Origin of the sequence: Ellagibacter isourolithinifaciens (assembly GCF_008831035.1) — a bacterium.
GTDB lineage: Bacteria > Actinomycetota > Coriobacteriia > Coriobacteriales > Eggerthellaceae > Ellagibacter > Ellagibacter isourolithinifaciens.
In genome coordinates this window covers 1-114,632 of the sequence record NZ_WAJR01000005.1, presented here as the reverse complement: position 1 = coordinate 114,632, position 114,632 = coordinate 1, and the positions used below count along the sequence as shown (strand labels likewise).

Genomic DNA, 114,632 nt, shown 5'->3' with positions numbered 1-114,632 from the left:
ATCGGTACTTCCTGCGTCTGCGGGTCTGGCACACCAGCCCCTCCTCGCGCATGACCTTGAGCACCGTCTTGTCGGCGATGCGGATGCCGGCCGCTTTGCGCAACGCGGTGGCAACGCGTCGGTATCCGTATCTGAACTGGGATTTCTCGCACATCTCCACTATGGCCGGCCGCTCGGCCGCCTGCCTGTCGGAGGGAGGGTTCGCCTCGTGGTAGTAGTAGGTGGAGCGCGGCATCCCCATGAGCTTCAGGAGCGTGGAGAGTGGGTATTCCCGCCTCAGCGACTTCACTATCTCGCGCTTCCGCCTGTTGCCGAGAGGTCCGTCGCCGAGGCGGCCATTCGTTTTAAGATCTCCACCTCCATCTCGAGGCGGGCGCACCGCTGCTCGAGGGTCTCCTCGCTCGCGGGCTCCTTCCTCCTTCGCCCCGATGGATGGACGACGAGGGCGTCCTCGCCTCCCTCTCGGTACCGCTTCACCCAGTCTCGTATCTGCGCGCTGTTGCGCACGCCATGCTCGAGGGCGAGGGCTTTGTAGTCGCCCTCGCCACGGAGATAGGCTCCTACGACACGAAGCTTGAACTCCTGGGGGTAGCGGTTGTTCTTCCTCGGCCTGTCTATAGCCTCGACGCCGCCTTGGTCGATCCTCTCCCTCCAAAGCTTCACGGTTGACTTCGTAAGACCAAACTCGTGTTGCAGCATGGTGATGGTCGCGCCATCGGCGTACCTGTCCGCAAAGCGCTGCTTAAACTCAGCGGAGTAATCCTTGCTCAGCAAATCAACCCCCTAACGCAGAAGATCCCTATAGGAGAAGCAGAACATTGTCTGTCCAACTATAGGGGTTCACTGCAGTTTTGGGGCGCAGTTCAATACCGAAGGCCCCTTTTCCTTCGCTAGCAGATTTCTTGACCGACTCTCCTCGAGAACTTAACTCGCACTTTCGGGCAAGGTCACGGCTGGTATGGGGAACTCTGGGATTATTTGCCGGAAAGTGATGGAATCTTCCGGTGCATCGGCTATCTTTGGGATGGATTAACTTTTGAAGTAGCTCTCTATGCCGCTCGATACGAGGAGATATTGTATGGCCCCAGCGCCCGTTCTGTGCATCGTCATCCCCTGTTACAACGAGGAATCGGTGCTGCCTCTCACGTGCTCGCTCTTTAGGAATCAACTGGAGTCGATGGCGGAGGGCGGGCTGGTCTCCCGGCGCAGCCGCATCCTATTCGTGAACGACGGGTCGAAGGACGGCACGTGGCGGCTGATCCGCGATCTCGCCGCATCCGACCCCGTGTTCGAGGGAATCTGCCTCTCGCGGAACCGCGGCCATCAGAACGCCCTTCTGGCGGGGCTGATGGCCGCGAAGGACATATGCGACATCTCCATCAGCATCGACTGCGACGGGCAGGATGACATCGCAGCCATGGCGGACATGGTGAAGGCGTATCTTGCCGGGAACGACGTCGTCTACGGCGTAAGGTCGGATCGCGAGACGGACAGCCCCTTCAAGCGCCTCTCCGCCCAGGCGTTCTATCGTCTTCTCGGGGCAATGGGCGTCGAATGCGTTTACAACCACGCGGACTACCGCCTGTTGAGCTCCAGGGTTCTCGAATCCCTGTCCGAGTTCAAGGAGGTCAACCTCTTCCTGCGCGGGATGATACCCCTGGTGGGCTACTCGTCGACCAGCGTCTACTACAAGAGACACGAGCGCCTCGCGGGGGAGAGCCACTATCCGCTGCCGAAGATGATCGCCCTGGCAATCGACGGCATCACTAGCCTCTCCATCCAGCCTATCCGCATCATCACGGTTCTCGGCTTGGCCATCGCCGCGTTGAGCTTTGTCGGCGTGCTCTGGGCAATCTGTGTCACCTTGGCTGGGCAATCAGTGCCCGGTTGGGCGTCGACGATTTCGATCGCGTGCCTGCTTTCGGGAACTCAGCTTCTGAGCATCGGCATCATCGGAGAGTACATCGGGAAGATTTACCTCGAGGCGAAGCGTCGTCCGCGCTACATCGTGAGCGAGACAACGCTTGAGGGCTCCCGACAGGGCGGCAGCGAGATCGTTTCGGCTGATGCAGAAGGGACGAAGGGCAAGTAGCAGGCAATCTCGCATTGCGCAGCCTCGCCGCGCTTCCAGCCGCCGTGCGTGCCCTACTTCGCTACGGTGTACGCACGGAAGTATTCTCCGGCCACGCCCTCATCCTCTACCGTAAAGCCCCTCCCGCTTAAAGCCTCTGCAAAATTGGAATCGTAGAAGGGGTACTGGACGAACAGTGTGAACTTATCGAGCGATGCGAAGTCGTACGAGGAGAACGCTCCAAAATCGTTGAAGTACAGGTTGTCTTCATACTCGAGGACGTAGGGGAGTATCGTCTGGTCGTCGGGGTTTGCAGACCAAAGACAGACCGAGGTCGTAGTATTGTCGGAAAGACTTGCTGCGGGTTGATCCTCCCAGTTGAGGTAACGGGGCCCGACCGTGACGAAACCGATCAGACAGAATGCCAGCGCGCATGCTGAAACCGCTGCGACGGGCACCCACGGAGCTCGCCCAACGAACGCCGCGTCGGCGAGCTTCGCCAGGCCGAGGAGAGCGGAGGAAAAGACGATGGGGTATCCCGACATGAGGTATCGGTTCGATGCGAACGGTGCAACCCGGGCAACCATAACGACGAAAAGCACCCCGGCAACCGCTATCAGGAGATACTCAGTGACTGCAAGTCCCTTTTCGCCGAATGCGTGAGACGAGGAAGGTTTGCCGTGAGCGCCCATCTCGCGCTGGTGCCTTCTCATCAGGCGGGCGATGACGGCGAGGATGGCGAGGGCCGCCACAAAGGCGGGGAGCAGGTTTGCGAAAAGCTCCGAGTTGATCCACCCCCAATCACGGATAAGATGGTTCCCGAAGCCGTTGCCCGATACGGCGGCATTGAGCGCATTCGACCCGCGCCCGCTGTGGAGGATGTGGTCGATCGATGTCGGAAAGACCGCGTAGCCGATGGCAATTCCGGCAATCGCGCTCGCCCCGAACGCGATTGCGCGGTGAACCTTCTTCCTCGCGAGTAACAGGATTCCCATTCCCAGGCAGAGGGTGAAGGCGTACATAAGGAAGAAGTACTGTGTGAGGAAGCCGAGCGCGCATGTGACGCCGAGGGCTACGAACCAGCGGGCATTGCTCTCATCGACCACGATGCGGACGACGACGTACGTGAGCGCGACGAAGAAGAAAGTGAGCAGGGCGTACATGCGCAGGAACAGCACGCAGTCAATCGTGCCGACGGAGAAGGCCCATCCGACGGCGACCACCAAGGCCAGGGGGTCGCCCGCGCCGAGCCTGCGGGCGATTCCGAATAGCAGTGGCGTCGCGCACGTGAGGTAAAGCGCGTTCAACATCACGCCGATGGGCAGGGCGACGGAGCCGGGGAACAGGGAATAGGCAAAGGAGAAGAGCAGGTACGAGAGGGGTGGGTGGTTGTCGTTCGTCTGATTCTCAAATATCTGGGGTACGTCAATTTCGAGAAATGAGCCGACGGAAGCGTAGTCCCTGTAGGGGTCTCCATCGTGGTACAGGACGCCGTTTTCGGGGCCCACTCCAAGCCAGGTGCCGTTGGCGAGGACGAACGTCCAGCTCTCGTCCTGGAACAGGCCCGTCTTGTTGAGAGAGAAGCAGAAGCTCGCGATCAACTGCGCGACCATCACGATTGCGATGGCGACATACGCCCAGCTGGCTCTATTATTCAGTAGACCCTGGGTGGGATTCATCTCGGGTTGCTCTCCTTTGCGTTCGTCTCAAAGGACCTTTTGCTATCGATGGCCTCCAGAAGCGCGTTTCGTCTTCCGGAAGAGGGCCTCGGCCGCGCGCCGCAAGCCCGTTTTGGCAAGCTGCTGCTCGAGGGCGAGGGCTTGGGATTCAGCTGCGAGCCGGGCTTCCCGCTCGTCGAGTATGCGCTCGAAAAGTCTATGGTACACCGAAAGGGACACGGGGTCGCTCGCGGTGGGCTTCTCCATCCGCGAGTCAGCGCTGATTAGCGCGTCGACAGCGACCTCCAGGTACCAGTCAATCAATGTCCAGATAGCCCAAGCTAGATCGTCCTTCCCCTGGTCAATTGCTGCTAGGTAGTCGCGGTAGAACTCGCGGGCGAGATAGAAGTGCGCGTCGAATTGACGCAAAGTGCCGCGCGTCTCCGTCGTGACAGAGCGGGGGCGAACGACGTAGCGGTAGTAGGGGTGCGGGTCGACGTTCGCGCGCTGCGAATGAATGGTCGTGTGGAAGACGTAGAGGTTGTCCTCGTTCACGATTCCCTCGGCAAAGCGTATGTTGTTATCGACGAGGAGCTGCCGCCTCGCTATATGCATGCACGGCTGGGCGCAGAAATTGCGGGTCTGCTGCTGCTCGACGAGCAGCTCCTCGCCCGTGCGGACGCGCGGGCTTTGGCGCCTTTCGAAGTAGCGGTCGTCCTGGGGGTCGCTAGTCTTGACCTCTTCGCTCGCGTACTCGACGAGCGCGCCGAAGAACACCGCGTCGAGATTTTGGTCAAAGCATTGGCCGAGCAGGATCGACAGCGAACCGTCCTCGAGACTGTCGTCAACATCGAGGCAGTAGACATATTTGCCGCGAGCTTCCGCGATGCCGGCGTTCCGAGCGCGTCCTGCGCCGCCGTTCTCCCGGTGTAGGATCTTCACGTTCCGCTCGTCGGAAAGCTCGCGGCAAAGGTCGAGCGAATCGTCCGTCGAGCCGTCGTCGACCATAATGACCTCGTAGTCGTCGGGGGAGAGGCCCTGTCGCGATATCGTCTCAAGACAATGCCCAATGTATGGGGAGGCGTTGTGCACGGGAACGATTATGGAGAGTCTTGGCTTCATGTCGTGATATCTTAGCATAGGCTTATGAGCATCTTTTCACGGAGGTTTACTTTCCATGACTTTCTATCGTATCGCCCTGCTGGGGCATCCGGTTTTCAGCGAGGGCGATCCCGTATGGGACTGCTTCGAGCAGCTGTCCGTCGAGGGTCATGCGGTCGAGATAATCGACCTGGAGCGGTTCCCCGGGGTGTTCGACAGCGATGGGAACCCTGATGAGCGTGCGCTCGAGGCGTTCAGACGGCGTTTCAAACCTGACTACATCGCGGCGTCGGGGGAGAGCGCCGAAGAGATACTGTCGCGGCTCGAGCGGTCGTCCTGCGAAGGGTCTGCGGTTCCGTTCAGGCGCTTTGTAGTTTTCGGCTACGTCGGGAAGGACAACTTCGGGGACGAACTGATTTTCTCAACCATCTGCGATGAGATCGCGAGAAGGTATCCGGACTCTTTCGTGACGCTCATCGGACACGACCCGGAGGCGACCCTCCGTCGACACGGGGTCGTTTCGGTGACGATGGATATGAAGCTCGAGGCGGACATTATACTCGACGGTGCGAGCGCCCTGGTCTTCATGGCCGGAATCATATTCGACGACCCCTTCGTCGATTGGACGGCGGGCCCGATTGACCTGTTCCTCAACCCACGCTCCGAAATCGCGGGGCAGACCGCGTTCGTCCTCATGGCCGCGATGCACGGCACGCCCTCGGTGTTCCTTGGAATCGGTGCAGGTCCGCTCTCCAACCCCGACGCGAAGCGTCTCGTCGCGCTTTCTGCCCGAAACGGCGCCTTCTTCGTCCCCCGCGACGTCAAGACTGAGGAGCTCCTTCTGGCGGCGGGCGTCCCTGAAACGTCGATAAGCACGAAGTGCGACCTTGCGTTCCTCGCGAAATCCGATAATGCCTTTGCTCCCGCTGATTATGCTCAACCCTATTGCGTCGTGTCGCTCAGGGATCATCGCACCAAGGACGAGGGGTTCGAGGGCAGGGTCGCCGATGTGCTCGACAGGGTGTGGGAAGGGAATGGCATTAGGCCCCTGTTCATCGATCTGGCCCCCGAGGATGGTGCGGTCCACCGTCGAGTGGCCTCGCTTATGGCGCATGGGGAAGAGGCGCGATTTTTTGGGACGGCTCTGGATACCGATGCGGTGATTGATACCATTGCCCATGCGGAGTTCTCGATGGCGATGCGTCTTCACTGCTCAATTGTTTCGAACGCGCACGGCGTCCCGAGCCTCGGGTTCGACTACAACGAGAAGGTCCACGCCTTCTACGAGCAAATGGGCCAACTGGCTTTTCTGTCGAGCATGGACGAGTCCGCTGCGGAAACCTTGCAGCGCATTGAGCTACTTATCGAGCAGAGAGATCATCTGTCTGAAGAGCTGTCCGTCATCGTTGAGGATCGGAAGAGGAGGGCCGTCGAGGCGTTCGACATCCTCGGTGGCTTGGCGAACCGGAACCCGAAAAGACAGGAGAAGCGCCATTTGTACACCCGGTCGACTTCCATCGAGGAGGTGGAGCTCGTCGAGGCGCGGGCATGCGCGAATCGCAGGGCACAGGAGTTGCAGGAGCTGAGGGCAAAGCTCGATGAAATCGAAAAGTCGACCTCGTGGAAGGTCGGGTGCGCGGTAACGGTAATCCCGCGCATCATTAAGGATAAGTTGAGCTGAGCTGCTTTCCGGGGCGTAACGATAGAGGGCAATTCGATTAGCGGGCTCCCCGTGTCTTCGGAGATGCATGAGGAGATGAAAAATACCGTAGAATAGACGGCGATGGTAAGCGTAGGTTCCGATTTCCGGTAGCGATGATAGAGAAAGAAGGCCGCCATGCTCAAAGTCGAGGCGACGCCCCATTTCGGGGGACATCTTCGTGTCGGGCGATTTCGACGACATCGACAAGCTCTACGATACGGTGCGGGAGGTTGCCGCCCCGATTGCGGGCGACGACGGGTATAGCGACCCGCTGCACTTCGCCGCCGTGAACGTGCTGGAGCTTTGCTATGACCTGCGCCATTGTTACATGGGAGACAGGGAGGTCATGCTGCACGAGAACGGGATCGTGCCTGGCATGCGGCTTGAAGGCAACGCGATTTCGACGAAGAACGTCCGGTACGGCGTGAACATCTTATGGACGGAGGCGCTTTTCGACTGCGCGATGCCGAGGATCCTGTGCGAGCGGCGCCAGCGCGAGTTGACCAAGGGCAGGCGCAAAAGCGACGGCGTCAGCGCCCAGGCGAGGTACGACGTGTCGGCCAATCACGTGGTGCTGTACCAGTCGCTGGTCTACGACACTCTCGCGCAGGCGGTGTCCCCGAACCTCCACTCGCGCATCATGAGGCTCGTGATCGAGGTGGACTCGATCTTCCGGAGCTACTTCACGCAGCACTTCAAGCAGTTCGACACGGAGTTCGCCCGCTCCGACGAGGGAAAGCGCCGCAAGCTGCTGGGCCCGACGATGAAGCGCATCCTTGAGGGCAGGGAGGATTACGACGAGTTCTGCTACGACATCCGCGCGTTTGCGGCTGAACACGACTGCCCCATCGAGCACGTCTCAATCCACAACGGAGACTGGCCCGACGAAATCGACTGGTAGGGCAAGTGAATACAGGTAAGACTTATTTTCACTTGATTAATTGTTGCTGAATTCGCGGCTGGAAAAGGAGGGGTTGTTTTCAGGGCGAGCCGTTGACTGGCAGGCTAGTATATTGTTTATGGATTCAACCAGTCTCTGTCGGGACGCGCTAAAAGACGCGCATTGTAAATTGCTTGATCGAGCGTCAAGCAAGTTGATGCGCGATATAGCTCCCGTAGTTCTCAACGACAAGCGCTAAATCAGCGACATTTGGTTTTGCGAGGCATAACGGAATAAGCAGCTGAATTGTTCCTGCTGTAATAAAGTATTGAGGAACTGCAATCGGTAGTTTCGGCGAAATCGTTCTTTCGCTGCTTCAATACTGCCATTGATTGCGATTTGTAGTTGATAGTCGGTTTGCCCGGAATACGGCTCTGGAAACCTGTTGCGATTATCTTGGATTATGTGCTCAACGTTTGCAATCAATTCTTTTCTGGAATCGAATATTAACTTTGAGGGTTCTTCCCAGTAGAAGGCCATATCTGATAAGCTCGCATAGCGCCCGACATCGCCCCCTCCCCCTTTCGAAAGAATTTTGAAAAATACCAGTAGCAGTCATCTTGGGAATTTTGATTTACGCAAAACTGCATGTAAACTTGTTCCAATTGTGCCCTAGAAAGTAGTCCTGTTTCGAAGCAGGACTACTGTCTATCACCTGAATAGGCAATCTTCTGTGCATCATGATTCCCTTGGCCTCCAGGACCGCGTTGACCCTCGCCAGAATCTCGTCGGCCAGGCCGTTCGCCTCGACGATGCGGCGGAACTTCAAGAGCGCGGTGGCGTAGGGGGACCCAGTCTCCAAGCCCGAACCTGACGCCCATGAACCTGGAGAACGCCCTCGAGTTGCAGATTGCCTCTTCGACGCCCTCGTCGGAGAGGCTGGACCACAGCTGCAGGAAGTACATGTGCAGCATCCTCTCGACCCCGATGGGCCTGCGGCCGCGCTTGCCGGGATAGTGGAAGGGCTCGACCGCGGCGATCAGCTCCGCCCAGGGCACGGCCGCATCCATGGCCTCCAGGAACGCCTCACGCTTGGTCGCGCGTCTCCTCGATGCGTTCTCGATGTCGGCGAAGGCGGTCTGTCGGTCCATGGCATACCTCCCGTTTCATCGCTTTGACCTGGGAATATTATATCAAATCGATAACATTTCCGCAGGTCGGGGGATGGATTGTACGGCGTGCGGCGTGCTGTCGGCCACGAATTAATCAGCGTTTCCCTAGGCTGCGGCCTTCGCGCCCTTCGCGGCATCCTCGGCTGTAATCAGTTCACGCGCGTGCGTGATGGTGTCGTCGATGTTCGGGCGGAAGTGCTCCTCGCCCACCAAATCGACGAACCCTGCGCGGCGCATGGTCTTTACGGGCTGTTCATTGGCGTGGCTGAAGATGAGCTTCACGCCGTTTTCCTTGCAGTAGTCGTAGAGGTTCTCGAGCGCGTTCATTCCCGACGAGTCGAGCGATGGCACGCCGCGCATACGGATGATCAGGTATTTCGTGAACTCCTTCACCGAGATGTCGGTAATGCGGTCGGTCATGCCGAAAAACATCGGGCCGTTGATCTCGTACACGCGCACGCTTTTGGGCAGCTCGCGCAAGTGCGTGACCTCGGAATCGGCGTCGCAGTAGTATTTCCAGCCTTTGACCTCGGTTTCCTCGGAGACCATCTTCATGAACAGCACCACGGTGATGAGCATGCCGACAGCGATTGCCGTCACCAGGTCGAACACGATGGTGAGCGTGAACGTGAGCAAAAGCGTGGCAACCGCGCCCTTCGATGCCGTGTGGCACAGGTGCGCGAAGTTGCGCCAACCGCTCATGTTGTAGGCGACCTGCAGCAGGATTGCCGCGATGGTGGGCATGGGGATAAGCGCTGCGTACGGCATGAGGAACACGAGCACTGCGGGCAGGACCAGCGCGTGCATCATGCCTGTGATCGGCGTGCGCCCGCCGCTCTTCATGTTGGCTGCCGTGCGTGCGATGGCGCCTGTCGCGGGGATGCCGCCGAAAAGCACCGAGCCCAGGTTGCCGACGCCTTGGGCCACAAGCTCCATGTTGCAGCGATGGTGAGAGCTGATCATCGAGTCTGCGACGACGCATGAGAGCAGCGACTCGATAGCGGCCAGGATGGCGATGGTGATGCCGTTAGGAAGCTGGTCGCGCAGCAAATCGATTGAGAGCTGAGGCACGTGCAACTCGGGCAAGCCGGCGTTGATGGTGTGCAAATTGCCGATGGTGCTCACGTTCATGCCGAATAGGGGCACCATGGTCATGCCCACGATGACAGCGGCAAGCGAGCTGGGCACCTTTGCTCCCATCGTGCCCAATCGCGGCCATAAAAACAGCACCGCCAGGCACACCGCGCCCACCACGAGCGCCTGCCTTCCCGAGACGAGCTTTCCTATGCGTTTTCTCCCTATGCGCTCGTTCTTCGGGGCGCCACCTGCCCCCTTCCTCGCCATGTCATGTCCACGAGTTCTGCGGGCTGCTGTCTGCCGTCTGTCGCGTTTCCCCCGCAATTTGTTGGCTGCGCGGCGTTTTGGTGACCAAATGGCAACGATGGGAAGCTCCCGGTTGTCCTTCGAATGATGTGGTCGCACAATGACATAGAAGAAATGTCCACCCGACGCGGGCGGGCGCGAACGGACAAGCTTCACGGAAGGATGCGATATGTGCACGGGAATCAGATTCAGCGACGGCGAGGGCAACATGTATCTGGCGCGCAATCTCGATTGGAGCACGCGCTACGGTGAGCGTGTGGTGGTGACGCCCGCGGGCTTTCCGCTCCCCTACTCCTTCCTCGATGATGCGCCGGCGGCGCACGCCGTGATCGGCATGGCGGTGGTGCTCGACAACTACCCGCTCTATTTCGATTGCGGAAACGATGCGGGCCTGGGCGTTGCCGGCTTGAACTTCCCCGGGTTCGCCGAATATTCCAAGGGACCTATCGATGGGAAGACGAACATTGCCGCTTACGAGTTCCCCGTGTGGGTCGCAGCCAACTTCTCTACGGTCGATGAAGTGGAGGCGGCCCTCGCGAACGCGAACATCGTTGCGAAGCCGGTGAGCGACCAGCTCGGCGTGTCGATGCTGCACTGGATTGTCGGTGATGGCACGCGCTCGATCGTGATCGAGCAGATGGCCGACGGCCCGCATGTGATGGACAACCCGGTCGATACGCTGGCGAACCAGCCCGAGTTCACCTGGCATATGACGAACCTGCGCACGTATATCACGGCAACGGGCGACTTCCCCGCTGCTGCGACCTGGGGTCGCGCCGAGCTTACCCCCTTCGGCGCAGGCGCCGGTGCGCGCGGCATCCCGGGCGATTCCTATTCCCCTTCGCGTTTCGTGAAGGCGGCGTTCTTGAACGCGAACTATCCGCAAAAGGCCAGCGAATGGGAAAACGTGCTGCGCGCGTTCCATACGCTTGGGAGCGTGGCGATGGTGGAAGGCTCGGCGGCGATGGCCGACGGCGCCTTCGAGCGCACGCTCTACACGGGGTGCTACTCGGCGCGTACGAAGACGTACTACTACTCGACCGACGACGACCCCTCCATCAAAAGCGTTGCGCTTGCCGACTGCAATGCGGGCGACGTGAGCAAACTTTTCGTTGCCTAAGTAGTGCGCGAGGCGGTGCGCCGCCTCGCGCTTTCTATCTACTCGAACGGCGAGCGATCGTGGTTGATCTCGCAGTTGAACAGGTGCTCCACCTCTGCCACGTCGCGGGTTTGCCCGAGCGCCCACATGGTCTTTGCAACGATCGCCTCGGGGGTCATGTCGGCGCCGCGCAAGATGCCCGGATGGTTCGCATACGCGCGGCCAACCTCGTAAACTCCCAGGTCCAGCCCCTCTTCAGGAACCTGCGTCGTCATGACGGCGATGCGCCCCGAATCGACCCATGAATAGATAGCGTCCTGAAAACATGGGCCGGTCTCGCCTTGTTCGGGAATGCCCCCGATGCCGAACGTTTCTAAGATGACCGCGTCATAAGACGGCGCCAAAGCCGAGAAGATCCGCGAATCGAGTCCGGGCGTGAGTTTCAGCGCGAACACGCGCGGGTCGAGCTTGTCGTACACGACGGGGCGATCTGCTGTATGACCGCGTGACCCGTCCGCCTTCCTTGCATGCGCGAAAGGGGCGGAGCGCACGATGCGGTCGGTGCGGATATAGGCGAGCGGCGGGAAGTTCACGCTGGTGAAGGCGTTGAAGCTCATGGTGCGCTGCTTGCGCGCGCGGGTTCCCGCGATGACGATGCCGCCGAACGCGATCGACACGTCGCGCGCGTCGTCGTCGGTTGCGTACAGCACGCTTTGGTACAGGTTGAGCTTCGCGTCGGTGAAGGCGCTCGCCATGGGGCGCTGCGACCCGGTGAGCACGATGGGCTTGGGGCTGTGCTGGATGAGATACGACAGGGCTGCCGCGGTGTATGCCATGGTGTCGGTGCCGTGCAGCACCACGAACCCGTCGTAATCGTCGTAGCTTTCCATTATGGTGCGGGCGACGCGCAGCCAGTCGCTCGGGCGCATGTTGGTCGAGTCGATGTTCATGGCCTGTTTCACGTCGAGCGTGGCGAGGTCTGCCACCTCGGGAACGTACCTCGTCAGTTCCTCGCCTGAAAGCGCAGGCGACAAGCCATTCCCCTCTTCTTTCGATGCGATAGTGCCGCCTGTGGCGACAAGCAAGATGCGTTTCTTCGTCATGGTTGCTCCCCAATCTTTCGGTGCCGGGCGCGTTTCTGGTTGTTGCTTGACGGCCGGCGCGAGCAAGGGGACCCCTCGCGATGCATTTGCTCCCAGGCCGTCCTTCAAGCTCGCATTTGCGCCGTTTTCGAACATGGTTTTCTAGGATTGTACCTTATGGCTTCCTCGCACGCCTGTTGCTCCCCCATCAATGCCACTCTCTGTGCTCGATTTGCGGATTCTCCTGCTCAATCGAATTCGAGCATCTACTCATCCATAGGCGCCTGTCCTATAATCCTTCACGGTTTTTTGGGGCCGCACCCGCGGCGACGCTTCGGGTGCAAGATGGTGGCCGCGTCGAGGTCGGCACCTTGGGCGCGAAGTGGAGAAAGAGTTTTACGCATGCAAACCAAACAAGAGCTGTTCCTCGACCTTTTGGGAACGGAAGACACCCAGTTCGTCATCCCGGTGTACCAGCGCGTGTACTCCTGGGGCTTGCAGCAGTGCAAGGGGCTGTGGCAGGACATCAATCGCTCGGGCCGTACGGGCAACGCACACTTCATCGGCACGGTGCTCTATGCGCCCGACCGTTTCGCGAAGACGGCGCAGCATCAACTCGATGTGATCGACGGCCAGCAGCGCATGACCACGCTCACCATCGTGATCGCCGCGCTCGTGAAGTATCTACGCACGCACGGCGCGACCGCCGATGGCCTTACTGCCGACGATATCTCCGGCACGTTCCTCCACGTGAAGACGGGCGACGGTGCGGCGGCGAAGCTCATCCTGTCGCTAAACGATTGCCCGACACTTGAGGCGGTGGTGAACGCTACGCCGATGCCCGAGCGTCCCTCTGAGCGCATCACCGAGAACCTCGATTACTTCTACGGCGAGATGGAGAAGAGCGATTTCGAAGCCGACGTGCTGTGGGCGGGCATGAAGGTGCTCACGGTGATCGACGCGGAGCTCGACCGCGGCGACAACCCGCAGCTCATCTTCGAGAGCCTGAACGCGCGCGGTGTGCCGCTGACGACGGCCGACCTGGTGCGCAACTACCTGCTCATCGCTATGGATCACGATGAGCAGACGCGCCTGTACAAGGAATACTGGGAGCCGATTGAGGTCATGTTCGGCGACGACCCTGGCGCCGAGAAGCTCAACGCTGCCATCCGCACGTGGCTTTCCATCCGCTTCCCCAAGGTGCGCATCCACGATAAGAGCGAGACGTATTCCGTGTTCAAGACCTACATCGAGGACGAGCACGCGGGCACGCCCGAGGAGCTGCTTGACGAGCTGCGCGGCTTCTGCTTCATGTGGGCTGAGAACTACAACTTCCACGAGGTGAAAGAATTCCGCTGCATGAACTGGGCGAAGGGAAAGCGCCGCACGCTCGTTCCCGAGCGCGCAAGCCAAGGCGGGTTCTAGGGTAAGCGCTGCAGCCTGCGCGATCTGCCGCATAAGATGGAAGGAGCCTCGGGCACAATGCTCGAGGCTCCTTTTAGTTTTACCCCTAAGCTTTCGCGGGAAAAGCGCCTCCTGCGGCGGGTAGTGTTCTTTCCACCGCAGGAGGCTCGCTACGCCGCTCGACGTTCGCTATGCCATGAGCTTCTTGATGCGCTCCATGGCCTCGATGGTGGCGTCGGCGTCGCCGAAGGCGGTCAGGCGCACGTAGCCCTCGCCCGAGGGGCCGAAGCCCGCGCCCGGCGTGGTGATGATGTTCGCCTCGGTGAGCAGCTTGTCGAAAAACTCCCAGCTCCCCACGCCTTCAGGCGTCTTGCACCAGATGTAGGGGCTGTTCACGGCACCGTACACGGTGAATCCGGCGGCTTCGAGGCCTTCCTTGATCACGCGCGCGTTGTTGCGGTAGTACGCAAGCGTCTCCTCGATTTGGCGCTCGCCTTCCTCGGTGTAGATTGCCGCAGCGCCGCGCTGGATGATGTAGCTCGCGCCGTTGAACTTCGTGCACTGGCGGCGGTTCCACATGGCGTTCAGGCTCTGACCGTCGCGCTCGAGTTCCTTAGGCACCACAGTATAGCCGCAGCGCGCGCCGGTGAATCCTGCGGTCTTCGAGAACGAGCGGAACTCGATGGCGCAGGTCTTGGCGCCTTCCACCTCGTAGATGGAGTGAGGCACGCCCCCTTCGACGATGAAGCGCTCGTATGCCGCGTCGAACATGATGATCGAGCCGTTGGCGTTCGCGTAGTCGACCCACACCTTCAGCTGGTCGGCAGTGAGCACCGTGCCCGTGGGGTTGTTCGGGCTGCACAGGTAGATGACGTCCGCACGGCCCTCGGGAAGCGCAGGACAGAAGCCGTTTTCGGCGGTGGTGGGCATGTAGGTGATGTTCGTCCAGCGCTCGGCTTCGGCATCGTAGTCGCCCGCGCGGCCCGCCATCGCGTTGGAGTCGACGTAGACGGGGTATACCGGGTCGCAAACGGCGATGACGTTGTCGACATCGAGGATATCGCCGATGTTGCCGCAGTCCGACTTGGCGCCATCGGAGATGAAGATCTCGTCGTCGGCGATGTCGACCCCGCGTGCGTGGAAGTCCTTCTCCGCGATGACCGATCTCAGGAAGTCGTAGCCCTGCTCAGGGCCGTAGCCGTGGAAGGTCTCGGAGCGAGCCATGTCGTCGACTGCCGCGTGCATGGCCTCGATGACGGCAGGCGCGAGCGGGCGCGTCACGTCGCCGATGCCCATCTTGATGAGCTTTGCCTCGGAATGCGCCTCGGAATACGCTGCCGTGCGACGGGCGATCTCGGAGAAGAGATAGCTGCCTGGAAGTTTCTGGTAGTTCGGATTGACCTTAGCCACGAAAGTGCTCCTTGTCGTTTCGGTTCCTGCAAGCGGCGGATGCCGCGTCGCGCGGGCCGCCTTCGTGCCCACGCTTCTGTGTCGCCCTCCATTGTGCCGCAGATTGACCGACCGCGCGCGCGATTTAACGTTAACGCCAGTGATTTAACATCAGAAGAGCGTGGAGGCGGCGCTCCATCGTTCTCTCGTGGCAGTAAAAAGTCACCAGAACACGCGCAAATACAGCCACGTATGCTGAAAGGGCTGTATTTGCGCGTGTTCTTTTTGCTATTGCGTGCGGCGGTATTCCCTTACTCGCGCGGAGAACGCGGCCAGCTCCTCGGGGGTCATCTCGTCGAGTCGCTCGAGGTTGGCAGCGAAGTTGGCGAGCGTGCCCTCTTGGCGCGCCTTGATCGCGGTCGTGCAGTAGCTCACGACAACGCCGGTTAAGAGCGCGATGTAGAAAATGCTGAGGACACTGAGCACTACGGCTGCCACGCGCGCCACCGGCCCCGTCGCGTTCACGTCGCCGAATCCGATGGTCGACACTACTTCGAAAGAAAACCACGCCCCGTCGCCGAAGGTGAGGGTTTCGGGGTCGGCGAGCCATACCGCCGCTGAGCATATGAGGAAGGCTATCGCGAACACACAGGTGATCGGCCCGAACCCTGAGTGCCTCAGCACGTCCACGAGCATCCGGAAGTTTATCATTCGCCTGCCTCCTTGGTTTCTCGATTCGCGCGCCCCTCCCGTGCCGGGGTGCTCTCCCCCGTTGGAGCACTCTCCCCCGCCGAGCCCTCTCCCCGCGGCTTGGCGGGGGAGAGTGTCTTCGGCAAGGGGATCGCAGCTCCGATGGCCGCAGCCGCGATCGTGATGACGACGCCCTTCACGGGGAAGCACATGATCAGCAGCAACGCTGTCATCACGGGCTGGCGCATGACGGCTCCCATGCACCCCGCGGTGCACGCTGCCACGCACGACACAGGATCTGCGCCGGTGAGCAGGGAAAAGCCGTAGCCCATGCTCACGCCTGAGAAGATGAGCGGGAAGAAATGGCCCCCGCGCCAGCCCATCTGGATGCAGAACGGGGTGAGCGCGGCCTTTATGAGTCCGGTTACTATGAGCGCGCCCGCGCCGATTGCAAGGTAGCTATCCATCAGCAGGTGCGTTTGCGCCTCGCCCGCGAACATGGTGTAGGGCAGCGCCATGCCGCATACCGCGAGGACAATCCCGCCGAGCACGGCCTTCGCGACGGACCGCTCTCCCATGCGGCTTGCAAGTTTTCCCGATGCCCAGGTCGATGCGTGGAAGGACCATCCCGCGGCGCATCCGAGAAGGGCGGCGGGTATGACCAGCGCGGCTTCGAGCGCGCCCACTTTCATTCCTGTGAAGCGCGGCAGGCCCATTCCTCCCCCGAACACATCTCCGAGCAGCAGAAACGCCGCGAGCGCGCCCGCGATGGCGCACAGGTAGACGAAGGTTTTCTGCGCGCGCGGCAGCTTGATGTCGACGTCGTCTTTGCCGTCTTTCGGTGCGTCCGCCGTCCCTGCGAGCGGGGCCACGAAGCCGTACAAGGGGGCGGTGAACAGGGCGGTCAAGGCGGCTTGCGTGCCGATGGTGGTGAGTGCGCGGAAGTCGGCTCCGAAACGCCGCATCCTATCGCCGACCCAGGTGCAGAGCCCCGCGATCACGCCGGTGAGCCCGGCCTCGGGGCCGATCGACCCGCCGAACAGCAGCGGCAGAAGCGCCGCAAGCGAAAGTTTGCCGATGCCCTCGTAGCTATAGCGGCCGTCTTTCTTCACCTTACCCATGACGGCGGTGAGCTCTTCGGGGCGCGCGCCCGTTTTCTTGTCAAAGTACCCGATGAGTAGCCCGCCGACGATGCAGACGACGAGCGGATACGGTAGAAAGCCGAATGGCCCCTCCGCAAGCCCCGGCAGATGCGCATTAGCCGCCTGGCCGATGAGCGCGGGAAGCGTGGACCAGAAGAACTCGATCCCCTTGTCCATCAAGAAGAAGAACGCCCACACGAACGCGCCGGCAAGCGCGCCCGTCACGATGACGCACGCAAGGAAAAGCGCGCGGTTGATGGGTTTGGAAAAGTTGGTCATGCGGCTCCGATTTGTCGAGGGCGTCAAGGGCGAACGCGTGCCATTGTAGCATCCTCGTGGTATTAAGGAGAGGGGACCGCCTGGGAAGAGCATGCCTGCCTAGGGATTGCTCCCAGGCGCCCGATCATAGGGAAGGGCTCGGGTTTTCCGCATGCTTCGGGAACTCTTTACCGGCTCGCTTGTCCCCAAGGAGCGGGAAGACCGCTCGAGGCGGCCTTCCCGGTTGGTGTTATTTGCTGCGCGCGGTGCGCTAAACGATCTTCTTCCCGAAGACGGCAGCGAGTTCGCGCAGATCGGTAATAAGGTCGGTGAACTGGGCGGGCGTCAGCTGCTGCGGACCGTCGGAGAGGGCCGCGGGCGGGTTCGGGTGCACCTCGATCATGATCGAGTCGGCGCCGACCGCCACTGCTGCCCTTGCAAGTGCGGGCACGAGGTCGCGCACTCCGGCCGGGTGAGACACATCCACGCAGATAGGATAGAGGCTCTGCTTGTGGATGACGGGCACAGCCGAGATATCGAGCGTGAAGCGCGTCGCGGTCTCGAAGGTGCGCAGACCGCGCTCGCAGAGCACGACATTGTCGTTACCCGCCATGGTGATGTAGTCGGTCGCGGCGAGCCACTCGGCAATCGTCCCGGCGAAACCGCGCTTGAACAGCACCATCTTATGCGAATCCTTCGTCACCTTACCGATGTTCTTCAGCAGGCTGAAGTTCTGGAAGTTGCGCGCGCCCACCTGCAGGCCGTCGACGTAGGAATGGACCATCTCGCAGTGCTCGGAGTCCATGACTTCCGTGAGCGTTTTCAGGCCGTATTTCTCTCCCCCGGCCTTCATGATCTGCAGCGCTTCCTCACCAAGGCCCTGGAAGCTGTGCGGATTCGTGCGCGGTTTGAACGCGCCGCCGCGAATCCAGTGCAGGCCGAGACCCGCGATGCATTCGGCGACTTCGTTGAACTGCTCTTCGCTCTCGACGGAGCACGGGCCGGCGAAGATCGCGATCTCGTCGGTGCGCGTGCCGTAATCGGGAAGCTTTTGGGACACGGGTTTCACTTCGCTCATACGGACGGGGTCTCCTTCATAACCTTGAGAATCGCCTCGTAAATTTCGCGCAGGTTCTCGTTATACAAAGGTCCCTCGTTATAAGAATTGACGCGAGCGAAGATCTCCTCCTCGCGCTTGGGGTCATAAAGCCCCATGCGGGCTCCTGGTTTGAGTCCGCGGATTACGAGCGAATGACCTGCGCGCTTGTTCAGAAGCGCAACGATTTGCTGGTCGATTTCGTCGATCTTGGCGCGGTGCGCTTCGATTTCAGCAAGCGACTTGCTTTCTTCTGGCATTGACGTTCCTCTCATGCCTCATTGCTTTAACGAGAATCTGCCCTGATGGGGCCACTCGTGTGCTTGACATGATAGCAAAAGAGATGCCGCGGCTAACCCGAAAGCGGGTGAAATGGGGCGGCGAGCGGAAAAACCTAGCATTTGGATAGGCCTCGCGTGCCGCCCGCGCCCCTCGGTCACGCGCGAGCGCGCCACCTTCCCACGTGCCTCCGCTATAGCGCGCGGAAGCGGCTTCGGAGGAGCCTCATGTGCTCTTCGTTCATGATCTCAGCGCGTTGCTCCAGGTAGAGGACCATCTTTTCCTGGTCGCGCGGCAGCACACCATCGAAATGCACCATGTTGGTGTCGTGGCCGGCCTCGATGAAGGACGTGCACCCCGAAAGGCCTGCGATGAAGTCGCGAATCTCGAGCACGATCTCGCGTTCGGCTGCCGGGGTGAAGGCGCCCGATGCAACGTCTTGCGCGAGGTCGGCATTGTCGAACACGGTGAGCGTCATGATGTTGATGCGCAGCGGGTTGATGCGCGAGAAGACCTCGGCAGACGCGCGTGCCGCCTCGGAGCACTTTCCGGCGCCCGCTATGCCGGCCAGGTAGAAGAGCGTGTAGTCGATGCCGACCTTGCTGAGCCGCGCGCATTGCTGCTCCAGGTCAGCCGCAGTATGTGGCTTGCGCATGAACTTGAGCGCGGGATCGTAGGCGCTCTCGGCTCCGATGGAGAGCCCCTGCACCCCGAGGCGCGCCCAGGTTGCAAGGTCCTCGTCGGTCGCGGCCTTCACGTCCGCCACGCGACAAAAGCCCCCGATCGTCTTCACCTCAGGCAGTTTCTCGCGAATGCGCTCGAGCAGCGGTATGAGGATATCGCGCGGCATGCCGAAGGGGTTTCCGCCGTAGAGGTAGATGCGCGTGGGTCTGCGCACGTAGGAAGCGAGCTCGTCGAGGTCGGCCTCCACCTCTTCGCACGGTGCGGGTCGGTAGTCCTTCCCCGGCTTGCGGCACAGCGAGCAGAAACGGCAGCGGTTGTACGAGCAGCCGATTTCCGCCTGAAGGATTCCCGATGCCATCTCGTAAGGCAAACGATGCGGTGATTCGACGTAATGCATAAGGTCCTCCCAGCTCTTGAGGTAGTCCTGTGGCTTCCTGCGGCGGTGCGCTACCCGTCAGGTTCTCGCGGCCGACCCATGGGCCTTTCGACCTTTCGGCCATTCGGTCCCCTATGGCCGTCCCCTTTCATTCTGCTCCATGTTCGCGGTCGCGCGCAAGGAGGAATAAGCCCTCCACCTCTTCCCGATTCACATATCGGCGATTTCTGCCCACGACAGGGTGCTTTCTGGAGCAAACCCCCTAGTTCGTGGTCAACTGAGCGAGTTGTGCATCGATCTTTCTGAGAACAATTCAATTCGGGCTTTGCTGACCTGGGGTTTTATTTCAAGAAGGTGTTCCAGTCGGTCGTGAAGGGCTCTATCGAGCGAAAAAACGTCGCACAACTCGCCCAGTTGACCATCGACTTGGGGTTTGGCTCCATCCCCACTGCCAACTAGGGGTTTGCTACAAGCTCCACGACCTGATGCCGCGCACGGTGATGTCCTTCGCGCCGAAGAAGCTGCGAAGTCCCAGTTCAACTGTGTCGTCGTATTCCATCCCGCGCGCCACGAGGATGCTCCCCAGCTCGCCGTGAAGTTCGACGCAGCCCTTCGTGCGCAGTTTATCCGCCGCCGCGTCATCGAGAAACCGTGTGGCCACCTCCGACAGGTCGACGCAACAGCCGCACGCGCTTGCGTGCTCGATGGCGATATGTCGGAAGCCCTTTTTGCGCATGTACGTCGCGAGTTTGGGCGTATAGGCGATGCGAGGGATGTTCGGCTGGGATTGCATTGCGGCTTTACGGCAGCATGCCCATGGTCTCGAAGGCGAAGTAGGCAAGGACGAGCACGCCCACGATGATGCGGTAGATGCCGAAGGCGGTGAAGTCGTTCTTCTTGATGTAGCCCATGAGGAACTTGATCGAGATGATCGACATGACGAACGCGGACACGACGCCTACGACGAGCACGGCGACTTCGGTCGTGGTCATGGCGACGCCTGCGAGCACGAACTTCGCGGCCTTCACTGCGCCCCAGCCAAGCATTACGGGGATGGCCAGGAAAAACGTGAACTCCGCCGCCGCGGTGCGCGAGCAGCCGGCGAGCATGCCGCCGATGATTGTGGCCCCCGAGCGGCTTGTTCCCGGAATGATCGCGAGCACCTGGAAGAGGCCGATCTTGAGCGCGGTCTTCCAGTCAATGTCGTCGACGTCGGTGATCTTGAACAGCTGCTCTTCTGCGCGGGCATCGAGCTGCTCGCTTGTTGCGTGCGCCTGAGCGTCGACGCGGGCATGTTTGCCGCGCGGGCGCGGCCCGGAAAGCGCGAGTCCTGCGCGGGCCTCCTGAAAGCGACGATGGTTGCGGCGTTCGAGCACGATGAAGATGATGCCGTACAAAATGAGCATCGCGGCAACGCAGACCTTGTTGTAAAAATGCTCGTTTACCCAATCGTCAAGCGCGAATCCGAACACCGCAGCCGGAATGCACCCGATGACGACCATGCCCCACAGCCGCCAGGTGCTTTTGCGCTGCGCCGGCGTCTTCTTGAAGCTGAAAGGATTGAGCTTGTGGAAGTACATGATGATGACGGCGAGGATTGCGCCGATCTGGATGACTACGAGGAACAGGGCGAGGAACTGGTCTGATACCTGCAGTTTCACGAACTCGTCGATGAGGATCATGTGACCGGTTGACGAGATGGGCAGCCATTCGGTGATGCCCTCGACAATGCCCTCGAGCAGGGCTTTCAGGATTTCTATAATCATGTATGAGCTTTCGTGCGTGCGCGATGCGCTATTTGTCGCGCTCGGATAGGACTTATCGATTCTACCGAAGGTTGCCCTGTGTGCGGCGAAACAGCAAGAAGCGCACACACTGGCGAGCCCCGGGTCCTACCCCATCACGCGGTAGAAGCAGGTGGTGTTGCCCGTATGGCAGGCGGGGCCTGCGGGCTCCACCAGTGCGAGCAGGCAGTCGGCGTCGCAGTCGTAGCGCAGCTCGATGAGCGCTTGCGTGTTGCCGGACGTGCCGCCCTTGTGCCAAAGCTCCTGGCGGCTTCGCGAGAAGAACCAAGTCGTGCGCTCCTCCAGCGTGAGGCGCACGGATTCCGCGTTCATCCACGCCATCATGAGGACTTCGCGGGTCTTTACGTCCTGCACGATGCAGGGAATGAGGCCGGCTTCGTTGTAGGTTAGCTCGGGAATGCTGTCAATCACTGCCATGTATGTTAGTGTCCTTCCGGTTCGTGCGACACGCTTGTGACAAACACGTTACAGGCGCACGGGAATGCCCTGCGAGCGCATGTATTCCTTCACTTGGCGTACGGTCATCTCGCCGAAATGGAATACGCTTGCGGCAAGTACGGCGTCGGCTTCGCCCTCCAAAATACCCTCGGCGAAGTGCTCGATCTTGCCGACGCCGCCGCTCGCGATAACGGGAATGTTCACTGCGCGCGCCACGGTCCGCGTAAGGGCGCAGTCGAATCCGTCGCGGCTGCCGTCGCGGTCCATGCTCGTGAGCAGGATCTCGCCCGCGCCGCGCCGCGCCGCCTCTTGCGCCCACTCGACGGCGTCGATTCCCGTTGCCTTGCGGCCGCCGTGGACATAGACCTCCCACTTGTTGGGGTTGTCTGCCCGCTGCTTCGCGTCGATCGCGCAGAGGATCGCCTGCGTGCCGAACGCAGTTGCTGCCTGCGTGATGAGCTCGGGGTTCGCAACAGCGGCAGAGTTCACCGACACCTTGTCGGCGCCCGCCGCGATCATCTTGCGGATGTCGGCGACGCTTCTGAACCCGCCGCCGACGCAATAGGGCAGGTGCAGCTGCTCGGACGCGCGGCTGGCAAGTTCGACAGTGGTGGCGCGGTCGTCGCTCGTCGCCGTGATGTCGAGGAATATGACCTCGTCTGCGCGCTGCTCGTCATAGCGCTGTGCGAGCTCGATCGGGTCGCCCGCGTCGCGCAGATTCACGAAGTTCACGCCCTTGACGACGCGCCCGTCCTTTACGTCCATGCAGGGAATCACTCGCTTGGCAAGCATGGCCTACTCCTTCGTGGCCGCAGCGCAGGCCGCGACGCCTTCTTCAACCGTTAAGGTTCCTTCATATACCGCGCGCCCGGTGATGACGCCCTCGATGGAGGCTGCAACCGGTGCGAGGCGCTCGATGTCGGATACGCTCGCCACACCCCCGCTCGCGATGACGGGGTGCCCGAACGCCTCCGCCATCTGGACATATTCTCGCACGTCGAGTCCGGTCTGCATGCCGTCGCGTGCGATGTCGGTGTAGACGATGTGTTTGAAGCCCGCCTTGCCCATCTCGCGGGCCAGATCGCATGCCGCAACGTCCGAGCCCTCGATCCAACCTGAGACGGCGACTTCCCCGCCCTTCGCGTCGATGCCGGCGGTGAGCCTGTCTCCCCCTACGCGCTCCACAGCGGCGCGCGCGAGATCGGGGTCGTTCACGAGCGCGGTGCCGAGCACCATGCGAGCGGCACCGATGTCCGCGAGGCGCTCGAGGGTCTCGAGCGTGCGGATGCCGCCGCCGACCTCCACGGAAAGCGAGGTCTCCCGCACGATGCGCTCGACGATGGCGATGTTTTCGGGCACGCCTGTGCGCGCGCCGTCGAGGTCGACAACGTGAATCCAGGTGGCACCTTGGGCCTCGAACTTCCGTGCTTGGTCGACGGGGTCGTCGTTATAGACCGTCACCTGGGAATAGTCCCCTTTGGCGAGGCGCACGGCGCGGCCTTCCAGGATATCGATTGCAGGGAGAAGATACATGTCTCTGCGTTCCTTTCTGAAATCGGTGCAGCGACTGCTTAGCCGCGGGCAGCTATTGCCACGAAGTTCGCGAGCACGCGTGCGCCGGCATCGGAGCTTTTCTCGGGGTGGAACTGCACGCCGAAGGCGCATTCGCCAAATTGGACGGCGCTTGTGAACCGCACGCTGTGGGTGGTCTCGGCGATGGTGTGAGAACCTGTCGGCGCGATGTAGGAATGCGTGAAGTAGAAGTACTCGCCAGGCGCTATGCCGTCGAAGAGCGGGCAGGCGAAGGCGAGGTCGCATCCTGGCTGTGGGGTGGAGTCGGGGAAGGCGCCGCCCGCATTTTCCGAGCGAAGCGAGGAAAGTTCGGGTTCAGCCTGTCCCCCATCGAGCAGTGCGGCGGAGTCGGGGGAGGTGCCGCGCGCAGTTCCGCAGCGAAGCGAGGACTGTTTGAGCACGGCATTTCCCCCGACTCCGCCGCACGGAGGGACTGCGACCGCTTTCCCTCCCTCGTTACACGCAGGCATCTCGATCGTGTTCCACCCAACATGGGGCACTTTGAACGCTTTTCCTTGCGCATCGCATCGCGGCATGGCGACGACGGTACCCGGCAGAAGCCCCAGTCCGCACGCGGGGTTGCCTTCAGGCGCGCCTTCCACGCCGTGCTCGAACATCAGGTGTTCGCCGAGGCAGATTCCCAAAAAGGGGACGCCTGCGCGCACGCGGTCGCGAATGGCCTCCATCTGCCCGAGTTCGCACATCGTCGCCGCCGCGTCCGCGAAGGCCCCGACTCCCGGCAAGACGATGGCGTCCGCCTTGGCTATCTCGGACGCATCCGCCGTGATGAAGGCCTCGCCACCTGCGGCAATGAGGCCGCGCTCGACCGACTTCAGGTTGCCCTTCTGGTAATCGACTACCGCTATCATTCGCATCTCCTACAGAGCGCCTTTGGTCGTCGGCAGCGCATCGCCCATTCGCGGGTCGGCCTCGACGGCCTGGCGCATCGCGCGCGCCACCGCCTTGAACATGCCCTCGATCACGTGATGGGTGTTCTCCCCGGCAAGCTCGCGGATATGAAGCGTCACGCCCGCGTTTGCGGCGAAGGCGATGAAGAATTCCTTGGCGAGCGTCGCGTCGAAGGAGCCCACCATGACTGCCGGGACGTCGGCTTCCCAGAAGAGCTGGCCGCGGCCCGAGATATCGACCGCCGCCAGGATGAGGGCCTCGTCCATGGGCAGGGCGATTGAACCGAAACGCCTGATGCCGCGCTTGTCACCAAGCGCGCGTGCGAAGGCCTGGCCTGCAACGATGCCGACGTCTTCCACCGTGTGATGGCCGTCAACTTCCAGGTCGCCTTCGGCGCGCACCGACAGGTCGAACAGCCCATGGCGCCCGAAGGCAGTGAGCATGTGGTCGAAAAAGCCGATGCCGGTCTCGATGTCAGTCACGCCGGTGCCGTCGAGGTCGATTGACAGCTCGATGTCGGTTTCCTTCGTGGTACGTGCAATCCGTGCGGTCCGCTCGCTCATGTGCACCTCTTCCTACTTGTTCGCCACGATTTCCCGCAATGCGGCGAGAAACTCGTCGTTTTCTTTTTCGGTCCCTACCGATACGCGCAGGCAGTTCTCGAGCATCGGCGCATGGGAGAAGTCGCGCACGAGGATGCCGCGCGCATAGAGGGCCTCCCACACCTTGTCGGCGCCTTCGAGCTTGAACAGGATATAGTTCGAGTCCGAAGGATACACGGTTATCCCGGGCACCTTCCCCAGCTCTTCGAGCAGACGGTCGCGCTCGGAGATGATCGCCATGATGCCGTGCTCGAACTTCTGGCGCTCGGAGAACACCTCGCGTGCAATCGCCTGCGAGACGGCGTCGACCGAATACGGCTGGCGTACCTTCAAAAATTCGCGGATGACCTCGGCGTTTCCCAGAATGTAACCCATGCGGACACCCGCGAGCGAAAACGCCTTCGAGAACGTGCGCAGGATGAGCAGGTTCTTGTGCATTGCGAGGTAGGGGCGCATCGTCGTGCGGGAGAACTCGAAGTACGCCTCGTCGACCAGGACGAGCGCGTCGGTGGCGTCGAGGAGCTTTGCGAGGAACTCCTCGTTCGCGAGCTTGCCGGTGGGGTTGTTCGGGCTGGCCACGATGACGTAGTCGATGTCGCCTTGGCCGACGCGCTCAAGCACTGTCTCCTCGTCGATCGAGTAATCGACGAGGCGCGGAACGTCGATGACCTCGGTGCCCGTGAGGCGCGCGTTGGCCGCGTACACCGAGAACGTCGGCGGCAGGTTTAGGAACTTGCGTCCCGGCCCGCCCCAGGCGAGCGCGATGTTGAACAAAAGCTCGTCGCCGCCGTTGCCCAGAAGCACCTGGTCGCGGTCGAGCCCGTTCGCTTCGGCGATCATGTCGCGCAGATCGTTGGCCAATGGATCGGGGTAACGGTTCAAAGGAACCTTGCGAATGGCGCTGATGATCTTCTGGCGGATTTCGGTCTCCACGTCGCGCGGGTTCTCATTCGCGGAAAGATATGCCCTCGCGGGAAGGTACTTCGGGTCGTAGGGCACAAGCCCCTGCAGCTGAGGGGCGGACTGCCTCACGCTATTCAACGCTCTCACCTGCATCGACTTCGGTCGGCTTGCCAGCGAGCTCGTTGCAGCGCAGCTCGACGGACATCGCGTGCGCCCACAGGCCCTCGTGGCGAGCGATCGTCATGACGGAGTCGGCGTCGGTCGCGAGCGCTTCGGGGGTGTACTGGATGATGGACGACTTCTTCACGAACTCCTCGACTGAAAGCGGGCTTGCGTAGCGCGCGGTGCCGCCGGTGGGAAGCGTGTGGTTGGGGCCGGCCACATAGTCGCCGACCGCCTCCGGGGTCCACTCCCCCAAAAAGATTGCGCCCGCGTTCTTGATCGATCCGAGCAGGTCCATGGCGTTTTCCACATGCAGCTCGAGGTGCTCGGGGGCGATCACGTTCACCGCCTGGATTGCGGCCTTGCGATCGGGGCAGATGGTGATCAGGCCGTGGTCGTTGAGCGACGCCATGGTGATCTCCGCGCGCGTGGAGTGCTTCACGTGGCGCTCGATGGCAGCTTCGATCTGGTCGGCGTATTCCTCGGAGAAGGTGACGAGGTAGCAGGCGGCCAGGGGGTCGTGCTCGGCCTGGGCCATAAGGTCGATGGCGACGAGCGCGGGATCTGCCGTTTCATCAGCGACGACGCACACCTCAGAGGGGCCTGCGATCATGTCGATTCCCACATCGCCCGACACAATCTTCTTCGCGGCAGCGACGTAGGCGTTGCCGGGGCCGGTGATCTTGGCAACCGGCTCGATGGTCTCGGTGCCGTAGGCAAGAGCGCCGACAGCCTGGGCGCCACCGACCGAGTAGATCTCGGTCACGCCGGCGATCTTGCAGGCGGCGAGGATAGCGGAATCGAGCGAGCCGTCCTTGGACGGGGGCGTCACGCAGGCGATGCGCTCGACGCCCGCGACTGATGCGGGGATGGCGTTCATGAGCACGGTGGAGGGATAAAGCGCGCGTCCGCCAGGAACATAGATGCCTACGGATTCGAGCGGCGTCACCTTCGCGCCGACGATCGCCCCGTTCTCGCGCGTGGCGATCCAGCTCTGCTGCTTCTGACGCTCGTGGAACTCGCGAATCTGTTTGGCCGCATGCTCGAGCGCGGCGACCGTCTTTGCGTCGCATTGGGCTGCGGCGGCATCGATCGTCTCCTGCGGCACGCGGAAGTCTTCTACCTCGACGCCGTCGAACTTGGCGGTAAAGTCGCGCAGCGCCGCATCACCGCGCTCGCGCACCTCCTCGATGATCGAGGTCGCTGCGGCGATGGCGCCAGCGTTGAACGCTCCCGTGCGATTGATCTGCGAGCTTTTGAACTGCTCGCCTTCCTTCAGAATGACTCGACGCATGATGTGTTCCCTTCTTATATTGAAACGTCTCAGTGATTGGATGGTCGTTTACTCGTTTGCGCCCGCGTCCGCGTGCGGCTGATCGCTTCCGGCAATCACCGTCGCGTCCCACAGGCCTGCTTCGGCGCCCGCTCGCAGCTTGTCCGCGAGCTCGACCACGCGCGGGTCGGTGCGAAACGCACACGGGTTTGCGAAGAAGCGCGCCGTCGACGAGAGCACCTCGTCGACGATGACCAGGTTGTTCTCGCGAAGCGTGCGGCCCGTCGCCGTGATGTCGACGATCCGTTCGGAGAGACCCGTGAGCGGCCCGAGCTCGATGTTGCCGTGAAGCTTAACGATTTCGACCTGCTCGCCTTTCCTCGCGTAGTAGGACTCGGTGATGCGCGGGTACTTCGTGGCAACGCGGATTGAGCCGCAGGTCCGATAGTGCTCGGCGACGCGCTCGTTCGCCCTCTCGGGCTCGGCCACGATAAAGCGGCATGCACCGAATTTGAGGTCCACGAGCTCGACGGTGCCCGTTGCGGCTTCGAGCAGGGAATCTTCCCCGCAGATGCCGCAGTCAGCTGCTCCAAGCTCCACGAACACCGGGGCATCCGAGGGGCGCACGATGATGTACTCGACGCCGGGGTTGCGGATGATGAGCTGGCGCCCTGGGTCGGCGAGGCCCGTCGTGTCGAGGCCGCACGCCGAAAGGCACGCGATGGAGTCGGGGTTGAGCGAGCCTTTGGGCACGGCGATGCGCAGCGGACGCGCTTCTGCCTGCTGTTCGGCCGCGGCGGCGGCAAGCGCCTGATCGAGGTAGAACGCGAAGCCGGCGGCGGGACGGCTCTCGCCGTAGGCCCCGATCGTGTTGTCGTAGCGCCCGCCCGAACCGAGCGGTGCGCCGAGCGCGGGGGCGAAGGCGACGAACACGATGCCTGTGTAGTAGTCGAACGAGCTCATGACCGAGAAGTCGACGAAGATGCGATCGGCCAGACCCTTCTCGTCGAGCTGCTCGAGGGTCTGCTCGAGGTCGGCGAGGCCGTCCTGGCAGCCGAGCGGCGCAACCAGATCGCGCACGCGCGCGACCGCCTCGCGTCCGCCGCGAACGTTCGCGAGCTCGCGGATGGCCTGCGCGAAGACGGGAGCCACCCCCGCCTTCTGCGCGCCCGGTCCCGTGAGCTCGTCAAGCTTGACGAAGTTGCTGGCGTGATAGGCGGAAAGCACGCCCGACTTCCACGCCTCGTCGGCGCCGCATCCTGCGAGCAGGGCGCGCAGCACGCCCACTGTGGCGACCGAGATGCGGAAGTCCCCCACCCCGATCTGCTCGAGCGACTCGGCGAGCAAGGCGACTACCTCGGCGTCTGCGGCAGGGCCAGCCTCGCCGATGAGCTCGACGCCCACCTGCGTCATCTCGCGCGCTTCCGCTTGCGGACGGCCTTCTGCCTCGCGGAAGACGCGCTCTTGGTAGCGGAAGCGGAAAGGCCCTGGCTGCCCTGCGAGGCGCGTTGCGCACATGCGCGCGATCTGCAGCGTCACGTCGGGGCGCAGCGCGAGCAGGTCGCCGCGCGAGTCGAAAAGCTTGAACGGGGTCCCCGGCACGCGCCCGCCGGCGTTCATGACGTCCATGATCTCGAGCGTGGGCGTCTCCACGGGAACGTAGCCGTTTTTCGAGAGCAATTGCTGCACGTCGAACGCGGCTGCCTCGCGGCGCGCGGCCTCATCTGCTAAGATGTCGCGAAACCCCGAGGGCGTTGTGTAATTCACGGTCGTACCTTCTCCTTCGTCATCGTGCGGCAAGCTTGGCGACGCCTTTCCTCCGGTGAGGACCGGCGACGTGGCACCTTTCGCCCGTGTGCTGCGGCAACTCATTGTAAACGCTTGCAGCCTCTCGAATGTTGCGTTCACGTTACTTGCATCGTTTCGAGGCCTTGTGGTTTCTTCTTGCGCCTCTTTCGAACGGCTCACACTTTACCACAGTAGAGTGATAAAGCAAGCAGATTTTTTACGAGTAGTTCTTCAATCGCGTCCCGACCTTCGGTGCATCGAGGGCCATCGCCGGAGACCACTCCCCTTCTTCGCCGAAATTTTTGTCTGATGTGTGCAGGTTTTGCCGCGACCCGTCCGCTCATCGCCGTGTCGCTCTCTCGCCTCGCGTCTGCAGTCTCCATGGCACACAACGCTCAATCTACTTTGCCCATCCAGCTTGTCGCCTCAACCCAAAACGCTGAAGCGCCCGCCGTGGGATGCGGCGGGCGCTTCAGGCGCAAGCTTTCAGGGGAATCTTGCTTGCTTGTTGTTTGGTTACGCTGATGGCGGGTTCAACCTCCATGTGGGGGGAAACCGAGGCACCGCGCTCCCGACCAGCTCGCATGACGGTTGACCTGTGCGCGTGGGGGTACTCGCCTGGCGAACGGGGATTGTCGGGCCCGTCGCGGCAGGTTCGGCCTGCGCGTGGGGATACTCCTCAGGTCGAGTAAAGCCTTACTTGAACTTGCACAGGGCGAGGGCGCCCGTGCCGATGAGGCCGATGATGCACATCACGATGCCGGCGAACATCCACGAGGACATCTCGGGACCGAGGAGCATGGGGACGAGCCACGTGCCCAAAAACTGGCCCAAGCTCTGGACGAGCATGAGCACGCCCATGCCGATCGACATCAGCTCGGGGCGACCGAGGACGTTGATGTAGGAGGTCAGGCACATAACAGGTCCGCCGAGGCCGACAAGACCCATGACGATGGCGCCGACCCACATCAAAGGACCGGTCTGGGTGAGAAGAATCAGCGTGCACGGCCCCATGACGACCATGGCGAGCAGGTAGAGCGGCTTGCAGCGGCCCATCTTGTCGGAAAGCGAGCCGAACAGCGGTGAGGAGATGACCGCGAGCAGCATCGGCAGGGTGCTCACGAAGCCGGAGAGCGTGGGGTCGACGCCTTGCTGCTGCATGAACGTCGGCGCGAAGCCCAAAACGGCGAGCAGCGTCAGGTTGAACACGAGGAACGCGAAGAAGAACAGAAGGATGTTCGGCTTGACGAGCTCGGAGTAGCTCACCTTCTCCTCGGAAGCTTCGCCCTTGGGCGCATCAAGCGCCTCGCCGCCGGGGAACTTGACGATGACGGCAACGACAATCGCGAAGACGACGGCAACGGCTGCGTAGATAATCCACACGCCCACGAATCCGGTGGCGGCGTAGAGCGTCGGGGTCAGAACTCCGCCCAAGACGGATCCGAGGCAGACCCACAGGGCCCAGATGCCCGTCGCGGAGCCGATCTTGTCGGGAGCGACGTACTTCTGCACGGCCAGAGGACCGCAGATGGTGACGAAGATGAACGCCACGCCCTCGATCGCGCGGGATACGATGAGGATGGTGCCGTTGCCCGCGAAGGCGCCGATGAGCGAGCCGATTGCCACGACGACGGCTGCTGCGAGCAGCATCGTCTTCGGCCCGAACTTCTTGGCGAGTGCGCCCGTGGGAAGCGCCAAGATGATGCCCACGAAGGTGAAGATCGACATGAGCCACGAGGCGGACCCTGCGTCCATGCTCATCTTGGTCATGATGTCGCCCATGACGACGGGGACCTTGTACTGAACCGTCGCGATGGCCGTGCCGAACAGCAGCATGGCGATGGCTATGAGCGCCCAATTTGCGTATTTCTTGTTAGTGTCCATAGGAATTCCCTTCTCTTTGAGAAGTGCTGGGTCAAGATAGCTCCATCCCTTGCCCTTTGCGTTTGCAGGTATCCTGGCCCAACGTCTAATAGGGTTCTAATTAGGAGGGAATCGGGGAAGAGGACGAGGCAGCATTCGGCGCTCGCCCTCCGCCTAAGGTTAGAGTGGTTTGATATTGTCCTGGAGGACCTCGAAGCGCTCGCCGCCGGGCCCGCGGAAGAACATGATGCGCAGCTGCGTGCCAGCATCGCCGTACACGGTGAACAGGTCGTCGTTATCGGAACCAAGCGGGCGGTCGAATTCCAGCGGCGGGTCGAAGGGACCGGCCTCGATGGCTATGCCCTTCTCGCCCAGGAAAGCGACGAACTCGTCCATATTCGCGACGCGAAGCGCCAGGTGGTTCAAGCATTCGCAAGCTTTATTGCACGTCGTTTTGTCCTCGCACTCGAGCAGCTCTAACGCGGTGCCCATCCCCTTCATCCACGCCATCTTGAGCGGCTTGTCGCCCTCCATGGCGTCTGATCTGAAAAGGAGCTTGCAGCCGAGGACATCCTCGTAGAAAGCGATCGACTCGTCGATATCGCGACAGTAGATGCCAGCGTGTTGGAGTGTCAGTTCCATCTTAAACTCCATTCCGCCGCCCGAGGTCGAAGCGGGCGGCAATCGCTCGGCGGCTTGGGGAGTGCGGGCCGCGCACGTGCGATCCCGCACTCCCTCACCGCTGCTTAAAGGGGGATTAACCCTGGTCGCTCGAGGTGGCTGCCATGACCTCGGCAACCGTGGCGTTCTTCATGCGAAGCTCGGAGATGCACGCGACATCGGCATCGAACTCGGTGACGCTCGCGAGGTCACCCTCGAACACGTCGTCGGTGCCGGTGCGCGGCTTCGTCAGCTCGATGGCCTTCACGGCATCGTAAGGAATGAGCTGCTCCTTGGGGGGATTGGCCTTCGCGACCCAGTTCGGGTTGGTCAAAGTCGGGCTCGGCATGGTCTCGATCTGGCTCACGTTGCCGTACTTCTCGCGAAGCTCGTCGATCGGGCCGAAGTCGAGGGCGCGCATGGGGCACGATGCCACGCACAGCGGCAGCTGGTCGTTTTCCAGGCGGTCGATGCACATGGTGCACTTGCTCATCTTCGTACCCGGCTCGTCGCTGGCGAACTTGGGCGCGCCGTAGGGGCAGGCCTCGAAACAGTGGCGATCGCCTTTGCACTTGTCCTGGTCGATCAGGACGGCGCCGTACTTGTCTTCCTTAAAGATTGCGCCGTTTTCGCAGGCTGCAGCGCAGACGGGGTTGTCGCAGTGGCCGCAGTTGAAGGCGAGGATGCCGATCGAGGGGTTGGGGAAGCGCCCCTTCTCCCACATGTACACGCTCATCCACTTCTCGGGGCCGGGCGCGATGTCGTACCAGTCCTTGCATGCGACGGAGCATGCCTTGCAGCCATAGCAGCGGCTCTGGTCAAAGAAGAATCCGTACTGGGTCATGGTTATTCCCCTACCTTTCTGATCTCAACCAAGCCTGCCGTCAGCAGCGCGCCGACGATGTGCGGCAGATGGGTGTCGCCGATGAGCAAGTTGCAGTTGCCTGCGGTGTCGATGCCGTAGGGCATGAGCTTCGTCTTGCGGACGTGGTCGAACTTGGACCACTCGCCATGGGCGATGGAAACCGTACCGGGGAGCAGCTTGGAGGAAACGTATGCGGTGATCTCGACCTCGCCGAACTGGTTGTAGACCAGCACGCGGTCGCCCGTCTTGATGCCGCGGTCGGCGGCGTCTGCCGGGGACATACGAACCATGTGCTCGTAGCAGTCGCCCTTAAGCCAGGGGTTCTGGTCGTTGGCGGAGTGCTGGCGGTACGTGGAAACCGGCGTGACCATGGACAGCGGGTAGTTCTGTGTCCAGGGGTGGTAGTAGCTGTCGTTGGCGGGAAGGTCCTGATAGGTCGGCTGCCAACGCGGGTAGGCGTCGTAGAGTCCGCCGTAGCGCGTCTTGGTGAGGTCGTTGTTCTTGACATACGAGCTCTCGAACTCAATCTTGCCGGACGGGGTCTTGAACGGCGAGCGATCCCACTCAACGGTGTTCTTGAAGGGATAGAACCATTCGCCGGGTTCGCCGGGAACGCGCACGATCGGCAGCTTCACGAACTCCTCCCATGGGCGCGGCTCGATGCCGTTGTAGGCCAAGATGCCCGTCTCGTCTTTCGCCCATTCCTCGTAGGCGGGCTTGTAGATGCGCTCGATGACCTGCTCGTCCCACTCGCGCCAATCCGTGACGTCGAGCATCTTGGGGTTGTACTTGTCCGCGAAGCCGAGGCGGCGCGCCAGCTCCATCCAGACCCAGTCCTTCGAGCGAATCTCTCCCGGAGGGTTCACGCCCTTGCCGGCGAACAGGAAGTAGTTCATCATGCCTGACGGCGAGCCCCAGAAGCGATTGATGCCGAAGAAGTGCATGTCGGTCGACTCGAACTGGATGATCGGCGAGGGCAGCACGATGTCGAGGAACTCCATGGACGGCTGGTCGTTGAAGTACTGCCAACCCCAGGAGAATTCCATGTTGGCGAAGCCCTTCATGCGCTTGGAGACGTTGTGCTGGTTGTTGATGTAGTTGTTGGGGATGATGGCCATCTTCAGGCACGGCAGCGGGCTGTCGGGCGGGCAACCGATGCGACGGCGGAACTCGTCTTCGGTGATCTCGCCGGCCGCGTAGAGCTTCTGGCAGTGCATGAGCTCGGTCACCTTGTTGTTGTTGTTCGTGATCGGGTTGACGACATCGCCCGGAATCTGGCCCGTATTGGGGACAGGCGCGAAAATGCGAGGCTGGGTAACCAGGTTGGCGCCGCCGCCCTCGCAGCCGCCGGGGATGGAGAGGTTGCCGGTCATCGCCTGGAGCAGCATTGCGACTGCTGCAGCGTAGTCGCCCAGGTTGCGCTTGGAAACGCCGTACATCTGGTGGAGATGGACGGGCTTCATTTTCGCGTAGTAGCGCGCGAACTCGCGAATGGTCTCGGCGGGGATGCCGGTGATGGGCTCGGCCCACTCGGGATCGTGCACGACGCCGTCGACGTCGCCAACGATGTACTTGCGCCACTCCTCGAAACCCTCAGGCTCGACCCACTTGGCGACGTAGTCATGGTCGTAGAGGTCTTCGGTGTAGAGAACGTGTGCCACGGCCAGGCCGAACGCGGTGTCGGTGCCCGGGCGGATGGGAATCCACTGGGCGCCTAGGACCTCGGCGCTCACGTTGTATACGGGGTCGATGAGGATGAATTTGCAGCCGCGCTCCTGTGCTAGCTTCATGTAATACGGCACCATGCCGAACCAGGAGACCATCGGGTCGAAGCCCCACAGGACTACGAGCTTGGAGTTCAAAAGGTCAGGTGCCTCGAATCCTGGATAGGCATCGGAGGTGCCCTTGATCAGGCAGTCTGTCAGGCGAACGCCCAGATGGAAGTCTTCTGCGGCGGCGCTACCGGAAGTGGAGTGGTCGCCCCAGCCGGTGATGGTGCCCGGCATGTACGACGCGAACGGGAAGTCGGAGCTCTCGAACGCAACGTAGTAGCAGTAGTACAGCCAGGGATGGTCGGGGTTCTCCTTCGCCATGACGCGCATCTTCTCGGCGATGGTGTCGAGCGCCTCGTCCCAGGAAATGCGCTCGAAGTGGCCGCGGCCGCTGCCTTTCTCCCCCACGCGCTTCATCGGGTAGAGCAGGCGGTTCTCGGAGTAGAGTTCTTGGCGCCACGCATGACCCATCGGGCACGCGCGGGCCTGCAACATGCCGGTCTGGACGGCGTTCTCGTCGTCATCTTCGCGTGCGATGCCCGCGTTCACGGAATCATCGGGCTCGATCGAGACAACTTTGCCGTCTTTGATGCCGCACTTGATCAAACACGTGGCATCCCAGCAGCCGTTGTTGTGGCACGTGGTGTAGAAGTAATCGACACCCTCGTGACGCTCGTTGTACTTCTCGACTAACGAATCTCTTGACATGGCCCCTCCTTCTCCATAGGAAACTAGCTCGCTTAGAGCTGCCGCGTCCTCCATGCGCGGCTCCCGAGATGATTCTGCAGGGCGCGATAGGTGTCTGCATAGGGCGTTTCCGTTTCCCGTGAAAGCGGACACGTTTCAGTCGTGTAATGTTTCTGAATAGTGGGAATTCAGGACAATCGTGTCCCCAATTTGAGACAGCAAGAACTAATTTCCCACCTCACGCCTGCTGGCTGCTATATTATCCTTGCAGGGGACATACATGATTTCGAGGGGGAATCATGGACTACTTCAAGCCGTTCTCGGCTGACACGCAAGCGGCGTTCTTCAGTGCCGAGGCGGAGATGATCCGCTTCGGAGAGCGGGCGGCGCAGCTTCCGCATGCCGAATATCTGAAGAACACGCTGCTCGCGATCGACGCCGTGTTCGCCATCCGCATGGTCCACGACATCGCGCTTCCGCCCGTGCCGCTGATCGTTCTTTTTGACGTCGCGGGTTGGAAGTTCGACAACGATGTCGAGCGATGCCTCGCATCGATGCGGTCGATGCTGCGGTTGCCTGAGGAGACGAGTGGCACTGTCATCGAGGCCCTGCACTACATGCAGGCGCTCGAGTGGGTCTCGAGCATCGCGAAGCCCGGCTTCGAGGCGACGCTGGAAACGGTCGTGCGGCTCAACGAGATCCTGCTCTTCGGCGTCAACTCCGACGAGCGCGCCCACGGTTTCAGGAGGACCTATCTGCCGTACAAGAAAGGCTCGGTGCCGCTTGAGATCCCTCGCGAGATGAGGAAGCTGTGCGAGTTTTGCAACGGCGAGTACTTCTCCCCCTTGGGCCAGGCGTCGGTGATCCACCATGCCTTCGAGCGCATCGTGCCGTTCGACTCCATGATCGACCGGACCGGCCTGCTGTTCGCGTTCATGCCCATGTTCAGGCGCGGCCTTTTCGCGAACGATCTCATGGTTCCCATCTGCTGGGGCGCGTCTTTGGAGTGGGAATACCGAAGGACCCTAAAGGATGCGAGCCGCAAGGAGCTCACAAGCGAGAGCCACAAAGTCTACAAGGAGCAGTGGGCCTTCTATAATGCGCGCAACACCTCGATGGGCGTCGTCATCGCCAACATGTTCATCTCGAAGGTGAGCAAGCTTCGCAATAGTTGGAGGTCGCGCGGGCTGAAGATCCCCGCGAACTCGGCGACCGACAGGCTGCTCGATTTGTTCTTGGCCGTTCCCCAGCTGGCAACGCGGCACGCCGCCAGCTGTATTGGGAAAAGCTACGGTGCCACGAACGAGGCGATGCACCAGCTGGTCAGGGCGGGCATCGTGAAGGAAGTCGCCATCGACAACCGCGAGCGCGTTTTCGTGTGCGATCAGTCCGCCGCGCTGATTGCGGACTTCGTGGATAACCTGGAGAAGATGGGCGAAGCCGCCGCGGAGCCAGGCGAATAGTGCCTGGGGCGCACGTCCACGTCGGCGACTGCGCTGCTCTCGTCGAGCACGGCAATCTTCGTTGCCGTGGAGCCTATGCCGACGCCTATGCCGAGCATGTCTTTCCCCTTCGCATTCTGGAAAGACTTACCGTCGATGCCGTCACGCAAAGCGGGGGCCGCCGCATGCCTGCGGCAGCCCCCGCTTTCGGTCTGCTGGTGATTGAAGCGCGTGATGGGCTACTTTGCGGCCTCGCCCGTCGAGTCGCTGTGGAAATTCGAGTAACCGCCCACGGCGTTCGCGTTGAAGCGACCCTCGGTCTTCGAGAAGAACACCTGCGTTACCATGAGGTCTTTGATGGTGACGCCGACGGCGCCCATGGCCTCTTTCTGGTTTTTCCCCTCATCGAGGAGCGCGTTGAGCACTTCGGCCTTTTTCGAGGACTCCAGAGCCATGAATTCTGCACGATCCATTGTCAGCCTCCCTTGATACGGCGCGAGCAATATGCGCCTTAAATTATAAGAACTGGAGCCCTTTCGTTTAAGGATGTTTCCGTTTCCCGATAGTTCGGGAATAACCTATTTCAGGCCGACGTAATCGGTCTCGATCGCCTCGTCGAGGTATTCCTTCACGGGCGGCTCGCCGAAGTCGCGCACCTCCTCAAGATGCCAGCAGTCGGTTTTCGGCATGCCGGGAATGCTGTCAGCGACGAAGACGGGGTCCTTGCCTGCCTTGCGCTGCGCCGAATAATCGTCGAGCGCGGCAAGCGCCCATTTGCCGAGCAGCAGGATCGCGATGAGGTTCATGATCGCCATGAGGCCCATGAAAATGTCGGCAAGGTTCCATGCCAGATCGAAGCTGTTCGTGGCGCCGTAGAAGATGACGAGCAGGCACACGATGCGGAAGACCGTGAGCAGCGCCTTGCTATCGCCTTTGATAAAGCGCAGATTGCTCTCGGCGTAGAAGTAGTTGCCGATGAGGCTCGAGTACGCGAACGCGAAGATAGCGAACGTGATGAAGTGGATGCCCGCCTCGCCGACGGAGTTGTTCACGGCCATCTGCACGAGCGGCATGCCGTTGAGGTTCGCGGCGGCTGCGGGGTCCTGCACGTAGAACACGAGCACCATCATCGCCGAGCAGGTGCAGATAAGCAGCGTATCGATGTAGACCGACAGGCTCTGCACAAGGCCCTGCTTCACTGGATGGGACACGCTTGCGGTGGCGGCGGCGTTCGGTGCGGAGCCCATGCCGGCCTCGTTGGAGTACAGGCCGCGCTTGATGCCGAGCATGACGACCGATCCCGCGAAGCCGCCGAAGATCGACTGGAAGTCGAATGCGGAGGAGAAGACGAGCGCGAAGACTTGGGGCAGCCAGGTGATGTTGGTGATGGTCGTCCAGAGCGCGATCGCGATGTAGGCGATGGCCATGATGGGAACCACGATCGACGTGATGACGCTGATGCGCTTCGTTCCGCCGAAGATGACGGCGGCGGTCATCACGGCGAGCACGATGCCCGACGCGATGGCGGCCTTCGGCATGGCCTCGCCGGGCAGGTAGTACTCGAGCGCGCTCGTGGCGTTGAACGCCTGCAGGCCGTTAAAGCCGAAAGCGAAGCACAAGATCAACAGCACGGAGAACAGCACGCCGAGACCGCGGCTGCCGAGCGCCTGGTGGATGTAGTATGCGGGGCCGCCGCGGAACTCGCCGTCCTTGCCGCGCACCTTCCAGATCTGCGCGAGCGTGGACTCGATGAACGCGGAGGCTGCACCCACGATGGCCATAAGCCCCATCCAGAACACAGCGCCCGGGCCGCCGGTAGCAAGAGCAGTGGCGACACCTGCGATGTTACCCGTGCCCACGCGGCTCGCGGTCGATACCATGAGCGCCTGGAACGACGAGATGGAGCGCTTCCCTTCGACATGTTTCTTTTCGGTGATCTGGGTGAACATGTCTTTGATGTAGCGAATTTGCACCGCCTTGGTGCGGATGGTGTAGTAGATGCCCACGATGACGAGCAGGGCGAGCAAGATGTAGGTGTACAGAAAGCCGTCGATCTGCCCGCTGACGTCGACGAGCCACGCGTTGAAGTCCATGTGTGCCTTTCCCCTGATAATCCCAACCAAGTTATTGCGCGGGCAGTGTCGCCGTTGCGCGATAAGAATTTACATAATACTGCAATTTCGCGAGAAAGTATGCGACGACGTCAGGCGTTTTGCGGTAGTGAATAGGCGCCCTGCGTAAACCGTGTGCGAGATGCGTGCGGTTGCCTGCGGGCTTTGCTCCAGCGATTCAACCTAAAAGAGAGGCACTTTCCCTCGTAGAAAGTCTTCGAGGGGAGTATTCCGATCGCCAACAATTATCGGGCGTGCCTTCGGATAGGCTTTGCAGAATGCCCCCATGCCGCTTTTGCTTACGCGCCCGCTTTTCACTTCGATTGCGGTGATATTGCGCGCCCGCCTTAGGACAAAGTCAACCTCCAAGTCGCCTTCGCGCCACCAGTAAAGGTCGAAGCCGTCTAACGCCGAGCGTGCGATAAGGTATGCACCGACCGCCGTCTCAACGAGATGTCCGTAGAGGTCTGGGTCTTCGAGGAGGCTTCCCTTTCCGTGCCACATCGAGGTCATGAGTGCGGGGTCGTGAACCATCAACCGTGGTGAAGAGGCTTTTGCCCTTATAGGCTTGTCGTCAAATTTCTGTAGGCCACTTATCATCCCTGCTCCTGACAGGAGGTCGAGGTAGTGTTTGATGGTGTCGGTGTTGCCCTTGTCGTCGAGCTGGCCGAGTATCTTTCGATACGACAGCTCTTGCGCAGAGTATTGCGCTCCGAGCTCGAAAAGTGCGCGCATCAACGCAGGCTTTCTTACGTTTTCCATCTGTAAAACGTCTCGCGAAATCGTCGACTCGACGATGGAGTCTCGCATGTATTCGCGCCAGCGGTCTTCGTCGCTCTTGAGAATCGCGGCACCAGGGTATCCACCGAATTCGAGATAGTCGGAAAGGTTGTAGCCGAACGCTTCGGACATTTCGGACAGACTCCAATGCGTTGAACGCAGAAGTTCATATCTTCCTGCCAGCGACTCGGAAAGACCACTGCCGATAAGCAAGCTTGATGAGCCTGATAGAATTACCAAAAGCGGAGTATCGTTCCAGCTATCCTCATCCCACAGCCGCTTAACGGTTTGCGACCACTGGGCAACTTTCTGTATTTCGTCAAGGACGAGTACCGCTTTTGCGCCTGGCTCTGTCATGTTTCTTGCTTGGCGCCATTCCAGCTCGATCCAATCGGCTCCTAGCTCGATTGCGCTGTCCGCGCTCGCAACTCGAACAGGCAATCCCGCCGCTTTGACAGCCTGCTTGATTGCTGTGGTTTTGCCAGTTTGCCGAGGCCCCATAACGACCTGGATGAACGAGCGAGGCTCGCGGAGTCGTTCTTCGAGTGTTCGCGACAGCTCTCTTCTAAACATATTCATCCCATCTATCATTATTGCTAGATAAAGCTATCAAAAATGATAGCTTTATCTAGCAATAATGAAAAGAGGAGATTCAACTTAGCTTATTGTGAAATATAACAAAAGCCGAGCGTGCGGAGGTGCAGCGCAATCGGTATTATTCTCCTCGCAGCACGGCGTAGGCCTCTGAAGGTGAGCGATCGCACGCCGGTTTAAAAGTTTTTGAGACGCGGTGCCAGGGAGCGATTCGCTATGCGAGCCTCGCTGAAAACGTCTTGTCGGGGGACAAAAATCGGCGATATGTGAGTCGAAATCTGACGGCGGGGAGGACTCTTCTCTCTTCGCTCTACGTTTGCCCAGCTCGGAATTGATGGAGAAAAGTTAGTAAAAGGAAACTCCTCACATATCGATGATTTTTGTCCCACGCGGCCTCGTTTTCGGCGAGATGGGGTGAAGGGAAAAAGCCCAATGGCGTCCCCTAAGCGAAGCGATTGCAGGGGCAGCAGCCCTTGCGGTAAACGTGCTCCGGACTGGGAAGCCCCCGCATCTTCTTTACTGCGGCCTCGTATGAGCAGCTTGTTCCTTGTCGCTGCATAGGGCCGCGGCGACGCAATTTGCGGCTCCGCGCCTTCCCCGCTGCGGCCTTATGCAAGCAGCTTGCGGCCTGAAGCCTCGATACTATCGAGCAGTGCCTCGGCGCCTTCTCGCGTGTTGTCTTTCGCGAACACGTAGAGCTTGATTTTGGGCTCGGTGCCGCTCGGGCGCACGATGGCCTTGTTGCCGCCCGCCAGGCGGAACTCGACGACGTTCGCGGGTGGAAGCCCCGTTCCCGCGTCTTCGTAGTCGACGACGCTCTCGACGGCGAGGTCGGCAACCTCGCTCGGCGCCTCCGCTCGCAAGCGCTCCATGATTGCCGCCATCGCGGCAGCCCCCTCGGCGCCGGGGTACGACACTGACACGGTGCGGTTGAGCCAGTACCCGTGCTCGGCGTACAGGTCGCGCATCGCGTCCGCGAGGTTTTTCCCTTGCAGCTTGTAACTCTGCGCCATCTGGCAGATGAGCAGGCTTGCGTTCACGGCGTCCTTGTCGCGCACATGATCACCCGAGAGGTATCCGTAGCTCTCCTCGAAGCCGAAGATGAAGCGGTCGGCCTGCCCCTCGTCGGCGAGTTCGGTGATGATGTCGCCGATGTACTTGAAGCCAGTCAGGCAACGTCGCAGCTCAAAGCCGTATTTTGCAGCGAGCGCATCGACCATCGCGCTCGACACGATCGTGGTGACGGCCACTTTTTCGGCAAGGTTCTCGTCGCGTTCGGCTCTCATGCGGCAGATGTAATCGAGCAGCAGCACGCCCATCTCGTTGCCCGTGAGCAGAAGGTAGTCCTCACCATCCTTCACGGCAACGCCCACGCGGTCGGCGTCGGGGTCGGTCGCGAGCAGCAAATCGGGGTGCACGCGCTCGCAAAGCTCGATGCCCTTTTGCATCGCCTCGCGAATCTCAGGGTTGGGATACGGGCAGGTGGGGAAATCGCCGTCGGGGTCGCGCTGCTCGGGGACGACAGTAATGTCGGTGACGCCTGCGCGCTCGAGCACGGTTGTCACGGGGACGAGTCCTGTACCATTGAGCGGGGAATACACGAGCTTCAAGGGTGCCTTCGCGACCTCGTCAGCGCTTAGGTTGCTTACCGATTTTGACAGGACCGCGTCATAGTAGCGCTCGAGCACCGCGTCGTCGATCCAGGTGATGTCGCCTTTTGCAAGCGCGGCGTCGAAGTCGACGGACTTCACCCCGGAGAAGATGTCGGTGCCCTCGATCGCTGCCGAGATAGCGGCTGCGGCCTCGCTCGTTATCTGGCAGCCGTCGGGTCCATAGGCCTTGTAGCCGTTGTAGGCGGCGGGGTTGTGACTCGCCGTCACGCATACGCCGCCCGAGCAGCCCAGGTCGCGCACGGCCCACGAAAGCGTGGGAACAGGGGAAATGCGCGGGTACACGTACGCGTGCACGCCGTTCGCCGCGAAGATGGCCGCTGCCGTGCGCACGAAGAGCTCGCCGTTGTTGCGGCTGTCGCGCGCGATGGCGACGCTCGGGTTCTCGAAATGTGCGTTCAGGTAGTCGGCGAACCCCTGTGTGGCGCGTCCCACGGTGTAGACGTTCATGCGGTTCGTGCCCGCGCCGAGCGTGCCTCGAAGGCCCGCCGTCCCAAAGGAGAGGTCCTGGAAGAAAGCGTCGGTGAACGCAGACTCGTCCCCTGTTTCGACAGCTTCCTTCATGCGGGAAAGCTCGGCGGCAAGGTCGGGCTCCGTCACGTTTTCGATCCATCGCGCCATTTCGGCATGCATATCGCGCGCGTTCACTTCTGCTCCTTCTTGTACGCGCCGCGCCCGAGGAAAGCCCCCGGGCGCGGTGTTCGGTGTGTTACGTTGGGGGCCCTGTGCGCCGGACCCTACTCCGCGAGCTTCTTCGCGAGAAGCTGGTTGATGACCTTGGGATTGCCCTGGCCGCGCATCTGCTTCATGCACTGGCCGACGAAAAACCCGATGACCTTGGTGTTTCCGTCCTTGTAGCGCGCCACTTCGTCGGGGTTCGCGGCGATGACGGCATCGACGACGGCCTCGATCGCGCCCGTGTCGGACACCTGCTTCATGCCGCGCTCCTCCACGATGGCCGCAGGGTCTTTGTCCTCGTCCATGACGGCGGCGAAGACCTCTTTGGCCTGCTTGGAGGAGATGGCATCCTCGGCGAGCAGTCCGACGAGCTCGACAGCGCGCGCGGGGGAAAGCGGGCTGTCGGCGAGGTTGGCGTCCTCGTTCGCGTTCTGCCAGCCAGCAATGTCGTTGATGACCAGGTTGGCGACGGGTTTGGCGAGCTTTTTCGCGCCTGCTCCCGCGGCTTCCATGCACTTCTCGAAGAAGCTGGCGGTTTGCTCGCCTTCAACTAGCTGGCGAGCATCGTATACCGACAGTCCGAACTGCTCGGCGAAGCGCGCTGCCTTCTGGTCGGGAAGCTCGGGCAGCTTGGCGCGGACGCCCTCGATGAACTCGTCGGTGAGGTCGTAAGGCGCCAAATCGGGCTCGGGGAACAGGCGGTAGTCGTCAGCGGTCTCTTTCACGCGCATGACGATGGTGTGTTTCATCGTGGGGTCCCAGTGGCGCGTTTCCTGGTAGATCTGTCCGCCCTCTTCGAGCACCTCCGCCTGACGGCAGATTTCGTAGGCCAAGCCGTCGTGGAGGTTTTTGAAGGAGTTCATGTTCTTGAGCTCGGTCTTCACGCCGAGCTTGGTCGACCCGCGGCGGCGCAGACTGACGTTGCCGTCGCAGCGCATGGAACCTTCCTCCATCGAGCAGTCGGAGATGCCGATGGCGAGGAAGATCTGGCGCAGCTTCTGCATGAACAGGCGCGCCTCCTCGGGCGTGCGCAGGTCGGGCTCGGTGACGAGCTCGATGAGCGGCGTGCCCGCACGGTTGTAGTCGACAAGGGAATGCGTGGCGCCCGCGATACGGCCCTCGTCGCCGCCGATGTGGATCATCTTGCCCGCGTCTTCCTCCATATGGATGCGCGTGATGCCCACGTGCGCCGTGTAGCCGGTGTCGGTCACGGTGACGTTCTCGTAAGTGTCGCCTGCGCCAAGGCCCGCGATGTCGGTGCGCTCCTTCGCCGCCGGGCCGTCGACGTCGAGGTCGAGGTGGCCGCGCATGCAAAACGCCACGGGCCCCTGCGTGGTTTGAAAGTTCTTCGCCATGTCGGGGTACATGTAGTTCTTGCGGTAGAACATGGAGTGCTTCTCAATGTCGCAGTTCGTGGCGAGGCCCGCGAGCACGATCGACTCGATGGCGGCCTTGTTCGGCACGGGAAGGGCGCCGGGCAGACCCAGGCACACGGGGCAGGTGTGCGTGTTGGGCGCGGCGCCGAACTCCAGCTTGCAGCCGCAGAACATCTTCGTGGTAAGGGTGGTGAGCTCGGTGTGGATTTCCAGGCCGATGACCGCTTCCCAATCTTGCAATACTTGCTCGAGCTTCTTCACGCTACTCGCCTGCCTTTCCGTCCGAGAATTCGGGCGCCACGGGTGCGGTGCCGTATTCCTTCTCGAGCGCCATCGCGACGCGGAACATGTTCTCGTCCTTGAACTGGGGCGACATTAGCTGAACGCCGATAGGCAGGCCGGTTTCGCGCCCTAGGCCGCAGGGCATGCTCATGCCGCCGTTGCCGGCGATGTTGAGCGAGATGGTGAACACGTCGGAGAGGTACATCGTCGCGGGATCGGAGATCTCGCCGAACTTGAACGCCGTGCGCGGGCTTGCGGGTGCCAGGATGACGTCGCATTTCTCGTAGGCGCTCGTGTAGTCCTGCGTGATCAGCGTGCGGACCTGCTGCGCGGGATAGTAGTACTTCTCGTACACTCCCGAGGAGAGCAGGTAGCTTCCCAGCATGATGCGGCGCTTGGCCTCGGGGCCGAAGCCCTTCGCGCGGCTCGATTCGTATTGGCCGCCCAAATCCTTGTGGCCCTCGTCGCACAGGCCGTAGCGCACCGAGTCGAAGCGAGCGAGGTTCGAGAACGCCTCGCAAGGGCCGAGCACGTAATAGGCGCTGATCGCCGCGTCGACGTGCGGAAGCTCGACCTCGACGAGCTCGGCGCCGGCGGCTTCAAGCTTGGCGGCCGCTTCTAGGGTGCGCTCGCGGACCTCCGCCGTAAGGCCGTCCGCTTCCATGAACTCCTTCACGATGCCTATGCGCATGCCGGCGACATCTTGCTTGCAGGCGGCGCGGAAATCGGCTTTCACCTGCTGCGATGTGCAGTCAAGCTCGTCGTGGCCGCAGATGGCGTCCATGACCGCCGCCGCGTCCTCCACGCTGCGCGCGAAGGGCCCCACCTGGTCGAGCGAGCTGCCGAAGGCCACCACGCCGTAGCGCGAGACCATGCCGTAGGTGGGCTTCACGCCGACGATGCCGCAGAAGCTCGCGGGCTGGCGGATCGACCCGCCCGTGTCGGAGCCGAGTGCGACGCAGGTTAGCCCTGCGGCGACCGCTGCGGCAGAGCCGCCTGAGGAGCCGCCCGGCACGCGGTCGAGGTCCCAGGGGTTGTGCGTGGGGCCGAACGCCGAGGACTCGGTGGAGCTGCCAAAGGCGAACTCGTCCATGTTGAGCTTGCCCAAGGGGATGCATCCCGCGTCGATCGCGCGCTGCACGCACGTGGCCGTATAGGGGGACACGTAGTTTTCCAGCATGTGGGAGGCGCAGGTGGTGTGCGTGCCTTCCTGGTTCATGTTGTCCTTGAAGGCACACGGAATGCCGGCGAGAGGCCCAAGCTCGTCGAAGGAGCCCGCGGCGATTGCGGCGTCGACGCGGTCGGCTGCGGCGTATGCGGCCTCCTCGGTGAGCTCGAGGAACGCGTGGACCTTCTCGTCAGCGGCCTTCACGTGCGCAAGCGACTCCTGCGCAACCTCGCGCGCCGTGAAGTTGCCCGCGCGCAGGCCGGCCTGGATTTGGGCGATGCCCATGTCGGTGGAGAATGCCATTAGCGATCGCCCCCTTCGCCTAAGATGGACGGGATGAGGAAGCTGCCGTCCTGCTGCTTGGGTGCGTTCTCAAGCGCAACTTCCTGCGTGAAGCTTTCACGCTCGGTGTCTTCGCGCATGACGTTCGAGAGGCTTCCGATTGGGTGGAAGGTGGGCGTAACGCCATCGAGGTCGAATTCGGTGATGGGCTTCAAGGTGTCGATGATGCTGTTCAGGTCGGTTGTCATCTGGACAAGCTCATCGTCGGTGAGCCCGATGCGCGCGTAAGTGGCGATATCGCGCACGTCGCGTTCGGTAAGATGTTGGGTCATGAAAGCGTCCTTTCGTGCATATCTCCGAAATGATAGCAAAGGACGGGCCCGTTGCGGCTGGCAAGAACGCGAAGTCACCCGTTCTTAACAGCCGCGGCGCTCGGAGGTCGGTCTGCTGGCTTGAGGGCCGCCCTCCGAGCGCCAGCGCGCTCGTCGCTTTCCGGCGAGCGCGTCGACTTGCGGGAAAGCGACGAGCGGTGCCTTCCGAAAAGCTCCCTAGCGTTCGTAATCCATGTCACGGCTTTCCTTGAAGAATGCGAGCGCGACGAGCGAGACCACTGCCATGCTGGCGAGGTAGAGGCCCACGGCGCCCAGGCCGAAGTTCATGACGAGTGCGCTTGCGATGGTCGGGGCGAACGCGCCGCCCACGATCGCGGCGAGGTTGTAGGAAAGGCCGGCGCCCGAGTAGCGCACGTTCGCGGGGAACAGCTCGGGCAGATACGACCCGCACGGGCCGAACACCGCGCCCATGCACACGAAGCCGACGCAGAGAAACGCCATGACGCCCGCAACGGTGCCGCTTCCGAGAAGCAGCGGGCTCACCAGGCCGAACACAAGCGTTGCTGCGGTCGCGACCACGAGTACCGGCTTGCGGCCGCGGCGGTCGGCGCAAAGGCATCCCACCACGATGAACGCGGCGAAGAAGAACACGGCGATAAGCTCGAAGCCGAGGTACTGCGGCTGAGAGAAGCCGAGCGTGGAGACGCCGTAAGAAAGCGACCAGGTGCCGAGCAGGTAGAACAGCGTGTAGGTGATGCTCACCGCGCAGGTGCCCAAAACGACGCGCTTCCAATGGTGGCGAAGGTCGAGCAGCGGGGTCTTCGAGACGCGGTCCTCGGCGGCCGCCTTCTGGAAGACGGGCGTCTCGGCCATGCGCAGGCGCACGACGAGGCCGACGACGACGAGGAAGATGGAAAGCAAAAACGGGATGCGCCAGCCGAACGCGACCATCTGGTCGGTCGTGAGCACGGTGTCGAGCACGAGGTTCACGCCGTAAGCGCAGAAGAACCCGATCGGCGCGCCAAGGTTCGGGAAGCTGCCGTAGAGCGCGCGCTTGCTCTTCGGCGCGTTCTCCGTCGCCACGAGCGCCGCGCCCGACCACTCGCCGGCAAGTCCAACGCCCTGGAACGCGCGGCAGGCGCACAAAAGGACGACTGATGCGGGGCCAAGGACGTCATACCCTGGCAAAAGGCCGACGACAAATGTTGCGATGCCCATCATCATAAGTGCTGCGACCAGGGTTTTCTTGCGTCCGAGCTTGTCGCCGAAGTGCCCGAACAAAAGCGAGCCGAACGGACGCGCCAGAAACGACACAGCGAAGGTGACGAAGGCGAGCAGCGTCGCCAAGACGGGGTTCGATTTCGCGACGTCGGTGAAGAAGATGAGGCCGAAATAGCTCGCCGCCGCAATGGAATAGCAGTAGTTGTCGTAGAACTCGATCGCGGTGCCGACCATCGACGCCGCGACGACCTCCGCCGTCGAGTTCTTCTTTTTCTCCTGAGGCTTTGCCCCGAAGGGCAGAGCGCTCGCCGTTGCCGTGCTTGACATGATCTGCTCGCTCGCTTTCTCTCGCATGTCCTTGATACGCAAATTGCTTGAAAGCGGGCGGCTGTTTGGGAAAGCGGCGGTGAAAAATCGCAAGGGTGCGAATGATAAGCATCTGCGGAGTAAATAAAAAACCGGAGGCGTTTTCTCAAACAGCCTCCGGCTTCAATGCACCATCAGCTGCCCGATTTGGGTTCGGGCAGCTGACAAACAAGCAACCCGAGCCCTAGATAATCAGGCTCATAATTCGAATGGTATGCATGTTCGTGCTGGTCAACGTATCTCCTTTGAAGTGGCACCAATCGATGCCTCCGTTCGACGCGCCCCTTTGGCCCGTCGGCGGCATCTATCATCGTCCAATTCGCTCAGGAGTCAATGCATGGGAATATTTCGTCACAGACCCTTCACTTTTCGAATGCGGTGAATGCCGAGAGGGCTTGCGGCCTAACGGTTCTCGAAGGCGGCGATCTCGGCGAGGAACGCCTCCCCGTAGCGCAGAAGCTTCGTCTGCCCGACGCCGTTCACCTCGAGGAACTCATCCTCGGTCTGTGGAAGGCGGGCGCACATGTCGCGAAGCGTCGCGTCGGAGAAGACCATGTAGGGAGCGATTCCCTGCTCGCTTGCAAGTTGCTTGCGCAGCACGCGCAGGCGTTCGAACAGTTCGCCGGGCGCGCCGTCTGCCGCAGCGCTTGCACTCCTCGTGCCGCTCGAGCCGAACGCGTGCCCGCCGCCTGCGCCAGCCCGCCCGCTCTTTCGTGCCGTGCGCTTCATGAAGAGGAAAAACTCGGGCGTCGCCGCCACGCGAAAGTTCGGGCCGAACCCCACCTTGGGGAACTTCCCCTCCGAGACGTCGAGGTACCTGCCTGCGACCAGGAGCTCTATCACGTCTTTCACATGCGCTGCGGATGCGTGGGAAAGCGCGCCGTAGGCGTTCGCGCGATCGAGCCCGAACGATAATACCTTCTCGCTTTTTGAGCCGCGCAGCACGTCGGCTACCATCCCCTTGCCCCATTCGCCGCGAAGCTCCTGCACGCAGCGCATGACCGCGCGCGCCTCGCCCGTCACGTCGATGCGCTCGAAGCCGCCTTCGCAGTTGCCGCAGTTCCCGCACTTCGCAGGGCCGCCCGCCGCAACTTCTTCCCCGAAGTAGCGAAGCAGGTACTCGCGCAGGCAGCCGCAGGTCATGCAGTAGCCCTCCATCGCCGCGAGCATGCGCCGGCGCGTCTGGCGCACGGCCTCGGCCTCTTCTGGCGAAAGCTCCTCGTTGGCCGATTCCTGCTCGATGAAGAAGCGGCAGGTGGAAAGGTCCTTTTCGCTCCAGAAGAGCAGGCACTCCGAGGGCAGACCGTCGCGTCCCGCGCGGCCGGCTTCCTGGTAATACGCCTCGATCGAGGCGGGCATATTGTGATGGAGCACGTAGCGCACGTTCGACTTGTCGATGCCCATGCCAAATGCGTTCGTCGCGACCATGACGGGCGCATCGTCGCAGATGAACGCCTGCTGGTTTGCCGCGCGCTCGGCAGCGGGGAGCCCGGCATGGTAGCGCGTTGCGCGCACGCCTGCCGACACGAGTGCATCGCACACGGCCTCGGTGTCCTTCCGGGTCGAGCAGTACACGATGCCCGAATCCTCTGTGTGCTCCAAGGCGTATGCCGCGATCCGGGCGATCTTGCGCTTGGGCTCCGCGCGCTCGACGGCGAAGTGCAGGTTCGGACGGTCGAACCCGGTGACGATACGGTAGGGGTCGGACAGCCCGAGCAGGCGCACGATGTCGTCGCGAACGCGCTCGGTGGCCGTCGCTGTGAGCGCGCAGACGGCGGGGCGTGCGGACAGCTTCGCGATGAAGGCGCCGATTTGCAGATACGAAGGGCGGAAGTCTTGGCCCCACTGCGACACGCAATGGGCCTCGTCGACGGCGATGAGCGCTATGCGTGCGTGGCTCGCAAAATCGACGAAGCGCGCATCTTCGAGCCGTTCGGGTGCTACATATACGATGTCGAACTCGCCTGCTCGCGCGCGCTCGATCACGCGGCCCTGGGCCGCAGGCGACAGCGTCGAGTTGAGGTACGCCGCGTGCACTCCTGCCTGCACGAGCGCGCGGACCTGGTCGCCCATAAGCGACACGAGCGGCGAGACGACGATCGCGACCCCGGGCAAGACGATGCTGGGGATTTGGTAGCACAGCGACTTTCCTGCGCCCGTCGGCATGACGGCGAGCGCATCGCGCCCGGCGAGAATAGCCTCGATCACGCTTTTCTGCCCCAGCCTGAAGTCCTCGTAGCCGAAGCAATCCCTCAGCGCGCGGCGGGCGTCATCGAGCGCCGGCGCCGGCAAGGCGTCGGGGGCGCTTGGCGGGGTGCGGCCGGTATCCTCGTCCACGGCCTACTCCCCCGTCCGCGTCACTTCGAAGCGTGCGCCGTCGAAGGTGTTGCCCTTCGGGTCTTTCACCCAGGCGAGATAGCTATCGGTCGGCACGATGCGGTACGTGCGGCTTACCTGGTCTTCTCCGTTGTGGAACGTGACGCGGAACTCGACGCCGCCGAACGCGCGATACGCCGCCACGTCAGCCGTCTCGTCGGCGCCCTGCTCGACGGGCACGGCGAAATAAACGTATCCTCCGCTCGCGATTTCGCCAAGCTGGTAATTGGCGGTGTCTTCCCAGGAGCCGCTCGATTTCCCCACACGGACGCCGTCGGTGAGCGACTCGATCGAAATTGAATCGCAGGGGCTCGTCTCGCTCATGCCGATGTTGAGGCAGATTACGCGCCCTGCAATGTCCCCTTGTCGGTACACGCCGCCCAGACTCACCACGCCCGAGACGATGTCGCGCGTATCGCCTGCTCCCGAGGCGTTTTGGAAAAGCTGCAGGTCGCAATCGGAAAGGGCGGGTGCCTTGCATGAGACGAGGGGCAACGCGCAGCACGCAAGGCACACCGCGATCGCAAAGTTAACAAGCCGTCTCATGAACCCACCTTCCCGTAAACGAAGTCCATCAAGAAAAGCCCCACGAAGGGAGCCTTTGGGCATGATAGCAGGTATCTCGCCGCCCGCGTGTGTTTTGTTTACGGGGTGTAGCGGGTGCTCGGTAAACTCGCCGGGTCGAAGATGGGGCGGGCGTTTGGTTTAAGCTCAGCGGCAAGGCGCGTCTCTCCTTGCCGCCTGGTTTGTCTTGGCCGTTGCGCCTTAGCGCGGCAGGAACGCATCGAGCTCGCGGTCGAGCTCGGGCAGATGTTTCACGGAAAGCCCCGAGACAAGCTTGCCGCGCGCCATGACCATCTTAACCCGGCGCAACGCCTCCAAGTTCTCGAGCGGGTTCTCGTCGAGCACAATGAGGTCGGCCGCTTTCCCCACCTCGATCGATCCCGTCTCGTCGCCAAGCCCTAAGATGCGCGCATTGCCGAGCGTGGCGGTGTGGAGCGCGAGTTTGCGCGGCGCCCCGACGATGCGCTCGAAGTACACGACCTCGCGCCACATGTCATAGTGCGTGACGTAGGGACATGCGGAATCCGTGCCGAGGCCCACGGGAATGCCCGCTTCGAGTGCCGCCTGCGCTGCGTGGACGATGCCCTTGTAGACGATGTTGCCGTTGGCCTTCTGGATCTCGGTCGAGTGGGTCTTTTCGGGGTCGAGCTCGACGAAGGGAAGCGCGGGCGAGACCGTGCAGGTGAGCGAGGACTTCCTACCGACGCCGTTTTCCTTGAACAGCGCGATGAGCTCGGGTGTGAGGTCCGCGCCGTGCTCGATGGTGTCGACGCCCGCTTCAAGCCCCACGCGCACGCCTTCTGCGCTCTCGATGTGGGCTGCGGTCGCCATGCCGAGCTTGTGCGCTTCGTTGACCGCCGCCGCAGCGATTTCGGGCGACATGCGCAAAACGCCCGGCTCGCCTTCCTTCTCCGCATCGAAGACGCCTCCGGTGATGAACAGCTTCACGAGGTCGCATTTGCGCGCGAAGCAGTCGCGGACGATCTCGCGCGCCTGTTCGGGGGTCTTAGCGATGTGGGCGAACAGCCCCGCGCCGTGGCCGTTCGGTACCGTGACGCCGACGCCTGAGGTGAGCAGGCGCGGCCCCTGGTACTTTCCGGCGTTGATCGCGTCGCGCACGTCTACGTCGGCAAAGCCCGGGTCGCCCACCGAGCGCACGGTGGTCACGCCACTCGCGAGCTGCTGCTGCGCATGCTTTTTGATGATGCGTCGCAGGTACCACATGCCAATCGGATTTCCCACCACCTTGTCGATGAGGCCGCCCGCCGCGCCTGCGCTCGTCGGCTTGCCCGAGCCGCAAAGGTGCACGTGCAGGTTCACAAGGCCGGGCACAAGGTAAGCTCCCTTAAGGTCTATCTCCTGAGCGTTCGCAGGCGGCACGATTTCTTCCGCCGCACCGATCGCCGCGATGCGACCCTCGTCGTCCACGACAACGGTGGTGTTAGGGCGCGGCTCCATGTCGGCGGTGCCGTCGAGGACGGTTGCGTGGGTGAAAACGTAGGCCATGGGATTCTCCTTAAGAGAGCGGCTGCTTGAGGTTTCACCTATTGTATCGTGCGCTTTGGCCGAATTGCACCCCATTTGTTGAATATTGCGCTCGCATTTGGGCGCGCTCGTCGTTTCGTTTCCTACGACTTGGTAAAAAAGGGTTTACGGCGTGCCCTTTGGCTGCTTTCAGCACGTGCGTTCGGTTACAATCGAGGCGATAGATTGATTCCCGGAAAGGCAGCCCGATGGCTTCTTCAGATAACATGGCCGATCAAGTTGCAAACGCTGCGCAAAACGCCGTGAAATCGCGCGATTTCAGCGACCTCCAGTCGACCATCGAGCGCGTTGCCGGTGCCGCCGCTGAGAGCATCGGCCGCGGGATTGCGCAGGCCTCTGACGGCATCCGCCGAGGTCAGGAGCAATACGCGCTCATTCAGGAGCGCAAGCGCAAAGAGGAGCTCATGAAACTGCGCTATGCGAGCGCCACGACCCAGCGTGGCGGCGGCATAGCGCTTGTGGTCGCAGGCGTTGCCGTGGGAATCCCGCTTGTCGCCATAGGGTTGATCATGCTCCTCGTCAAGCTCTCAGTCGCTGCCCCCTTCATTGCTGCAGGTGCGCTGTTCGGCGGAGCGCTCGTGTTCGCAGGTACTCGAAAGATCCGTCTCGCGGGTGTCTTCGAACGTTATCGCAACGTTATCGGCCTGCGCGAATCGTGCAGCGTGAAAGAGCTTGCGCAAAGGGGCTCCGAGAGCGTCGCGGACGTGCAGAAGAACGTGAGGAAGATGCTTGCGAAGGGCATGTTCAAGCAGGCGACGCTCGACGAAACCTCGGGCCTGCTCCTTATGACCTCCGAAGCCAGCGAGAGCCACGAGCGCGAGCTTGCCGAGGCGCGCCGTGCCGAACGCCAGCAGGCGCTCGTGCAATCCGCCAGCTCAAAGGAAAGCGCCTCGCTCACCGCCGAGCAGCAGCAGCTCTTAGACCGCGGAAAGGCGTTTATCGCGCTTATCCGCGAAGGCAACGATGCTATTCCCGATGAAGAGATTTCGCGCACGCTCGACCGGATCGAGCACGTGGTCTCGGCCATCCTTGACGCCGCTGCCGAGAATCCCGAGCTCATCGATGATCTGGACAGGCTTCTCGACTACTACCTGCCCACCACGGTGAAGCTGCTCGAGACCTACCGCGAGCTTGATTCCCAGCCCATCCAAAGCGACAACATCGTCGACTCGAAGCGCGAGATAGAGAAAGCGCTCGATAGCTTGAGCGTCGCGTTTGAGAAGCTGCTCGACTCGCTCTTCCGCGACGTGGCGACCGATGTGTCGTCCGACATCACGGTGCTCCGCACCGTGCTCGCGCAGGAGGGCCTTACCGAAAGCCCGTTTGACAAGGCCCGATAGCCAAACCTCTACCGAAAACGGGCGAGCATGCGCCCGTAAGGAACCGAAGAAAGGTATCGTCATGGAAAACAGCACCGAATCGAAGGCAACGCCCGAGCTCACGCTTACGCTTACTCCCGAGCTCGACGATGCGCCCGCTCCTGTTCTTTCCGCCAAGCCGGTGGAGGAGCTGGCGAAAAGCGAAGGCGACCTCGCCCTCGACGACTCCATGCTCTCCGATGACGAGAAGAAGATGGTTGAATCGTTCTCCGAGCAAATCAATGTGCGTGACTCGGCCGCTATCATGCAGTACGGCGCCGGCGCGCAGAAGAAGATGGCCGATTTCTCCGAGTCGGCGCTCGAACGGGTGCGCACGAACGATTTAGGTGAGGTGGGCGACCTCATCACCGGCGTCGTCAACGAGCTGCGCGGGTTCAACGCCACCGAGGAGAAGGGGCTGTTCGGCTTCTTCAAGCGCGGCGTCGACAAGGTGCAGTCGCTTCGCACGCGCTACGACAAGGCAGAGGCGAACGTGAACAAGATCGTCGACCAGCTGAAAGACCACCAGATGACGCTCGTGAAGGATGCTGCGACGCTCGACAAGATGTACGAGCTGAACCTCACGTACTTCAAAGAGCTCACGATGTATTTGCTCGCAGGCAAAAAGAAGCTCGCGCAGGTTCGCGAGGGCGAGCTCGTCGAGCTTGTCGAGCATGCCCGCGCCACCGGTCGCGCCGAGGACGCCCAGGCTGCGCAGGACCTCGAGGCCATGTGCACACGCTTCGAGAAGAAGCTTGGCGATTTGGACCTCACCCGCACCATCGCCATGCAGACGGCGCCGCAGATCCGTCTCGTGCAGAACAACGAGATCACGCTCGTCGAGAAAATCCAGACCACCATCGTGAACACCATCCCCCTGTGGAAAAGCCAGATGGTGCTTGCGCTCGGCATCGCGAACGAGGCCGAGGCCGCTCGTGCGCAGAGCGCTGTCACGAACATGACGAACGACCTGCTCAAGAAGAACGCGGAGATGCTGCATACCTCGACCGTCGAGATTGCCCGCGAGTCCGAGCGCGGCATCGTCGACATCGAGACGCTCAAGAACACCAACGAGACGCTCATCAAGACCTTCGACGAGGTCATGCAGATCCAGGCGGAAGGCCGCCAGAAGCGCGCCGAGGCCGAGGCAGCGATGCGCGAGATGGAAGCCGAGCTCAAGCAGAAGATGCTCGAGATTCCGCGCGTGTAGCTTCGGAATGCGCGGGTGGTGCAGACAGCACTTCACGCGATGATCTCTCCCCTTGCGAAATGGGGACATTGCCAAGAGCCTTCAGGCGTGTCGCGCGCTTCCCTACCGATGGGCACAGGCGATCGGCTAGCAAAAAACAGGGGCGCTCTCGCGCCCCTTTCTCGTTACACGTTGAACTTGAAGTGCATGACGTCGCCGTCTTGCACCACGTATTCCTTGCCTTCCTGGCGAAGCTTGCCGGCGTTGCGGCACCCCACCTCTCCGCCGAGGTCCACGTAGTCGGTAAAGCTAGCGGTCTCCGCCTTGATGAAGCCGCGCTCGAAATCCGAGTGGATGACGCCCGCCGCCTGCGGGGCCTTAGCCCCGATGGGGATGGTCCATGCGCGCGTCTCGGTCTCGCCGCTCGTGAAATAGCTCTGCAGTCCGAGCAGCTTGTACGCCTCGCGGACCAGGCGTGCCAAGCCCGACTCGGAAAGCCCCATGGCCTCGAGGTATTCCTTCGCTTCCTCGGGATCGAGCTCGGCCAAGTCGGCTTCCACCTTCGCCGAGATGGGCACCGGCGCGCACCCGTCAATTTCGGCCAAATCGACGTCGAGCGCGTCCTCGTCGACGTTCGCGATGTAGAGGATCGGCTTCATGGTGAGCAGATGCAGGTCGTAGATTGCCGCCTGCTCGTCCTCGTCCAAGCCGAGCGTGCGGGCGCGATGGCCCTCGTTCAAGCCCTCGAGCACCTTCTTGGCGACCTCGAGCTTCTTCGCGCCTGCTTTGTCGCGTTTGGCCTCTTTCTCCAGGCGCGGGATGGCCTTGTCGAGCGTGCCGATGTCGGCCAGGATGAGCTCGGTCTTGATCGTCTCCACGTCGGAGGTCGGGTTGACCTTGCCGTTCACGTGTACGACGTCGGGGTCGCTGAAGAAACGCACAACCTCGCAGATCGCGTCGGTCTCGCGGATGTTCGCGAGGAACTGGTTGCCCAGGCCCTCACCCTTGCTCGCGCCCTCTACCAGGCCTGCGATGTCGACGAACTCTACCGTCGCGGGAACGATCTTGGCCGGATGGTCGATCGCCGCAAGCGCGTCGAGGCGCGCGTCGGGCACGGGGACGATGCCCACGTTGGGCTCGATGGTGGCGAAGGGATAGTTCGCGGCAAGCCCGCCCTTGTTCGTGAGCGCGGTGAACAGCGTGGACTTGCCGACGTTCGGCAGGCCGACGATTCCGATGGAAAGCGACATGGAAGCTTCTTTCTCACTCAAAAGCGCCGCCGCGAAACTCGCGGCGGCGTGTATGCAGTCAGTTCGATTTATGATACCACAGGCCGTGCGCAAAAGGCCGGGACGTGCGCCCTACCTCGCGTCCTTGTCGCACACGAGGACGCCCTGCGAGAACACTTGGCGTACGTTGTCGGGCGTGGACAGGTAGAGGATGCGGGCAAGCCGATCGATCGGCTCGTCGAACACGCCGAAGCCCGTAAGGTCGCTATCGGGCCGCTTCACGTCGATGACCTGCAGGTCGAAGGCGCGCCCCGGCTCGAAGGTCGCAAGCGGCAAGCCGAGCGCCTCGGCGCCGCCTGCGGTGGCCAGCCAGAACGACTCCACGAGGGACAGCCGCGTGCCCTCGCCGAGCCCGCCGCGCTCCTCGGGCGGGAGCTGCGCGTTCACACCCGTCTCGAGCAGGCGCGACACGAGGACCGCCTGGCGGATGTTCTCGTACATGCTCGGGCTGTAGCCGCCCGATATGTCGGTGCCGAGCCCCACGTGGATCCCCTGCGAGCGGAAGCGCTGTACGGGGGCCACGGCGCTCGAGAAGTACGAGTTTGCCGTCGGGCAATGGGCGACGGCGACGCCCAGCTCGGCGAACATCTCGCCCTCCTCCTCGGTGAGGTAGGGGCAGTGCGCCATGATGGAGTGCTCGCGCAGCAGGCCGAAATCGCGCAGGGCGTACGGGTCGGTCTTGCCGAAGCGCTCGAGCACGACGTCGTGTTCCCATTGGCCTTCGTTGCAGTGCGTCTGCACGTAGGCACCTGTGCTTTCGGCCAGATTGCCTAAGCCGCGCAGCACCTCGTCGGTGCAGCTGGGGATGAAGCGCGGCGTGATGACAGGCCAGGCGCCCGCGCGGCTTTTCCGCCCGATGGCCTCCACCTCGCGGATGAGGGTTTCGGTGTCGCGCACCGCCTGCTCGGGCGAGGCATCGCGATAGTAATCCGGGTTCGCTTTAGGGTCGTCCATCACCGTCTTGCCCACGAGTGTGCGCTGGCCTCGCTCGGCGCAGATTTCGGCAAGCGCCACCGTTGCCTCCAGGTGGGCGCTGCCGAGGTACACCGCCGTGGTCGAACCTCGCGCAAGAAGCTGATCGACAAGGTCGGAGTACACTTTCTTCGCGAAATCAACGTCCGCGAACTTCGATTCCAGAGGGAAGGTGCGCTCATCGAGCCACCGGTAGAGCGGCTCGTCGAGCGCGAGCGCCGCCTGCGGCCACTGGGGCGAGTGGATGTGGATGTCCACGAAGCCTGGCAGCCCGAATCTACCCTCCCCCAGCTCGTAGAGCGTGCCAGCCTCGCGGACCTTCGCAAGCGCCGCGGCTTGGTTGGGGTCGTCATGTGCGATGACGCGTTCGATCGCGCCGTCTTCCCCTACTTCTATGAGGGCGCGCTCCAGGTACTCGAAGCTGCCGTATTCGGGCGTATGGAAAAACGACCCGTAAAACGCCCTCGGTTGCGTTGCTTTTTCCATCGCGCGTCCTATTCCACGACGCCCTTGATGGGGTCTTCGATCTGCAGCGTCATCACGTTGATGAAGCCGTGGTCGGTGATGGCGTACGCGGGCAGCGCCGCGAGGCAGATGAAGGAGAGGAACATGAACGGGATGGAGATGATGCAGCCGCGCTCGGCGCAGGCGGCGTTGAGGGCGCTCTTCCGCGCGGCGAGCTCCTCGCAAGAGAGATCGGAGAGCAGGCCGCAGATGGGGTATTCCACGCACTCGATGACTTCCCCGCCGTCAACCAGGCACTGCCCGCCGCCGATCTCGATTATGTGGTTCACAGCGACTGCCATGTCCTCGAAGTTCGTGCCCATGACAATCACGTTGTGGTTGTCATGCCCGACCGAGGAGGCGATGGCGCCGCTCGTCATGTGGAATCCGCCCATGAACGCGCGGCCGACGTTGCCGTTTATGCCGTAGCGCTCGACCTGTGCGATGTAGAGGACGTCTTGGGAAACGTCGCAGGCCACGTAGCCGTCCTTGCACTCAAGCTCAACCTCGCGCGGCTGCGTGACGGGGATCCACGGGAGCGTGTCCATGCAGGTCACTTTCACGCGCTTGGCGCCTTCGGGGGCAGCGATCTTGAAGCTGTCGGGCGTGATGGGGTTCAAGAGCTTCGTGGTGTTGAGCAGGCAGGGGTCATGAGTGGCGGGCTCGTAGTGGACGAGCAGCTCGCCGTGGTCGACGACTTGCTTGCCGCGCGAGAAGACGCTTACGACCTGGAAGTCCTCGGCGGTGTCGCCCGAGACGATGTTCACGTCGGCGCGCTTTCCAGGTGCGAGCGCCCCGATATCGGTGAGCTCGAAGGCGCGTGCGGCGTTGATAGTGACCATCTGGATGGCCTTCGCGAACGGCACGCCGGCTTCGAGGGCGAGCTTCAGGTGATGGTCTAGATGCCCCGTCGAGGCCAAGTCGCAGCAATGCAGGTCATCGGTGACGATGCTCATCATGGAGGTGTCGATGTCCTTGCCGACGATGCATTTCAGCTGGTCGGAGAGGGTGCGAGCGGCGGAGGACTCGCGCAGCATCGCGTGGACACCCGCGCGTGCGCGGTCCATGATGTCGTCGGCGGAAAGCCCCTCGTGGCAGGTGGAGATGCCGGCGGCGACGCATTTGTTGAGGTCCTTGCCCTTCATCTCGACGAGGTGCCCCTGCGCGGTCATGCCCTTCATCGAGGCGACGTCGTCGAGCGATTCGAGCAGGTCAGGCAGCTCGGCGAGAACGTAGGGACCGACACATTCGGAGATTCCCACAGCGTCGGGTCGCTTCAGCGCTTCGCGGATGATTTCGGGGTTGAACTTACCGCCGCTCGTCTCGAGCGCAGGCGAGAAGGGCACGTGCGACGGCACGACGAAGTACAGATTGAGGTCGGTGATCTCGTTTTCTTCAAGCACGGCCTCGATGCCGGGAAGACCAGACACTACGCCGACTTCGTGAAAGTCGGTCATGATGGAGGTGGTGCCATGCTTGAGCACAGCTTCCGCGAAGGGACGGATGGCCAGGTCGGAGCTTTCCGGATGGATATGCCCGTCGATGAAGCCCGGGGTGATGAAGGCGCCCTCGGCGTCGATCGTGCGCGTGCCCTCGCCGATGCAGTAGTCGACGTCGCCGACCGCCGCGATGGTTTGGTTGCTAATCGCTACGCCGCCGTCGTAGATCTCGCCCGTGTAGACGTTGACGATGCGACCGCCCGTGATGACCACGTCGGCTGGCTTGGTTCCACCTGCAACGCTCAGAAGTTCCCTGTCCATGTGCTTTCCTTTCGCGTAACCGCTCTCGTCTTCTAAAACGCAAAAGCGCACAGAGCTTTTCGCCCTGCGCGCTTATCGCCAAGTGAAATATATCGTGTCGCTCGAAGGCCCGCGCGAAGATGGCGCGATTCCCCCCTTTTTCCATGGGAATAGAGGGTCACGGAGGCAGGCGTTTGGGCCTTTCCTGTTGCTATGCAGGGGAAATGCACTGCCTCGACGCTCCTTTTCGCCTAACGACATGGGCGAACTATATCATGCCTGCGCTTGCAAGTCCACGCGCCGCGACGGTTCGAGCTGCAAACAAGATGCGCCCCCGAGCGTGCGAGAACGCTCAGGGGCGCAAGCTGTTGTGTGTGCGGGACGCGAAGCTTCCCTGCGCGCCTGTGCTAGTTCATGCGCTCGAACACGAGGTTGCACACGGTTCGATCGCCGCCGCCGATGCCGGTGGATCCCGCCGTCGACTGCGCGAACGTGTGAAGGCGGTAGCCTTCGGCGTACTGCTGGTTGCAAAGCTCCTCGATTTCGGCGAAGTTCTTCGATCCCTTACCGACGAACTTCTCCCTCAGGACGACCTGCATAACGCGATATTGGCCTGTTCCGGTGTTGATTTTCCCAGCCTCGTCGTTAAAGCTGCCCATGACGTTGTCCATGAATCCCATGTCGGCTCCTTCCGTTGGTCGACCCCAGCTAGGCTGGTCTTTACATGCAAAATAATACCAACGAGCTCGGCAACCCCATGTCTCAAAAGAGGGACATTAGAAGACCTACTGGCCAAGCCGTGGCGCGAGCACCCCGATGCCCCTGAAGAACGTTAAGAACCTATAGGAGACTCCATTTCTCCCGACTCAGATACGTGAAGTGTTCGGTGCGCACATCGCCGACCAGCGGGCAATCGACGCCTTCCTCGGTATGATGGAAGGTGAACCCGCACTTCTCCTGGACGCGCTTTGACTTCCCGTTGCCGTCGTAGTAGCCGCACCAAAGTGCCGTGCAGCCAAGGTCCTCGAAAGCATGCCGTTGAATTTCGCGAACTGCCTCCGGGATGCAGCCGCGGCCCCAGAACGGGACGCCGATCCAAAAACCTATCTCCATCTCCGTAGGCGGCGCGGCGACCTGGGTCTGCTCAGGCGGAATGAGGCCGATGCTTCCGATGGCCCGCCTGTCCTCTTTTAGACACACCGCGTACGTCTCCTCGGCGGAAAAGACATCGCGGATGATCTCTCGGCTGTTCTCGACGCTCGTATGAACGGGCCACCCCGCGATAGGACCAACCTCTGGGTCGCTGGCATAGCGGTAGAGATCTTCGGCATCGGATTCCCTCCAAGGGCGCAAGAGCAATCTCTCGGTTTCAAGCATCATCGGTTACCCCCTCGCTTTCTTCAGTCATGAGCTTTTTCATCTTGCCTCCTTACCTTGAAGAGCTCCCCCCCTGAGCTTCTCGCCTTGCGAAATGCCGCTTAACTTCCTCGCCTTTACGTGAACCTCCTGAGCTGCTCAAGGATATCGTAGCAGCGATTCGACTCGGCGTGTGACGGCGCAAACTGCGAGCGCGTCCTTTTCGAGCAGGATGAGGTTGAGGTCGAGTTCTGCAGAAACGCAGAAGCGAATCGGCGTTTACCGCTAAAATTGGCAGTTTTTATCGCTTGCTTGCGCATGAGGTGCGAGAATGCAAACTTTAGCGCTAAGGTAGGTGTTTGAGTGGCCGCGAGCGCTTCGGTTGGGATTGCCGCAGGCACTTCCTAGGGAACGATTGGTATAAGTCAGGAGTCGTACATGAGAGACATACGCGTCAGTGACATCACGATGAGGGAAGCAGCTGCCTCGAAGGCGCTTTCCCTATCCTTCAAGGAAAAGCTTGAAATCGTGAAGATACTCGACCGTATCGGCGTCGCCGCCATCGAGGTCGAGGGTATCGAGTCCTCAAAGGTGGACAGCCTGCGAATCAAGTCGATCGCCTCCCTGGTGAAGAACAGCACGCTCGCCGTTCCGGTGAAGATGGACGATGAGAGTATCGAGGCGGTTTGGAGCGCCGCGAAGGGCGCGCAGCGCGTCCGCCTGCAGGTCGAGGCTGCAGTGAGTCCTTCCACCATGGAATACATCCAGTGCAAGAAGGCAGACGCGCTCATCGACGACGCCGCCCGTGCCGTTGCCAAGTGCGCCAAGCTCACCGACGACGTCGAGTTCGTCGCCATCGACGCCACCCGCACTGACGTTGCCTATCTGGCGAAGGTTATCGAGGCCGTCACCCGCGCCGGCGCCAAGACGGTGACCGTGTGCGACGCCGCGGGCTCCATGCTGCCTGAGGAGTTCGCCCAGTTCATCGGCGACCTCTTCAAGGCTGCTCCCCAACTTGCCGGAATCGATCTGGGTATTTCGTGCTGCAATAACCTCAACATGGCGGACGCCTGCGCCGTTGCCGGCGTCATGGCAGGCGCTTCCCTGGTCAAGGCGACGTCCTACCCAATGGGCGTTGTCGCGCTCGACAACGTGGCAAGGATCCTCGCCGCGAAGTCCGACACACTGGACGCCCAGTGCCACGTCCGCGTGACCGAGCTCAAGCGCGCCATGAACCAGGTCGCACGCCTGTGCTGCGAGGACCGCTCCAAAGCGGCCCAGTTCACCGGCTCGGTTTCCGAAGCGGTCGAGGGGGTCGTGCTCACCGCCGGCGACGACCAGGACACCGTCATGCAGTATGTCGAGCGTCTGGGCTATAGCCTCTCCGACGAGGACGCCGCTGCGGTGTTCGAGGCTTTCAAGAAGATCGCTGCTAATAAGGAGCGCGTGGGCGCGACCGAGCTCGACGCCATCGTGGCATCCGCTGCCCTGCAGGTACCTCCCACCTATATCCTCGAGGGCTATGTCATCAACGCCGGTTTGAGCTTCAAGGCGACCTCCCACATCTCCCTGCGCAAGGACGGCGAGGTCATCGAGGCGGTTTCCCTCGGCGATGGCCCCATCGACTCCTCCTTTAAGTCCATCGAGTCGGTCGTGGGCAAGCACTACGAGCTCGATGACTTCCGCATTCAGGCGGTCACCGAGGGCCGCGAGGCCATGGGCGAGTCCATCGTGAAGCTCATCGCTGACGGCAAGGTCTATTCCGGTCGCGGCATCTCCACCGACATCGTAGAGTCCAGCATCCGCGCCTACATCAACGCGCTCAACAAGATCGCTTACGAGGAGCAGAACTAATGAAGCTTTCCTTTTCCACCCGCGGTTGGGCCGACCACTCTTGGGACGAGCTCGTGAGCACCGCGCTCGAGATGGATTTTTCCGGCATCGAGATTCACAACCCCATCATCAACGCCGTCTTCACCGGCAAGGGCGGCCCGCTTGAGCGCTACAGCACCCAGGCAACCGCCCGCGCGCTGCGCGACAAGGGGCTGTGCATCCCCGCGCTCGATTCCTCCGTCGACATCTCGGCGGGCAAGGAGCAGGTCCAGGCCGCCAAAGACCTTATCGACCTCGCTGCCGCCGCCGGTGTCGAGCGGGTCGTCGTCGTGGCGCAAAACGATGATGAGGACGCTATCCATGCCGCACTGGCGGAGCTTGTGCCCTATGCGGAAGCCAGCGACGTCGTCTTGCTGATCGAGTCGAGCGGCATCTTCTCCAGCACCACGCGCATGGCGGGCATCATGGACCGCTACGCCAGCGACTATTTGGGAACCTTGTGGGATGTCCACAACGTCTACCGCACAGGCGGCGAGACCCCCGCACAGACGGTCAAGAACTTAGGTGCCTACATCAAGCACGTGCACATGCGCGATTCCGACGACGACGGCAGCTTCAACCTGGTCGGCGAGGGAACGCTGCCTATCGACGAGGTAGTGCGCGCGCTGTCTTCCATCGACTACGACGGCTACGTGTCGCTGGAGTGGGATCCCGCGTGGATGCCCGACCTCACCGACATGGAGGTCATCTTCCCGCACTTCGTGAACTACATGGAGCGCTTCGAGGACACCCGCGGCAAGCGCCGCACGCTCTACCTCAACCACGACGGCACGGGCGAGTACGTGTGGAAGAAAGACGAGCTCATCGACTTGACCTTCCCGCAAGTGCTCGACAAGATGGTCGAATGCTTCCCCGATCAGTACTGTTTTAAGTACACGACGCTCGACTACACGCGCACCTACGAGGAGTTCCGAGACGACGTCGACAAGTTCGCCCGCGCGCTTGTCTCCATGGGCGTGAAGGCTGGCAGCAAGGTCGCCATCTGGGCCACCAACGTGCCTGCTTGGTACATCACCTTCTGGGCGGCCACCAAGATCGGCGCCGTGCTCGTCACGGTGAACACCGCCTACAAGATCCACGAGGCCGAGTACCTGCTGCGTCAGTCCGACACGCACACGCTCGTCATGGTCGAGAGCGCCCTGGATTCCAACTACCGCCAGATCATCAATGAGCTGTGCCCCGAGATCGCCGAGGCCAAGCCCGGCGAGCAGCTGCACTGCAAGAAGCTTCCCTTCCTGCGCAACGTCGTGACCGTCGGCTTCAAGATGCCCGGCTGCCTCACCTTCGATGAGGCCATGGAGCGCTCCGAGCTCGTGCCGTTGGAGAAAATCCAGCGCATGGCCGCCGATGTTCGTCCCGACGACGTCTGTAACATGCAGTACACCTCCGGCACCACAGGATTCCCCAAGGGCGTTATGCTCACGCACCGCAACGTCGTGAACGACGGCAAGTGCATCGGCGACCGCATGGGCCTGTCCACCGCAGACCGCTTCATGATCCACGTGCCCATGTTCCACTGCTTCGGCATGACCCTGTCGATGACCTCGTCCATGACGCACGGCGCGACCTTGTGCCCGATGCCCTACTTCAGCGCCAAGGCGTCGCTGCACTGCATCACGCAGGAGAAGATCACCGCCTTCAACGGCGTTCCCACGATGTTCATCGCGATGTTCAACCACGAGGACTACAAGAAGACCGACTTCAGCCACATGCGCACGGGCATCATGGCCGGAGCCGGCTGCCCGCCCGAGCTCATGAAGCGCGCCGCTCAGCCCGACGAGATGAACATGACCGGCATCGTGTCGGTCTACGGTCAGACCGAATCGGCCCCGGGTTCCACGATGAGCGCCTGGACCGACCCGCTCGACCTGCGTACGGAGACCGTCGGTTACGCGTTCCCGCACGTCCAGTGCAAGATTATCGATCCTGAGACCGGCGAAGAGCTGCCCAACGGCGAGGTTGGGGAATTCTGCTCGCGCGGCTACAACATCATGAAGGGCTACTACAAGATGCCCGACGCCACCTTCAAGACGGTGGACGAGGACGGCTGGCTGCATTCCGGCGACCTGCTCATGCGCGACGATCGCGGCTGCTTCGTGGCCACCGGCCGCCTGAAGGACATGATCATCCGCGGCGGCGAGAACATCTATCCCAAGGAAATCGAGGACTTCGTTATCACGCACCCCAAGGTGAGCGACTGCCAGGTCGTGGGCGTGCCCGACAAGAAGTACGGCGAGGAGGCCATGGCCTGCATCATCCTCATGGAGGGCGAGTCCATGACCGAAGACGAGATCCGCGAGTTCATGATGAGCAACATCGCGCGCCATAAGGTGCCTCGCTACATCAGGTTCGTGGACTCCTTCCCCATGAACGCGGCGGGCAAGATCCTCAAGTACAAGATGAGGGAAGCCGCCGTTCAGGAACTGGGGCTTCAGGACCTCACGAAGAAGTAACCTGTATCGAGAACGACCGTTTTGCGGGGGCCGTTATGCGCGCCCCCGCTTGCGTTTGGCACCATTGCCGGGGAGAGGGACTTTAAGATGAGCAACTACGTAACCGTTGACGGCAACGAGGCTGCGGCCCATGTCGCCTACGACTTCACCGAGGTGGCGGCGATCTACCCCATCACGCCGTCTTCGCCCATGGCCGAGCATACCGACCGCTGGAGCGCCCAGGGCCGCCTGAACATGTTCGGCCAGCGCGTGCAGCTGACCGAGATGCAGTCCGAGGCGGGCGCCATCGGGGCCATCCACGGCGTGCTGCAGGCAGGAGGCCTGGGCACGAGCTTCACCTCGAGCCAGGGACTCATGCTCATGGTTCCCGTGCTCTACCGCATCGCCGGCGAGCGCCTGCCGGGCGTCTTGCACGTGGCGAGCCGCACGGTGGGCACGCACGCCATGAGCATCTTCGGTGACCACTCCGATGTCATGGCATGCCGCGACACCGGCTTTGCGCAGCTCAGCTCGGGAAGCGTTCAGGAAGCAGCCGACATGGCGGCCGTCGCGCACCTCGCCGCCGTGAAGGGCAGCGTCCCGTTCATGCACTTCTTCGACGGTTTCCGTACCTCGCACGAGCTCTCGCGCATCGACATGCCCGACACCAAGGAGCTCACCGCGCTCATGGACACCGAGGCGCTCGAGCGCTTCAGGGCGCGCGCTCTCAACCCCGAGCACCCTATGCTGCGTGCCACCGTGCAGAACGGCGACGTGTACTTCCAGGTGCGCGAGGCGAACAACACCGCCTACGACGAGCTGGCCGACGTGGTCGAGGGCGTCATGGCGCAGGTTGCCGGCGTGACAGGCCGCGAGCACCACGTGTTCGACTACTACGGCGCGCCTGATGCGACCGACGTCGTGGTCGCGATGGGCAGCGTCTCGGGCACCGCGCAGGAGGCATGCGACTATTTAAATGCGAAGGCCCAGGCTACAGGCGAAAACACGCGCTACGGTTTCTTGCAGGTGCACCTCTACCGTCCCTTCTCGGCGAAGCACTTCCTAGGCGCCTTGCCCGAAAGCGTGGAGCGCATCGCGGTGCTCGACCGCTGCAAGTGCATGGGTTCAGCCGGCGAGCCGCTCTACCTGGACGTCTCGAGCGTTATCGCGAACAGCGAGCACGCGGGCAAGGTGACGGTCATTGGCGGGCGCTACGGGCTTTCCTCTAAGGACACCGACACTGCCCAAATCGTCGCGGTATTTAGGAACCTTGCATCATCCGAACCGAAGCGCGGCTTCACCATCGGCATCAACGATGACGTGACCAACCTGTCGCTTCCCGTGCAACCGCTCGATGACTTCAAGGACGTCGACACTTACAGCTGCAAGTTCTGGGGCTTAGGCGGCGACGGCACGGTGGGCGCCAACCACAACACCATCCGCATCTTGGGCGACTGCGCCGACCTGTTCGCGCAGGCGTATTTCGAGTACGACTCCAAGAAGTCCTTCGGCGTGACCAAGTCGCACCTGCGCCTGTCGAAAAAGCCCATCCGCAGCACGTATTATGTGAAGCGCGCCGACTTCGTCGCTTGCCACAATCAGAGCTATGTGCGCCAGTACGACATGGTGCGGGAGGTGAAGCCGGGCGGCACGTTCCTTTTGAACACGGGCTGGACGGCCGAGGAGCTCGATACCAACCTGCCCGGAGCGATGAAACGCTACATCGCGAGCAACGGCATCCGTCTGTTCACCGTCGACGCGGTCGAGATCGCTCACCGCGTGGGTCTGGGCAGCCATATCAACACGGTGCTGCAGGCGGCGTTCTTCAAGATTTCAGGGCTCATGCCGGTCGAGGAGGCCCTCGACTATATGAAGGACGCGGCACGGAAGTCCTATGCGCGCAAGGGCGACGCCGTGGTGGCGAGCAACGTGGCCGCCATCGAGGAGGGCGCCCAGAGGTGTGTGGAGGTTGCTGTCCCTGCAAGCTGGGCAAACGCCGAGCTCGACGAGCTTGATGGCGATGAGGGACTGCCAGCTGTGGTCGCGAACATCCTGCGCCCCGTGAACGCCCAGAAAGGCGATGAGCTTCCCGTGAGCGCGTTTGCGGGCTACGAGGACGGCGTCATCGACATGGGTCTCACCGCTTTCGAGAAGCGCGGCATCGCCGTCACGACGCCCATGTGGAGGGCCGACGCCTGCATCCAGTGCAACCGCTGCGCCTTCGTGTGCCCCCATGCTGCGATCCGCCCCTACCTGGTGAGCGAGGAGGAAGCCGCAGCTGCCCCCGCCGGGTTCGAGACCGTCACGCTCAAGGGCGGCAAGAACCTGCCTGAGGGCATGCGATACACCCTCCAGGTGAGCCACCTCGACTGCACGAGTTGCGGCAGTTGCGCTGACGTGTGCCCGTCAGACGCGCTTTCCATGGAACCTGCCAAGTTCACCGCCGAGAGCCGCACGTTGTGGGAATACGGCTTGGGGCTTGCCGAGAAGGGCAGCGTGTTCGACCCCTACTCGGTCAAGGGCTCGCAGTTCAAACAGCCCCTCCTCGAGTTCTCGGCAGCATGTGCAGGATGCGGCGAGACGCCCTACGCCAAGCTCCTCACCCAGCTGTTCGGCGACCGCGTGTACTGGGCAAACGCCACGGGTTGCTCGCAGGCGTGGGGCGCGCCCTTCCCCGGCATCCCCTATACCACAAACAAGCGCGGCTTCGGTCCGGCATGGACCAACAGCCTTTTCGAGAACAACGCCGAACTTTCGTTAGGTCTCTACTTGGGTTCGACTCAGCAGCGCGCGGCCGAGAAGTCGCGCGTCGAGAAGCTCGTGCAGGTGCTCGCATGCGGCCTGGAGAACCTGAAGGAGGGCAAAGGAGACTCGCTCGACCCCGCCGTCATGGGGCAGGTCAAGGATGCGTGCGAGTGCTATCTTGCCGCTTTTGACGATTTCGACGCCTCGCGTGCGGCCTCCGATACGCTCGTGGCGGCAATCGAAGCTTCGATGGACTCGCTCACCAACAGCGCCAAGAAGGTGTGCGAGGGGGTCCTCAAGTTCAAAGATCAACTGGCCAAGAAGACGTTTTGGATGTTCGGCGGCGACGGTTGGGCCTACGATATCGGCTTCGGCGGGCTCGACCACGTGGTTGCGAGCGGCGCTAACGTAAATGTCCTGGTGGTCGACACCGAGGTCTATTCCAACACCGGCGGCCAGAGCTCGAAGGCCACGCCCGCGGGCGCAGTCGCTCAGTTCGCGGCGAGCGGCAAGAAGACGGGCAAGAAGGATTTGGGCGCAATCCTTATGAGCTACGGTAACGTTTATGTCGCCCAGGTGGCGATGGGAGCCAACTACAACCAACTGGTCAAGGCGCTCAAGGAGGCCGAGGAATACGACGGCCCTTCCGTTATCATCGCTTACGCGCCCTGCACCTCGCATGGTCTGAAGTGCGGGATGCACGACGTCCAGGGCGAGATGAAGCGCGCGGTGGAAAGCGGCTACTGGGCGCTGTACCGCTACGACCCGCGCAAGGAGCGCCCGATGACTCTGGACTCCAAAGCGCCCACCATGGACTACTTAGAGTTCGTTGCGGGCGAGAACCGCTACGCCTCGCTCACCAAGACCTTTCCCGAGGAGGCAGAGCGACTCTTCGAGCGGGGCAAAGAGGATGCGCTGCGTCGATTCGACCGCTATCGCCGCATGACGCAGGACAACTAGCAGTCCGGACGGCGCGAGGGTGCGGTGTGCGCTCGCATTTCCTCGCGCCATGGTTGGCGCTATCCGCGCACCACGTCGGGGCGAAAGTGCCTGATGAGAATATTATTCGAACAAGCGTTTCAATTAATGCTTGCCAATTCGATGCTTCTTCGTCTATACTCTGGAAGCACCCGTTGACGGCTGGTCCGTCTTTTTTATAGGGAGTTCTGGGGGCGGCGCCGGCTGCCCTTGCTTCTCGAAGTGTGTCACAGGATTTCCCATCATACACGGCATGGGGGCGGCAACGGCTGCCTTTGCTTCGAGCGGCTTTACAAGCTGCGGCGTGTTACATGACCGTTCGCAATACCGCAACAACTGAAGATGAGGAAATGTTGAGCAGGAGCGGCATCGCTGAGCTTTCGTGCGCATTCTTTCCCGCCACGCAATCCGCGTGACGGTGAGCGCTCGTTTGGCGTCGAGCCTTGCATAGCCCTGCATTCAACTACTCTCCGGCGCTTGGCGCCATTCGAAGAAAGGCACGGCATGAGCACTTCGGTCTACCCTCCCCAAATCATCGAGGAAACCAATCTTGGCATCCAGCGTTTCGACATCCGCGACGCGATGCTCGCCTCCCGCGAACTTGAGCTTTCAGGCCCTGTTGATTCTGAATCGGTGGCGGTCATCATCCGCGGAATCCTCTATCTGCAGAAGGTCGACGCAGCGGCACCCATCACGCTTTTCATTAACAGCCCCGGCGGCGAGGTGAGCTCGGGTTTGGCGCTTTACGACGTGATGCAGGCCGCGAGCTGCCCCATCCGCACCGTGTGTTTGGGGCTTGCGGCGAGCATGGCAGCTCTGCTGTTCATCGCCGGCGACACGCGCGACATGCTGCCGCACAGCCGCGTGATGGTCCACGATCCGCTCATTTCGGGAGGCGTGGGCGGCAGCGCCCTTTCAGTGAAGGCGCGCGCCGACGACTTGATGCGCATTCGCGATATAACGGCGCAGGTCATTGCCCAGCATTCGGGAATGGACCTCGAGCAGGTCTTCGAGATAACCGCCCGAGACACCTACTTCGAGGCGGAAGATGCGGTGGCGGCGCACCTCGCCGATCGCGTGATAAACACGCTATAGCGGCGCAGTGTGGGGGCTTCAAGCCTGCTCGGGCAATAAGCGGGCTTAAGCTTGATGCCACCCGGCCGTCCCCCTCGCCGCCTTCGCCCGTCCGTTTCTCTCGTCCGCCAATCCCCCATCTATCGCCGACTTCCAACTTTAGGAGCTGCTTATGAAAGCCACCGAATTCAAAACCATCGCCAAAGACGCCGCGAGCAATCAGCTTGCGCAAGCTTTCGCGGCCTCAAAAACCGAAAGCGAGCCCGCCTTCAACCCGCAGCGAAGAGCCTACCAGGGAGAAACCTTGCTTTCCGCCAACCGATCCGTCAGCTGCGATACATGGCGAAGCGGGCTGAACAACAACGTTCTCGTGCTCGGGTCGTCGGGCGGTGGGAAAACGCGCAATCATGTCAAGCCGAACCTGTTGCAATGCCAAGGGTCCTACATTGTGCTCGATTGCAAAGGCTCCCTCTATCACGAGATGGGCCCTTACCTCGAGGAAAACGGCTACATCGTCGACTGCATCGACTTCAACGCCATGGACGGCACCATCGGATACAACCCGCTCGACCACATTCGCTGGTGCGAGGGCCGACCGATGCAGCAGGACATCATCTCCATCGCTTCGGCCATCTGTCCTGTTGACGAGCATGCGAGCGACTCCTTTTGGCCGCTTGCTGCGGCGAACTACCTTACGGCTTATATCGCCTACGTGCTCGAGGCCCTGCCCGACGAGGCGCAGAACATGTCGTCGGTAATCCGCATGTTCGAGCTTGCCGTCGCTCGGGCGGTCGACCCGCTCTTCACTGACCTGCAAAAAGAAGACCCCGAAGCTTACGCGCCCTCGCTGTACAACCGCGCGAAGGCCACGTGCGGTGCGGAGAAGATGCATGCGAGCATCTTGGGAATCCTCGCAGCCGACCTTGTGCCGTTCGGGTTCGAAGGTGTCATCAGGTCGTACAGCAATCCTCGGCAGATCGATTTCCGCAGCTTCGGGCGCGAAAAGCGCGCGCTGTTCGTCACCATCGACGACATGGACCGAAGCCTCGACAAGCTTACGAGTCTCTTCATCCAGCAGGCGTTTTCCTCCCTGTGCCGCTCGGCTGATCGCGATTACCCTGATCACCGGCTCCCGGTGCCGGTCCGCTTCGTGCTCGATGACTTTGCGAACCTGCGCCTACCCCACATCGACGACGTGCTCTCGGTTATCCGCAGCCGCGAAATCAGTTGCACGGTGGTGTGCCAAACGATAAGCCAGCTTGAGGCGCGCTACGGCGAGGCCACCGCCAACTCCATCGTAGGCAACTGCGACAGCCAGCTTGTCCTCGGCTTTCAAGACGAGCGCACCGCCGCTTACTTTTCCTGCCGTGCGAACAAAACCGCCAGCACCTTGCTGGAAACGCCTGCGGGGATGTGGTGGGTGTTTCTGCGTGGCCAACGCGGAGTGATGGATCCCGCGCGGCGGTTGGAGGACCATCCGCGCTATCCCGAGATCATCGAGGCGAAGCGCGCAAAGGAAGCCCGGATTGAGCTTGAGGAGCAGCGGCGCAGGGAGGAGGAAGACCGCATGCTCCGCGAAATCGAGGAGGAACTCAACGTCAGCCTCGAGGAACTCGAGATGGAAGATTTCGACGAGCGAAACATCGCATAGATGCAAAGAAACCCCCTGTTCCCGAGGTAATTCTCCCGGAAACAGGGGGGCGGGTTTCCCGCTTGGCGCAAATGCCTCGCTTTGCGGCCATTTGAATATGCGGCCGCATTGCTTTGCGGCCGCGATCCTACACGAAACGATACGTCTCCGCTAGCTCGTTCGCAATCGCTTTTCGGCGGCACGCATCGCACAGCTCCACGTCCGACATCTGCTGCGTACCCAGCACCCGCCCGCATTCCTTGCAGCGAGAAAGTTCGAACGTTTGGTTCCAGATGGTACGAGTCATGGAGTCCTCCATGAATGGGATGCTGTCCGTGGGACAAACGTTTGCGCAGCTCAAACACCCAATGCAATCGTCGCTTGCCGCGCCGTAGGGGGTGTTTATCTCCTTGTCGACGCCGCGATTGACCGTCGAGATGGCACCTGTTCCCATGCTCTCGCATGCCTGCACGCACAGCCCGCACAGGATGCACTTGCCCGCGTCCAAAGGCTCGAGGCGCTCGTATCCCTCGCTCGCCCCCATGTGAGACGCCATCGCAGCCATGAGGTCGGACTCCGGCGCGCGAGCAGCGAGCAGCGCAATGAGAACCTTCCGATTCTGGAGGATTCTGGGCGAGTTGGTGTGCACCTCGCATTCCCCTTCTATGGGGTACACGCAGGAAGTGACCACCTTGGAGCGGCCACGTGCGACCACTTCCACGATGCATACGCGGCAGCTTGCGCGGTGCTCGGGGAAAGCCTCGCTGCGGCACAGCGCGGGAATCTCGATGCCGTTGCGTTTCGCCACATCCCACAGGTATTCGCCGTGCTCGGCCGAGCAGGTCTTGCCGTCGATCACGATATCGTAGGTCTTAGCCATAGCTACCTCCCCTCCGTCAGCACCGCGTTGAAGTTGCAAACCTCACGGCAGCTGCCGCAGGCGATGCACGCGGCGGGCTCGATGGAATACGGCTGCTTGCGCTCGCCGGAGATAGCTTCAGTGGGGCATGCCTTCGCGCACATGCCGCAGCTCTTGCATGCTTGCGGGTTGATGGCGAACCTGGTCAGCGCGGCGCAAACGCCTGCGGGGCAGCGGTGCTCGCCGATGTGCTCCTCGTATTCCTCGCGGAAGAACTTGATGGTGGTCAGCACGGGGTTCGGTGCCGTGCGACCCAAAGCGCACAGGGAAGCGACCTGCATCATGTGCCCGATCTCCTCGAGCAGCTCGACGTCGCCCTCTTTGCCGCGACCCTCGCAGATCTCGTTGAGGATATAGCGCATCTGACGCAGGCCCTCGCGGCAGGGCGTGCACTTACCGCAGCTTTCCTCGCACAAAAAGTCGATGTAGTAGCGGGCGACCTCCACCATGCAGCTGCAGTCATCCATGACGATCATGCCACCCGAGCCCATCATGGCACCGTATTCGACGAGCGTGTCGAAGCCAACCGGCAGATCGAGTAGGCTCTCGGGAATGCAGCCGCCCGACGGGCCGCCCGTCTGGATTGCCTTGAATGGTCGGTCCTTGATGATGCCGCCGCCGATGTCATAGATGAGCGTGCGGAGCGTGGTGCCCATCGGCACTTCCACAAGGCCCGTGTGCTTGACCTTGCCCACCATGGCAAAAACCTTCGTACCCTTAGACTTCTCCGTTCCCAGCTTGGCGTATTCCTCTCCACCGTGCGCCAAGATGGTGGGAATGGATGCCAAGGTCTCGACGTTGTTCAGCACCGTGGGCTTCTCGAACAGGCCGCTTTGGACGCTGCGGATGTATTTCGGGCGCGGCTCGCCGACCTTGCCCTCGATCGAGTTCATAAGTGCCGTGGACTCGCCGCACACGAAGGCGCCGCCGCGCACGATGCTCAAGTCCAGCTTATGGTCGCTGCCCATGATGTGCTCGCCTAGGATGCCGGCTGCGTAGGCATCGTCGATGGCGCGCTGGATATGCTCGCGTGCCAAGGCGTACTCGTCGCGGATATAGAGCACGCCCGTCTCGGCGCCGATGGCCAGCGCGCCAATGATCATTCCCTCGATGACGGCATGGGGGCTGCCCTCCATCGTGGAGCCGTCCATGAACGCGCCCGGGTCGCCCTCGTCACCGTTGCACACGATGTACTTCGGCCACACGTCGTAACTCGCTGCGCTACGCCACTTGCGCCCCGCGGGGAAGCCGGCGCCGCCTTTGCCACGCAGGCCGCTTTTCTCCACCTCGTCGATGATCTCGTCGGGGGTCATGGTGAGGGCGCGTGCGAGTCCCTCGTATCCGCCGGCCGCTTTGTATTCCTTCAGGCTCAAGGGGTCGATGATGCCCACATCCTTCAGCACCACCTTGTGCTGAAGGCCGTAGAAGGGGTTGTCCGCCTGATGCTCATGGCGTACGCCCTGCTCGTCGCGATATAAAAGCTTCGTCACCGGGTCGCCCTCGAGTGAGGCGATGATGACAGGGGCATCGGCGGGCTTTACCTTGTAGTACATGGTGTCGCGGGGCATGAGGCGAACAAGCGGCCCTTGCTCGCATTCGCCCGAGCAGCCCGTGCGGCATACCTTGAGATCTACCTGGGCATTCGCTCCCTGTGCCGCAATCTGCTCCTCCAGGGCTCTCGCCACCTCGTAGGCACCGTTGGCAATGCACCCGGTGCCGCAGCATACCAGTATTCTCTCGGTCCTAGTCATTGCCGGCCTCCCCTTCTTCAGCATCCGCGAGGCGGTAGCGCTCCACGATGCCGGGGACGTCTTCGAGCTTCAGTTTGTTGTGGTAGGTGCCGTCGACCAGCATGACCGGAGCTAAGGCGCATGATCCCAGGCAGTTCACCATCTCCACGGAGAACATGCCGTCCTCGGTCGTCTCGCCGGGATCGATTCCCAACTCGCGTTTGAGGCCGGTCGCGAGGTTCACCGAACCGCGGATGTGGCAGGCGGTGCCGTTGCAGATCTTGATGATGTGTTTGCCCTTCGGCTTCAAAGACAGCGCCTTGTAGAAGGTGGCCATGGAATACAGCTGGGCGACACCGCACTTCAGGTGCTTAGCCAGGCAATGAAGCCCCTTCTCGGGGATATAGTTGAAAGCATGCTGCATATCCTGCATGGCGGCCAGCGCATAGCGGCGCTCGGCAGGATAAGACTGCACGATTTGGATGACTTCTTCGTCAGAAACCATAGGAGTCTCCTTCGCGTTTTCGAAGGACGCGTGCTCGGTGTCCGCCGCACATTGCGGCATCAACCTCCCGCAATTAGCGGCGTCACGGCTACGTAATCCTGCTCGGAAAGCGGGGTGCGCACGCCATCCAAATGCTCAATATGGCGGCCGCACACCAGCACGATGGCATCGCGTCCCTTATCGGTATGATCGTCGTTGAGCAGCAGCCCCTGGAAATCAGGGTAGCGTTGTTCCAATATTTCCAGCAGCTCCAAAACGTCGCGAGGGGCGGGGAGGTTAATGCACCCCTGCCCCACAATCATACGATACGTAGCGAAAAACTTGACGTTCATACAACCCCTTGCAGGCGAAGCTCCTGGAATTTGGCGTCAATGGGGTCGCCTTCCGCCGTCCAGCCGCGTGCCTGCTAACCCCATCCTGGCTTTCGAAACGCCGCTTTCCACTGTCGAAAACGCGCCGCGAGCGCTCGTGCGCGAGGGGTACTTGGAGAAGATCGGCGCCGGCCGCTCTACGGCGTATCTGCGCAAATAAGGGTTGCGTCAACCCGCCCGCCTTCCCGTGCCTTCGAGATGACTCCCACGCAGTGGCGGCACCGTCCCGGGCGGTCGCAAATCGAACCCTTCCGTCCTGCAGGACGTGCGGCCTTTTAGAGCACGCGCGGCTATTTGGAGTTGCAACTCTGTGCGTATTCGCCAAAATGGATTATTGTTGTATATGGCTAACTTCATAGAAGGCGCGGCGGCTGAAGAGCCGCACGGGAAAGGATTCGCACATGAAAACCACTGGGAACGCATCCGCTTCCACGTCGAAAACAGGAGGGAGACTAACAGGAAAAGACCTCATCAACGTAGGCATCTTCACAGCGATATACTTCGTCGTCGTGTTCGCGGTAGCGTGCCTGGGATTCATTCCCATCCTCATGGCAGCCATTTGCGGAATCATTCCGCTCATCGCAGGAATACCGTACATGCTTTTTCTCACGCGCGCACGCAAGTTCGGAATGACAACAATACTCGGCCTGCTCACCGGCATCATCATGTTCATCACCGGCATGGGCTACTTCTCTATCGCAACAGGTCTCGTCTTCGGGCTCATCGCAGACCTCATCTGGAAATCGGGAAGCTACGCGTCGGCATCGCGTGCCATCCTGTCGCACGGCGTGTTCAGTTGCTGGATTATCGGCAACTTCCTGCCGTTTCTCATCACTGCAAACACGTACCTCCCCACCGTGCGCGCCCAATACGGCGACGCCTACGTGAATGAGCTCATGACCTATCTGCAGCCGGAGATGTATCCGGTTCTGCTCGTAGCATGTTTCGCAACGGGAATCATCGGTGGCTTCATCGGGCGCGCCATCTTGAAGAAACATTTCGTGCGCGCGGGCATCGCGTAGAGATGCCGCGGAAGGACCTTAGATAATGGAACTGCTTCGGTCAAAGGCAGGAGAGCGGTCGGTGCGGCTCGACCCGCGCACAAAGATGGTGATGCTGTTCGCAGTCTCAACAGTACTCCTGCTCGGAGGAAACGGAGGCGCGATGTTCGCCGTGCGCACGGCGATGCTGCTGTTTCCGTTCGGCCTGCTCGCGATATCAGGGCGCATGCATGCGGCAGGGCTCATGCTCGCGGCGTATCTCGGGTCCTACGCGCTCGCTGCGTTCGCCGCGCCCACGCTTGAAGGCATAGCGAACGCTATTACCGTTGCGACGGCGACTGTAGTCTCCCGCTTCGTGCCCACCCTTGCACTCGCATATTTCGTATTCGCCACGACGACGGTATCCGAGTTCATGGCGGCAATGGGGCGCATGCGCATTCCCGACTGGATTGCCATCCCGCTGTCGGTGCTGTTCAGGTTCTTTCCCACGCTTGGCCAGGAAGCGCGGGCGATCAACGCTGCCATGCGGATGCGAAACATCACCCCGATCTCCCGCGGGGCTTCCTATGTGGAAAACTGCCTCGTCCCACTCATGAGCTGCGCCGTCTCCATCGGAGAGGATCTGTCAGCGGCCGCCTTGGCGCGAGGACTCGGCGCGCCTTGGCCAAGAACGAACACCGGCAGCGTCGGGTTCGCATTGGTCGACGCTGTAGTTATCGCTGTGTCACTTGCCGCAACGGCGGCGCTCGCCTTGAGCCTCGCATTCCCGGAGGCGATCGCATGGTAAAAGAAACAAAGACCGAATCCCCCGTCCTTTTCATGAGCGAAGCGTCGTTTTCCTATGCGGGGGGACACTCCGGAGCAGGTGTCGAGGGAATATCCCTTTCGCTGGGGAAAGGCGAGGTTGCATTGCTGTGCGGGTCGTCCGGCTGCGGCAAGACCACCGTCACGCGCCTCGCGAATGGCCTCGCGCCGCATTTCTACGAAGGGACGGAAACCGGCACCGTTCGCGTATGCGGCCTCGACGTCGCGCATGCGGAGCTCTGGGAGACCGCACGATTCGTCGGCAGCGTCTTTCAAAATCCCAAGACTCAGTTCTACAACGTCGATGTTCGGGGGGAAGTCGCCTTCGGATGCGAGAACCTGGGATTCGAACCCGCCGATATCGAACGGCGGGTGGACGCTTCGGCAAAGGAGTTCAATCTAACACCCCTGATCGACGAAAGCCTCTTTTCTCTCTCGGGCGGTCAGAAGCAGCGCGTGGCGTGCGCAAGCGCCGCGGCTACGTCTCCCGCGCTCGTCGTGCTGGACGAGCCGTCGTCTAACCTCGACTTCGAGGCAATCGCTCAGCTTCGCATGGCAATTTCGCGCTGGAAGGCCACGGGGACCGCCGTACTCGTGGCAGAGCATCGGATCCACTACCTTGAAGGGATCGCGGATTACGTGCTCTACCTCGACAACGGCCGCCTCGCGCGCCGATGGACGGCTGACGAGTTCGCGCGTCTCGACGATGCCGAGCGCATACGGCTCGGGCTGCGCGCGCGAAGCGTCGACGACGCCTTCCGAAACAGCGGTTGCTGTAGCGTCCCAGCGATGCCCTATGCGCAAAAGGCGGCGCTCGGAGAAAACGTGGTGCGCCTCGAGAACCTGACGGCACACTGCCGGAAAAACGGAGTCCTCGAGAAAACCCTCGAAATCGCCAGCCTCGAGCTTCCCGTCGGAAGCATCACGGCGCTTGTCGGCGCATGTGGCGCTGGAAAGTCCACCTTCGCCGAGGCCGTATGCGGCCTCAACCGATGCGACGGAACCGTGACCTTAGAAGGGGCTCGCCTGGGAAAGCGTGCGCGCAGGCGAAAATGCTTCATGGTCATGCAGGATGCGAGCCACCAGCTCTTCTCGGAAAGCGTACTCGACGAGGTGGTGCTCGGCATGGAGGGACCCGACAGGCAGCAACGCGGGCTCGACATCCTGTGCGACCTCGACCTCGACCTGTTCGCCGAAGATCACCCGCTGTCGCTTTCGGGCGGGCAGCGCCAGCGCGTCGCCATCGCCCAAGCGCTTGCCACCAACCGGGCGCTCGTCGTCTACGATGAGCCGACGAGCGGTCTCGACCTCTTCCACATGCAACAGGTCGCCGAAGGCATCTGCCGCGTGTGTGAACGAGGCATCACGCAGGTCGTCATCACGCACGATCCGGAGTTCGCGCTATCGTGCTGCACGCACGTCGCCGTAATGGACAGGGGGAGAATCACGGAGGCTTACCCGCTCGAAGAAAGCGGCATCAGTCGGCTAGCGTCCTTCTTCCGGTCGGAATACCATGCAGGAGAAGATGATCCGTCAATCCGCAAGACTCCTTATTCGCGACAGAAGGAGTGAGGCCATGACAGTATTCGACATACTCGCAAGGAGAAACGCCGACAAGCTGCGCGCCGTCAGAGCGGACGGGGCGTCCATTCGATACCATCTGCGCATGGACGGCAGCGAGGCGGGCGTCATTGATGTGTTCGAGCTCTTCAACGGCGTTTCCCTGGCGTTCAACAGCATCCCCCAGGGCACCGCGTCATGGGACGACATCGAGCCGCTCGAGCTCCAGATTGACTGGTGCTTGCGCGGTCGGTTCCAACTTGACGATGGCATCCGCCTCGGAGACGGTGAGCTTGCCGTGCATGACGAGCGGATTAGAAAGCGCTCCATGAGGTTTCCTGCGCCGCTGTACACAGGATTTACCATCAGAATCAGCCGGTCGGAGGGAGCGGAGGTTCTCTCCCGCCTCCTCTCCCTCGACTTCGATGCCCTTGCGCAGCGGCTCACAGGGTCGAGCGGCTGCAAGATCTATGCGCCCGACCCCTCAATGAAGGCTCTTCTCGAATCGTTTTGGGATATCGACGAACGGGAACCGCTGATGCGGCTGCGTCTCAAAGCGCTCGAACTCATCTCTCTTGTCAACGCGACCCCTCGTCTTGCCCCGCGAGCAGAAGACTATCTGCAAAGAAGTACTATCGAATCTCTTGAAAGGGGCATGAGGCTTCTCGGATCGAATCTCGAGCAGAACGTCGCAGTGGCAGATGTGGCAGAAGCGTCATGTATGGGCATATCCGCTTTCAAGGAAAAATTCACGAAGGCGTTCGGGATTGCGCCGATGGCATACCGCCGCCAATGCCGTATGGGGCGCGCCGCCCAGCTTCTTGTCGCTACCGATAAAAACATATCGGACATTGCACTCTCCGTGGGATATCGCAACCCGAGCAAATTCTCCGCCGCTTTCGCGGCAACCTTCGGACGATCGCCTTCATGGTACCGAGCTGCAAACAGCTCAGGTAGCGTAAATTTAGTAAATGCCTTTCAGCCGCGCGAGTAAGGCGCGGAGCGCAAACACTATCAAACTTGCGTGTCCAATCCCAGGCATCAGAGGCTTAGTGGCCCGCAGCGCCCAATCCAAGTCGCACCATCCCAAAAGCATTGCGAGTTTGCACAGGAGTAATGAAAGAGACACCGTGAGCAGCTGAAGCACTCCTTTTGAGTTTCCCCAAGAATGACACTTAGACAGTCTTTACCGGCAAGCGAGACGTCCTCCTCGATGCATCTTTGAGATATCCCTGGTCGAACGAGAAGCTCCGTCGCGTCAGAAATAAGATGTTCCGGCAGCTCACACAGCATAATCACCTATCGCTGAACTCAAGTCAAAAACTCACGCAACGATAATGCGCGAAACGGCCGAGTAACGGTTGATACGAGTTCGGATCATTACCTGCGGTAATACGCCACCTGAGGTGATGCAGACACGCTAGCCACCTGCAACCAGAGAACTGATACGGTAACGTATCAATATTTCTAAAGAAGAATTTCGCCGTTTGGGTCACAGACGGATCACGGCATAAAAACGGCCTCTGACGAGGCCGTTTGCAGTTCTATCGAGGCGACGAACACCTATGAGATGCTGCGGACCGCACCTTGCAGCCACAGCACGGACTCTCTCCCTCCAGCCCCTCGTAACTCGAAATCGCAATCAGCGGCCATCTCCGCCGTCAGAAGTGGGCTGCGAACCCGCGGCGGCCTGTGCGGCCTCATCGGCCAATTTGTCACGATGCGCGTTGATGAAGTAGAACACGACGCAGGTTCCCACCATGCAGATGTTCAGACAGTAGAAAATCAAGGTGTACGACAGCGTGTCGTCCACAAGCTTCGCGATGATGCCAAAGATATAGCCGATGAAGCAAACCAGCAAGAACCAGAGGCTGACGCCCTTCGAGGTCTTGCCACGGACCGCTTTGACGATGTTCATAGGCCACGAGATGCCAAAGCAGATCAAGAAGAGCATCTCGAAGAAGCGCGTGTCGAACAGTTCCATTTTTCCTCCTCAATATACATGTGGACGTGGAGTTCCTTTTCGTGCGGTCGACTCCACGCCCGCCTCTCTAAAACAGAAAAGCTGTCGCTACTCGACGATCGCTGTAGCGGCAAGGTGCTTGTTAGCTGCAAAGCGCATCACGGCGATGCTCAATGCCTCGAGCTGCGCCGGATTCTGGCTAAGCTCCTCAAGCAGCTCCTTCTCATGACCGGGTGCCATACTTTCGATCATCTCCATGACGTCTTCCTCGCTCGGCTCGATGCCGTAATGGCGAGCCCACGCATCGAGGGCAAGACCCTGGTTGACCATGTCGTTTGCCTGCAGGGCCGTCATGCGCTCGTACTGCTCGAGAGAGATCTTCTGATCGACGAGCATTGCAGAAAGAGTAGTCCCCTGCGCCTCGGCCTGCGCTTGGGCCTGGGTGCGGATACCCAGTGCGGCTTGCTCGTAGATCGCGGGGTCGATATCACCGCAAACGCGCGTTGCAAGCTCCATCGCCGCCACCGCGCGCTTGTAGCCCTCGAGCTGCTCCGCCTCGGCGCTCGGCGCATCAGCCAAGCTTATCTTGACAGGCTCATAAGAACTAAGGGATGCATTGGGAATGTTGGCTTGAACCTGAGCGCTGTTCTTTGTTTCCATGATCGATTCCTCTCTCTGACGGCGCAAACCCTAATCAGGCATTGCCTTCCTCCGCCTTTACTTTATGCGTTTAAAGAGACCAATAGGATTCTCGAACAGGCATCTGCTCATCGTCTTTTTTCATCTTCGCATCTACTCTTCAACCAATTCTCAACTAATGACAACCTTGATTTCAACTCTTAGGCGGATTCCATAGACTGTCAATGATCTTAATATGTGGAGCATCGCTGAGTCGGGGTGAGGGCCCCGACATTGTGAAGAGAAGCCTAGGAGAGAGGAACTCACAATGAGCGAGAAGGTTTCCATGTTGGGCGTCCCCAACAACACGGTCGATGAGAACGGCATCCGCTGGCGCAGGACCCGTTGCTTCATGTGCCACATGAACTGCGGTGTCTGGTGCGGTGTCGACACCAAGACCGGCCGCCTGGTAGAGATGCGCCCTAACGAAGAGGAGGGCTCCGTTCTCTGCAACCGCCTCGGTAGCAAGGGCGAAAAAGCAATCAAGTTCCACTACCATCCCAAGCGCATCAACCACTGCATGAAGCGCGTTGGCGAGAAGGGCGAGGACAAGTGGGAAGAGATCTCCTGGGAACAGGCGATCGACGAGATTTCCACCAAGCTCATGGCACTTAAGGAGAAGTACGGCGCCAAGACCCTGTTCTCTTCCGAGGGCACGTACCGCTCCGATCACTTGTGGGCACGCACGCGCTTCTTCAATCTCTTTGGCAACCCCGGCAACGTTGTTGACCCTGGCACTATCTGCTGGTGCTGGAACTACTCCTTGAACATGGCTATGGTTGGTTGGCCCGTCGAGGCAATCATGCCCGTCTCCCCCTCTTATACCGGCACAATCGTCAACTGGGGCAAGCGCTGGTCTGAAGCCTACGCTCCCGAGGGTCCGCTGTGGCGCACCATGCGCGGCCGCATCGAAGTCAACCAGGACAACCCCGCCCAATACATCAACATCGACACCACCTGCATCGACGGCTCCGCAACTGCAGACATCTGGCTGCAGCCCTATCCCGGCACTGACTGCGCAATCTCCTTCGCATGGCTCAACGTCATCTTCGAGGAGAAGCTGTGGGATGACAAGTTCGTTCGCTACTGGTCCAACGCCCCCTTCCTGGTCCGCAAGGACACTGGCAAGCTTGTGCGCCTCGACGAGTTCAACGGCGGCAAGCACGAGGATTTCCTTGCAATCAACGAGATTAGCGGCCAGCCTGTGACCTGGTGCTCCGACGAGAACCGCTACTACGAGGATTGCGAGGTCACCCCGGCCCTGCAGGGCACCTTCAAGATCAAGATGGCCGACGGCTCCGAGGTCGAGTGCTGGACTGCCTTCGACGCCATCGAGGATCGTTTCAAGGACTGGACGCCCGAGCGCGCCTCCAAGATCTCCAACGTCCCCGCTCGCAAGATCCGCGAGGCAGCACGCCTGTACGCAACCAACGGTCCTGCATTCATCGGCTGGGGCCTGGGCGGCGGCGACCAGCACGGCATCAACGCATCCCAGTTTGGCATTGCCAAGACCATGGCACGCATCCTCACCGGCAACATCGACAACCCCGGCGGCGAGTACGTCGGTCAGCCGGCTGACCCGGACGACAAGGAGAAGCTGTTCCCCGTCCGCGACTCTGAGCTCGAGCTTTCAGATCTCCTCACCCCCGAGATTCAGAAGGACTACATCGGCAACGAGCGGTTCCGCGTCATGTCCTGGCATGGCTTCAAGGCGATCGACAAGTGCTACCGCAAGATGTTCGGCCTGAACCGCCCGATGTTGCACCAGATGCTGTGCAGCCCGTCCCTGATGTGGAAGGCAATTCTGGAGAAGGACCCCTACCCCGTCACCGCCTGCATCTGCTGGTCCTCCAACCCGCTGGCCTGGGCGCCGAACACCAAGCGCGTCTACAAGGCCCTCAAGGCCCTCGAGCTCCTCGTCGTCGTCGACTACTGGAAGACCCCGACTGCAGCTCTCGCCGACTACATCATCCCCGCAGCCGACTGGATGGAGCGCCCCTGCTGCACCACCTCTGAGGACTCCAACGACTTCATCGTTACCGGAGACCGCGGCGTCGAGCCCCTCTACGACCGCCACATGGACTTCGACTTCTTCAGGGCACTCGGCATCGCATGCGGCCAGAAGGAGTACTGGCCCTGGGAGACCTACGAGGACCTCATCGAATACCGCCTCGAGCGCGTGCCCGACATGAATCGCGAGAAGGCGACCAACCTCGGCAACTACTTCCCCTACGGCACGGACTTCTACAAGTACGCAAAGCCCCTTGCCAACGGTCAGCTGCGCGGCTTCGCAACTCCCTCCCGCAAGGCCGAGATCTTCTCCTCCGTCCTCGAGGAGCTCGGCTATGATCCCATTCCTGTCTACACCGAGCCCGAGACTCCGCTGGGCAACCCCGAGCTGGCCAAGGAGTACCCGCTGCGCCTGACCACCTCCGGCCGCATCAGCCCGTTGTACCACTCCGAGATGCGCACGCCCGGTCACGGTACTCGCTCGGTCGTCCCCTGGCCAATGACTTGGATGCACATCAACGATGCTCGTAAGCTGCACATTCGCGAAGGGGACTGGATCTGGATCGAGACGCGCATGGGACGCATCCGCCAGAAGGCTCATGTGGGCTGGGACGTCCCCGAGGGCATGGTCCAGGTTCCGCCTTCATGGTGGTACCCGGAGCTTCCCGCCGAGGAGCCGTGGAGCCAAGGCGTGTTCGATTGCGCCGCAAATGTGCTCATCGACGACGACCCCGATCTCGCCGACAAGATGACCGCAACTTGGAACGCACGCGGCCTGCTGTGCAAGGTCTACCCCTGCATCGACCCGGCCGATCAGTCTGACGAGAACGTGCCCATCGAGTACTACGACAACCCCGATGCCGAGACCGTCTGGGACCGTGCCTACAAGGAGATCGGCTGCTGGGAGCTCAACGGCAAGTAAGATCCCAACGTTGTAATTGCCAACCTTATCGATTTTCTTTTCCTAGATAAGGCGGCAGAAATCCCACAAGCAGGAGGGGCAGTTGCAGCTGCCCCTCCTCTTTTGCGTTTCAAACTTTTCTCGACTAGCACAGATGGAGGCACCCATGGTCTATGGTCCGCCAGCGGGCTTTGTGAGAAACAAGCCCTCTGTTTACATCGACAGGGACTACTGTATCGGCTGCATGAAGTGCGTGCGCCTTTGCCCGCAAAAGCACGTACTCGAACCCGCCCGCGACGAGCACGGCCCTTACTCGCACGTCACAGACCACATGCTTTGCGCCGGATGCGGACTGTGCCTGCAGAACTGCCCCACCCATGCTGTCCGAATCAAGCTGACGTTGCGAGAATAACTTCTCAAGAAACTTGAAAACAAGACTAGCGGAACATGTGTTCGTGATATGATTCTCGCCAAAGCCGCGCTGGAGCTACAGCATGTCTGGTAGCCGCAGATAGGCCGGTCTGCCGAGCATTGGCATAGTGCAACCGGCGACAAGTCGTCTAGCCAGCACAAAGAAGGTTCCACACAAGGAGGGGCAATGGAGAGCACTGCAGGTCATCTCACAGCAAACAACATCCCCATTGTTGCCAAATCCATGCCACCGGCGCAGCGTCTCTGGGGCAAGCCAAGAGAGCGTATTATGCACCTGCTCGACCGCTCTCGACGCCAACGCTTCACGTTCCTCAACGCTCCTGCAGGCTATGGCAAGACAACCGCTCTCGCGGACTGGTTCTACAGCCTCACAAATGCTGGAGAAAAAGCAGCATGGTTCGCCATCGACCGCCGCGATCGCGACTCGAAGTGCTTCTGGCTCAACTTCCACTATGCAATCTGCACAGCCCTGGGTATCGATTTCGTGAAAAGTCTCGGTGCGGTCCAATCCATGGCAAGAAACGAAGCCATCCTCACAATGGCCAACGAGATGAGTCTCAGTGCACGCAAGTGCGGCGGCTTGTTCATCGTTATAGAAGGGCTTGACGTCATCTACGGCTTCGAGACGCTCGAAGAGCTCCTGACGCTCATGTTGGCGCTCTCTGGAAACGTCCATATCATCCTGTCGTCACGTGTCGCCTTCACCAAGCACAGCTTCCCCGGCTTTACCATCCCAGACGTCTCGCTCAGCATTGACTACAGTATGCTTGCGCTTACAAAACAAGAGATGCTCGAATACCTTCTTGACGCCGGAGTCGAGCAAGTGGAGGAGCCGGACTTGAGTCTTCTCCATGACAAAACGCAAGGCTGGCCAGCCGGCACGGCTATCGTCATGGACAGCGTCGATGCGGGTGTGTCATTCAAAGAGGCTGTCGCCAATTTGTCGGGTACCGATCCCCGCCTCAACGAGTTCTTCGAGTTCGAGGTCTTCTCTGGTTTGTCCCAAGAAGAGAAGGACTTACTCCTCAAGACGGCATCTCTTGGCATGATCTCCGCTAGGGTCGCCGGCTACACGCTTGGGGATGTCGATGTCGACACCGCGATCAGCAGCCTGCACAGGCGCAACGCGTTCTTCTTCCCCATCGACACAAATTCAGGCGAATATGAGCTCCATCCCCTGTTCTCGCAGTGGGTCATGAAGAAAGCCCAAATCCTCTCCTCGCACGAGCAGCGCCTGCTAAACGCCCGCGCTTCGCGCTGGTGCCTCAGGAATGGACTGACAACCGCTGCCGCCAAGCATAAGATTCTCGCAAGCGAGCGCGAGGACATCTTCAACCTCGTACGCGTCGCCTACCCAAACATGACAACGGCAGAGCTCATGAGTATAACCATGTTCCGTCGCAATATCGATATCAAGGAACTCAGCCCCTGTTTTTACCTACTGGCGGCATGGGCCTATGCCTACAGCGCGCAGCTCGACGAGCTCGACTTCTGGCTCAAACCCCTGCACGAGCTTCCCGATGAGCTCGTCGACGAGAGGTTGCGCTTATCGCTCGAGGTCATCAAGGTCAAAGAGCTCTGCCTCGCCAGCAAGTTCGACGACGGCATCGAAAAAGCCCACCAAGTGGAGAGCCGCCTTGCAGGCAAGGACTTCATCCCGCTCAAGGTCATACTCGCCAATTGCCGTTCGGAAGCCCTCGACCAGCAGGGCAAAATCCAGGAGGGTCTCGAGCGCCACCTGGAATTCGCCTCGTTGACAAGCGACGGGTCTTTCCCCTTCCTCTCGTCAATCAACAGTTACTCGATGGCGTTCTCGTACTTCGAGCAAGGAAACCTCAAGCACGCCGCTCAAATGTGCCGTCAAATTCAAACGAGCTATGCACCGGACTACGTGACCTGCGGTGCCGCATGCTCGCTCGAGGTCTTGATCGATGTTTTGAGCAACAACAACATGGAGCGCGAGCAACGCCTCGCAAAGGCGACCTCGCTCATTTCCAAGCGCAGCAACGTCGATATGTTCCTAGATTGGTGTACCGCCCGAGCCTGGACCTATGTCTCTGCTGGAGACATAGACAAGGCAGACGCCATCCTTAGAGAGGGCATGAGCTTGGTCAAGATGTCATTGGGCTTTATTCCTCGCATGGCTGCTGTACAGCCCTTCCAAAACCACGCGATGCTCATGTTGCTCGAAGGGCGTGTGCAAGAGGCCCTCGCCTCATATAGGGAGTTCGACATGCTGGGTCTTGCGATGACGGCGCAGTCCCGTCTCGTGCGCGAGTTCGTAGAGCTTTCCATCGTCGATGAGGAAGAAAGGGAGAAGCGCCTGCTCGCCCTGCTCGAAACCGCTGACAGCCATGAATGCAACCTCATTGCACAGCTTCTCATGTTGGAGGTCGCCCTTATCTACTTCGAGCGCGGACAACGCACACGTGCGGTGCGAGAAATCGACCTATGCGTCAGCCGTGCACAGGAAAACGACATCGTCGCTATATTTGGCTGGAAAGCCCGCCAGGTGCGCTCTCTGCTGATGGTCTATCTCACCACCGCCAAGCCCAACTACAAGAATCGTCACTTTGCACAGTCGTTGCTTAGGCAAGATTTCATGCAATTGAGAGAAGGCGAAGAAGACCAGCTGAGTCAAGCTGTGGAACTCACAAGCAAAGAGCTCGAAGTGATCAAGCTCGCGCTTTCTGGCATGGATCGCAAGGAGATTTCCCAGGAGCTCTGCATAAGCGAGAGCACCGTGAAGTCACATCTCTCGCACATGTACCGCAAGTTTGGTGTGAAGCGCTACAGCGAGCTTGTAGCACTTGCATCGGAACTCGGCATCTCATAGAAAGCAAGCATCTATGCAAGCATCCAACCGAGCGCACTTCATATAACATTAGCAATCTGGATTTTCGCTAGAAAAAGATTGAGAGAACGCACCCCCTACCCTTTTGTATTGCCGAGGCCTAAGCTTTATCCGTACAGCCTACTAGCAGCGCGGACTGCGGTGGTGGGCAAGCATGGCGAGGAAAGCGGAATGAGGTCGGTGATTATGGGGCAGGGTCGGGGATTTGCTTCATTGCGATAAGGTTGCATCCTCCCGTTACGACGACATCCCGAATTGGGCTCCCTTAGAGCCGCTCTGAAGCGCCTGGCCGCCTCATTTCTACCTCACTTGGAGCAATGAGGCAAGTTCGTGGTCAACTGGACGAGTTGTGCGACGTTTTTTCGCCCGATTTTCCCCACCACGATGGCTCAGGGCATCCTCCGAAAGCAAAGCCCCAGGTCAGCTTAAAGCGAGTTGGATTATTCTGAGAAATGGCAGCACACAACTTGCTCAGTTGACCACGAACTCGGGGTTGTGCTCCCTGGAGCCGGTAGTGCTCCCCTACGCTCCCCTACGCGCCTTCGATCTCGCGAACACCCAGCTCGCGCAAGTAGGGTCGCCCCTCGCGGTCCTCGAAGACGTTGGCGCTCTCTGCAAAAACCACCTTGGGGCACGCCTTGCGCGCCTCCCCCAGACGGTTGAGCGGAATGGCAATCGAAGGCATCTGCGCATCCCAATCCTGCGGTACGCGGCATGCTCGCGCCCACGCACGGACCGCTTTCGCGTCCTTGCCGAAAGCCTTTGCGCACTTCAGTAGCTTATCCCCCTCATCGAGGGAAAGCCAGGGATACGCGGCCTGCAAATCGGCATCCTCCAGAAACGCCTTGTTTTGCTGGAAGATCTGCCCCGTGTTCTTGTTGTCCGAGCTGCAATAATGCACCCCCAGCTCAAGCTGCTGCTCGTCGGCGTACTCGAGCAGCGCCAGCGCCTCGGCTTCGCTGCCCGCAACGGGAACGCCGCCGCCGTACCAATAATCGTACAGGTAGTTGAACGGGTGCTTGCGCAGCTCGAAACCGCGCCCGCGGAACTCTTCCGCGTTGCAGAGGGGGAAGCAGAATTCAAGCAGGTTGATCCCCCACACGCCCATCGCGTCGAGGCGCGAGAGAAGCGGCTTCATCGTGGCGAGCGTGCCGGGAATCACCGGCATTTCAACCATGACATGCGGCAACGAGGACACAGCAGCCGCCATGCGCTCGAACACGGGCGCATCAGCGCTCGCGATGTCTTCAGGCTTCACGCTGAAGCGGACCTCGTCGAGCCCCGCCTGCGCGAGCTGTCCCAAGCACGCATCGTCGAGCAAATCGCCGCACGCATACAAGCGCACGTGAGCGGCAGGATACAGCTCACGCGCCCGCTCGATGAAGGCCACGACCTGCTCCTTATGCAGCAAAGGCTCGCCACCCGTGATGGCGAGGCAGTCGAATTGGGCGCCGGCATCGTGCGCGGCGTTGAGCTCGGCTACGATATCGCGTCGGTGGGAAAGGAAATACTCGTAGTGATCCTGGTTGGGATTGAAGCAGAAGTAGCAATGGCGCGTGCATCGCAGGTCGATGAAAAACGTCGCCGTGCGCTCGCCGGTGCGGCACGCCAAGCACGCAGGAGATATCCACCCGCGCCACAGGGAGCCGTCCCCGTTCTCGCAATGGCAGCCGCAGGCACGGGCCACCTGCGCCCGGCGCTCTCGGGAACAGGATTCCGAAACCTCGAAGGGGACGCCGAAAGTGGCGACCGCTTCCTCGTAATCGCGTTCTACCTGGTTGAATGCTTTCGCGTATTCCCGAACGTCCATCGCAATCCCTATTCGCCAATATGTCCCATCAGCCAATCGAGCTGCACGCTATCGACATGGGCAACCATGACGATGCCCTGGGCAAATGCGGCATACAGTCCGCGCGCGTCCCGTTCGATCACTTTTTGAGCGAACGCGTTGACCCACGTGAGCACATGCGCTTCCAAAAAAGCCTTGGAATCCTGCAGCGCCTTCCGGCATTCGGAATCGCGCCCGTCGGCATATGCCTCGTACGCACGAGACCCCATGCAGCTCAGATATCCCAGCATAGCCGCAATGTGGTCATCGGGGAACTGCTTTTCAGCCTGAAGTTTCAAACCGGCGGCATGATACGCTGCGCGAACGTCGAGCGTGCTGCACTGGAACAGCGTCTGCTCGGTACCCACGTACGGCGACTCCCACATATGAACATAGCAGTCCCCAGGAATCTGGAAGAGCTTCGCGTAGTCGCCTTCCATCTCGGGCGCAAGCGCCGCCACGGCATCCGAAGACAGGCCCCCGTGTTCGTCATAGCACGCCAGAACCTCCCTCGCACAATCGTCGAGCGAGCGGTCCATCTTAGCGAGAGCGCACTTGCTGTCAACGGACAGGTCCCCATCAGAGATCACGGCAGCCTCGCAGGTGAACATCTCGCGAGCCTGTGAACCAAAGAGCTTCGCGACGAAATCGGGCGAGCAGTTGCCGCCGAAGACCGCATGAAGCAGATCGTAGAGGTACGCGCGGCGGGCAAGATCCATGCCGATGCGGCTTTCGAGTTGTTGATCAGGCATAACGCCGCTCCTTTCAAGGGAAGGCCGCACCCTTCTCGCTGCGGCGAGAACACGGGCAGCCAACTGTTCCAGTGAATACTACACGACAAGAAAACGCCGCGCCACAAACGAGATGCGGCGCGGCGGCAAATGAAACCCCAGGTTTTACCAGGTCAGTTCGACAGCAGAGCTATCGAACGCAAGATCTTTGGTCTTGACGAGGAGGTTCGGCTGGGTCAGATCGGGGCTCGGGAGCACCACGATGGTGCCCTTGTCCAGATCGTTGCCATACTTCTTGCGAAGTTCGTCAACATCGCCGGCGTCAAGCGCACGGTTCGGGCAACCCGCAACGCAAGCGGGCTGATCGCCGTTGGCTCGCAGGCCGTAGCAACCGTCGCACTTGCCGGAAACGCCCTTCTCGGGGAAGTACTGCGGATGGCCGTACGGGCAGCTCATCACGCACATACGGCAACCAATGCACTTGCTCTGGTCCTGAACGACAGTGCCATCTTCAGCCTTGCTGATCGCACCCGTCGGGCAGTTGGCCAAGCAGATCGGGTTCTCGCAATGGTTGCAGCTGCCAGAGTAGCTGTACGACTTAACGTTGGGGAACGTGCCGACCGTGTAGCTCTTCACATTGCGATACAGGGTTCCGACCTCAAGACGATTCTTGTCTTTGCACGCCACTTGGCACGCGCGGCAGCCGATGCAACGCGTCATATCAAAGTAAAAACCAAAAGCCATGATTCCCTCCTTAGCCAAGATTCAGGATGCGTGCATCGGTGTAGCAATCGTCTTCCAATGCAGGGCCATCGTATTTCTCGAAATTGCAGTTATTGTTGTTGTAGCTAGTCACGCCGCAGCCGGAAATGTTGTTGCCGGTGAGTTAGTTGTCGGCGCCGCCCTCGTCGATGCCGGTCTTCTCGTTCAGGCGAACCCAAGAACCATGGGGAATGCCGACTTCGCCGGGCATGAGGTTCTCCATGCAGCACGCCTTGCGCAGCACTTCGCCGTACTTCGTCCAGACGCGCACGGTGTCGCCGTCCTCGATTCCCTTCTCCTTCGCGTCAGAGGCGTTCAGGAACACGGGGTTCGCCCAAGCCTCGCGCAGCCAGGGGCAGTTGTCGAACACGGAGTGCGAACGGCGGAAGTAGTGCGGATTGAACAGCAGGTACGGGTACTCGCCCTTCTCGCCATCAATCTTGCCGTCCTTGAAGGTGGTCTCGTAGCCCGTGCCGGGAACGAGGTACTCGGGGTACGGCGCGTAGGTGTGGTCGCACAGGCCGATGCTGTTGAACAGGTCGGCCTTCGCCTGGCAGGTGATCTCGAACTTGCCGCTCTTGGTCTTGAGCGGGTTCTTCTCAGGGTCCTGAATGAACGAGGCGTAGCCCAAAAACGAAGAGTACTTGTCGTCCTTCTTGCGCTCCACCTGATAGCCGCCGTTGGAGACGAACTCGTTCAAGCCCACGCGGCCGGTCTGGGTCTTACCCTCGACGCCCCACTCCTTGAGGTCGGCCTCGGTGACGGTGACGAGAGGCACGTACTTGCCGGAGTCGTCGTCCGCGATGACCGTGGCGCCCGCGATGCTGTTGAAGAACGCCTGCTTCGGGCTGATCGGGTACACCGTCTTCGGGTCAACACCGATGGCCTCCATGATCAGCGAGTTGATCTCGACGTCGGTCTTCGCTTCGAACAGCGGCTCGGTGACCTGCGAGAAGCAGAACAGGAACTCGCGGTTGGAAGCGGAAAGGCCGCCAGGGACTTCCCACTGGGTGGTGACGGGCAACACGATGTCGGAATACATCGCCTGCGTGGTCATGAACTGGGCCTTTGCCAGAACGAAGTCCATCTTGCGATGCGCCTCGATGCCGCGCTTCATGTTCGGGCCGGTCTGCAGGTAGGCGTTCTCGTCGTGGATGATGCAGTGGATGTCGCACGTGCGATCCTCACCAGCCTGCGAGCCCTTGCCGGAGTACCAGTCGCCGACCATGCGATACTTGCCGGTCAGGCACGCTTCCCACACCTGAGGTCCGGGGATGACGCCGTCGATCTCGTTCTTCTGGCTCGGATAACCCGAGCTGCCACCCTTCACCAGGGCGGGGCCGCCATTACCAGCGTTTGCATGGTAGTTGTTCGCGGTGCAGTTGCCGGGCTTGCCCATGTGGCCGCCCATAGCACCAAGCGTCATGAACAGCTGCGGAACGTTCTCGCATGCATCGCAACGAGCGGCGGCGAAGTTGTGAAGCAGCCACACGTTCTTCTTCTTGCCGATCTCGCGAGCGAACCACGTGATCTTCTCAACGGGAACGCCGCAGATGGTGGAAGCCCACTCGGCGTCGTGCTTCACGCCGTCGTACTTGCCTTCCAAATAGTCGGCGAAGTTGACGTCTTCCTTCAGGTCTTCAGGCTTGTGGTCGGCGTCGAAACCGACGGTGTACTTGTCCAAAAACTCCCAGTCGACGATATCGCCCTCGGCCTTGTCCAGGCGGATCATCTCGGAAGCGACGCCCAGCAAGAACGCCGTGTCGGTGCCGGTGCGGATGGGAATCCACTCGGCGTCGAGCATCTGGGCGGATGCCGTGTAGATCGGGTCGACGGTGATGAACTTGACGCCCGCTTCCTTCGCGCGGATGTAGTGGTAGCTCGGCGTACCGGCGGCAGACCACGCGGGATTGGACGCGTAGAACACGATGGTGTCGGCGTTCAGCATGTCGGTACGATCGTTGCACACGCCCGCATCGGTGCGGGGAATGCCGATGGTGTCGGCGGTATTCAAAAGATAGGCACCATGGGAAGTGGTGTCGGCAGTGCTGGTGTGCCCGCCCCATGCCAGAAGCGGCGCAAACGCGAGGCGCGAGCCGTAGCTTCCCAGCAGAAACGCCTGGTTGCCGTACTTCTCCTTGATGGTCTTGAACTGATCGCCAATGTAACTGATGGCCTCATCCCAGCTGATGCGCTCCCATTCGTCCTTGCCGCGCATCTCGCCGTTCGGGTTCTCCGGCGACCAAGTCTTGCGTTTGATGGGATACTTCAGGCGATCGGCGCCGAAGCACTGCTGCTGCTGCGCCTTGCCGCGCACGCAACCGCGCTGCTGCGGATAATCGAAAGAGTCTTCGTGCGTATCGTCGGTCTTCTGGCGAATCACCGCGCCATCTTTGACCATAACCTTGTTCATGCAACGGCCGCCGCAGTTGTGCCAGCACGCTGCAGAGGTCCATTCGCCGCCCTTCGCGGGATCGATGGGCATGCCCTTTGCGTCGGTGGCCTCAAGGCTGGATTCCGCAGAGCAGCCGGTCGCAGCCAGACCCGCGACGCCAGCCATAACAGCAGCAGAAGCACCCAAGAAACCACGACGGGAAATGTTGTTCGTACTCACTGTTGGTTCCCCCTTTCTGCTTTCCTACATTGCGCAGGTCGCGTAGAAACCGTAGCGGGCAATGGCAACGCCAATCACCAGCAGGGCGCACACGACGATCGCGAGCGTTTTCTTGTTGTTGAACTTTGCGCCGGCAAACACCAGGATTGCGGATGCAATCGGAGCGATGACCAGGCCCGCAATTTGCATGGCCGGGTTCAAGCCCGCGCCGGAGAAAGCGGCGATTTCGAGCGCCAGACCGACGGCGAGCACGACGTCGACGGCGACCAGCGTGTACATGACCGGCTTCTCGGCGATGTCAGCCGAACCGAAAGCGGCGCACAGGCCAAGGCCCATCGCCAACGCACCTGCGACGAACGAGAGCACGGTCGCGGGAGCGTTGCTCCACACAGCGTTGCCGTACACATCGATGTAGGCCGTGCCCATGAGCACGATGACGAGCACCGCCGCAATCGCGCCGATGACGCGCAGAGCGAACGGGCTGTCCTTCTTCACGAAGGTGATGATGAGGTCGATAAGCGCCAGAATGAAGAAGACGCCTGCAAGCAGCACTTCCTTGACCATACCGGAGCCAAAGTTGACCGTGCCCGCGCCGATGGACGCAAATGCGCGGGAAAGGCTGTGGACGTGCGTCGCGGCGGCGATTATGCCGATGGCGAACAGCACCACGACGACCAGAGGAACGAGCCACGGACGCTCGCCCTTGCGGGTGCGCTGGAAGCAAGTTTCGAACACGTAGGCTCCTGCCGCTAGCCCTCCCAGCAACGTGAACAGGAATAAGGATTCAAGACCCATGTTTCCCCCCTTAGTATCTCTTTGGCGCCCGCGTCGTGCGGGCAACCCTGCTTTGCGGAACGCGCCTCGCCCGCACGTTCCGCCTATTCGACAAGCAGCTCATCCATGTGGCGACAAAGATGACCTTTCACCGAATAATTGCCCAGGATCTCAGCTGGTGATCCTTTTCGTGGATTGTAACAAAATTGTCGCACGACAATCAATAGTGTCGTGCGACAATTTCAAGTGTTACTATTCTATCTTGTAGATAATAGCTTTCGTTGGGAAACTTCACCGGGCTCTGCGTACACGCCGTCGCCGGCTGCTCGCCAGTCCCCATGCGGCCGCCGTCGTCGACTACTTCACGGGCCGCCGGTCCCCGCGCGTACCCCACGATGGCTGCTTTACTCGCCTAGTTCGTCGGCTCCTCACCAAACTTTGTGGGCGCCCGTTCCGCCTGCCTACTTCACGAGCTTTTCGCTCGGCGACTTCGTCGGCTCCTCACCCGGCTTAACGTTGAAGCCGTCGCTGTAAGCGCTGGGGACCACCAGTGCCCCATCGTTGTCCTGCATGCCCTCATAGGTGAGGTGCATCTTGCGAAGCGTCAGGGCGATGTCGTCGTGGCTATACGATTGCGCGACGTCGTCGAGGATCGCGGAGATGTCCTTCTCAGCCTCCATCAGCGTAATGCGCGCGCTCTTGCGGCATTCGGCCTGCGCTTCAAGCGAGATCACATTCTGAAGTTCCTTGGGGATGATGAGGTCGCGAACCTCGACCGACACAATGGAAATCCCCCAATCCGACACCTTCTGCTCGACGGCTTCGCGAAGCTCCTGGTCAAGCTGATGACGGCGCATGACCACGTTCTGGAGCGACGCGCGGCCGATGGCATCGCGCAGGGCCGTTTGCGCGGAAAGCGCCACGGCGAAGTGGCAATCCTGCACTTCGGTGCAGGCCTTTTCGGGGTCCCAGATAACCCAGAACAGCACGGCGTCCACGTCGAGCGGCACAAGGTCGCTGGTCAGCGCCTCCTCGGCACCAAACGGCGTGGCATTCATGCGCTGGTCGACGCGCAGCGTGCAGAATTCGAATAGAGGGATGGTGAAGAACAGCCCCGGGCCCGCAAGGCGGTCGAACCGGCCGAGGCGCATGACCACGACGCGTTCCCAGTCCATACACACATGTACCGAGGACAGGACGGTGAGGCCCACGATCACGGAGACGATGATCCCCACGAACGTGAACTTGCCGAGCGCGAGAATGAACGCTGCAAGCACAACCGCGAACGCGACAAGAGCGAGCACCACAGAGATCATCACCGCGCCGTTTCGCGTGGCTTTCTTCGTCGGGTCGGAGCGATACGCGTCCGCCGCAACGCCGAATTCCATTTCGGAGCGGCGATACGTGTCCTTTTGCTCCTGAGGGCGGGTCTTATCCTTGAGCTTTCTCATAATCCTTTTTCATCCTCCTTACGCACGAAGACACCATCTTCGGAATGTCGTCATATGCCATGCCGTTTTCGAGGCATCCTTTCACGAACTCTTCGACAAGCGCGTCCACCTCCGGCGCGGGTTTTAAGATAGCGTCCGGATCGTTCACGAACACGCCGCTGCCGCGCACCGTGGTCACGTAGCCGTCGCGCTCGAGCCCCATGTAGGCCTTGCTCACCGTGTTGTACGCAATGCGCAGTTCAGCTGCATATTTGCGCACCGTCGGCAGCTTCTCGCCCGGCTTGTAGAAGCCCGATGTGATGAGGTAGGCCATGCGATTGCGCAGCTGCACCCACATCGGCAAGTCGCTGGACTCGTCGAACGAAAACGGCGGTATTTCTTTAATCTGCTGCTTCACGTTTCCCTTTTCTTGCACTTACCCCATATGTCCGTTGCCCGCGTGTGCGAGTCTGTCCCGCTCACCTGCTCTCAGCGCTTCCTTTCGTAGTTGCCACCCCCCGAAGGGTCTTGGAGCGGCATTGCGCTCCCCCTGCGTTTACGCGGCTACGCGCGCGACCTTGTGCGCTGCGGCCTCGCGTTCCCTTGCCTTGCATTCCATGTCTCCCCGCTATGGTGAAGGTGCCACGCCGCATGCGACGATGGCGATTCGAAGGCAAAGCCCTCCGACCAGCGCCAATGTGGCAATTCCCGCCGCACCCGGAGTGGGAATCTCCCGCTTGCACGCCAGGGAAACTGCTTCCGCAACAAGGGGAATCGCAAGTCCACAGGCGACGAAACCTGCCCAAAACGTGGTCGACAGGTCGCCTTCGAAAAGCCGCATGACCGCCATGGAGGCGCTCCCCTTCCCGAAGGCAAGCAAAGCAACGATGGAGACTATCTCGATCAGGATGAACGCGATGTCGATCCAAGCGAGCAGGCGTGCCATGATACGCGTCACGCGCACATCTTCGCAGGTGCAGGCCGCGAGCATGACCACTGCGCAGCCGCACGAGAGCGCCGATGCCGCGAACAGAACGGGCAGCCACGCCGACTGCCAGATTTCGACCGAGATAACGCTTTGAAGAAGCAAGCCAGTGTAGACCATCACGATGACCGCAACAGGAAGGCCTATCGCCTTTGCGGCGAACGATACGGCGCGCGCCCATTCCGGCAGCACGAAAATGGTGTCGGCAAGGGAGATTACCAGGAAGACGGTGAGCAGCGTCAAGGCGAAAGCGCCGATGGAGACCAGGCTGCTCGTCGGATAAAGGAACAGGAAGAAGAATGTTTCGGGGCGCCCTAGGTCTGCAACCAGGCACAGCTCGCCCGTGAGGACGACGATCAGGGCGGTGCCGTACACAAATCGGCGAATGCGCTTGTACGTGGGCTCGGAAATCACCGATTGCGGTGCAAGGAACGCTCTGCCGTACTCGCCGCGGCGATGGTCTTTCACGGCCTTGGCGATGTCGAAGAGGGCGGTGAGCGCGAAGGCGCTGGCGGCGGTTCCACCAAGGAAAAGGTAGATGGCTATCAACTTGCTGAAAACCACGCAGTCCCTTTCTTGTTGCCGCTTCGCCTGATTTACCAACAATAATCTACCACATGTTTTGCTCGAGAGGCGCATTTGTCGCACGACAATTTGGATGCCGCGACGATTGGGCGATCTGGCGCGGCGCCTTCTTATTCAGAATCGGCTCGTCGCGGACAAATTTGGCCGATATGTGAGTCCTTGCGCCCAGGGAAGATCGCTCGCCCGCGCTTCCGTCGGCATTTTCCCAGGTCAAAATTTTCGAATGGAAGTTAGCTTATCGATGCTCCTCACATATCGCCAATCTTTGTCCACGATGAAGCGATTTCGAGGAAGGGGCACAAGAAGTGACGAAGTCTATGAAGGAATGCGTCCTAACGCACTTCGGTCAACACACCATCTTCCACGTGAAGGCGCATGGTGGCGAACTCGCGCGCCTTTGCGCGATGGGCGGCGACGAAAATCGTTTTACCAGGTAGTGAGGCTATATTGGCAAGAACGGCCGCTTCGGTCGCGTCATCGAGCGCGCTCGTGACTTCGTCGAGCACCATGATGGGTGCGCCCGAGCACACCGCACGCGCGATAGCCAGACGCTGCAGCTGCCCCTGGGAAAGGCCCTGCCCGTGCTCGCCGATCATCGTGTCAAGCCCCAGCGGAAGCTCTTCCACGAAGTCCCACGCACACGCCACTTCACATGCACGTTTTACCTGGTCATCGGTCGCATCAGAGGCGGCGAACGCCACGTTTTCGCGAATCGAGCCTGCAAACAGGAAGTTGTCTTGCGGCACATAGGCAAACACACCAGGCGGCACTTGAGATGCGGAGCAGGCGGGAACGGCGAACGCACTCGCAGGGGCATCGGTAAGAGGCGCGCCCGTAGCGACCGAGCCTGCGGGGACATCGGGCGCAGCAGCTGCGGACGTCGCGGCACCTACGGCGAGCTCGTACGCGAAGCCATCTGCATCGTAGGCACCTAACAGCAGCTTGAACAGCGTGGATTTCCCGGAGCCGGATGGACCTTCCACCACCACGAAGGAGCCCTTGGGAACGAATACGTCAGCACAGGCCAAGCTCACGGGCTCTTCCACCTCCTCAACGGACGCGGGGCCATCTTCCGCTTCCTCGTCATCGTAGGAAAACGCCAAATTGCGCATCCGCACGCCTGAGAGCCGCTGATAGAATTCCTCGGCGGTCACAGGCAAGCAGCCCTCCGAGTGCGGCAATTCCGCCACCTCCATCAGGCGCTCCGCCGATGCCAGCGTCTGATACAGTTGCGGCAGCATGCCCGACAAGCTTGAAACCGGCGCCTGAATGCGTGCCACCAGCTGCAGCACCGCCATAAGCGTGCCGTAGCTCATGGCGCCATGCAGAAGCTCGAACGCGCACCACGTGAGTGCCACGACGTACAGCGCGTTGAAGAAGAACGAGAAACTCGCGTTGGCGGCGATGGAGTACCCGCGGCGGCGCATCTGCGCGGTGAAATGGTCCTCCTGCAGCGTGTCCGCACGCGCACTCGTGGCGGGCTGGGCCCCAAACGAGCGGATGACCAGCTGATGCTCGAGCGCTTCTTGCAGAAACACGCGCACGGCGCCTTCCTTTTCCTGCACGATCTTGTGCAGCGCCTTCAACCGTCCGCGCAGCGTGCGCGCCAGCACGAACGAGAGCAGCGCGGCGGCAGCGAACAGGGCCACCATGGGCGGGCTGATCAGCGCGAGCACCGCAATGGCGAACACGAGCTGCATGAGCATGGACACAAAGCTCGGGATGATGGTCGCCACGCCGTTCGATACGACCTGCACGTCGGAGAACATGCGGTTGGAGAGCTCGCCGGAATGGAAGCGCAAAACGTTGCCAAAGCGCGCGGCAAAGATGCTATCGAGCATCGATTTCCGCAGTTCAAGGGCGAAACGGGCCCGAATGCGCTCCTGGGTGCTGTTGATAGCCAGGCGAAGCACCAACTGCGCGATGATAACGCCTACGAGCACCGCCGCGCTTGCCAGCAAGCCGTCGATGTTTCCCGCGACTGCCTGGTCGATGACGGCGCGGCACGCCAGAGCGAAGTCCACGAGCACCGCCGCCTGCACCGTGCACAGCACCGACAGCGCAACGATGCGGCCATGCTGCGCCTTCGATTGCGCGAACAGCCACGCGTAGGTGACCTCGTCCTGCTCGCGCACCTCAGCCCCGCGCATCATTTTCGCCCCGCTTCGCTCGCGGCATCGCGTTTGCGCAGGCCGCATGCCGCAAGAACGCGCTTGCCCGCGCGCCTTACCGCAGCGTTTGCGCCCTTGCACACCTTGCGTGCGGGAAAGAGCGCCACCCACAGCTTCGAGTACAAATGGTATCCGCGGGAGGTCTCGCAATCGATGTGGCGGCCGTCGCGATAGAAGCCTCGCAGCACGCCGAGCACGTCCTCGCGCGGGATGTATTCCAGCATGACGCAGTTATCTCCGCAGATCACGTAGCCTTTTTTGGGACCTTTCCCGTAATGCCCCACCACGCGATGCAGCACGTACTTCTCACCGCGGCGGTACAGCGCCACATCGTAGCGGTGCAGCTCGCCCTCGGCTGGCACCACCATCATCACGTCGTGGCGGTTGCGCAGCATCGGCCACATGGAAACGCCCACGGGCGGCCCCATGTAAAAACCCTCGGATGCGAGCACATCCTCGATTTTGCGCGGCTCATCAGGGGAGGAAGACCCACCTGCGTCAGGCGCCGCTGAGGGTATGTCTTTTTCGCACGTCATGAATCGCTTGCCGACTGGAACCTAGCGGTTAGGCTCCTACTCCTCAAGCAAGTCGGCGTCGCGAAGCTTACCCAAAAACGCCGCGACATCGGCACGCGCCGTGTCTTCGTCGACCGCGTATTCTGCCAGCAGTGCTCGGACCAACATATCTTCCGTGGTATTCGCACCAAGCTGCTCCCACAGGAACGTGCCCGTGTCATTCAGGCGAATCATGCAGTGGCGCTCCATGCTGGCCTCGCCCACCGGCACGACCACATGTTGACTGCCCACTTTGTTCACGATGAAACCGTCTTTAATCTTCATGCCCAGATCCTTCGCATCGATGCGTTCGTTCGCGCCCATTATCGCACAGCGTCATCTGGAACGCCGCGTCAAAGGCGGCAGGAGTCGGCGTGCAGCGTAGCACGTAGAACGGCGCGCTGTTCACCAACCTATCGAGCAAATCAAGCTGCCGAGCAGCCAAAGCGGGGTCATGCGGCATCAGAATCTGATTCATGATGCGCGCGACGATTTCCCCGTCATCTTCCAAACGGGACAGGCGGTCCGGCTCGCCCGGCTCGCAGCGTTCGATAAAGCAAACGGCGTGAAGGGGAACGCTCGTGTTTTGTCCCCAGTTTTCCTTGCCGCAGTATGGAGTGCCGTACGCGATGAACTCGCCCACCGGCTGGTCGCAGGCGGTTTCGGCAGCTTCCCCACCAGGCGTCTCGCTCGGCGCCCCAGCGCCTTTCGCCTCGACGGCTTCCCCATTTCGCCAGCGCAGGATGGGTTTGTCGCCGTTCACCACCGTCACGTCGTCGCCCAGCGCGCGCATCCACTGCGCGACGTGCGTGCTCTTGCCCGTGCCGCTTTTCGCCGCAAACGCGAAGCCGCGGCCCGCATACGAGACGATTGCCGCATGGAGCAGGAACGCGTTGTAGTCCAGCATGTGCGTGCAAATCTTGCGGTAGAGCGCAAGCGACTCGCAATACGCGGGCGAGAACGTGCCCTCATCGCTGTTCTCCGCCGCAATCTCCTCTGGCGTCGCCGATACCGAAAAGTTGCATTCATCAGGTAAAACATCGACAATGTAGTCCGCGCAAAGCCGCTCGGTGAACGCATAGCGGTTCTCGATGGCGACAAGAACCTCGGCTATTTGGACGCAGAACATAAACTTCGCTCCTTGGGAAGGCGACGACGACACGAACAGGTTGCAGACGGCACAAGAGGATTGCAGGCAGCTAGTGACTGCCACAGGCGGTGACAGCAACCGCAACTACTCCCGAATTGCACAGTATGTAGGCATTTCTCGATTCGTGATTAACGCTGCTATATTATAGGCGCACAGGAAGAACGCGCGACCGATTGTCAGGTCCGCAAGTAATTTCCACGTGCGCGCATGCCGCAACGAAGCAACGAGAGGATAAGTCCGTGGAGCTTTCCGCCGCCGAAGAATACGCGATCAGAATCATCGCCGCCGAAAGCGCCCTTCAACACGCGAAGCGCGACGAAGCTCCCGCGGCCAGGCCTTCCAGCTCGCTTGCAGGCGCGCCAGATGGCAAGGCGAGCAGCCCAGCCCTCGTTGCAGGCGGAACTGTCGCAAGCCGCCCCACCCTCGCTCCAGGCGGAATCGCCACGCCTGAGACAAATCACCCGGCCCCGATCCCGATCCCCGTCTCACTCCCCGTTCCACCCATCCCTGACGGTCTGTGGCCTGCCGTGCGGTCCGAACTGGAGGCGCAATCCGTCATCGGCTATCCGGCAAACGCCGTCGAATCCCTTGGGCTCTCCCCTGCCGACCAGGCGGAATACCTTGCGCGCGCCGGGAAAAACCTGTCAAGCTGGTATCGCATCATGATGGCGCAAGACAGCGTGCTCGCCGAGTTTCGCCAGGCAGGCATCCCCGTTGCCGTGCTGAAGGGTGCGGCCGCTGCGGTAAATTACCCGCAGCCAAACAGCCGCAGCATGGGCGATATCGATCTCATCGTGCCGCCCGACCACTTCGAACAGGCGTTTTCGCTCATGGAACGCTTGGGGTGGGAAAACGATATTGAGCTTGAAATCAATCCGCGCCACGCGGGCTTTAAGAAAGCGGGCTGCCCCGAAATCGAGCTGCATCGCTATTTCAGCACATGCACCAACAAGCAGCAGGCACAGATCCTTGACCAGGCCATTTACGACGCCATCCCGCGCGCCGAATGGATCGATGTCGCAGGCTTCAGTGTGCCCGTGTTGCCGCCGCTCGAGAACGGGCTGGTGCTGCTCGCGCATGTCAACCAGCATCTAGGTTCGGGTCTGGGGCTTCGCCAGATTCTGGATTGGCAGATGTTCGTCGATGCGCAGTTGACCGACGAGCTTTGGGAGCGCGGCTTTCAACATGCGGCGCAGCAGATCGGCATGGAGAAGCTGGCGGTCACCACAACGTGGCTTTGCCGCACCTACCTGGGGCTTCAGATATCGGCAACGTGGTTTGGCGAAGCCGACGCGCAGCTTGCGAGCGACCTTCTGCTCTACATCATGCAGCGGGGGAACATGGGGCGCAAGATGGAGCGCGGCGCGCAGGCAACCCGCACGGTGCTGCACAACCTCCGCAGCCCCGCGGCCTTGGTTCGCTATCTTTACGAGGGCGGTCGCGCTCATTGGGCACCGGCGCGCAAGCACGCATGGCTTGCCCCAGCCGCGTGTCTCTACCAAGTGGGGCACGTTATCCGCAAGGGACTCTCGCGCAACGCGAGCATGAGTGAGCTCGTCACCGACGCACGTAGCGCGCAAGAAGACATCGACCTGCTCAAACGCCTTGAGGTTACCAGGATGTAGAAAGACGAAGGCCGGGGGAAGCGACCGCCGCTTTTGACGAAGGTTGGGAAAGCGGCTGCGAAATTGATTGCTGGGAAACGGACGGCAACCCGAAACGGTGACCCTAAAATGACCGTCGCCCGAAACGAGAAGCGGAAAAATCACAGCCGACAAAAACGAAGGATGCAAATAACGGGTTCCGGGAATCGTCCTGGAACCCGTTTCGGTTGTTCCGCTGCCGAGCAGTAGGCGCGAGAAGGATAGGCGGCTTAGTAGTAACCCGTCCACTTTGAGCCGTCGGGCTCAGTTTTGACGCCGGGATCGGCGCCACCAGTCGGGTCGCTGCCGGCAGAATCGCCCGGACCCTTCTCGGAGGAATTATCACTGCCTGCGTTCGAGCCGCCCGGCTGGTTGTCCGAAGTGGAGCCAGAGCTGCTCACGCTCGGAGTGTCGCCGCCAGAAGTTGACGTGCCAGCGGAGGACTCGCCCGTCGCGGCATCGGGGGAATCCCCATACACCTCGGACGCATCAACCTCGTTGTCGGCCGTGCCGTCGCCCGATGCATGCATTGCGCCTACGTCCTTAGAAGATGCGTCGGAGGCAATTGCAACAGCGCTGTCCGTTTTCGACGCCGCCTCATCCTGGCTCGAGCCGCCCGACACCATCAAAACGACGAGAATCACAACGACAACCAAAATCGCCGCGCCCGCGCCGATAAGTACATTACGTTTTCGCGTATCCATAGATTTAGTAACCCTTCGTTCAATCAGTGGAAATCCGCAAACAAATGAAGGGCGGACGCAAACCGCCCGCCCTCGCTAGATTCATCAAACTGTGAATCATCGCAAGGCCCCGCCTGGCAAGCCGAGCAGGGCCTTGCGAAGCTGAACGACTATTAGTAATTGTCCGTGCCACTGTCACCAGGGCCATCAATAAACCCCCCAGAAGCAACAATAACGTCACGGTCTTCTAGTTCGATAATGTCCACCTCGGGGGTTTCGTAGCTGCTCTTCATATCATTCAACTTTCTACTGAATTGCGGACTTGATTTTCAGAGCATATTCCTTTTCGGAGTTGCTCGCCATAGAATGTTTAAGAATGGCATCTGCAACTTCACCCACCGATCGCGTTTGGTAATCACTCTCGACTGCCTCGACGGTGGTTCCATCAGCAGTCACGTACTTAACAAACGCTTTTTCAGTGAAGTTTGCTTTGTAGAGGTTTGTCTTCACGTTGTTGAACACCAAGTTTGCCGTAACAGTGCCGTCGTTATTCATGGCGTTGTTATACGCCACAAAGCGGACGTCGTCGGGAGAGCTAACGGTAACCTTCTTGTAGTACCAGCCGTTCTCAATGAACGCGGATTTTTCGGGAATAGCCATAGTGTAGCCAAAACGCAGATAAGTCGACGTGCTCGGATCAGTAACGTCCATCCTCAGCGAACCGCCCTTGAATTGCAACAAATCGGTGATGGGAACAAACTTGGCATAGGCAGCGCCCTCGACATCGCTTGCAGCGCAAGGAGTCGTGAACGCAGCGTCCTTGTACCAACCGGCGAACGCCTTGCCTTCCTGGGTCGGATACGTCCAAGAGGCCTGGTCACCACTGCGGTAATCCTGCAGCAGGTACGCGCCTTCGGCAAGCTTGACGCCGTATGTGCCATCGGCGTTGGCAGCAGGGGCATAGCCCTCGGCGCAGTAGTTTTCAGGGACAGCGGCCGTGAAGGTGCCACCAGAAACTGCGACGATGGCATTTGCCGCGGCAGCAGCGCTGGTCACGCGCCACGACGTGACGTTAAGAGAGCCGCCTTCAATCTTCAGGGTCGGAGGAACATTACCCGTGATATCTACCACGATCTCGCCAGTGAATTGAGCGCCGCCACCAATGATGGTTTCGCCGATCGCGCCCTCAACCCAAGCATCGGTCCAAATTTGACCGGTCAGGCTACCGCCCAGAATCTGAGCCTTGTTCCAGTTCTGCACTGCAGAGTGGTTGCTGGTCAGCGTACCGCCGTTCACAGTCAGCGTGCCGTTGGTGCCGTTCTTGACAACCAGGAAGTTCGGCTGCACGAAAGTGCCGCCGTTGATGGTGAGCGATGCCTGAGGATCATCGTCACCGTTGCAAATCAGAGACGAGCCAACCATGGAGCCAGAGGGATTTGCCTTCTTGTAGCCGGAGTTGTTCACAACATTCGCCTGGTCGACAACCATCGTGCCGATGTTCTGGATGACGTAATAGCTGGTCTCGCCTTCAATACCTTGATCGTCACGCTTGATGGTGCCAGCCTTGTCGGCGCTCGTGTCGGTAATGGTCAGGGTGCCCTTGTTCAGGATGGCCGCTTTCGCGGTACCCGTGCCGCCATTAAGGGTATGGCCGTTCAGGTCGAGCGTGATCTGCTTCGTCGAAGCAATCGTGACATTTTCCGTGGTGTCGTTCAGCAGCTGGATGGTCTTGCCTTTCTTAGCCGCAGTAATTGCAGCCTTAAGGCTGGTGTACCTATCGGTGCCAATCTGGGCAATTGCCGTTGCAATACCATACGTACCATCGGAACCCTTGACGCAGGTAAATCCATCGGCAAGGAAGCCATCAGAAACCGACTTATTAAAGGTGCCACCCGTTACTTCGAAGTTATCGCTGGTCGCCTTGCCGTAGCCGTGGAAAATCTTCCCTCGCGCATGCTTATTGACGAACTTACCACCCGTAATCTTCGTAGAAGATTTGTAGCCCGTCACCTCACCAGTAATTACCACGCACGGAGAAGCCCAATTAGGACCGGTGGCGCTGCAAACAAACTCGCCACCATTAATCGCCGTGGTCCCGTAGGTGTAAATGACGCCAGTAAAACTATTTGATACCGCATGGCTCAACTCAAACTTACCACCGTTAATGGTAAGAGTTGAACCTTCCTCGCTCTTGACGACATCCAAGCCGCCCGAGTAGGAACCGCTTTCGATAGTCAGCGTGCCGTCGTTTCTGATCATGGAAGAATCCGTATTGCCCGCCGTAGCCGTGACATCTTCAAGCGTGGCTGTGCCGTAGTTGTCGATGGTGTAGTAGCCCGTGCCACCAACAATGCTGCCGTTCTTCACGGTAGCCGTGGCGTCCTTCGCGATGGTCAGCGTCGCCTTGCCGGCGTTCGTGTTCGTCAGCGTTTTGCCACCAAGGTCAAGTGTGATGTTCTTGCCAGCAGCGATGGTTGCATCTTCAGTCGCATCCGCCAGCAGCGTGACGGTTTCGCCATCCTGAGCCGCGTCGATGGCGGCCTGCAGGGTATTGAATGCCTTAAAACCAACCTGCGCGACCGAACCAGAAACCCCATGCGTACCGTCAGGGTTCTCGATAGGCTTGCAACCCTCAGCGCACAGAGCCTCGGGGACTGCGGAAGAGAACGTGCCACCGTAAACAGCGACCGTCTTAGCAGCGTTGTCGAAATCCGACTCCTGCTTGGCCGCGGAATCCCAGGTGTAGGCCTTGATGGCCGCGTTATCGCCCTTCGCCTTGAAGGTGCCACCGGTGATGGCGATTTGGCCAAGGCCCTTGTAGCCGGGACGGTTGACGATAGAGATTGCCGCGCCGTCCTGGATGGCGCCGTCACCCTCGGTCTTCTCCACCGAATCGCCCGACACGGTGATTGCGCTACCGGCGTTGACGTTCAGATTGCCCGAGCACACCTGTGCACCCATCGTTTTCGCGTTGATCGTAGAGTTGTCGATGGTCAGCGTCCCGCTGCTGGGGAAGTAAATGCCGAAGCCGTTGGGAACGTTGAGCGTACTGTCCTTCAGAACAACGGTGTCGTTCGTGTTGTTGCCGTTCGTTTCGATGCCGCTCGTAGCGGTAGTAGACGCCTCAACGCCCTCGAACGTAAGGGTGGAGTTGTCGTACGTGATGGTGCCGCCCGAGGCAGACGGAATCAGACCGATGAGCTGCGAGCTCACGACCTTGCCGTTCTTCACCGTAAGCGATGCATCGGAATAATTGATTTCGAACGCCGCAGAGTTTGCATCGGTTCCGGTGCACGTCCAGGTGTGACCATTCAGGTCAACCACACGAGCGATGCTTCCGGAGTTGAACGTGCTACCCGTGGTGTAGTCGCGCAGCAAGGTGATGGCTTCGCCACTTGCGGTCTGCGCCTTGAACGCCTCGTCCATGGTGTAATAGCTATTTTCGCCAACCTGCGCAAGGCAAGCCTTTGCCACGCCGAAGGTGCCGTCACCGTTCGGGGTAGCCGCAGAGCCTTCAATCAGATAGCGGGACGGATCGGTGCTGAACGTACCGCTCGTGACCTCGATCGTCGCCTTTGTGGGGTCGTTGGAAGTGGTACCCGTGCTGTAGTCAACCGTGTTCAGCGTGCCATTGACGGTGCCGCCCGTGATGGACACCTTCGCCGGTTTGCCCTCGACGCCGTCGTAAGTCACTGACTCAACATTGCCGTTTACGGTGCCACCCTGAATCTGAAGGTCAGAGCCCGCTCCGCCGAATGTCCACGTCGAAACGTTGCCGTTAATGACCGCGTTGTCCTTAATAGTAGCGTTCTTCCAGTTCTGGATCGCATAGCTGTTCGCAGAATTAATGGTGCCGCCCTTGACGTAGAGGTTGCCGTGGTCGCACTTAAGGACGATGAAGTTATCCTGCGTGAACGTGCCACCACTAATAGTCAGACCCGGCACACCAGGCTTGCTGTCGTCGCCAACGCGAACAAGGGATGCACCCTTCGTTCCGCCGGCGCCGCTGCCGTTCTTTACATTGCCGCTCTGGAAGAACAACCAGCCGTCATTACCGCCCTGCACGTCAATAACGTAGTGGGAAGAAACGCCGGAGTTCTCTGCGGTGTCCTCGCGCATGATGGTGCCCGTTTGGGCTTCGCTGGAGTCCTTAACGTAAGCCCTGCTCGTGACCGTCAGCGCCGGCTTGCGCTCGCCCGTGCTGCCGTTGAGGGTGTGGCCGTTCAGGTCGAGCGTGACATAGAGCGTGGAGATTGTTACGTTCTCTTTCGTATCGGCCAGCAACTTCACCGTCGCCTTGCGCGATGCAGCGTCAATTGCCGCCTGCAGGCTGGGGTAGTTCGTGCCGTTCACTTCGGCGACGACGGCCTCAGTGCCTTCCTCGGCAGTTGGAGCTTCGGCGCCTTCTCCGTTGGCCGCAGCCGTGGGGGCCGCTTCACCAGCTGCCTCGTCGGCTGCTTCGCCAGTCGCCTCGGACTGCGGGGTTATCGTGTCGTTCAAGCTTGCGCCCGCGTCGACGCCTTCCGCCTGATCGGTAGGCTGCGTCTGCTCGCTCGGAGAGGAAGCGTCCGATGCCGCGTCGTCGTCAGCTGCAAATGCCGCAGACGGCACCATCATGGGGCACATCGCGACGCTTAGCAAAACCGAGATGACTTTGTTAGCATTGCTTACTTTCATTTCCCTTGCATCTTCCTCGTATATTCTTTCTGCCACTTGCTTTGGGTGTGGCACCCACCACTTCCTACGCTGTGGCCGCGTTCTTTATCTTTGCAAGCGAATATGGGATAAAGGACGTGCAATGGGCGGAGGGCGCATCGTTTTTCCTAGGGTTTGAGCCTTGCAAGAAAGGATTGCGCCTCCGGCTCGCGACGAGACGCGAATAAGGCTGGATGATCGATTCCGGATCGCATATCCAACGAGGCTGCGTGTCGCGGCGTCCGAAGGAGAACCTTCGCCTTGGCCATGCGGAGCGAAGGAGGCTTGCCTTGCAGTACATCGGGGTGGATATCGCCAAGCACACGCACGTCGCAGCATCGGAGCTCGATGACGGCGCGCCGCACGGGAGGCCCTTCTCCTTCCCGAACACGGAGAAGGGATTCGCGGGCCTGCTGCAGCGATTCGACGAGCTTGGGGCAACGCCCGATGATTGCCTTATCATCATGGAGTCGACAGGGCACTACTGGATGGCGCTTTGGGAGTTCCTGGATGCCCATGGCTTCAAGGTCGCCGTGGTCAACCCCGTGCTCACAGATGCCTTCCGCAAGGCGGACACCCTGAGGAAGACGAAGACCGACGGCATCGACGCGCTGCTCATCGCGGAGTTCGCCAGGTTCAAGCGGCTCGGTCCCTCGCGGATATCGCCGGAGGCCGCAGAGGGGCTCAAGCAGCTCACACGCTACCGCCATCACCTCGTGACGGAGAGGACCTCGCTCAAGAACCGCCTCACCGCGGCCTGCGACAGGATATTCCCCGAGCTCGCCTCGCTGTTCTCCGACAAGCACGGCGCGACGGCCATGGCGCTCGTCCGCGAGATCGGCTCCGCCAGGGCGATCGCGGCCACCGATATCCGCACGATAGAGAGGGTCGTGAGGACCGCGAGCCGCGGCCATCACGGCCGCGCGAAGGCCGAGGAGGTCAAGCATGCGGCCAAGCATTCCGTGGGATGCTCGTTCGCGGAAGGGGCGCTTTCCTTCGAGGCCAAGCACATAGCCGCCCTCATAGGGCACCTCGACGCCGAGATCGACGCGCTCGACGAGGAGATATCCCGTGCAGTCGACCCGGAGATCGACGAGCTCCTGCGCTCCATCCCCGGCATCGGGCCCGTCTGCGCCGCCACGATCGCCGCCGAGGTGGGAGACCCCGACCGATTCGGGGACCCCAGGAAGCTCATGGCATACGCCGGCCTCGACTCCTCGACCTGCCAGTCGGGCAAATTCAAAGGCGACGAGCAGCACATGTCCAAGAGGGGGTCCGCGCCCTTGCGCAACGCCCTCATGACCGCAGCGGACAAGGCGCGCATGCGCGATCCCTACTTCGGCGACTACTACGGCCAGATGAGGTCGCGCGGCAAGCACCACTACGTCGCCGTATCCGGGTGCGCAAGGAAGCTCTGCGGCGTCATCCTCGCCGTCCTCCGCGAACGAAGGCCCTACGAGCGACGGCCATCCATCCAGTCTCAGGATAGAGGCTGACCGCCGAAATTCTTCGCGATGGAGCAAACTCCTGCGAACCCATCAGATGATGCGGTTTGGTTCGGCATGCCCTCAAGCAACAAGATGCATGCCCTTTATCCCATATTCAGCTGTCAAAGTTCTATCTAAGAAAGCCTCGGAGACCCCTTGACTTTATTTAGCTGGTCTTTCTTTTTCCTTGTTTCCGACAATTGCTGCGTATCTCCATTCCCACCGTTACGGCTTTGGCGGGAAATAGTTTGCTGAATGGGTTTACGGGAAAAAAGCAGGGTACCCCCAATCTTGTGAGGGTACCCTGTAACGGTCGATATCTGAGCTGAGGCGCGCTGTGGTGCCGGCGACATAGAGAGTTTCACCTTGTTTCGAAACGGCGGATTCGATCCTTTCCGATTCATCCACGATGTCACCCCAATTCATCGACAGTGATGCCCGCACAGATGAAATAAATAGTAGCAGAACTATCGTTTTTAGGGGATACAAATCGCTATTTTTGAGTGCCTTGAGGGGGTCATTTTCAGAGTTGCCAAGGAGATTATTCTGACGTTTGCCGTGGACTTCTGGTAATCCATCAAGCTGGGGCTTCTATCGTTGCCAAAAGACGCAAGGCGAGCCGCCCGACCCCTGGTCCAATGCGTGACCCCTGACGGAGACGCCTGCCCACCCGACGCAAAGCAGAGCGCCCGACCCCCATCTCACGGGTGCGATCATTCAGCAAAGATGCACCATTTCAGCTATTCACTTGTTCCGCAACAATTATTCGATACACTTCGCATTTTCTGGAAAAGACTGATTTCGCGAATTAGTTCTAGCTGTATAATTCGCGTTGTTGAATTCGACTGCGATTTTCGAAATAGGAATGCGCTATGAAGCTCATATACCGAACCGCCTACATGAATAAACTTGCAAGCGCGATGGGCACGCCCGACATCAAGGTGATCACAGGCATCAGGCGTTGCGGCAAGTCAAAATTGCTTGAAGCGTTCGCCGATCAAATTCGGGCAAGCTTCCCGACGGCGAACATCATTCGCATCAACTTCAACTTGCTCGAATTCGAACCGCTTATGCAATACCGCGCGTTGCACGACTACGTCGAAAAGCATTTCGTCGAGGGCTGCAATAATGTGGTTATAATCGACGAGGTGCAGATGTGCGAGGGCTTCGAAAAGGCCATCAACAGCCTGCACGCATCCGAGAAGTACGACATCTATATCACCGGGTCGAACGCCTTTTTGCTGTCGAACGATCTCTCGACCCTGTTCACGGGCAGGACCTTCGAGGTGGAAGTGTTCCCCTTCTCGCTCGCCGAGTTCGCGCAATACCACGAAATCACATCGCCCGACGAGGCACTGACGCGATACCTGCGAGAAGGAGGTATGCCAGGTTCCTATCTGTACCCTGACGAGAGAGCTCGATTCGTCTACATCTCCGACGTGCTCGACACGCTCGTCCTGCGGGATGTCAGGCAGAAATACCGCATACGCAACGCTGAACAGCTCAAAAGGACGTGCGAGTTCCTTATGGACAATGTCGGCAACATCTCGTCGTTGAAGAGCATGGCAGCCACGCTTTCGCAGGCGGGTTTGAAGATTAACGACAAGACCTTAGCGGCTTACATCGACCACCTCTGCGACGCATTCGCTTTCTACCGCGTGCGCCGATTCGACGTAGCGGGAAAGAAATATCTCTCAACGGGCGATAAGTACTATTTGGCCGACCATTCGTTTCGTTACGCGAAGCTCGGAACCCGCAGGCTCGACTTCGGGCGCATCTACGAGAACATGGTCGCGATCGAGCTGATGCGACGAGGTTGGGAGGTATACGTCGGCGTTCTCTACCAGAAAGAGGTTGACTTCGTGGCCGCCAAGCAGGGACAGCGCCTCTATATCCAGGTGAGCGACGACATCTCGCAGGAAAGCACCTTCGAACGAGAGATCACGCCCTTGCGGAAGATTCGCGACGCGTATCCCAAGGCCATCATCGCCAAAACCGGTCACGAAACAACCGACTGGGACGGCATCAAGGTCATCGACCTGGGGCGCTGGCTCATGGGGCAAACGGGAGAGTTCGACGCTTAGCGGGGCTGCGGGACGAAGGGCGGTCGGGCCGCCGATCCGGATTCCCGCCTAATTTCTGCCCCTGGGGAGCAGAGCCGCTAGTTCGTGGTCATGCTCCCCGAAGAGCGCAAACCCCTCACTGCCACAACTGCGGCACGACGGTGTTCGCACCCGGCTACACGCTACGCATGCGCAACGGCTGCGTGCTCATCGAAGGAAATAGTGACGCAATCGCGCCTTGCCTGCCAATATCAAGTTAGCCAGATAGACAGGCGGACGAGGAACCGAAGGAAGACGAAACCCGGGGGCGCGCCCGAATACCTATCCAATTCCCGAACCCCACCCGTTGCAGTCACCTCGACAGGAAAATGTTACGTTCAACACCGATATGCAGTTGGATGCGGCTTCATGTATGTAAGACATCGTGATATAATTGTCTTGCAATGACTAGAGGAGGTAACAATGGGAACTGCATCTGTGACCATCAGGGTGGACGAGTCCACGAAACAGGCCGTGAGCGCTATCGCCGAGGACTTCGGCTTCGACATCTCGTCCATCACCCGCGCCTTCTACAAGCAGATTGAACGCGAGCATAGGATTCCTTTGACCCTGGAGTATCCCAAGCCAAACAAGGAGTCGCTGGAATCCATCCGCGAGGCGGACGAGATCGCCCGAAACGGCGGCCCGACCTACGCCTCGGCGAAGGAAATGTTTGAGGCCATGGGGGTATAGCGGCATGTTGAGGGTCGCATACACGGCGAAGTTCCAGCGCGACGTGAAGCGCCTCAAGAAGAAACACTACGATCTCGGACCGCTCGAGGCGCTCATCGACCTGGTCGCACAAAACACGCCGGAGGCCCTCGAAGAGCTTCGCCGCAGGCACAACATGCACGACCTCAAGGGCGAGTGGTCGGGCAGCAGAGAATGCCACGTTGCCAACGCCGGCGACTGGCTCGTCATCTGGCGAGACGAGGACACGTTCGTCATCTTCCAGAGAACTGGTTCTCATGATGATCTGTTCAGATAGAGCTAACCGTTTTGACGAGCCGCGGGGATCGGTCGCATGCGCTGCCGGGCCCGAGCGGCATCCCCAACTTTCGGACAACAATCGGTTTTGAGTTTGCCCCAATAAGCGCCGCAAACCCGTGGCCGCGCTTACTGCTTACCGCCTTCGCACAATCACTCCCACGATTCGATTCAATTCTAACCATTTTAACCACCATGGTTATTAAAATGGTTAGAAGGATGAGGAAGATCATGGGAGCTTACGCGGGTGCTGCCTCTCAGCCGCAAATCATGGCCACGAACAACGCATTCAAAATCGTCCTGCTCAACGTGAACTTTACAGCGACAGCGGCGAAAAATCCTGTAGCAACAGCACCTGTGCAACTGTGCTACCGCCTGGCACCGTCGGTCTACCGTGGATCGGTAATTGCAGTGGTTTCTTCGTCAATAAAGCAGGAAGCTAAAGAACTGGGCTTCATTGTTCGCCTCAACCTTCTACCTGCCCATCTTCTCCATCTCCAGCGCACGCTCTCATATCGATACCTTCAACCTATTCGCAAAACCTATCGCAAGTGAATATCCCCAGGAATTCAAGGCGTAGCTTTAGCGCGACTTAAAAATCATCCCAGCCGAAATTGTCGTCTGCTATGTCCGGACAGGGTAACGTAAAATTCTTTGCGCACTTTGAAAGCTGAACACGCCCAGAAAAGAAAGGACATGGCGCGCACCATCGGGATGATTTGAGCATCGAGCTCAATCACGCTATGAGGCGAACCATGTCCAAGACGTCCAAGCCAATCGCCATCATTCGACGAGCAGGCCGTGAAAAGCGAATTGCACGAGCTGGTCAGGAAACCATCGAAGAGGCCATCATCGAAACGTACCTCACCGACGCCTCCACTCGGCGCATCGAGGGCTTCGCGGAATCCAAGGGGTAGCTATATCGGCGGCTAGCCGAAAGTGCGCAAACTATCTCCGTACTCTCAATCCTCAGTTGCCCTGGTTGCCAGGTTTGCAATAGACAGTTCCACGGCCGCGTTTTTTCACGGACAGCTGGCCCTCGTCAACCATTCCCGCAAGGTAGCGCCTGACCGTCCTTTCGCCGACGGTCGCGACCTCGGCCGCTATCTCAGACGCGGACACCTCACCGTATCTTGCTACCAGTGCCGCCGCGGCCTTTTCCACCTCCGCTGCGGTCCTGTCACGCTTGCGCACCAAGACGGCGCCGGCGGCCTTGCCGGACCCCACATCCGCTGCGGAAAGCGGTGTTGGGACGAATGCCTCGAACGAGTCGCCGTCCGACATCCTAGGGAAGCGGCCGGTGTAGAGGCGCGAGCACCTGTATAGGTTTCGAACGCCGCTGCCAAGCTCCTCGGAGCGGCCCATCTGCGTGAAGAAGTTCGCGACGATGGGGTTTTTGGGCGTCGGATCCAGGTTCTCCGGCGTCACCGGCCCAGCATATAGGGCGCGGCTAGCATTATGGGTATGAATACCGTCGGCGTCGATGGTGATGCGCGCGATATGCGGGCTCGTGTACTCGCGATGGACGAGCGTGTTGGCAACGAGTTCGCGGATGATGATGTCGCGGACGCTTATGCGGTTGCCGCCATCGTCTAGCGAGAACGCATCTGGCATCCACTTCCTGCAGAAGTCAGAGATCTCTCCGTAGGCCTTCACGAGGTTACTCTTACAGACGAGCCGGTCATCGTAGCGCCCGTTGCCGCTGCGTTGCAATACCACGTCGGTGCGATACACCGGTGCCACATCCAGAATGGTATCTTGCTTACCAAGCAGCATCACCGCAGCGAGGTTGAATCCGTACTCGCCCGTGGCGGGGTCGCGGGACCAGAGCCTGGAGCTCTTCAGCAGTTCACCGTCGTCCATAGAGAGCCAAGGATGATCGGCACGCGCCGCCCTGACCTCGCGGCGGACATCGGACAGGAGCTCAAGGTCCAAGTCTGCCTCGGTCACCCAAGGGTAGACCGTCTTCTCCGTGTAGAAGCTCTGTTTCCTGATGATCATCGCTGCGTGTTGGACCTCGGTCTTCACTTTGACGTCGACGTCGGCTGCCCTGTCGTAAATCGTCCCCTTGAAGGAGTAGAGCGCAGGCCCCATGGGAACCCAGACTCTGATGACGGTCTTGCCACCATCTCCCTCAAGCCTTTCGAATTCCAGTGCAGGGGCCACGTTGAACATGCTAGGGTCGTTCGCGACGTTAACGATGTTGCGCTCGATAGATGCAACCGCTTTGGGGCTCACACCCGAAACAGTGCCGTCATCGAGCACACCCAGCAGTATGGACCCTCCCTGCCTGTTCGCAAAGGAGCAAATCGTCTCGTAGACGTCCCTCTCAACCTTGCCGCCGCAGCGCTTGAACTCGAGGTTCATCCCCTCGCCAGCCCTGACATAGCTCTCCAACTTCGCGTCCATGAGGCCTCACTTGAGTTTTCGTGACATTTTTTCGTGACATTTTAACGTTTTGGCCAGATTTTGGCCAGATTACGTCCGACAAAATGTCACGAAAAAATATCGCCGATGCCTGATGGAGCCGAGGAGGCTGCGAGAGCAGCTGCAACGCATTTAGTCCAACAAATGCCGAGGGGCTGCGATGGGAGGGATGCCGTTCGCCGGCATCGCCATGTGCGATCAGGACGATGCCTGGGGCGAGTCGAGGCACTTCTCCGAGAGAAACATGGCCGAGCTCTACACCGAAGAGCCCGCGCCCTCTCCAAGCAGCGGAAGGGGCCCCGAGGAGTGGCAGTGGCCAGGAAGACGATCATGGCGAGCCTCGACCTTGCAGACCAAGTGGACGAGGCCTAGGATAGGGGCAGGTATCAGATCTTAGGACGCGGCCGAACCCCTCATCACAGGCTCTTTACACCAACTTTTTCGACACTACCGCCGTCGGTAGTGTCCCGAATGTTGGTGTAGAGCTCGGTTCTCGAGGGTAGCCGCAGGCTGCCCGAGGAGCCGAGAATCACCTAGAATGCCGTCATTCTAGCGCATGCTACGCCGCCTTCCTGCCGGGAATCG

The 114,632-nt window shown here is 60.7% G+C and carries 91 protein-coding genes and 2 pseudogenes; 27 read left to right on the top strand and 66 right to left on the bottom strand.

The genetic code is table 11. The features are described 5' to 3' along the window. Positions 1 to 289, bottom strand: a 289-nt coding sequence (locus tag F8C90_RS03625; RefSeq protein WP_158049086.1) for an IS3 family transposase, incomplete at its 3' end; no start/stop codon positions are given. Next, positions 289 to 774, bottom strand: a complete 486-nt coding sequence (locus F8C90_RS03620) for a helix-turn-helix domain-containing protein (RefSeq protein WP_158049085.1) — start codon at positions 772 to 774, stop codon at positions 289 to 291. The genes F8C90_RS03620 and F8C90_RS03625, both read right to left, overlap by 1 nt. A gap of 304 nt (positions 775 to 1,078) precedes the next feature. Here F8C90_RS03620 and F8C90_RS03615 point away from each other — a divergent pair, with 304 nt between their 5' ends. Continuing rightward, positions 1,079 to 2,092: a glycosyltransferase family 2 protein gene (locus F8C90_RS03615; RefSeq protein WP_158049084.1), complete on the top strand. Its 1,014-nt coding sequence runs from the start codon at positions 1,079 to 1,081 to the stop codon at positions 2,090 to 2,092. 53 nt (positions 2,093 to 2,145) lie between these two features. Here the strand turns inward: F8C90_RS03615 and F8C90_RS03610 are convergent, their stop codons facing one another. Both F8C90_RS03610 and F8C90_RS03605 read right to left on the bottom strand, forming a co-directional pair. Next, positions 2,146 to 3,750 carry a glycosyltransferase family 39 protein gene (locus tag F8C90_RS03610; RefSeq protein WP_158049083.1) on the bottom strand — a complete coding sequence of 535 codons (1,605 nt, stop codon included), beginning with the start codon at positions 3,748 to 3,750 and terminating at the stop codon, positions 2,146 to 2,148. 42 nt (positions 3,751 to 3,792) lie between these two features. Then, positions 3,793 to 4,851 carry a glycosyltransferase gene (locus F8C90_RS03605; protein WP_170264526.1) on the bottom strand — a complete coding sequence of 353 codons (1,059 nt, stop codon included), beginning with the start codon at positions 4,849 to 4,851 and terminating at the stop codon, positions 3,793 to 3,795. Positions 4,852 to 4,906: 55 nt separating this feature from the next. Between F8C90_RS03605 and F8C90_RS03600 the strand changes: the two genes are divergently transcribed. Both F8C90_RS03600 and F8C90_RS03595 read left to right on the top strand, forming a co-directional pair. Then, positions 4,907 to 6,511 carry a polysaccharide pyruvyl transferase family protein gene (locus F8C90_RS03600; protein ID WP_158049081.1) on the top strand — a complete coding sequence of 535 codons (1,605 nt, stop codon included), beginning with the start codon at positions 4,907 to 4,909 and terminating at the stop codon, positions 6,509 to 6,511. A gap of 199 nt (positions 6,512 to 6,710) precedes the next feature. Next, on the top strand, positions 6,711 to 7,433 hold the full coding sequence (locus F8C90_RS03595; RefSeq protein ID WP_158049080.1) for a DUF6904 family protein: 723 nt from the start codon (positions 6,711 to 6,713) through the stop codon (positions 7,431 to 7,433). 116 nt (positions 7,434 to 7,549) lie between these two features. On the opposite strand, the pseudogene F8C90_RS11395 reads toward F8C90_RS03595, so the two are convergent. The 4 genes and pseudogenes from F8C90_RS11395 to F8C90_RS03575 all read right to left on the bottom strand — a co-directional run. Further along, positions 7,550 to 7,633 (bottom strand): annotated as a pseudogene (locus F8C90_RS11395) (DUF3825 domain-containing protein); the annotation flags it as partial. Next, positions 7,618 to 7,952, bottom strand: a pseudogene (locus tag F8C90_RS03585) (DUF3825 domain-containing protein). The pseudogenes F8C90_RS03585 and F8C90_RS11395, both read right to left, overlap by 16 nt. A 161-nt stretch (positions 7,953 to 8,113) precedes the next feature. Beyond that, on the bottom strand, positions 8,114 to 8,563 hold the full coding sequence (locus tag F8C90_RS03580) for a transposase (protein WP_158049078.1): 450 nt from the start codon (positions 8,561 to 8,563) through the stop codon (positions 8,114 to 8,116). 126 nt (positions 8,564 to 8,689) lie between these two features. Then, positions 8,690 to 9,928 carry a SulP family inorganic anion transporter gene (locus tag F8C90_RS03575; RefSeq protein ID WP_246155769.1) on the bottom strand — a complete coding sequence of 413 codons (1,239 nt, stop codon included), beginning with the start codon at positions 9,926 to 9,928 and terminating at the stop codon, positions 8,690 to 8,692. 208 nt (positions 9,929 to 10,136) lie between these two features. On the opposite strand from F8C90_RS03575, the gene bsh reads away from it, so the two are divergent. Further along, complete coding sequence (bsh, locus tag F8C90_RS03570; RefSeq protein WP_158049077.1) at positions 10,137 to 11,087, top strand: choloylglycine hydrolase; 951 nt, start codon at positions 10,137 to 10,139, stop codon at positions 11,085 to 11,087. A gap of 38 nt (positions 11,088 to 11,125) precedes the next feature. On the opposite strand, the gene F8C90_RS03565 is transcribed toward bsh, so the two are convergent. Next, a complete protein-coding gene (locus F8C90_RS03565) occupies positions 11,126 to 12,169 on the bottom strand; it encodes an asparaginase (RefSeq protein ID WP_158049076.1) in 1,044 nt (347 codons plus the stop codon). 381 nt (positions 12,170 to 12,550) lie between these two features. Here F8C90_RS03565 and F8C90_RS03560 point away from each other — a divergent pair, with 381 nt between their 5' ends. Then, positions 12,551 to 13,573 (top strand): DUF262 domain-containing protein, encoded by a 1,023-nt coding sequence (locus F8C90_RS03560; RefSeq protein WP_170264525.1) that lies wholly within the window; start codon positions 12,551 to 12,553, stop codon positions 13,571 to 13,573. A gap of 168 nt (positions 13,574 to 13,741) precedes the next feature. On the opposite strand, the gene F8C90_RS03555 is transcribed toward F8C90_RS03560, so the two are convergent. The 20 genes from F8C90_RS03555 to F8C90_RS03460 all read right to left on the bottom strand — a co-directional run bounded on the left by F8C90_RS03555 (position 13,742) and on the right by F8C90_RS03460 (position 34,786). Next, complete coding sequence (locus F8C90_RS03555; RefSeq protein WP_158049074.1) at positions 13,742 to 14,962, bottom strand: LL-diaminopimelate aminotransferase; 1,221 nt, start codon at positions 14,960 to 14,962, stop codon at positions 13,742 to 13,744. Positions 14,963 to 15,229: 267 nt separating this feature from the next. Next, positions 15,230 to 15,652: a potassium channel family protein gene (locus F8C90_RS03550; protein ID WP_158049073.1), complete on the bottom strand. Its 423-nt coding sequence runs from the start codon at positions 15,650 to 15,652 to the stop codon at positions 15,230 to 15,232. Next, positions 15,649 to 17,052 (bottom strand): chloride channel protein, encoded by a 1,404-nt coding sequence (locus F8C90_RS03545; protein WP_158049072.1) that lies wholly within the window; start codon positions 17,050 to 17,052, stop codon positions 15,649 to 15,651. The genes F8C90_RS03550 and F8C90_RS03545 overlap by 4 nt, the downstream gene beginning before the upstream one ends. Positions 17,053 to 17,302: 250 nt before the next feature. Next, positions 17,303 to 18,109, bottom strand: a complete 807-nt coding sequence (gene aroF / locus F8C90_RS03540; RefSeq protein ID WP_158049071.1) for a 3-deoxy-7-phosphoheptulonate synthase — start codon at positions 18,107 to 18,109, stop codon at positions 17,303 to 17,305. Next, positions 18,106 to 18,387 carry a chorismate mutase gene (locus F8C90_RS03535; protein WP_158049070.1) on the bottom strand — a complete coding sequence of 94 codons (282 nt, stop codon included), beginning with the start codon at positions 18,385 to 18,387 and terminating at the stop codon, positions 18,106 to 18,108. Before F8C90_RS03535 ends, aroF begins: the two co-directional genes overlap by 4 nt. Positions 18,388 to 18,599: 212 nt before the next feature. Beyond that, entirely contained in the window at positions 18,600 to 19,448 is an 849-nt protein-coding gene (locus F8C90_RS03530) for a radical SAM protein (protein WP_211361005.1), read from the bottom strand. A 484-nt stretch (positions 19,449 to 19,932) separates the two neighbouring features. Beyond that, on the bottom strand, positions 19,933 to 20,259 hold the full coding sequence (locus tag F8C90_RS03525; protein ID WP_158049068.1) for a hypothetical protein: 327 nt from the start codon (positions 20,257 to 20,259) through the stop codon (positions 19,933 to 19,935). 7 nt (positions 20,260 to 20,266) lie between these two features. Next, positions 20,267 to 21,232: an undecaprenyl-diphosphate phosphatase gene (locus tag F8C90_RS03520; protein WP_158049067.1), complete on the bottom strand. Its 966-nt coding sequence runs from the start codon at positions 21,230 to 21,232 to the stop codon at positions 20,267 to 20,269. A 126-nt stretch (positions 21,233 to 21,358) separates the two neighbouring features. Further along, positions 21,359 to 21,688 carry a phosphoribosyl-AMP cyclohydrolase gene (gene hisI, locus F8C90_RS03515; protein ID WP_158049066.1) on the bottom strand — a complete coding sequence of 110 codons (330 nt, stop codon included), beginning with the start codon at positions 21,686 to 21,688 and terminating at the stop codon, positions 21,359 to 21,361. Positions 21,689 to 21,736: 48 nt separating this feature from the next. Then, positions 21,737 to 22,501 (bottom strand): imidazole glycerol phosphate synthase subunit HisF, encoded by a 765-nt coding sequence (hisF, locus tag F8C90_RS03510; protein WP_158049065.1) that lies wholly within the window; start codon positions 22,499 to 22,501, stop codon positions 21,737 to 21,739. 3 nt (positions 22,502 to 22,504) lie between these two features. Continuing rightward, entirely contained in the window at positions 22,505 to 23,242 is a 738-nt protein-coding gene (gene hisA, locus F8C90_RS03505) for a 1-(5-phosphoribosyl)-5-[(5-phosphoribosylamino)methylideneamino]imidazole-4-carboxamide isomerase (protein ID WP_158049064.1), read from the bottom strand. A 38-nt stretch (positions 23,243 to 23,280) separates the two neighbouring features. After that, the gene (locus F8C90_RS03500; RefSeq protein ID WP_158049063.1) at positions 23,281 to 24,150 is read right to left on the bottom strand and encodes an imidazole glycerol phosphate synthase subunit HisH; all 870 of its coding nucleotides are present in this window, start codon (positions 24,148 to 24,150) and stop codon (positions 23,281 to 23,283) included. Between the two features lie 9 nt (positions 24,151 to 24,159). Beyond that, entirely contained in the window at positions 24,160 to 24,753 is a 594-nt protein-coding gene (gene hisB, locus F8C90_RS03495; protein WP_158049062.1) for an imidazoleglycerol-phosphate dehydratase HisB, read from the bottom strand. A 12-nt stretch (positions 24,754 to 24,765) separates the two neighbouring features. After that, positions 24,766 to 25,824: a histidinol-phosphate transaminase gene (hisC, locus tag F8C90_RS03490; RefSeq protein ID WP_246155770.1), complete on the bottom strand. Its 1,059-nt coding sequence runs from the start codon at positions 25,822 to 25,824 to the stop codon at positions 24,766 to 24,768. A gap of 1 nt (position 25,825) precedes the next feature. Further along, entirely contained in the window at positions 25,826 to 27,151 is a 1,326-nt protein-coding gene (gene hisD / locus F8C90_RS03485) for a histidinol dehydrogenase (protein WP_158049061.1), read from the bottom strand. 48 nt (positions 27,152 to 27,199) lie between these two features. Next, the gene (gene hisG / locus F8C90_RS03480) at positions 27,200 to 28,897 is read right to left on the bottom strand and encodes an ATP phosphoribosyltransferase (RefSeq protein WP_158049060.1); all 1,698 of its coding nucleotides are present in this window, start codon (positions 28,895 to 28,897) and stop codon (positions 27,200 to 27,202) included. 717 nt (positions 28,898 to 29,614) lie between these two features. After that, positions 29,615 to 30,802 (bottom strand): MFS transporter, encoded by a 1,188-nt coding sequence (locus F8C90_RS03475; RefSeq protein ID WP_158049059.1) that lies wholly within the window; start codon positions 30,800 to 30,802, stop codon positions 29,615 to 29,617. Between the two features lie 159 nt (positions 30,803 to 30,961). Next, positions 30,962 to 31,423: a VOC family protein gene (locus F8C90_RS03470; protein WP_170264524.1), complete on the bottom strand. Its 462-nt coding sequence runs from the start codon at positions 31,421 to 31,423 to the stop codon at positions 30,962 to 30,964. Positions 31,424 to 31,538: 115 nt separating this feature from the next. Continuing rightward, on the bottom strand, positions 31,539 to 32,285 hold the full coding sequence (locus tag F8C90_RS03465) for a 4Fe-4S dicluster domain-containing protein (RefSeq protein ID WP_158049057.1): 747 nt from the start codon (positions 32,283 to 32,285) through the stop codon (positions 31,539 to 31,541). 2 nt (positions 32,286 to 32,287) lie between these two features. Next, complete coding sequence (locus tag F8C90_RS03460) at positions 32,288 to 34,786, bottom strand: molybdopterin-containing oxidoreductase family protein (RefSeq protein WP_158049056.1); 2,499 nt, start codon at positions 34,784 to 34,786, stop codon at positions 32,288 to 32,290. A gap of 278 nt (positions 34,787 to 35,064) precedes the next feature. Between F8C90_RS03460 and F8C90_RS03455 the strand changes: the two genes are divergently transcribed. Further along, positions 35,065 to 36,228: a Fic family protein gene (locus F8C90_RS03455; RefSeq protein ID WP_158049055.1), complete on the top strand. Its 1,164-nt coding sequence runs from the start codon at positions 35,065 to 35,067 to the stop codon at positions 36,226 to 36,228. Positions 36,229 to 36,446: 218 nt separating this feature from the next. Here the strand turns inward: F8C90_RS03455 and F8C90_RS03450 are convergent, their stop codons facing one another. From F8C90_RS03450 to F8C90_RS03400, 11 genes are all read right to left on the bottom strand, one after another. Next, positions 36,447 to 36,680, bottom strand: coding sequence for a hypothetical protein (locus tag F8C90_RS03450; RefSeq protein WP_158049054.1), 234 nt, complete (start codon positions 36,678 to 36,680; stop codon positions 36,447 to 36,449). A gap of 105 nt (positions 36,681 to 36,785) precedes the next feature. Further along, positions 36,786 to 38,300 carry an alanine/glycine:cation symporter family protein gene (locus F8C90_RS03445; protein ID WP_158049053.1) on the bottom strand — a complete coding sequence of 505 codons (1,515 nt, stop codon included), beginning with the start codon at positions 38,298 to 38,300 and terminating at the stop codon, positions 36,786 to 36,788. Between the two features lie 201 nt (positions 38,301 to 38,501). Then, a complete protein-coding gene (locus F8C90_RS03440) occupies positions 38,502 to 39,689 on the bottom strand; it encodes an ATP-binding protein (protein WP_246155768.1) in 1,188 nt (395 codons plus the stop codon). A 611-nt stretch (positions 39,690 to 40,300) separates the two neighbouring features. Then, on the bottom strand, positions 40,301 to 42,010 hold the full coding sequence (locus F8C90_RS03435) for a phospho-sugar mutase (protein WP_246155767.1): 1,710 nt from the start codon (positions 42,008 to 42,010) through the stop codon (positions 40,301 to 40,303). Between the two features lie 89 nt (positions 42,011 to 42,099). Beyond that, entirely contained in the window at positions 42,100 to 43,677 is a 1,578-nt protein-coding gene (gene gatB / locus F8C90_RS03430; RefSeq protein ID WP_158049052.1) for an Asp-tRNA(Asn)/Glu-tRNA(Gln) amidotransferase subunit GatB, read from the bottom strand. 1 nt (position 43,678) lies between these two features. Continuing rightward, positions 43,679 to 45,169, bottom strand: a complete 1,491-nt coding sequence (gatA, locus tag F8C90_RS03425; protein WP_158049051.1) for an Asp-tRNA(Asn)/Glu-tRNA(Gln) amidotransferase subunit GatA — start codon at positions 45,167 to 45,169, stop codon at positions 43,679 to 43,681. After that, the gene (gatC, locus tag F8C90_RS03420) at positions 45,169 to 45,480 is read right to left on the bottom strand and encodes an Asp-tRNA(Asn)/Glu-tRNA(Gln) amidotransferase subunit GatC (protein ID WP_158049050.1); all 312 of its coding nucleotides are present in this window, start codon (positions 45,478 to 45,480) and stop codon (positions 45,169 to 45,171) included. Before gatC ends, gatA begins: the two co-directional genes overlap by 1 nt. A 216-nt stretch (positions 45,481 to 45,696) precedes the next feature. After that, positions 45,697 to 47,028 carry an MFS transporter gene (locus F8C90_RS03415; protein ID WP_158049049.1) on the bottom strand — a complete coding sequence of 444 codons (1,332 nt, stop codon included), beginning with the start codon at positions 47,026 to 47,028 and terminating at the stop codon, positions 45,697 to 45,699. 441 nt (positions 47,029 to 47,469) lie between these two features. Continuing rightward, positions 47,470 to 49,404, bottom strand: a complete 1,935-nt coding sequence (gene recQ, locus F8C90_RS03410) for a DNA helicase RecQ (protein ID WP_246155766.1) — start codon at positions 49,402 to 49,404, stop codon at positions 47,470 to 47,472. A 3-nt stretch (positions 49,405 to 49,407) separates the two neighbouring features. Further along, positions 49,408 to 49,989 (bottom strand): hypothetical protein, encoded by a 582-nt coding sequence (locus F8C90_RS03405; RefSeq protein ID WP_158049048.1) that lies wholly within the window; start codon positions 49,987 to 49,989, stop codon positions 49,408 to 49,410. Between the two features lie 219 nt (positions 49,990 to 50,208). After that, on the bottom strand, positions 50,209 to 51,513 hold the full coding sequence (locus tag F8C90_RS03400; RefSeq protein ID WP_158049047.1) for an amidohydrolase family protein: 1,305 nt from the start codon (positions 51,511 to 51,513) through the stop codon (positions 50,209 to 50,211). A 227-nt stretch (positions 51,514 to 51,740) separates the two neighbouring features. Between F8C90_RS03400 and F8C90_RS03395 the strand changes: the two genes are divergently transcribed. Then, positions 51,741 to 52,892, top strand: a complete 1,152-nt coding sequence (locus F8C90_RS03395; protein WP_158049046.1) for a 5-bromo-4-chloroindolyl phosphate hydrolysis family protein — start codon at positions 51,741 to 51,743, stop codon at positions 52,890 to 52,892. Positions 52,893 to 52,953: 61 nt separating this feature from the next. Beyond that, positions 52,954 to 54,120: a toxic anion resistance protein gene (locus F8C90_RS03390; RefSeq protein ID WP_158049045.1), complete on the top strand. Its 1,167-nt coding sequence runs from the start codon at positions 52,954 to 52,956 to the stop codon at positions 54,118 to 54,120. A gap of 164 nt (positions 54,121 to 54,284) precedes the next feature. On the opposite strand, the gene ychF is transcribed toward F8C90_RS03390, so the two are convergent. The 5 genes from ychF to F8C90_RS03365 form a co-directional block, all read right to left on the bottom strand. Continuing rightward, positions 54,285 to 55,349, bottom strand: coding sequence for a redox-regulated ATPase YchF (gene ychF / locus F8C90_RS03385; RefSeq protein ID WP_158049044.1), 1,065 nt, complete (start codon positions 55,347 to 55,349; stop codon positions 54,285 to 54,287). A gap of 111 nt (positions 55,350 to 55,460) precedes the next feature. Then, positions 55,461 to 56,846, bottom strand: coding sequence for a guanine deaminase (gene guaD / locus F8C90_RS03380; RefSeq protein WP_158049043.1), 1,386 nt, complete (start codon positions 56,844 to 56,846; stop codon positions 55,461 to 55,463). An 8-nt stretch (positions 56,847 to 56,854) separates the two neighbouring features. Then, on the bottom strand, positions 56,855 to 58,624 hold the full coding sequence (locus F8C90_RS03375) for an adenine deaminase (protein ID WP_158049042.1): 1,770 nt from the start codon (positions 58,622 to 58,624) through the stop codon (positions 56,855 to 56,857). Positions 58,625 to 59,010: 386 nt separating this feature from the next. After that, positions 59,011 to 59,283 carry a DUF4177 domain-containing protein gene (locus F8C90_RS03370; RefSeq protein WP_170264523.1) on the bottom strand — a complete coding sequence of 91 codons (273 nt, stop codon included), beginning with the start codon at positions 59,281 to 59,283 and terminating at the stop codon, positions 59,011 to 59,013. Between the two features lie 160 nt (positions 59,284 to 59,443). After that, positions 59,444 to 59,983, bottom strand: coding sequence for a GNAT family N-acetyltransferase (locus tag F8C90_RS03365; RefSeq protein ID WP_158049041.1), 540 nt, complete (start codon positions 59,981 to 59,983; stop codon positions 59,444 to 59,446). 414 nt (positions 59,984 to 60,397) lie between these two features. Between F8C90_RS03365 and F8C90_RS03360 the strand changes: the two genes are divergently transcribed. The 5 genes from F8C90_RS03360 to F8C90_RS03340 all read left to right on the top strand — a co-directional run bounded on the left by F8C90_RS03360 (position 60,398) and on the right by F8C90_RS03340 (position 70,732). After that, entirely contained in the window at positions 60,398 to 61,813 is a 1,416-nt protein-coding gene (locus tag F8C90_RS03360) for an alpha-isopropylmalate synthase regulatory domain-containing protein (RefSeq protein WP_158049040.1), read from the top strand. Further along, complete coding sequence (locus tag F8C90_RS03355) at positions 61,813 to 64,305, top strand: AMP-binding protein (RefSeq protein ID WP_158049039.1); 2,493 nt, start codon at positions 61,813 to 61,815, stop codon at positions 64,303 to 64,305. Before F8C90_RS03360 ends, F8C90_RS03355 begins: the two co-directional genes overlap by 1 nt. An 87-nt stretch (positions 64,306 to 64,392) precedes the next feature. Next, the gene (gene nifJ / locus F8C90_RS03350; RefSeq protein WP_158049038.1) at positions 64,393 to 67,989 is read left to right on the top strand and encodes a pyruvate:ferredoxin (flavodoxin) oxidoreductase; all 3,597 of its coding nucleotides are present in this window, start codon (positions 64,393 to 64,395) and stop codon (positions 67,987 to 67,989) included. Between the two features lie 522 nt (positions 67,990 to 68,511). After that, a complete protein-coding gene (locus F8C90_RS03345) occupies positions 68,512 to 69,102 on the top strand; it encodes a ClpP family protease (RefSeq protein ID WP_158049037.1) in 591 nt (196 codons plus the stop codon). Between the two features lie 151 nt (positions 69,103 to 69,253). Then, positions 69,254 to 70,732, top strand: coding sequence for a VirD4-like conjugal transfer protein, CD1115 family (locus tag F8C90_RS03340; RefSeq protein WP_158049036.1), 1,479 nt, complete (start codon positions 69,254 to 69,256; stop codon positions 70,730 to 70,732). A gap of 127 nt (positions 70,733 to 70,859) precedes the next feature. Here the strand turns inward: F8C90_RS03340 and F8C90_RS03335 are convergent, their stop codons facing one another. The 4 genes from F8C90_RS03335 to F8C90_RS03320 are packed head-to-tail and all read right to left on the bottom strand — an operon-like array spanning position 70,860 to position 74,197. Next, on the bottom strand, positions 70,860 to 71,591 hold the full coding sequence (locus tag F8C90_RS03335; RefSeq protein ID WP_158049035.1) for a 2Fe-2S iron-sulfur cluster-binding protein: 732 nt from the start codon (positions 71,589 to 71,591) through the stop codon (positions 70,860 to 70,862). Between the two features lie 2 nt (positions 71,592 to 71,593). Continuing rightward, positions 71,594 to 73,381, bottom strand: coding sequence for an NADH-ubiquinone oxidoreductase-F iron-sulfur binding region domain-containing protein (locus F8C90_RS03330; RefSeq protein ID WP_158049034.1), 1,788 nt, complete (start codon positions 73,379 to 73,381; stop codon positions 71,594 to 71,596). Further along, a complete protein-coding gene (locus F8C90_RS03325) occupies positions 73,374 to 73,865 on the bottom strand; it encodes an NADH-quinone oxidoreductase subunit NuoE family protein (RefSeq protein WP_158049033.1) in 492 nt (163 codons plus the stop codon). Before F8C90_RS03325 ends, F8C90_RS03330 begins: the two co-directional genes overlap by 8 nt. Positions 73,866 to 73,924: 59 nt before the next feature. Continuing rightward, entirely contained in the window at positions 73,925 to 74,197 is a 273-nt protein-coding gene (locus tag F8C90_RS03320) for a MoaD/ThiS family protein (protein ID WP_158049032.1), read from the bottom strand. Positions 74,198 to 74,637: 440 nt separating this feature from the next. Between F8C90_RS03320 and F8C90_RS03315 the strand changes: the two genes are divergently transcribed. Genes F8C90_RS03315 through F8C90_RS03300 form a run of 4 tightly spaced genes read left to right on the top strand, consistent with a single transcriptional unit; the run spans position 74,638 to position 78,595 of the window. Then, complete coding sequence (locus tag F8C90_RS03315; RefSeq protein ID WP_158049031.1) at positions 74,638 to 75,258, top strand: MptD family putative ECF transporter S component; 621 nt, start codon at positions 74,638 to 74,640, stop codon at positions 75,256 to 75,258. 25 nt (positions 75,259 to 75,283) lie between these two features. Beyond that, on the top strand, positions 75,284 to 76,024 hold the full coding sequence (locus F8C90_RS03310; protein WP_158049030.1) for an energy-coupling factor transporter transmembrane component T: 741 nt from the start codon (positions 75,284 to 75,286) through the stop codon (positions 76,022 to 76,024). Next, positions 76,018 to 77,613: an ABC transporter ATP-binding protein gene (locus F8C90_RS03305; protein ID WP_158049029.1), complete on the top strand. Its 1,596-nt coding sequence runs from the start codon at positions 76,018 to 76,020 to the stop codon at positions 77,611 to 77,613. The genes F8C90_RS03310 and F8C90_RS03305 overlap by 7 nt, the downstream gene beginning before the upstream one ends. A 4-nt stretch (positions 77,614 to 77,617) precedes the next feature. Next, a complete protein-coding gene (locus F8C90_RS03300; protein ID WP_170264522.1) occupies positions 77,618 to 78,595 on the top strand; it encodes a helix-turn-helix transcriptional regulator in 978 nt (325 codons plus the stop codon). A gap of 648 nt (positions 78,596 to 79,243) precedes the next feature. Here the strand turns inward: F8C90_RS03300 and F8C90_RS03295 are convergent. Both F8C90_RS03295 and F8C90_RS03290 read right to left on the bottom strand, forming a co-directional pair. Next, positions 79,244 to 79,585: a hypothetical protein gene (locus tag F8C90_RS03295; protein WP_158049027.1), complete on the bottom strand. Its 342-nt coding sequence runs from the start codon at positions 79,583 to 79,585 to the stop codon at positions 79,244 to 79,246. An 87-nt stretch (positions 79,586 to 79,672) separates the two neighbouring features. Beyond that, positions 79,673 to 80,224: a hypothetical protein gene (locus F8C90_RS03290; RefSeq protein ID WP_158049026.1), complete on the bottom strand. Its 552-nt coding sequence runs from the start codon at positions 80,222 to 80,224 to the stop codon at positions 79,673 to 79,675. Positions 80,225 to 80,510: 286 nt separating this feature from the next. Between F8C90_RS03290 and F8C90_RS03285 the strand changes: the two genes are divergently transcribed. From F8C90_RS03285 to F8C90_RS03275, 3 genes are all read left to right on the top strand, one after another. Then, entirely contained in the window at positions 80,511 to 83,174 is a 2,664-nt protein-coding gene (locus F8C90_RS03285) for a molybdopterin-containing oxidoreductase family protein (protein ID WP_158049025.1), read from the top strand. Between the two features lie 133 nt (positions 83,175 to 83,307). Continuing rightward, on the top strand, positions 83,308 to 83,565 hold the full coding sequence (locus tag F8C90_RS11390; protein WP_158049024.1) for a 4Fe-4S dicluster domain-containing protein: 258 nt from the start codon (positions 83,308 to 83,310) through the stop codon (positions 83,563 to 83,565). Between the two features lie 186 nt (positions 83,566 to 83,751). Beyond that, positions 83,752 to 86,421: a LuxR C-terminal-related transcriptional regulator gene (locus F8C90_RS03275; RefSeq protein ID WP_158049023.1), complete on the top strand. Its 2,670-nt coding sequence runs from the start codon at positions 83,752 to 83,754 to the stop codon at positions 86,419 to 86,421. A 550-nt stretch (positions 86,422 to 86,971) separates the two neighbouring features. Here the strand turns inward: F8C90_RS03275 and F8C90_RS03270 are convergent. The 12 genes from F8C90_RS03270 to F8C90_RS03215 form a co-directional block, all read right to left on the bottom strand. Further along, positions 86,972 to 88,249 carry a radical SAM protein gene (locus F8C90_RS03270; RefSeq protein WP_158049022.1) on the bottom strand — a complete coding sequence of 426 codons (1,278 nt, stop codon included), beginning with the start codon at positions 88,247 to 88,249 and terminating at the stop codon, positions 86,972 to 86,974. A gap of 8 nt (positions 88,250 to 88,257) precedes the next feature. After that, entirely contained in the window at positions 88,258 to 89,019 is a 762-nt protein-coding gene (locus F8C90_RS03265; protein ID WP_158049021.1) for a TorD/DmsD family molecular chaperone, read from the bottom strand. Positions 89,020 to 89,163: 144 nt separating this feature from the next. After that, positions 89,164 to 89,742 carry a 4Fe-4S dicluster domain-containing protein gene (locus F8C90_RS03260; RefSeq protein WP_158049020.1) on the bottom strand — a complete coding sequence of 193 codons (579 nt, stop codon included), beginning with the start codon at positions 89,740 to 89,742 and terminating at the stop codon, positions 89,164 to 89,166. A gap of 142 nt (positions 89,743 to 89,884) precedes the next feature. Beyond that, positions 89,885 to 92,374 (bottom strand): molybdopterin-dependent oxidoreductase, encoded by a 2,490-nt coding sequence (locus tag F8C90_RS03255; RefSeq protein WP_211361004.1) that lies wholly within the window; start codon positions 92,372 to 92,374, stop codon positions 89,885 to 89,887. Positions 92,375 to 92,398: 24 nt separating this feature from the next. Further along, complete coding sequence (locus F8C90_RS03250) at positions 92,399 to 93,169, bottom strand: DmsC/YnfH family molybdoenzyme membrane anchor subunit (protein ID WP_158049019.1); 771 nt, start codon at positions 93,167 to 93,169, stop codon at positions 92,399 to 92,401. Between the two features lie 440 nt (positions 93,170 to 93,609). Further along, on the bottom strand, positions 93,610 to 94,599 hold the full coding sequence (locus F8C90_RS03245) for a slipin family protein (RefSeq protein WP_246155765.1): 990 nt from the start codon (positions 94,597 to 94,599) through the stop codon (positions 93,610 to 93,612). Then, complete coding sequence (locus F8C90_RS03240; RefSeq protein WP_246155764.1) at positions 94,580 to 95,014, bottom strand: GntR family transcriptional regulator; 435 nt, start codon at positions 95,012 to 95,014, stop codon at positions 94,580 to 94,582. Before F8C90_RS03240 ends, F8C90_RS03245 begins: the two co-directional genes overlap by 20 nt. A gap of 192 nt (positions 95,015 to 95,206) precedes the next feature. Continuing rightward, positions 95,207 to 96,127 (bottom strand): NrfD/PsrC family molybdoenzyme membrane anchor subunit, encoded by a 921-nt coding sequence (nrfD, locus tag F8C90_RS03235; protein WP_170264520.1) that lies wholly within the window; start codon positions 96,125 to 96,127, stop codon positions 95,207 to 95,209. Positions 96,128 to 96,480: 353 nt separating this feature from the next. Further along, positions 96,481 to 98,301, bottom strand: a complete 1,821-nt coding sequence (locus F8C90_RS03230; protein WP_170264519.1) for an ABC transporter ATP-binding protein — start codon at positions 98,299 to 98,301, stop codon at positions 96,481 to 96,483. Further along, on the bottom strand, positions 98,298 to 98,855 hold the full coding sequence (locus tag F8C90_RS03225; protein WP_246155763.1) for a S24/S26 family peptidase: 558 nt from the start codon (positions 98,853 to 98,855) through the stop codon (positions 98,298 to 98,300). Before F8C90_RS03225 ends, F8C90_RS03230 begins: the two co-directional genes overlap by 4 nt. 36 nt (positions 98,856 to 98,891) lie before the next feature. Continuing rightward, positions 98,892 to 99,158 carry a PqqD family protein gene (locus F8C90_RS03220; RefSeq protein ID WP_211361003.1) on the bottom strand — a complete coding sequence of 89 codons (267 nt, stop codon included), beginning with the start codon at positions 99,156 to 99,158 and terminating at the stop codon, positions 98,892 to 98,894. Beyond that, positions 99,148 to 100,002, bottom strand: coding sequence for a hypothetical protein (locus F8C90_RS03215; RefSeq protein ID WP_158049016.1), 855 nt, complete (start codon positions 100,000 to 100,002; stop codon positions 99,148 to 99,150). The genes F8C90_RS03220 and F8C90_RS03215 overlap by 11 nt, the downstream gene beginning before the upstream one ends. Positions 100,003 to 100,262: 260 nt before the next feature. Between F8C90_RS03215 and F8C90_RS03210 the strand changes: the two genes are divergently transcribed. Continuing rightward, on the top strand, positions 100,263 to 101,648 hold the full coding sequence (locus tag F8C90_RS03210) for a nucleotidyltransferase domain-containing protein (RefSeq protein WP_170264518.1): 1,386 nt from the start codon (positions 100,263 to 100,265) through the stop codon (positions 101,646 to 101,648). Positions 101,649 to 101,896: 248 nt separating this feature from the next. Here the strand turns inward: F8C90_RS03210 and F8C90_RS03205 are convergent, their stop codons facing one another. Both F8C90_RS03205 and F8C90_RS03200 read right to left on the bottom strand, forming a co-directional pair. Continuing rightward, a complete protein-coding gene (locus tag F8C90_RS03205) occupies positions 101,897 to 102,370 on the bottom strand; it encodes a hypothetical protein (RefSeq protein WP_158049014.1) in 474 nt (157 codons plus the stop codon). A gap of 285 nt (positions 102,371 to 102,655) precedes the next feature. Beyond that, entirely contained in the window at positions 102,656 to 107,026 is a 4,371-nt protein-coding gene (locus F8C90_RS03200; RefSeq protein ID WP_158049013.1) for a beta strand repeat-containing protein, read from the bottom strand. Between the two features lie 308 nt (positions 107,027 to 107,334). Between F8C90_RS03200 and F8C90_RS03195 the strand changes: the two genes are divergently transcribed. The 6 genes from F8C90_RS03195 (at position 107,335) to F8C90_RS10890 (ending at position 112,537) form a co-directional block, all read left to right on the top strand. After that, complete coding sequence (locus F8C90_RS03195) at positions 107,335 to 108,540, top strand: IS110 family RNA-guided transposase (RefSeq protein ID WP_170264517.1); 1,206 nt, start codon at positions 107,335 to 107,337, stop codon at positions 108,538 to 108,540. Between the two features lie 890 nt (positions 108,541 to 109,430). Next, positions 109,431 to 110,615 (top strand): ATP-binding protein, encoded by a 1,185-nt coding sequence (locus F8C90_RS03190; protein ID WP_246155762.1) that lies wholly within the window; start codon positions 109,431 to 109,433, stop codon positions 110,613 to 110,615. Positions 110,616 to 111,056: 441 nt separating this feature from the next. Beyond that, complete coding sequence (locus F8C90_RS03185; protein ID WP_158049010.1) at positions 111,057 to 111,326, top strand: type II toxin-antitoxin system RelB/DinJ family antitoxin; 270 nt, start codon at positions 111,057 to 111,059, stop codon at positions 111,324 to 111,326. Positions 111,327 to 111,330: 4 nt separating this feature from the next. After that, positions 111,331 to 111,621, top strand: a complete 291-nt coding sequence (locus tag F8C90_RS03180; protein ID WP_158049009.1) for a type II toxin-antitoxin system RelE/ParE family toxin — start codon at positions 111,331 to 111,333, stop codon at positions 111,619 to 111,621. 230 nt (positions 111,622 to 111,851) lie between these two features. Next, a complete protein-coding gene (locus F8C90_RS03175) occupies positions 111,852 to 112,175 on the top strand; it encodes a hypothetical protein (RefSeq protein ID WP_158049008.1) in 324 nt (107 codons plus the stop codon). Between the two features lie 200 nt (positions 112,176 to 112,375). After that, positions 112,376 to 112,537: a hypothetical protein gene (locus F8C90_RS10890; RefSeq protein ID WP_170264515.1), complete on the top strand. Its 162-nt coding sequence runs from the start codon at positions 112,376 to 112,378 to the stop codon at positions 112,535 to 112,537. 52 nt (positions 112,538 to 112,589) lie between these two features. Here the strand turns inward: F8C90_RS10890 and F8C90_RS03170 are convergent, their stop codons facing one another. Next, positions 112,590 to 113,987: an RNA-binding domain-containing protein gene (locus tag F8C90_RS03170; RefSeq protein WP_246155761.1), complete on the bottom strand. Its 1,398-nt coding sequence runs from the start codon at positions 113,985 to 113,987 to the stop codon at positions 112,590 to 112,592. Positions 113,988 to 114,632 lie beyond the last annotated feature (645 nt).

What these genes read in the sequence shown, in the direction of transcription:
- F8C90_RS03615 (WP_158049084.1), top strand. Translation starts at nt 1,079, where the DNA reads ATGGCCCCAGCGCCCGTTCTGTGCATCGTCATCCCCTGTTACAACGAG.
- F8C90_RS03610 (WP_158049083.1), bottom strand. Translation starts at nt 3,750, where the DNA reads ATGAATCCCACCCAGGGTCTACTGAATAATAGAGCCAGCTGGGCGTAT.
- F8C90_RS03605 (WP_170264526.1), bottom strand. Translation starts at nt 4,851, where the DNA reads ATGAAGCCAAGACTCTCCATAATCGTTCCCGTGCACAACGCCTCCCCA.
- F8C90_RS03600 (WP_158049081.1), top strand. Translation starts at nt 4,907, where the DNA reads ATGACTTTCTATCGTATCGCCCTGCTGGGGCATCCGGTTTTCAGCGAG.
- F8C90_RS03580 (WP_158049078.1), bottom strand. Translation starts at nt 8,563, where the DNA reads ATGGACCGACAGACCGCCTTCGCCGACATCGAGAACGCATCGAGGAGA.
- F8C90_RS03575 (WP_246155769.1), bottom strand. Translation starts at nt 9,928, where the DNA reads ATGGCGAGGAAGGGGGCAGGTGGCGCCCCGAAGAACGAGCGCATAGGG.
- bsh (WP_158049077.1), top strand. Translation starts at nt 10,137, where the DNA reads ATGTGCACGGGAATCAGATTCAGCGACGGCGAGGGCAACATGTATCTG.
- F8C90_RS03565 (WP_158049076.1), bottom strand. Translation starts at nt 12,169, where the DNA reads ATGACGAAGAAACGCATCTTGCTTGTCGCCACAGGCGGCACTATCGCA.
- F8C90_RS03560 (WP_170264525.1), top strand. Translation starts at nt 12,551, where the DNA reads ATGCAAACCAAACAAGAGCTGTTCCTCGACCTTTTGGGAACGGAAGAC.
- F8C90_RS03550 (WP_158049073.1), bottom strand. Translation starts at nt 15,652, where the DNA reads ATGATAAACTTCCGGATGCTCGTGGACGTGCTGAGGCACTCAGGGTTC.
- F8C90_RS03545 (WP_158049072.1), bottom strand. Translation starts at nt 17,052, where the DNA reads ATGACCAACTTTTCCAAACCCATCAACCGCGCGCTTTTCCTTGCGTGC.
- aroF (WP_158049071.1), bottom strand. Translation starts at nt 18,109, where the DNA reads ATGAGCGAAGTGAAACCCGTGTCCCAAAAGCTTCCCGATTACGGCACG.
- F8C90_RS03535 (WP_158049070.1), bottom strand. Translation starts at nt 18,387, where the DNA reads ATGCCAGAAGAAAGCAAGTCGCTTGCTGAAATCGAAGCGCACCGCGCC.
- F8C90_RS03530 (WP_211361005.1), bottom strand. Translation starts at nt 19,448, where the DNA reads ATGGCATCGGGAATCCTTCAGGCGGAAATCGGCTGCTCGTACAACCGC.
- F8C90_RS03525 (WP_158049068.1), bottom strand. Translation starts at nt 20,259, where the DNA reads ATGCAATCCCAGCCGAACATCCCTCGCATCGCCTATACGCCCAAACTC.
- F8C90_RS03520 (WP_158049067.1), bottom strand. Translation starts at nt 21,232, where the DNA reads ATGATTATAGAAATCCTGAAAGCCCTGCTCGAGGGCATTGTCGAGGGC.
- hisI (WP_158049066.1), bottom strand. Translation starts at nt 21,688, where the DNA reads ATGGCAGTGATTGACAGCATTCCCGAGCTAACCTACAACGAAGCCGGC.
- hisF (WP_158049065.1), bottom strand. Translation starts at nt 22,501, where the DNA reads ATGCTTGCCAAGCGAGTGATTCCCTGCATGGACGTAAAGGACGGGCGC.
- hisA (WP_158049064.1), bottom strand. Translation starts at nt 23,242, where the DNA reads ATGTATCTTCTCCCTGCAATCGATATCCTGGAAGGCCGCGCCGTGCGC.
- F8C90_RS03500 (WP_158049063.1), bottom strand. Translation starts at nt 24,150, where the DNA reads ATGATAGCGGTAGTCGATTACCAGAAGGGCAACCTGAAGTCGGTCGAG.
- hisB (WP_158049062.1), bottom strand. Translation starts at nt 24,753, where the DNA reads ATGAGCGAGCGGACCGCACGGATTGCACGTACCACGAAGGAAACCGAC.
- hisD (WP_158049061.1), bottom strand. Translation starts at nt 27,151, where the DNA reads ATGCGTCGAGTCATTCTGAAGGAAGGCGAGCAGTTCAAAAGCTCGCAG.
- F8C90_RS03475 (WP_158049059.1), bottom strand. Translation starts at nt 30,802, where the DNA reads ATGGACACTAACAAGAAATACGCAAATTGGGCGCTCATAGCCATCGCC.
- F8C90_RS03470 (WP_170264524.1), bottom strand. Translation starts at nt 31,423, where the DNA reads ATGGAACTGACACTCCAACACGCTGGCATCTACTGTCGCGATATCGAC.
- F8C90_RS03465 (WP_158049057.1), bottom strand. Translation starts at nt 32,285, where the DNA reads ATGACCCAGTACGGATTCTTCTTTGACCAGAGCCGCTGCTATGGCTGC.
- F8C90_RS03460 (WP_158049056.1), bottom strand. Translation starts at nt 34,786, where the DNA reads ATGTCAAGAGATTCGTTAGTCGAGAAGTACAACGAGCGTCACGAGGGT.
- F8C90_RS03455 (WP_158049055.1), top strand. Translation starts at nt 35,065, where the DNA reads ATGGACTACTTCAAGCCGTTCTCGGCTGACACGCAAGCGGCGTTCTTC.
- F8C90_RS03450 (WP_158049054.1), bottom strand. Translation starts at nt 36,680, where the DNA reads ATGGATCGTGCAGAATTCATGGCTCTGGAGTCCTCGAAAAAGGCCGAA.
- F8C90_RS03445 (WP_158049053.1), bottom strand. Translation starts at nt 38,300, where the DNA reads ATGGACTTCAACGCGTGGCTCGTCGACGTCAGCGGGCAGATCGACGGC.
- F8C90_RS03440 (WP_246155768.1), bottom strand. Translation starts at nt 39,689, where the DNA reads ATGATAGATGGGATGAATATGTTTAGAAGAGAGCTGTCGCGAACACTC.
- gatA (WP_158049051.1), bottom strand. Translation starts at nt 45,169, where the DNA reads ATGGCATTCTCCACCGACATGGGCATCGCCCAAATCCAGGCCGGCCTG.
- gatC (WP_158049050.1), bottom strand. Translation starts at nt 45,480, where the DNA reads ATGACCCAACATCTTACCGAACGCGACGTGCGCGATATCGCCACTTAC.
- F8C90_RS03415 (WP_158049049.1), bottom strand. Translation starts at nt 47,028, where the DNA reads ATGTCAAGCACGGCAACGGCGAGCGCTCTGCCCTTCGGGGCAAAGCCT.
- F8C90_RS03405 (WP_158049048.1), bottom strand. Translation starts at nt 49,989, where the DNA reads ATGAGACGGCTTGTTAACTTTGCGATCGCGGTGTGCCTTGCGTGCTGC.
- F8C90_RS03400 (WP_158049047.1), bottom strand. Translation starts at nt 51,513, where the DNA reads ATGGCCTACGTTTTCACCCACGCAACCGTCCTCGACGGCACCGCCGAC.
- F8C90_RS03395 (WP_158049046.1), top strand. Translation starts at nt 51,741, where the DNA reads ATGGCTTCTTCAGATAACATGGCCGATCAAGTTGCAAACGCTGCGCAA.
- F8C90_RS03390 (WP_158049045.1), top strand. Translation starts at nt 52,954, where the DNA reads ATGGAAAACAGCACCGAATCGAAGGCAACGCCCGAGCTCACGCTTACG.
- ychF (WP_158049044.1), bottom strand. Translation starts at nt 55,349, where the DNA reads ATGTCGCTTTCCATCGGAATCGTCGGCCTGCCGAACGTCGGCAAGTCC.
- guaD (WP_158049043.1), bottom strand. Translation starts at nt 56,846, where the DNA reads ATGGAAAAAGCAACGCAACCGAGGGCGTTTTACGGGTCGTTTTTCCAT.
- F8C90_RS03375 (WP_158049042.1), bottom strand. Translation starts at nt 58,624, where the DNA reads ATGGACAGGGAACTTCTGAGCGTTGCAGGTGGAACCAAGCCAGCCGAC.
- F8C90_RS03370 (WP_170264523.1), bottom strand. Translation starts at nt 59,283, where the DNA reads ATGGGATTCATGGACAACGTCATGGGCAGCTTTAACGACGAGGCTGGG.
- F8C90_RS03365 (WP_158049041.1), bottom strand. Translation starts at nt 59,983, where the DNA reads ATGATGCTTGAAACCGAGAGATTGCTCTTGCGCCCTTGGAGGGAATCC.
- F8C90_RS03360 (WP_158049040.1), top strand. Translation starts at nt 60,398, where the DNA reads ATGAGAGACATACGCGTCAGTGACATCACGATGAGGGAAGCAGCTGCC.
- F8C90_RS03355 (WP_158049039.1), top strand. Translation starts at nt 61,813, where the DNA reads ATGAAGCTTTCCTTTTCCACCCGCGGTTGGGCCGACCACTCTTGGGAC.
- nifJ (WP_158049038.1), top strand. Translation starts at nt 64,393, where the DNA reads ATGAGCAACTACGTAACCGTTGACGGCAACGAGGCTGCGGCCCATGTC.
- F8C90_RS03345 (WP_158049037.1), top strand. Translation starts at nt 68,512, where the DNA reads ATGAGCACTTCGGTCTACCCTCCCCAAATCATCGAGGAAACCAATCTT.
- F8C90_RS03340 (WP_158049036.1), top strand. Translation starts at nt 69,254, where the DNA reads ATGAAAGCCACCGAATTCAAAACCATCGCCAAAGACGCCGCGAGCAAT.
- F8C90_RS03335 (WP_158049035.1), bottom strand. Translation starts at nt 71,591, where the DNA reads ATGGCTAAGACCTACGATATCGTGATCGACGGCAAGACCTGCTCGGCC.
- F8C90_RS03330 (WP_158049034.1), bottom strand. Translation starts at nt 73,381, where the DNA reads ATGACTAGGACCGAGAGAATACTGGTATGCTGCGGCACCGGGTGCATT.
- F8C90_RS03325 (WP_158049033.1), bottom strand. Translation starts at nt 73,865, where the DNA reads ATGGTTTCTGACGAAGAAGTCATCCAAATCGTGCAGTCTTATCCTGCC.
- F8C90_RS03320 (WP_158049032.1), bottom strand. Translation starts at nt 74,197, where the DNA reads ATGAACGTCAAGTTTTTCGCTACGTATCGTATGATTGTGGGGCAGGGG.
- F8C90_RS03315 (WP_158049031.1), top strand. Translation starts at nt 74,638, where the DNA reads ATGAAAACCACTGGGAACGCATCCGCTTCCACGTCGAAAACAGGAGGG.
- F8C90_RS03310 (WP_158049030.1), top strand. Translation starts at nt 75,284, where the DNA reads ATGGAACTGCTTCGGTCAAAGGCAGGAGAGCGGTCGGTGCGGCTCGAC.
- F8C90_RS03305 (WP_158049029.1), top strand. Translation starts at nt 76,018, where the DNA reads ATGGTAAAAGAAACAAAGACCGAATCCCCCGTCCTTTTCATGAGCGAA.
- F8C90_RS03300 (WP_170264522.1), top strand. Translation starts at nt 77,618, where the DNA reads ATGACAGTATTCGACATACTCGCAAGGAGAAACGCCGACAAGCTGCGC.
- F8C90_RS03295 (WP_158049027.1), bottom strand. Translation starts at nt 79,585, where the DNA reads ATGGAACTGTTCGACACGCGCTTCTTCGAGATGCTCTTCTTGATCTGC.
- F8C90_RS03290 (WP_158049026.1), bottom strand. Translation starts at nt 80,224, where the DNA reads ATGGAAACAAAGAACAGCGCTCAGGTTCAAGCCAACATTCCCAATGCA.
- F8C90_RS03285 (WP_158049025.1), top strand. Translation starts at nt 80,511, where the DNA reads ATGAGCGAGAAGGTTTCCATGTTGGGCGTCCCCAACAACACGGTCGAT.
- F8C90_RS11390 (WP_158049024.1), top strand. Translation starts at nt 83,308, where the DNA reads ATGGAGGCACCCATGGTCTATGGTCCGCCAGCGGGCTTTGTGAGAAAC.
- F8C90_RS03275 (WP_158049023.1), top strand. Translation starts at nt 83,752, where the DNA reads ATGGAGAGCACTGCAGGTCATCTCACAGCAAACAACATCCCCATTGTT.
- F8C90_RS03270 (WP_158049022.1), bottom strand. Translation starts at nt 88,249, where the DNA reads ATGGACGTTCGGGAATACGCGAAAGCATTCAACCAGGTAGAACGCGAT.
- F8C90_RS03265 (WP_158049021.1), bottom strand. Translation starts at nt 89,019, where the DNA reads ATGCCTGATCAACAACTCGAAAGCCGCATCGGCATGGATCTTGCCCGC.
- F8C90_RS03260 (WP_158049020.1), bottom strand. Translation starts at nt 89,742, where the DNA reads ATGGCTTTTGGTTTTTACTTTGATATGACGCGTTGCATCGGCTGCCGC.
- F8C90_RS03250 (WP_158049019.1), bottom strand. Translation starts at nt 93,169, where the DNA reads ATGGGTCTTGAATCCTTATTCCTGTTCACGTTGCTGGGAGGGCTAGCG.
- F8C90_RS03245 (WP_246155765.1), bottom strand. Translation starts at nt 94,599, where the DNA reads ATGAGAAAGCTCAAGGATAAGACCCGCCCTCAGGAGCAAAAGGACACG.
- F8C90_RS03230 (WP_170264519.1), bottom strand. Translation starts at nt 98,301, where the DNA reads ATGATGCGCGGGGCTGAGGTGCGCGAGCAGGACGAGGTCACCTACGCG.
- F8C90_RS03225 (WP_246155763.1), bottom strand. Translation starts at nt 98,855, where the DNA reads ATGACGTGCGAAAAAGACATACCCTCAGCGGCGCCTGACGCAGGTGGG.
- F8C90_RS03220 (WP_211361003.1), bottom strand. Translation starts at nt 99,158, where the DNA reads ATGAAGATTAAAGACGGTTTCATCGTGAACAAAGTGGGCAGTCAACAT.
- F8C90_RS03215 (WP_158049016.1), bottom strand. Translation starts at nt 100,002, where the DNA reads ATGTTCTGCGTCCAAATAGCCGAGGTTCTTGTCGCCATCGAGAACCGC.
- F8C90_RS03205 (WP_158049014.1), bottom strand. Translation starts at nt 102,370, where the DNA reads ATGGATACGCGAAAACGTAATGTACTTATCGGCGCGGGCGCGGCGATT.
- F8C90_RS03200 (WP_158049013.1), bottom strand. Translation starts at nt 107,026, where the DNA reads ATGAAAGTAAGCAATGCTAACAAAGTCATCTCGGTTTTGCTAAGCGTC.
- F8C90_RS03190 (WP_246155762.1), top strand. Translation starts at nt 109,431, where the DNA reads ATGAATAAACTTGCAAGCGCGATGGGCACGCCCGACATCAAGGTGATC.
- F8C90_RS03185 (WP_158049010.1), top strand. Translation starts at nt 111,057, where the DNA reads ATGGGAACTGCATCTGTGACCATCAGGGTGGACGAGTCCACGAAACAG.
- F8C90_RS03180 (WP_158049009.1), top strand. Translation starts at nt 111,331, where the DNA reads ATGTTGAGGGTCGCATACACGGCGAAGTTCCAGCGCGACGTGAAGCGC.
- F8C90_RS03175 (WP_158049008.1), top strand. Translation starts at nt 111,852, where the DNA reads ATGGGAGCTTACGCGGGTGCTGCCTCTCAGCCGCAAATCATGGCCACG.
- F8C90_RS10890 (WP_170264515.1), top strand. Translation starts at nt 112,376, where the DNA reads ATGTCCAAGACGTCCAAGCCAATCGCCATCATTCGACGAGCAGGCCGT.
- F8C90_RS03170 (WP_246155761.1), bottom strand. Translation starts at nt 113,987, where the DNA reads ATGAACCTCGAGTTCAAGCGCTGCGGCGGCAAGGTTGAGAGGGACGTC.